118 protein-coding genes, 1 tRNA gene and 8 pseudogenes (1 of these 127 only partly in view) are annotated in these 110,706 nt (G+C 60.6%); 60 read left to right on the plus strand and 67 right to left on the minus strand.

Annotation, left to right across the window (positions count from 1 at the left end):
- The first annotated feature begins 44 nt into the window (after positions 1 to 44).
- From B3361_RS02495 to B3361_RS02545, 10 genes and pseudogenes are all read left to right on the plus strand, one after another.
- The gene (locus tag B3361_RS02495) at positions 45 to 1,400 is read left to right on the plus strand and encodes a DUF2169 family type VI secretion system accessory protein (RefSeq protein WP_154211431.1); all 1,356 of its coding nucleotides are present in this window, start codon (positions 45 to 47) and stop codon (positions 1,398 to 1,400) included.
- 1 nt (position 1,401) lies between these two features.
- Positions 1,402 to 1,758, plus strand: a complete 357-nt coding sequence (locus B3361_RS02500; RefSeq protein ID WP_082414554.1) for a DUF4150 domain-containing protein — start codon at positions 1,402 to 1,404, stop codon at positions 1,756 to 1,758.
- A gap of 4 nt (positions 1,759 to 1,762) precedes the next feature.
- Positions 1,763 to 2,848, plus strand: coding sequence for a GH-E family nuclease (locus tag B3361_RS02505; protein WP_082414558.1), 1,086 nt, complete (start codon positions 1,763 to 1,765; stop codon positions 2,846 to 2,848).
- An 8-nt stretch (positions 2,849 to 2,856) separates the two neighbouring features.
- Entirely contained in the window at positions 2,857 to 3,288 is a 432-nt protein-coding gene (locus B3361_RS02510; protein WP_202981498.1) for a hypothetical protein, read from the plus strand.
- A gap of 1 nt (position 3,289) precedes the next feature.
- A complete protein-coding gene (locus B3361_RS02515; RefSeq protein WP_054904195.1) occupies positions 3,290 to 3,721 on the plus strand; it encodes a tetratricopeptide repeat protein in 432 nt (143 codons plus the stop codon).
- Positions 3,722 to 4,352: 631 nt separating this feature from the next.
- On the plus strand, positions 4,353 to 4,826 hold the full coding sequence (locus tag B3361_RS02525; protein WP_154211433.1) for a DUF600 domain-containing protein: 474 nt from the start codon (positions 4,353 to 4,355) through the stop codon (positions 4,824 to 4,826).
- 555 nt (positions 4,827 to 5,381) lie between these two features.
- The gene (locus B3361_RS02530; protein ID WP_166524968.1) at positions 5,382 to 6,059 is read left to right on the plus strand and encodes a LysR family transcriptional regulator; all 678 of its coding nucleotides are present in this window, start codon (positions 5,382 to 5,384) and stop codon (positions 6,057 to 6,059) included.
- 381 nt (positions 6,060 to 6,440) lie between these two features.
- Positions 6,441 to 6,657 (plus strand): annotated as a pseudogene (locus B3361_RS02535) (AlpA family phage regulatory protein).
- A pseudogene (locus B3361_RS02540) lies at positions 6,654 to 6,967 on the plus strand (ParA family protein); the annotation flags it as partial. The pseudogenes B3361_RS02535 and B3361_RS02540, both read left to right, overlap by 4 nt.
- Positions 6,963 to 7,248: pseudogene (locus B3361_RS02545) on the plus strand (phage baseplate assembly protein V); the annotation flags it as partial. The pseudogenes B3361_RS02540 and B3361_RS02545, both read left to right, overlap by 5 nt.
- 7 nt (positions 7,249 to 7,255) lie before the next feature.
- On the opposite strand, the pseudogene B3361_RS02550 reads toward B3361_RS02545, so the two are convergent.
- Positions 7,256 to 7,424 (minus strand): annotated as a pseudogene (locus B3361_RS02550) (IS66 family transposase); the annotation flags it as partial.
- Between the two features lie 310 nt (positions 7,425 to 7,734).
- On the opposite strand from B3361_RS02550, the gene B3361_RS02555 reads away from it, so the two are divergent.
- Entirely contained in the window at positions 7,735 to 8,250 is a 516-nt protein-coding gene (locus B3361_RS02555; protein WP_054904193.1) for an autoinducer binding domain-containing protein, read from the plus strand.
- A gap of 102 nt (positions 8,251 to 8,352) precedes the next feature.
- On the opposite strand, the gene B3361_RS02560 is transcribed toward B3361_RS02555, so the two are convergent.
- The 10 genes from B3361_RS02560 to B3361_RS02605 all read right to left on the minus strand — a co-directional run bounded on the left by B3361_RS02560 (position 8,353) and on the right by B3361_RS02605 (position 17,213).
- A tRNA-Gly gene (locus B3361_RS02560) sits at positions 8,353 to 8,428 on the minus strand.
- A 64-nt stretch (positions 8,429 to 8,492) separates the two neighbouring features.
- Entirely contained in the window at positions 8,493 to 9,053 is a 561-nt protein-coding gene (gene pgsA, locus B3361_RS02565; protein WP_029885978.1) for a CDP-diacylglycerol--glycerol-3-phosphate 3-phosphatidyltransferase, read from the minus strand.
- 32 nt (positions 9,054 to 9,085) lie between these two features.
- Positions 9,086 to 10,909, minus strand: a complete 1,824-nt coding sequence (uvrC, locus tag B3361_RS02570) for an excinuclease ABC subunit UvrC (protein ID WP_054904192.1) — start codon at positions 10,907 to 10,909, stop codon at positions 9,086 to 9,088.
- Between the two features lie 5 nt (positions 10,910 to 10,914).
- Entirely contained in the window at positions 10,915 to 11,553 is a 639-nt protein-coding gene (gacA, locus tag B3361_RS02575) for a response regulator transcription factor GacA (RefSeq protein ID WP_003251380.1), read from the minus strand.
- 239 nt (positions 11,554 to 11,792) lie between these two features.
- Positions 11,793 to 12,224, minus strand: coding sequence for a GNAT family N-acetyltransferase (locus tag B3361_RS02580; protein WP_054904191.1), 432 nt, complete (start codon positions 12,222 to 12,224; stop codon positions 11,793 to 11,795).
- Between the two features lie 117 nt (positions 12,225 to 12,341).
- Positions 12,342 to 12,851 carry a ProQ/FinO family protein gene (locus B3361_RS02585; protein WP_009686322.1) on the minus strand — a complete coding sequence of 170 codons (510 nt, stop codon included), beginning with the start codon at positions 12,849 to 12,851 and terminating at the stop codon, positions 12,342 to 12,344.
- Between the two features lie 83 nt (positions 12,852 to 12,934).
- The gene (locus B3361_RS02590; RefSeq protein ID WP_009686321.1) at positions 12,935 to 13,489 is read right to left on the minus strand and encodes a helix-turn-helix domain-containing protein; all 555 of its coding nucleotides are present in this window, start codon (positions 13,487 to 13,489) and stop codon (positions 12,935 to 12,937) included.
- 143 nt (positions 13,490 to 13,632) lie between these two features.
- Positions 13,633 to 14,991 carry an aspartate aminotransferase family protein gene (locus tag B3361_RS02595; RefSeq protein ID WP_054904190.1) on the minus strand — a complete coding sequence of 453 codons (1,359 nt, stop codon included), beginning with the start codon at positions 14,989 to 14,991 and terminating at the stop codon, positions 13,633 to 13,635.
- A 13-nt stretch (positions 14,992 to 15,004) separates the two neighbouring features.
- Positions 15,005 to 15,799, minus strand: a complete 795-nt coding sequence (locus tag B3361_RS02600) for a gamma-glutamyl-gamma-aminobutyrate hydrolase family protein (protein WP_286920064.1) — start codon at positions 15,797 to 15,799, stop codon at positions 15,005 to 15,007.
- A 67-nt stretch (positions 15,800 to 15,866) separates the two neighbouring features.
- The gene (locus tag B3361_RS02605; RefSeq protein ID WP_154211435.1) at positions 15,867 to 17,213 is read right to left on the minus strand and encodes a glutamine synthetase family protein; all 1,347 of its coding nucleotides are present in this window, start codon (positions 17,211 to 17,213) and stop codon (positions 15,867 to 15,869) included.
- Positions 17,214 to 17,552: 339 nt separating this feature from the next.
- Here B3361_RS02605 and B3361_RS02610 point away from each other — a divergent pair, with 339 nt between their 5' ends.
- Positions 17,553 to 18,257: an SDR family oxidoreductase gene (locus B3361_RS02610; protein WP_054904204.1), complete on the plus strand. Its 705-nt coding sequence runs from the start codon at positions 17,553 to 17,555 to the stop codon at positions 18,255 to 18,257.
- 27 nt (positions 18,258 to 18,284) lie between these two features.
- Here B3361_RS02610 and B3361_RS02615 read toward each other — a convergent pair whose 3' ends face one another.
- Complete coding sequence (locus tag B3361_RS02615; protein WP_177331323.1) at positions 18,285 to 18,992, minus strand: murein L,D-transpeptidase catalytic domain family protein; 708 nt, start codon at positions 18,990 to 18,992, stop codon at positions 18,285 to 18,287.
- A gap of 335 nt (positions 18,993 to 19,327) precedes the next feature.
- On the opposite strand from B3361_RS02615, the gene B3361_RS02620 reads away from it, so the two are divergent.
- The 5 genes from B3361_RS02620 to B3361_RS02640 all read left to right on the plus strand — a co-directional run bounded on the left by B3361_RS02620 (position 19,328) and on the right by B3361_RS02640 (position 23,456).
- Positions 19,328 to 20,848: an NCS1 family nucleobase:cation symporter-1 gene (locus tag B3361_RS02620; protein ID WP_286920065.1), complete on the plus strand. Its 1,521-nt coding sequence runs from the start codon at positions 19,328 to 19,330 to the stop codon at positions 20,846 to 20,848.
- Positions 20,849 to 21,087: 239 nt separating this feature from the next.
- On the plus strand, positions 21,088 to 21,615 hold the full coding sequence (locus B3361_RS02625) for a DUF3455 domain-containing protein (RefSeq protein ID WP_009686314.1): 528 nt from the start codon (positions 21,088 to 21,090) through the stop codon (positions 21,613 to 21,615).
- Between the two features lie 103 nt (positions 21,616 to 21,718).
- Positions 21,719 to 22,267, plus strand: coding sequence for a sigma-70 family RNA polymerase sigma factor (locus tag B3361_RS02630; RefSeq protein ID WP_009686313.1), 549 nt, complete (start codon positions 21,719 to 21,721; stop codon positions 22,265 to 22,267).
- Positions 22,264 to 22,962 (plus strand): anti-sigma factor, encoded by a 699-nt coding sequence (locus B3361_RS02635; protein ID WP_054904186.1) that lies wholly within the window; start codon positions 22,264 to 22,266, stop codon positions 22,960 to 22,962. The genes B3361_RS02630 and B3361_RS02635 overlap by 4 nt, the downstream gene beginning before the upstream one ends.
- A 185-nt stretch (positions 22,963 to 23,147) precedes the next feature.
- Positions 23,148 to 23,456 carry a chorismate mutase gene (locus tag B3361_RS02640; protein ID WP_054904185.1) on the plus strand — a complete coding sequence of 103 codons (309 nt, stop codon included), beginning with the start codon at positions 23,148 to 23,150 and terminating at the stop codon, positions 23,454 to 23,456.
- A 23-nt stretch (positions 23,457 to 23,479) separates the two neighbouring features.
- Here the strand turns inward: B3361_RS02640 and B3361_RS02645 are convergent, their stop codons facing one another.
- A complete protein-coding gene (locus B3361_RS02645; RefSeq protein ID WP_009686310.1) occupies positions 23,480 to 23,668 on the minus strand; it encodes a DUF1737 domain-containing protein in 189 nt (62 codons plus the stop codon).
- Between the two features lie 808 nt (positions 23,669 to 24,476).
- Here B3361_RS02645 and B3361_RS02650 point away from each other — a divergent pair.
- The 3 genes from B3361_RS02650 to B3361_RS02660 all read left to right on the plus strand — a co-directional run bounded on the left by B3361_RS02650 (position 24,477) and on the right by B3361_RS02660 (position 27,579).
- Positions 24,477 to 25,748 (plus strand): AAA family ATPase, encoded by a 1,272-nt coding sequence (locus B3361_RS02650; RefSeq protein ID WP_054904202.1) that lies wholly within the window; start codon positions 24,477 to 24,479, stop codon positions 25,746 to 25,748.
- The gene (locus tag B3361_RS02655) at positions 25,745 to 26,170 is read left to right on the plus strand and encodes a hypothetical protein (protein WP_156357118.1); all 426 of its coding nucleotides are present in this window, start codon (positions 25,745 to 25,747) and stop codon (positions 26,168 to 26,170) included. The genes B3361_RS02650 and B3361_RS02655 overlap by 4 nt, the downstream gene beginning before the upstream one ends.
- Before the next feature lie 422 nt (positions 26,171 to 26,592).
- On the plus strand, positions 26,593 to 27,579 hold the full coding sequence (locus B3361_RS02660) for a S1 family peptidase (RefSeq protein ID WP_156357117.1): 987 nt from the start codon (positions 26,593 to 26,595) through the stop codon (positions 27,577 to 27,579).
- A 194-nt stretch (positions 27,580 to 27,773) separates the two neighbouring features.
- Here B3361_RS02660 and B3361_RS02665 read toward each other — a convergent pair whose 3' ends face one another.
- The 7 genes and pseudogenes from B3361_RS02665 to B3361_RS02695 form a co-directional block, all read right to left on the minus strand.
- Positions 27,774 to 28,346 (minus strand): hypothetical protein, encoded by a 573-nt coding sequence (locus B3361_RS02665; protein WP_054904182.1) that lies wholly within the window; start codon positions 28,344 to 28,346, stop codon positions 27,774 to 27,776.
- Positions 28,347 to 28,456: 110 nt separating this feature from the next.
- A pseudogene (locus B3361_RS02670) lies at positions 28,457 to 29,251 on the minus strand (DNA adenine methylase).
- A gap of 153 nt (positions 29,252 to 29,404) precedes the next feature.
- Positions 29,405 to 29,965, minus strand: coding sequence for a lysis system i-spanin subunit Rz (locus B3361_RS02675; protein ID WP_256217066.1), 561 nt, complete (start codon positions 29,963 to 29,965; stop codon positions 29,405 to 29,407).
- On the minus strand, positions 29,962 to 30,531 hold the full coding sequence (locus B3361_RS02680; RefSeq protein ID WP_054904181.1) for a glycoside hydrolase family 19 protein: 570 nt from the start codon (positions 30,529 to 30,531) through the stop codon (positions 29,962 to 29,964). Before B3361_RS02680 ends, B3361_RS02675 begins: the two co-directional genes overlap by 4 nt.
- 25 nt (positions 30,532 to 30,556) lie before the next feature.
- Entirely contained in the window at positions 30,557 to 31,609 is a 1,053-nt protein-coding gene (locus B3361_RS02685) for a phage late control D family protein (protein WP_286920066.1), read from the minus strand.
- 216 nt (positions 31,610 to 31,825) lie between these two features.
- A pseudogene (locus tag B3361_RS02690) lies at positions 31,826 to 32,020 on the minus strand (hypothetical protein); the annotation flags it as partial.
- A 130-nt stretch (positions 32,021 to 32,150) separates the two neighbouring features.
- On the minus strand, positions 32,151 to 32,447 hold the full coding sequence (locus B3361_RS02695) for a phage tail assembly protein (RefSeq protein WP_054904178.1): 297 nt from the start codon (positions 32,445 to 32,447) through the stop codon (positions 32,151 to 32,153).
- Between the two features lie 44 nt (positions 32,448 to 32,491).
- On the opposite strand from B3361_RS02695, the gene B3361_RS02700 reads away from it, so the two are divergent.
- From B3361_RS02700 to B3361_RS02725, 6 genes are all read left to right on the plus strand, one after another.
- Complete coding sequence (locus B3361_RS02700) at positions 32,492 to 33,025, plus strand: hypothetical protein (protein WP_312158400.1); 534 nt, start codon at positions 32,492 to 32,494, stop codon at positions 33,023 to 33,025.
- A complete protein-coding gene (locus B3361_RS02705; RefSeq protein WP_256217065.1) occupies positions 33,022 to 33,318 on the plus strand; it encodes a hypothetical protein in 297 nt (98 codons plus the stop codon). The genes B3361_RS02700 and B3361_RS02705 overlap by 4 nt, the downstream gene beginning before the upstream one ends.
- 374 nt (positions 33,319 to 33,692) lie before the next feature.
- Positions 33,693 to 33,968, plus strand: a complete 276-nt coding sequence (locus tag B3361_RS02710) for a pyocin activator PrtN family protein (RefSeq protein WP_054904177.1) — start codon at positions 33,693 to 33,695, stop codon at positions 33,966 to 33,968.
- Between the two features lie 391 nt (positions 33,969 to 34,359).
- A complete protein-coding gene (locus B3361_RS02715) occupies positions 34,360 to 35,250 on the plus strand; it encodes a hypothetical protein (RefSeq protein ID WP_286920067.1) in 891 nt (296 codons plus the stop codon).
- A gap of 107 nt (positions 35,251 to 35,357) precedes the next feature.
- On the plus strand, positions 35,358 to 35,711 hold the full coding sequence (locus B3361_RS02720; protein WP_156357116.1) for a hypothetical protein: 354 nt from the start codon (positions 35,358 to 35,360) through the stop codon (positions 35,709 to 35,711).
- Between the two features lie 13 nt (positions 35,712 to 35,724).
- The gene (locus tag B3361_RS02725; protein ID WP_156357115.1) at positions 35,725 to 36,237 is read left to right on the plus strand and encodes a hypothetical protein; all 513 of its coding nucleotides are present in this window, start codon (positions 35,725 to 35,727) and stop codon (positions 36,235 to 36,237) included.
- A gap of 611 nt (positions 36,238 to 36,848) precedes the next feature.
- On the opposite strand, the gene B3361_RS02730 is transcribed toward B3361_RS02725, so the two are convergent.
- The 33 genes from B3361_RS02730 to B3361_RS02890 form a co-directional block, all read right to left on the minus strand.
- Positions 36,849 to 37,970, minus strand: coding sequence for a site-specific integrase (locus B3361_RS02730; RefSeq protein ID WP_054904175.1), 1,122 nt, complete (start codon positions 37,968 to 37,970; stop codon positions 36,849 to 36,851).
- A gap of 403 nt (positions 37,971 to 38,373) precedes the next feature.
- Entirely contained in the window at positions 38,374 to 40,170 is a 1,797-nt protein-coding gene (locus B3361_RS02735) for a hypothetical protein (RefSeq protein ID WP_280073750.1), read from the minus strand.
- On the minus strand, positions 40,142 to 42,772 hold the full coding sequence (locus B3361_RS02740; RefSeq protein WP_286920068.1) for a hypothetical protein: 2,631 nt from the start codon (positions 42,770 to 42,772) through the stop codon (positions 40,142 to 40,144). Before B3361_RS02740 ends, B3361_RS02735 begins: the two co-directional genes overlap by 29 nt.
- A gap of 207 nt (positions 42,773 to 42,979) precedes the next feature.
- The gene (locus tag B3361_RS02745) at positions 42,980 to 43,120 is read right to left on the minus strand and encodes a hypothetical protein (protein ID WP_198748511.1); all 141 of its coding nucleotides are present in this window, start codon (positions 43,118 to 43,120) and stop codon (positions 42,980 to 42,982) included.
- A 105-nt stretch (positions 43,121 to 43,225) separates the two neighbouring features.
- Complete coding sequence (locus B3361_RS02750) at positions 43,226 to 45,793, minus strand: hypothetical protein (protein ID WP_198748510.1); 2,568 nt, start codon at positions 45,791 to 45,793, stop codon at positions 43,226 to 43,228.
- Positions 45,793 to 47,352, minus strand: coding sequence for a hypothetical protein (locus B3361_RS02755; RefSeq protein ID WP_286762292.1), 1,560 nt, complete (start codon positions 47,350 to 47,352; stop codon positions 45,793 to 45,795). Before B3361_RS02755 ends, B3361_RS02750 begins: the two co-directional genes overlap by 1 nt.
- A 191-nt stretch (positions 47,353 to 47,543) precedes the next feature.
- Positions 47,544 to 49,652: a hypothetical protein gene (locus tag B3361_RS02760; RefSeq protein ID WP_198748509.1), complete on the minus strand. Its 2,109-nt coding sequence runs from the start codon at positions 49,650 to 49,652 to the stop codon at positions 47,544 to 47,546.
- 2 nt (positions 49,653 to 49,654) lie between these two features.
- On the minus strand, positions 49,655 to 50,116 hold the full coding sequence (locus B3361_RS02765) for a hypothetical protein (RefSeq protein ID WP_198748508.1): 462 nt from the start codon (positions 50,114 to 50,116) through the stop codon (positions 49,655 to 49,657).
- Positions 50,116 to 50,559, minus strand: a complete 444-nt coding sequence (locus B3361_RS02770) for a hypothetical protein (RefSeq protein ID WP_232897050.1) — start codon at positions 50,557 to 50,559, stop codon at positions 50,116 to 50,118. Before B3361_RS02770 ends, B3361_RS02765 begins: the two co-directional genes overlap by 1 nt.
- Before the next feature lie 194 nt (positions 50,560 to 50,753).
- The gene (locus B3361_RS02775; protein WP_286920069.1) at positions 50,754 to 52,886 is read right to left on the minus strand and encodes a hypothetical protein; all 2,133 of its coding nucleotides are present in this window, start codon (positions 52,884 to 52,886) and stop codon (positions 50,754 to 50,756) included.
- Positions 52,883 to 53,518: a hypothetical protein gene (locus B3361_RS02780; protein WP_198748505.1), complete on the minus strand. Its 636-nt coding sequence runs from the start codon at positions 53,516 to 53,518 to the stop codon at positions 52,883 to 52,885. Before B3361_RS02780 ends, B3361_RS02775 begins: the two co-directional genes overlap by 4 nt.
- A gap of 56 nt (positions 53,519 to 53,574) precedes the next feature.
- Positions 53,575 to 53,868 carry a hypothetical protein gene (locus tag B3361_RS02785; protein ID WP_198748504.1) on the minus strand — a complete coding sequence of 98 codons (294 nt, stop codon included), beginning with the start codon at positions 53,866 to 53,868 and terminating at the stop codon, positions 53,575 to 53,577.
- Positions 53,861 to 54,253 carry a Bbp16 family capsid cement protein gene (locus B3361_RS02790; protein ID WP_070096240.1) on the minus strand — a complete coding sequence of 131 codons (393 nt, stop codon included), beginning with the start codon at positions 54,251 to 54,253 and terminating at the stop codon, positions 53,861 to 53,863. The genes B3361_RS02785 and B3361_RS02790 overlap by 8 nt, the downstream gene beginning before the upstream one ends.
- A gap of 10 nt (positions 54,254 to 54,263) precedes the next feature.
- Positions 54,264 to 55,259, minus strand: a complete 996-nt coding sequence (locus B3361_RS02795; RefSeq protein WP_198748503.1) for a major capsid protein — start codon at positions 55,257 to 55,259, stop codon at positions 54,264 to 54,266.
- A gap of 16 nt (positions 55,260 to 55,275) precedes the next feature.
- Complete coding sequence (locus tag B3361_RS02800; protein WP_232892020.1) at positions 55,276 to 55,938, minus strand: hypothetical protein; 663 nt, start codon at positions 55,936 to 55,938, stop codon at positions 55,276 to 55,278.
- The gene (locus B3361_RS02805) at positions 55,935 to 56,246 is read right to left on the minus strand and encodes a hypothetical protein (RefSeq protein WP_232892021.1); all 312 of its coding nucleotides are present in this window, start codon (positions 56,244 to 56,246) and stop codon (positions 55,935 to 55,937) included. The genes B3361_RS02800 and B3361_RS02805 overlap by 4 nt, the downstream gene beginning before the upstream one ends.
- Positions 56,247 to 57,935, minus strand: a complete 1,689-nt coding sequence (locus B3361_RS02810) for a portal protein (RefSeq protein WP_232892022.1) — start codon at positions 57,933 to 57,935, stop codon at positions 56,247 to 56,249. It lies immediately after the preceding gene.
- Between the two features lie 2 nt (positions 57,936 to 57,937).
- On the minus strand, positions 57,938 to 58,201 hold the full coding sequence (locus tag B3361_RS02815; protein WP_232892023.1) for a hypothetical protein: 264 nt from the start codon (positions 58,199 to 58,201) through the stop codon (positions 57,938 to 57,940).
- 12 nt (positions 58,202 to 58,213) lie between these two features.
- Positions 58,214 to 59,671: a terminase large subunit domain-containing protein gene (locus tag B3361_RS02820; RefSeq protein ID WP_286920070.1), complete on the minus strand. Its 1,458-nt coding sequence runs from the start codon at positions 59,669 to 59,671 to the stop codon at positions 58,214 to 58,216.
- Positions 59,631 to 60,176: a terminase small subunit gene (locus B3361_RS02825; RefSeq protein ID WP_286920071.1), complete on the minus strand. Its 546-nt coding sequence runs from the start codon at positions 60,174 to 60,176 to the stop codon at positions 59,631 to 59,633. Before B3361_RS02825 ends, B3361_RS02820 begins: the two co-directional genes overlap by 41 nt.
- A gap of 13 nt (positions 60,177 to 60,189) precedes the next feature.
- Positions 60,190 to 60,426, minus strand: a complete 237-nt coding sequence (locus B3361_RS02830) for a hypothetical protein (RefSeq protein WP_232892026.1) — start codon at positions 60,424 to 60,426, stop codon at positions 60,190 to 60,192.
- Positions 60,423 to 60,878 carry a lysis system i-spanin subunit Rz gene (locus B3361_RS02835; RefSeq protein WP_286920072.1) on the minus strand — a complete coding sequence of 152 codons (456 nt, stop codon included), beginning with the start codon at positions 60,876 to 60,878 and terminating at the stop codon, positions 60,423 to 60,425. Before B3361_RS02835 ends, B3361_RS02830 begins: the two co-directional genes overlap by 4 nt.
- 4 nt (positions 60,879 to 60,882) lie before the next feature.
- Positions 60,883 to 61,110 carry a hypothetical protein gene (locus tag B3361_RS02840; RefSeq protein WP_286920073.1) on the minus strand — a complete coding sequence of 76 codons (228 nt, stop codon included), beginning with the start codon at positions 61,108 to 61,110 and terminating at the stop codon, positions 60,883 to 60,885.
- Positions 61,107 to 61,616, minus strand: a complete 510-nt coding sequence (locus B3361_RS02845; RefSeq protein ID WP_286920074.1) for a glycoside hydrolase family protein — start codon at positions 61,614 to 61,616, stop codon at positions 61,107 to 61,109. Before B3361_RS02845 ends, B3361_RS02840 begins: the two co-directional genes overlap by 4 nt.
- Positions 61,603 to 61,890: a holin gene (locus B3361_RS02850; protein WP_286920075.1), complete on the minus strand. Its 288-nt coding sequence runs from the start codon at positions 61,888 to 61,890 to the stop codon at positions 61,603 to 61,605. The genes B3361_RS02845 and B3361_RS02850 overlap by 14 nt, the downstream gene beginning before the upstream one ends.
- Before the next feature lie 174 nt (positions 61,891 to 62,064).
- Positions 62,065 to 62,694, minus strand: a complete 630-nt coding sequence (locus B3361_RS02855) for a hypothetical protein (RefSeq protein ID WP_286920076.1) — start codon at positions 62,692 to 62,694, stop codon at positions 62,065 to 62,067.
- Positions 62,691 to 63,386 (minus strand): HNH endonuclease, encoded by a 696-nt coding sequence (locus B3361_RS02860; RefSeq protein ID WP_286920077.1) that lies wholly within the window; start codon positions 63,384 to 63,386, stop codon positions 62,691 to 62,693. The genes B3361_RS02855 and B3361_RS02860 overlap by 4 nt, the downstream gene beginning before the upstream one ends.
- Before the next feature lie 8 nt (positions 63,387 to 63,394).
- The gene (locus tag B3361_RS02865) at positions 63,395 to 63,838 is read right to left on the minus strand and encodes a RusA family crossover junction endodeoxyribonuclease (protein ID WP_286920078.1); all 444 of its coding nucleotides are present in this window, start codon (positions 63,836 to 63,838) and stop codon (positions 63,395 to 63,397) included.
- Positions 63,831 to 64,172 carry a hypothetical protein gene (locus tag B3361_RS02870; protein WP_286920079.1) on the minus strand — a complete coding sequence of 114 codons (342 nt, stop codon included), beginning with the start codon at positions 64,170 to 64,172 and terminating at the stop codon, positions 63,831 to 63,833. Before B3361_RS02870 ends, B3361_RS02865 begins: the two co-directional genes overlap by 8 nt.
- Positions 64,169 to 64,642 (minus strand): hypothetical protein, encoded by a 474-nt coding sequence (locus B3361_RS02875; RefSeq protein WP_286920080.1) that lies wholly within the window; start codon positions 64,640 to 64,642, stop codon positions 64,169 to 64,171. Before B3361_RS02875 ends, B3361_RS02870 begins: the two co-directional genes overlap by 4 nt.
- A gap of 34 nt (positions 64,643 to 64,676) precedes the next feature.
- Positions 64,677 to 65,582, minus strand: coding sequence for a DnaT-like ssDNA-binding domain-containing protein (locus tag B3361_RS02880; protein WP_286920081.1), 906 nt, complete (start codon positions 65,580 to 65,582; stop codon positions 64,677 to 64,679).
- A 2-nt stretch (positions 65,583 to 65,584) separates the two neighbouring features.
- Positions 65,585 to 65,893 (minus strand): transcriptional regulator, encoded by a 309-nt coding sequence (locus B3361_RS02885; RefSeq protein ID WP_286920082.1) that lies wholly within the window; start codon positions 65,891 to 65,893, stop codon positions 65,585 to 65,587.
- Positions 65,894 to 65,895: 2 nt separating this feature from the next.
- Positions 65,896 to 66,135: a helix-turn-helix domain-containing protein gene (locus B3361_RS02890; RefSeq protein WP_286920083.1), complete on the minus strand. Its 240-nt coding sequence runs from the start codon at positions 66,133 to 66,135 to the stop codon at positions 65,896 to 65,898.
- A 116-nt stretch (positions 66,136 to 66,251) separates the two neighbouring features.
- Between B3361_RS02890 and B3361_RS02895 the strand changes: the two genes are divergently transcribed.
- The 21 genes and pseudogenes from B3361_RS02895 to B3361_RS02995 all read left to right on the plus strand — a co-directional run bounded on the left by B3361_RS02895 (position 66,252) and on the right by B3361_RS02995 (position 79,981).
- Entirely contained in the window at positions 66,252 to 66,938 is a 687-nt protein-coding gene (locus B3361_RS02895; RefSeq protein WP_286920084.1) for a S24 family peptidase, read from the plus strand.
- 2 nt (positions 66,939 to 66,940) lie between these two features.
- Complete coding sequence (locus tag B3361_RS02900) at positions 66,941 to 67,252, plus strand: hypothetical protein (RefSeq protein WP_286920085.1); 312 nt, start codon at positions 66,941 to 66,943, stop codon at positions 67,250 to 67,252.
- 362 nt (positions 67,253 to 67,614) lie between these two features.
- A complete protein-coding gene (locus B3361_RS02905; protein ID WP_286920086.1) occupies positions 67,615 to 67,947 on the plus strand; it encodes a hypothetical protein in 333 nt (110 codons plus the stop codon).
- Positions 67,948 to 67,960: 13 nt separating this feature from the next.
- Entirely contained in the window at positions 67,961 to 68,203 is a 243-nt protein-coding gene (locus B3361_RS02910) for a hypothetical protein (protein ID WP_286920087.1), read from the plus strand.
- Positions 68,204 to 68,268: 65 nt separating this feature from the next.
- On the plus strand, positions 68,269 to 68,523 hold the full coding sequence (locus tag B3361_RS02915) for a hypothetical protein (RefSeq protein ID WP_286920088.1): 255 nt from the start codon (positions 68,269 to 68,271) through the stop codon (positions 68,521 to 68,523).
- Positions 68,520 to 68,672, plus strand: coding sequence for a hypothetical protein (locus B3361_RS02920; RefSeq protein ID WP_286920089.1), 153 nt, complete (start codon positions 68,520 to 68,522; stop codon positions 68,670 to 68,672). Before B3361_RS02915 ends, B3361_RS02920 begins: the two co-directional genes overlap by 4 nt.
- Complete coding sequence (locus tag B3361_RS02925) at positions 68,665 to 68,817, plus strand: hypothetical protein (protein ID WP_286920090.1); 153 nt, start codon at positions 68,665 to 68,667, stop codon at positions 68,815 to 68,817. Before B3361_RS02920 ends, B3361_RS02925 begins: the two co-directional genes overlap by 8 nt.
- Positions 68,814 to 69,026 carry a hypothetical protein gene (locus B3361_RS02930; protein ID WP_286920091.1) on the plus strand — a complete coding sequence of 71 codons (213 nt, stop codon included), beginning with the start codon at positions 68,814 to 68,816 and terminating at the stop codon, positions 69,024 to 69,026. The genes B3361_RS02925 and B3361_RS02930 overlap by 4 nt, the downstream gene beginning before the upstream one ends.
- Positions 69,027 to 69,144: 118 nt before the next feature.
- The gene (locus B3361_RS02935; RefSeq protein ID WP_286920092.1) at positions 69,145 to 69,948 is read left to right on the plus strand and encodes a PD-(D/E)XK nuclease family protein; all 804 of its coding nucleotides are present in this window, start codon (positions 69,145 to 69,147) and stop codon (positions 69,946 to 69,948) included.
- Positions 69,949 to 69,956: 8 nt separating this feature from the next.
- Entirely contained in the window at positions 69,957 to 70,976 is a 1,020-nt protein-coding gene (locus tag B3361_RS02940) for a hypothetical protein (protein ID WP_286920093.1), read from the plus strand.
- Between the two features lie 6 nt (positions 70,977 to 70,982).
- Complete coding sequence (locus B3361_RS02945; protein WP_060545679.1) at positions 70,983 to 71,183, plus strand: hypothetical protein; 201 nt, start codon at positions 70,983 to 70,985, stop codon at positions 71,181 to 71,183.
- Between the two features lie 528 nt (positions 71,184 to 71,711).
- A pseudogene (locus tag B3361_RS23925) lies at positions 71,712 to 71,903 on the plus strand (DNA translocase FtsK); the annotation flags it as partial.
- A gap of 315 nt (positions 71,904 to 72,218) precedes the next feature.
- On the plus strand, positions 72,219 to 73,961 hold the full coding sequence (locus tag B3361_RS02955; protein ID WP_286920095.1) for an AAA family ATPase: 1,743 nt from the start codon (positions 72,219 to 72,221) through the stop codon (positions 73,959 to 73,961).
- Between the two features lie 63 nt (positions 73,962 to 74,024).
- Positions 74,025 to 74,636: a 3'-5' exonuclease gene (locus B3361_RS02960; protein WP_286920096.1), complete on the plus strand. Its 612-nt coding sequence runs from the start codon at positions 74,025 to 74,027 to the stop codon at positions 74,634 to 74,636.
- A gap of 52 nt (positions 74,637 to 74,688) precedes the next feature.
- Positions 74,689 to 76,482: a DNA cytosine methyltransferase gene (locus B3361_RS02965; RefSeq protein ID WP_286920097.1), complete on the plus strand. Its 1,794-nt coding sequence runs from the start codon at positions 74,689 to 74,691 to the stop codon at positions 76,480 to 76,482.
- 39 nt (positions 76,483 to 76,521) lie between these two features.
- Positions 76,522 to 77,283, plus strand: coding sequence for a hypothetical protein (locus B3361_RS02970; RefSeq protein WP_286920098.1), 762 nt, complete (start codon positions 76,522 to 76,524; stop codon positions 77,281 to 77,283).
- Between the two features lie 8 nt (positions 77,284 to 77,291).
- On the plus strand, positions 77,292 to 77,615 hold the full coding sequence (locus B3361_RS02975; RefSeq protein ID WP_286920099.1) for a hypothetical protein: 324 nt from the start codon (positions 77,292 to 77,294) through the stop codon (positions 77,613 to 77,615).
- Positions 77,612 to 78,790 carry a hypothetical protein gene (locus tag B3361_RS02980; RefSeq protein ID WP_286920100.1) on the plus strand — a complete coding sequence of 393 codons (1,179 nt, stop codon included), beginning with the start codon at positions 77,612 to 77,614 and terminating at the stop codon, positions 78,788 to 78,790. The genes B3361_RS02975 and B3361_RS02980 overlap by 4 nt, the downstream gene beginning before the upstream one ends.
- A 10-nt stretch (positions 78,791 to 78,800) precedes the next feature.
- Positions 78,801 to 79,484 carry a hypothetical protein gene (locus tag B3361_RS02985; RefSeq protein WP_286920101.1) on the plus strand — a complete coding sequence of 228 codons (684 nt, stop codon included), beginning with the start codon at positions 78,801 to 78,803 and terminating at the stop codon, positions 79,482 to 79,484.
- The gene (locus B3361_RS02990) at positions 79,481 to 79,693 is read left to right on the plus strand and encodes a hypothetical protein (RefSeq protein WP_286920102.1); all 213 of its coding nucleotides are present in this window, start codon (positions 79,481 to 79,483) and stop codon (positions 79,691 to 79,693) included. Before B3361_RS02985 ends, B3361_RS02990 begins: the two co-directional genes overlap by 4 nt.
- A gap of 9 nt (positions 79,694 to 79,702) precedes the next feature.
- Entirely contained in the window at positions 79,703 to 79,981 is a 279-nt protein-coding gene (locus B3361_RS02995) for a pyocin activator PrtN family protein (protein WP_232892053.1), read from the plus strand.
- Here the strand turns inward: B3361_RS02995 and B3361_RS03000 are convergent.
- Positions 79,950 to 81,092, minus strand: coding sequence for a site-specific integrase (locus tag B3361_RS03000; protein ID WP_286920103.1), 1,143 nt, complete (start codon positions 81,090 to 81,092; stop codon positions 79,950 to 79,952). The genes B3361_RS02995 and B3361_RS03000 overlap by 32 nt on opposite strands.
- 141 nt (positions 81,093 to 81,233) lie before the next feature.
- Here B3361_RS03000 and dusA point away from each other — a divergent pair, with 141 nt between their 5' ends.
- The 3 genes from dusA to B3361_RS03015 all read left to right on the plus strand — a co-directional run bounded on the left by dusA (position 81,234) and on the right by B3361_RS03015 (position 85,238).
- Positions 81,234 to 82,202 carry a tRNA dihydrouridine(20/20a) synthase DusA gene (gene dusA, locus B3361_RS03005; protein ID WP_286920105.1) on the plus strand — a complete coding sequence of 323 codons (969 nt, stop codon included), beginning with the start codon at positions 81,234 to 81,236 and terminating at the stop codon, positions 82,200 to 82,202.
- 187 nt (positions 82,203 to 82,389) lie between these two features.
- Positions 82,390 to 83,316: a transaldolase gene (tal, locus tag B3361_RS03010; protein ID WP_054904173.1), complete on the plus strand. Its 927-nt coding sequence runs from the start codon at positions 82,390 to 82,392 to the stop codon at positions 83,314 to 83,316.
- A gap of 71 nt (positions 83,317 to 83,387) precedes the next feature.
- Positions 83,388 to 85,238: an alkaline phosphatase D family protein gene (locus B3361_RS03015; RefSeq protein ID WP_054904172.1), complete on the plus strand. Its 1,851-nt coding sequence runs from the start codon at positions 83,388 to 83,390 to the stop codon at positions 85,236 to 85,238.
- A gap of 82 nt (positions 85,239 to 85,320) precedes the next feature.
- Here the strand turns inward: B3361_RS03015 and rssC are convergent, their stop codons facing one another.
- Both rssC and rssB read right to left on the minus strand, forming a co-directional pair.
- A complete protein-coding gene (gene rssC, locus B3361_RS03020; protein ID WP_009686305.1) occupies positions 85,321 to 85,803 on the minus strand; it encodes an anti-sigma factor antagonist RssC in 483 nt (160 codons plus the stop codon).
- On the minus strand, positions 85,800 to 86,981 hold the full coding sequence (gene rssB / locus B3361_RS03025; RefSeq protein WP_029885859.1) for a two-component system response regulator RssB: 1,182 nt from the start codon (positions 86,979 to 86,981) through the stop codon (positions 85,800 to 85,802). The genes rssC and rssB overlap by 4 nt, the downstream gene beginning before the upstream one ends.
- A 280-nt stretch (positions 86,982 to 87,261) precedes the next feature.
- Between rssB and B3361_RS03030 the strand changes: the two genes are divergently transcribed.
- Positions 87,262 to 87,561: a PilZ domain-containing protein gene (locus B3361_RS03030; RefSeq protein WP_009686303.1), complete on the plus strand. Its 300-nt coding sequence runs from the start codon at positions 87,262 to 87,264 to the stop codon at positions 87,559 to 87,561.
- A gap of 60 nt (positions 87,562 to 87,621) precedes the next feature.
- On the opposite strand, the gene B3361_RS03035 is transcribed toward B3361_RS03030, so the two are convergent.
- Positions 87,622 to 88,329 (minus strand): MlaA family lipoprotein, encoded by a 708-nt coding sequence (locus B3361_RS03035; RefSeq protein WP_054904171.1) that lies wholly within the window; start codon positions 88,327 to 88,329, stop codon positions 87,622 to 87,624.
- Positions 88,330 to 88,529: 200 nt separating this feature from the next.
- Between B3361_RS03035 and B3361_RS03040 the strand changes: the two genes are divergently transcribed.
- Together B3361_RS03040 and B3361_RS03045 are read left to right on the plus strand one after the other, a co-directional pair.
- The gene (locus B3361_RS03040; RefSeq protein ID WP_054904170.1) at positions 88,530 to 89,093 is read left to right on the plus strand and encodes a hypothetical protein; all 564 of its coding nucleotides are present in this window, start codon (positions 88,530 to 88,532) and stop codon (positions 89,091 to 89,093) included.
- 122 nt (positions 89,094 to 89,215) lie between these two features.
- Complete coding sequence (locus B3361_RS03045; RefSeq protein WP_009686300.1) at positions 89,216 to 89,479, plus strand: DUF4404 family protein; 264 nt, start codon at positions 89,216 to 89,218, stop codon at positions 89,477 to 89,479.
- 43 nt (positions 89,480 to 89,522) lie between these two features.
- Here the strand turns inward: B3361_RS03045 and queF are convergent, their stop codons facing one another.
- The gene (gene queF, locus B3361_RS03050) at positions 89,523 to 90,353 is read right to left on the minus strand and encodes an NADPH-dependent 7-cyano-7-deazaguanine reductase QueF (protein WP_009686299.1); all 831 of its coding nucleotides are present in this window, start codon (positions 90,351 to 90,353) and stop codon (positions 89,523 to 89,525) included.
- Between the two features lie 68 nt (positions 90,354 to 90,421).
- A complete protein-coding gene (locus tag B3361_RS03055; RefSeq protein WP_009686298.1) occupies positions 90,422 to 90,967 on the minus strand; it encodes a cupredoxin domain-containing protein in 546 nt (181 codons plus the stop codon).
- 199 nt (positions 90,968 to 91,166) lie between these two features.
- On the opposite strand from B3361_RS03055, the gene cinR reads away from it, so the two are divergent.
- Both cinR and B3361_RS03065 read left to right on the plus strand, forming a co-directional pair.
- Positions 91,167 to 91,847: a two-component system response regulator CinR gene (gene cinR / locus B3361_RS03060; RefSeq protein ID WP_009686297.1), complete on the plus strand. Its 681-nt coding sequence runs from the start codon at positions 91,167 to 91,169 to the stop codon at positions 91,845 to 91,847.
- On the plus strand, positions 91,844 to 93,196 hold the full coding sequence (locus B3361_RS03065) for a heavy metal sensor histidine kinase (protein WP_054904169.1): 1,353 nt from the start codon (positions 91,844 to 91,846) through the stop codon (positions 93,194 to 93,196). Before cinR ends, B3361_RS03065 begins: the two co-directional genes overlap by 4 nt.
- Positions 93,197 to 93,240: 44 nt before the next feature.
- On the opposite strand, the gene B3361_RS03070 is transcribed toward B3361_RS03065, so the two are convergent.
- From B3361_RS03070 to B3361_RS03080, 3 genes are all read right to left on the minus strand, one after another.
- A complete protein-coding gene (locus tag B3361_RS03070; protein ID WP_054904199.1) occupies positions 93,241 to 94,482 on the minus strand; it encodes a lipoprotein-releasing ABC transporter permease subunit in 1,242 nt (413 codons plus the stop codon).
- A 61-nt stretch (positions 94,483 to 94,543) separates the two neighbouring features.
- Positions 94,544 to 95,227 (minus strand): lipoprotein-releasing ABC transporter ATP-binding protein LolD, encoded by a 684-nt coding sequence (gene lolD / locus B3361_RS03075; RefSeq protein ID WP_172828393.1) that lies wholly within the window; start codon positions 95,225 to 95,227, stop codon positions 94,544 to 94,546.
- A 7-nt stretch (positions 95,228 to 95,234) separates the two neighbouring features.
- Positions 95,235 to 96,485: a lipoprotein-releasing ABC transporter permease subunit gene (locus B3361_RS03080; RefSeq protein WP_054904168.1), complete on the minus strand. Its 1,251-nt coding sequence runs from the start codon at positions 96,483 to 96,485 to the stop codon at positions 95,235 to 95,237.
- Between the two features lie 93 nt (positions 96,486 to 96,578).
- On the opposite strand from B3361_RS03080, the gene B3361_RS03085 reads away from it, so the two are divergent.
- A complete protein-coding gene (locus tag B3361_RS03085) occupies positions 96,579 to 97,163 on the plus strand; it encodes a PilZ domain-containing protein (RefSeq protein ID WP_054904167.1) in 585 nt (194 codons plus the stop codon).
- Positions 97,164 to 97,193: 30 nt separating this feature from the next.
- Positions 97,194 to 97,916 carry a glycerophosphodiester phosphodiesterase gene (locus B3361_RS03090; protein ID WP_009686291.1) on the plus strand — a complete coding sequence of 241 codons (723 nt, stop codon included), beginning with the start codon at positions 97,194 to 97,196 and terminating at the stop codon, positions 97,914 to 97,916.
- Positions 97,917 to 97,958: 42 nt separating this feature from the next.
- Here B3361_RS03090 and sthA read toward each other — a convergent pair whose 3' ends face one another.
- The 3 genes and pseudogenes from sthA to B3361_RS03100 form a co-directional block, all read right to left on the minus strand.
- Positions 97,959 to 99,353 (minus strand): Si-specific NAD(P)(+) transhydrogenase, encoded by a 1,395-nt coding sequence (gene sthA, locus B3361_RS03095; RefSeq protein ID WP_009686290.1) that lies wholly within the window; start codon positions 99,351 to 99,353, stop codon positions 97,959 to 97,961.
- Positions 99,354 to 99,556: 203 nt separating this feature from the next.
- Positions 99,557 to 99,770 (minus strand): annotated as a pseudogene (locus B3361_RS23980) (FAD:protein FMN transferase); the annotation flags it as partial.
- 76 nt (positions 99,771 to 99,846) lie between these two features.
- Positions 99,847 to 101,310 carry a glyceraldehyde-3-phosphate dehydrogenase gene (locus B3361_RS03100; RefSeq protein WP_009686289.1) on the minus strand — a complete coding sequence of 488 codons (1,464 nt, stop codon included), beginning with the start codon at positions 101,308 to 101,310 and terminating at the stop codon, positions 99,847 to 99,849.
- A gap of 167 nt (positions 101,311 to 101,477) precedes the next feature.
- On the opposite strand from B3361_RS03100, the gene mfd reads away from it, so the two are divergent.
- Genes mfd through B3361_RS03115 form a run of 3 tightly spaced genes read left to right on the plus strand, consistent with a single transcriptional unit; the run spans position 101,478 to position 108,831 of the window.
- Positions 101,478 to 104,927, plus strand: coding sequence for a transcription-repair coupling factor (gene mfd, locus B3361_RS03105; RefSeq protein WP_009686288.1), 3,450 nt, complete (start codon positions 101,478 to 101,480; stop codon positions 104,925 to 104,927).
- A 9-nt stretch (positions 104,928 to 104,936) separates the two neighbouring features.
- Complete coding sequence (locus B3361_RS03110) at positions 104,937 to 105,509, plus strand: CsiV family protein (RefSeq protein ID WP_054904166.1); 573 nt, start codon at positions 104,937 to 104,939, stop codon at positions 105,507 to 105,509.
- Positions 105,510 to 105,513: 4 nt separating this feature from the next.
- Positions 105,514 to 108,831: a DEAD/DEAH box helicase gene (locus B3361_RS03115; RefSeq protein ID WP_154211439.1), complete on the plus strand. Its 3,318-nt coding sequence runs from the start codon at positions 105,514 to 105,516 to the stop codon at positions 108,829 to 108,831.
- A 100-nt stretch (positions 108,832 to 108,931) separates the two neighbouring features.
- Here B3361_RS03115 and nagZ read toward each other — a convergent pair whose 3' ends face one another.
- Both nagZ and B3361_RS03125 read right to left on the minus strand, forming a co-directional pair.
- On the minus strand, positions 108,932 to 109,930 hold the full coding sequence (gene nagZ, locus B3361_RS03120) for a beta-N-acetylhexosaminidase (protein WP_172828394.1): 999 nt from the start codon (positions 109,928 to 109,930) through the stop codon (positions 108,932 to 108,934).
- 83 nt (positions 109,931 to 110,013) lie between these two features.
- Positions 110,014 to 110,706: the 3' portion of a TetR/AcrR family transcriptional regulator gene (locus B3361_RS03125; RefSeq protein ID WP_009686283.1), read on the minus strand. It continues 15 nt past the right edge of the window; only the last 693 of its 708 coding nucleotides appear in the window; its start codon lies off the right edge, out of view — the gene reads right to left on this strand; its stop codon occupies positions 110,014 to 110,016.

A 110,706-nucleotide genomic window follows, 5' to 3' on the forward strand; every position in this document is an offset into this window, starting at 1 on the left:
ATCAACGGCAAGGATGTCGATCTTAACTGAAGGGGTAACCCAGGATGGAATTTCGCAACCTGACGCCGTTTGACGTCATGTGCTTCAGTGCGCTCGCACCTGACGGTCAGGAACATCCCGTTATTGCAATGAAAGTTGGATACCGCCTTGAACCGATCAAAGAGAGACCCGGACAATGCGATGCTGTCGTGATGGATAAAGATCCGGTCCCCTTATGCAGAGCTGATACCTATCATGACGAGCCTGGATTCAGTTCTGTCCTTGAGGAAAGCGATCTTGCGCCCTTCAAACCGCGTTGTGATGTAGTTGTTGTTGGCCACTCTCATGCTCCCGAGGGGCGTCCAGCTCAAACGTGGGAAGCTGGGTTACGCATTACCTCAACTCGACCTCGACTAGAAATCGTCGATCCGCTGCCTCCGAAGCGAGCTCCAGGCGTTTGCCTAACTGCTGATGAACTGCAGGAACACCAAGCCGCTATACTTGCAGTGCGACAGCGCAACAGAGAACAACTCACACCGCTTCTACTACTAGGTAAAACGCTTCGCTTCACCGGCCATCGTGAGTTTCACCGCACCTTCCTTGGCTGGCACCTCACCGAGCCAGATCCCGCCGAATGCGTTCCGTTGCGCTGGGAACAGGCTTTTGGTGGATCGAGCCAAATCGCTAACCCGCAGTTCGGGCACATTCCAAATGCGCCCGAGTTCTTGCTCAATGAAGTCTGCTTTAGTAACCCATTGGGTTGCGGCTGGCTGGAGCAACGCTACGAGCGAATACATCATGAGCAAACCGGTGAGCAACTGGCGCGCTTACCAGCCCCTCAAGTAGAACACCTGGACGCCCCTGTTGAGCGCTTACTGCGTTTGAAACATCCAAATGGGCCTCTGGATGCATCGGCAATGGCCAAGCTAGCCGCCACCTACGGCTGCACTCCCGCAGGGTTTGGTGTCGTAGGCCGAGCTTGGGCACCACGCTTAAAGCTTGCTGGTACCTATGACCAGGATTGGGAAGAAAGCCTATGGCCAGAGTTACCGCACGACTTCGATTTTTCTTATTGGAACGGCGCACCCGCCGACCAGCAAATACCCTTTCCCACGCCTGATGCTCACATTGCCCTGTTCAACCTTACTTCTCCAGCCCTGAGCAAAAACGGGCTCTGTAAGGTCCAGTTACCTGGCCATCGCCCCTTCGTACTCATACGCATGACCAGCGGAGTGATGATACCGCTGCCGATGCTCACCGACACACTGCGTATCGATACAGATGCTATGACGCTATCGATTACCCACCGCATCAGCCTACCTAGGTCGCTCGACATTCGGGTACTTGAAGCGCGCTTCGAGACTAACCCGGACGCCCCCATCATCCGGCGTAAACCTCGCCATATCCGGGAGAGTGCCTGATATGGCTAAGAACGTCGCGGCTCGTCAACAAACGAAGTGGACTGTCATCAGCATCGCTCCCGATGTTTGCAAAACGCCCATGGGTAGCAGCATCCCACCCGTTCCCTACCCGGTCACCGCCGAACTCGATACCAGCGCCGGTGTCGCCACTAGCGTACGCGCGAATGGCCATCCGTTAGTGGTCTACAAACGCAGTTTCACTCCCAAAACTATTGGAGACGAAGCTGGCAAAGCCAGAGGGGTCAAGAGTGGCACTGTCGAAGGCAAATGTCATCCGCTGGAGCACAGCAGTTCCGTGCGGGCAGAAAGGCACCAACTGGTTCGTCATGGCGACCTGTTCTGGATGAATGGGAGTTGATGCGATGAGCGATCCCATTCAACTCGACACTCTTGTTGTTCAAGTCCATGAGGTGCCGCTGCGTAAGATGTCGCATGGTCCCGACAGAATATTCGTGCAGACAGATGGCACCGGCAAGGTGCTGGTGGATTTCGCTGACGGCCCGAATGAGTGGGGAAAATCTCTGGAACTCACTGAAGCGCAATATGAAGATTTGCGCCAGGAAGCGTTTCATAAGGAACTGGCGGATCTAGACGACATACCCAAATACACTGATCTCTATCCCTCTCTAGACAAAGGATTAGGTGGCGCAAGTACTACACCCAACGGTAACACCTTGGGCCGAGTAAATGGCGAAACCGCCGCAAGTGGCGATGATGCTGAGCACTCAAATCCGGAGGTGGAGAGCGAAACGCCGGCAGAAGGCTTTACGGATGATGAGATCCTTGACGCTGTACAGATGGGGCTTGACGTTATTGGCCTGATTCCTATCGTGGGTGAGCTTGCCGATGTGGCGAACGCTGGAATCAGCCTCTCGCGCGGTGACTATGCGGGGGCAGCTTTGTCTCTGCTATCAGCTATCCCCTTCGCAGGATACTTGGGTACAGCAGGTAAGATCGAGCGCCACGGCGCCAAAGCTGTCGCTGAAGCTTCGGCAAAAGCCGCGAAAGAAGGAACTGAACGAGCAACGAGAGAGATTTCGAGCGATGCTGCGGGAGAAGTAGCTGAAAGAACCGGAGCGAAAGTAGCAGCCAGCCCTAAAAGGCTGAGAGATCAGTATCTTGGCCGCACACCCGGCAAGAGTTCTAGGACTGGCCGGGAGGTTCAAGAGCGAATGAGGGCGGAAGGAAAGCTGAAACCAGACCCGCTTACTGGAGAACCCATATTCCAAGCATCCAACGGCAATTGGTATGATTTGTCTAAAGCAGACATGGCCCACAATACAGACGCTGTCAGCTGGTGGAATAAAACAGGAAGGAAATTTGGGGCGAAAAGCCCTGAGGTTAGAAAGTGGATGCTAGACTCAAGAAATTATACTATGGATCACTATTCCCTCAATAGATCGGCAGGTGCTAGGCTGGGTGAAACATACAAGCCCCCACTAAAATAGAGATCATAATGAAGAAAAAACTAAGCAGTGAAATTGAAGAGAAAATACAAGCCCTTGGGAAATCCGGAAGAAAAGCGTGGATTGACGGGCACACCAATGAAGCGGAAAGATTTTTTCTAGGCTGCTGGGAAGCAATACCCGAGCCCAAGCTTGAATATGACTATGCTCAAATACTGTCGAGAGGGTTGGTCAAATTTTTTAGGGATACTCATCAAGTAGAGAAGGCCAGAAACTGGGTCAATGTCATGGAAAAAGCTTATGGAACTACAAAAGATGTAGACATTGAGTTCCTAACAGCGACAGTTCATTACGTGGCAAATGACTTAGAAAAAGCCTACGAAATTTTTCATTCTCAATATCACAAATATGGCAAGCGACCATTTGAAGGGGAAGACAAGCAGTATCTTGACTTCACACTAGAACGTATGAAAGGAAAATAATATGCAGCTCAGCGAGAAGACTTACGCTGCCATCGACAGCCTATCCCAGCAGGGTAATACCCTCATGGACGACGATAAATTTGACGCTGCCATTGAAAAGTGGAGCCAGGCCCTAGATCTACTCCCCAAGCCGTCCGTAGAATGGGAGGCATTTATGTGGCTATCTGCATCAATTGGGGATGCTCAGTTTCAAAAAAAGAACTATCTGCTCGCAGCCAGCAGCCTCCAGGACGCACTTAACGCCCCTGGCGGAATCGAAAATCCATTCATACATTATCGATTGGGACAGTGCCAACTAGCCCTTGGAAACTCGACTGCAGGGTTAGAATCCCTCCTGAAAGCCTACATGCTCGATGGAAAGGACATTTTCCTTGCAGATGCAGGCGGCGCTGAGCTGCTAAATATCCTGAAAGACCAGAAACTTATTGTTTAGTTTTTCAACGCCACAAGCTCATGATGCATCCTTACCGCTAGGAGGAGGATGCATCTTGGATGGGAGGTGTCCATTGTTCACACTGCACAACTCCGAGAATTCGAGCCGAACTTCACGCGTCAAAAGAGTCGAATCGAAAGCTTACCGTCCGCTACCAACTGGACGTGAAGACCAGAGCCAGGTGGCGATCAGGAACCGCTAGGTAGAATTTTCGGATGGGACTTACCAATATACAATGTCAAGTTGATTGTTTCTGAAAAGGCGATGGAACTGGAATCTCAGCAGTGGCGGTCATGCTCTTGAAGGACATTCAGGGCCATCTACTTGAATTATTCCCACAATTGGGCGTAGGTCTAGTGCATCGCAGACTTTACCATACGCCAAACTATCTGACCCACAGCCAAGTTCAATAAATTCGACGAAGCGGAGATGAGCTATTCCTGCGTCGATAGATCTGATTTACTTATCGAGAGCGGCAAGCGGCTCCTATTTATGGCGATTGGCGCCATGACGAGGCATACCAGAATAGCAACAAATAACCCAGGACCACCAGCCAAACTTGGCGATCTAATAAAAACATACCACAGACTAAGCCACTGAATTAGTAAGCATAAAACAAAAAAACCAGCCAATGAACAAACAACTTGAAGATCATCTTCCTAAACACCAGGCAGACATGATAAGCATAGCACTTGAATACGTAGACAATAAAGCTGACGAAGTTTTCGTCCATGCTGCATCCGAAGAAGGAACCTCCTCTTTCGATGTATTCTATAAAATCAATGGTAAAATAGTGAGAAAAGAAGAGATCAATTCTGCCGTCAACCCCGGCAAAACTAAATATGACGACTCAGAAGAACGGCAAGACGCGATGCTGGATATTGGACTAGATAACATCGAAGCCATTGAAGAAAAATGTCTCGAATTCGGAGTTAAAACACCCACAGAAATGCGATTGCATTACGATGTAAAAAGTGGGAGATTTCGCGCAAAATTACGATACGATAATGTCTTCACCGACACCCCAGATCTGTTACCAGGAAACGTATTCGATGCGTGGTATTCAAGCGAGCTAAGAGGTGAGTCAAGTCTGGGGCCTGCCTAAAATGAAATCTCGGCTATCAGCACATCAGCTTCATCAATAAATCACTGCACCCTTTCATTACATGGACCCACCAACAACAGAAGGGGCGAAACAGCATAACCTTGACGACTGTTTTCGCCCCGAGCCATACAGCAAAACTTATGTAATCGTACTATTACACTGCTGTCTTTGTAAGAACTTCCCAGGCAATTTAATTTTTACTTTCAACCAGAAAGAAATCCCCTACAGAATATGGAGACCTAACCACGTATATACGACAGAATTGAATAGCTCTCAGCACTCTGCCTGCTGGCACCCTCTCAAGCCAGACCGCAGTTGCCCCTTGCCAGGGGAAATCGACCTTGGTACGTAAGCAACGGTTTGGATATTGAGGGGTTCCAACCCACGATGTCATGCTCTGCACTGCAAGCAGCGGTCTGCCTGCATTGATCACAGTTGGAGCATCATGTTCGTAGTCAGCATGCCTTCCCAGCGATTGGGCAGCAAATGCCTCAATCCTAACGTTGCAACGAGAGTTGGTTTTCATCAATGGCAGTTGCATCCCCGAGGCGCACGATGAACCTGCTCCAATTGCAATGCTTCCTCGCCGTCGCCGAAGAACGTCACTTCACCCGCGCGGCTGATCGCCTGCATATCGAACAATCCCTACTCTCCCGCACGATTCGTGACCTGGAACATGATTTAGGAGTGACCTTGTTCGAGCGCGGCGCCGGTATCGGAACGAATCTGACAGCTGCTGGCCAAGCACTGGCAGAATCCGCCCCGCGGATCTTCAGCTTGGTTGATCAGGCCCGCAGTGCGACTTTGGCAGCCGCTGCAGGTTCACTCGCGACACTGCACGTTGCCCTCTCCGACGGCATCCTGCCCAAGCGCCTGGCCTGCAGCCGCGAGGAAGAGCCCGACATTAACCTGCAACTGTTCGAGGTGCCGCTGGCCGAGCAGCTCAAAGGCCTGCAACACAACCTGTTCGATGTCGGCTTTGCCTGTGCCCCCGGCGAACCCCACGGCCTGTCCAGCGAAACGCTGTGGCAGACCGAACTGGTAGTCGCCCTCCCACCTCGCCATCCGCTGTTGGTCCACAAACGAGTGCCCCTGCCCGAACTGGCAGCGTGCCCACTGGTTCTGTTCCATCCCAAGCTGCAAAGCGGGCTGCATCAGCAGGTTTCATCGCTACTGGCCGGGGAGGCACATCACTCACCGTGGCGGCCCAGGCTAGCAGCCAGGAGATGTTGATTTCTTTGGTGGCCGGTGGATATGCCGTGGGACTGAGCTGTACGGCCCAATTGAAGGCGCACGACATCGAAGACATCGTGCTGCGGCCTCTGGCCGGTGAGGCGGTTCACGTATCGACACATCTGCTCTAGGCCACGTACGAACCTGGCACGCCCTTGGCGCGCTTTATCCATCGAGCCTTGCGGATAGCGGCTACCCCGCACTGATGCCAGAAGACACCGGCTAAGTTGTAGGGGATCTCTGCTTAACGTCTTGTGAGCGCGGCGCGGTCATCTATCCGGTGAGAGCGTGTTCCGCATTGTTTGCTGCGCGATGGCTGCGGCAGGCGCTGAATGCGGGCACATCCTCATCGATGTCAACGGACGTCCAGGAGAGTCAAAGCTGACCCAGCCCATCCAAGCCTCGGTGCTCGACACCGAACACCGCATCCTCCGCCGCCCCGACGTGAAGCGTAAGGCCGGCTTCAAGCGTGCACATCTACGCACTGATCGCCCAGGGCAAGTTCCCCAAGCCCATCAAGCTTGGCATCCGTGCGGTCGGCTGGGATTCCCTAAAGGTCGAGCGCTGGCTGATCGACCGCGTTTCGCCACGCGGCTGAGGCAACTGATCTGCCGCATCGCCATCGAGGGCCTGGACCTGGTGGTGTCGAATGATATGCAAGGCCAGTTGAACACCCTACTTTTGCATGTACCGGATGGCCGCCTGCGGCTGCGTAACCTGCGGTCACTGTTCCGGCCACACTACCACCTGTTGTTATCGATACACAGGGCGCACGCAACGTACTGCTGGAGATGGCGATTCTGGCGTCCGACCTGGTGCTGTCGCCGGTCACGCCGGAGATCTTCGCGGCCCGCGGACTGAGCCGGGGCACCCTGCAGTGCTCAGGAACCTGGCGTCCATTAAGGCACGCGCTATGAGCAAACCGCCCAACTTGTTCCCGCCAAAACCGAGTGGTGCCCCCCTCCGCTCGAAAAGCCCCGTGTGGACGGCCCGCACATGGCGACCGTCGCCGGGCCGCCTGGTGAGGAGATCTATTGCGATGAATGGGGCCGGGTCATGGTCAGCTTCCCATGGGACCGGGAAAGCAACAAATAACAAACTCAGCTCTTGCTGGGTGCGGGTATCCCAGGGTTGGGCCGGTGGCAATTGGGGAGCGGTGGCCATCCCGCGTATCGGCCAGGACGTAATCCAGTTCCAGGCAGAAGGGCATAGTCAGCGAACAACGACGCATAAGGCAGGCGCTCAGGTACGTAGTGTAGCCGCATAGAGCTCCTGGCCGTTGACCTTGGCGGCCTTGGGCGCAGCGATGAACAGCCGTGCCCTGCGCCCGATGACAAATGGCTCGATCGCACGCTCCGCACCGTTGTACAGCCAGCGTTTCAATTGGCCCAGAATCATTGGCGCGTGAGCCGTGTCTTCCACAAAGGCAGCCAGTTCATCCGCTTGCAGGAGGAAGCCGCTGGCACCGATCAAAACACTCCGAGGCAAAAACCGCCTCTACGCGATCTCAGCGTTATGTGCCCTGTTCAACAGTCTGGCGCTTTGCTTGATCGCGGCGGTGGCGCTACAGTTGACCAATTGAGTAGGATTTAACGCTCATACTCGTTTTACGGTTAGTTTCGTCCTGGATACGACACCTCCAGATCACGTCGGGGCTGCCTTGAACGGAGGTGCGATGATTAACCGAACAGCGGCGGACTGGCAGCGCCTGCAAGACCTGCCAGCGCTGCTCGAGCAGCTGCCTACCCTCGCTGCAGAACTGGCGTTCCCCTTCTACAGCTTTACCTACAGCAGCCAGAACCATCAGCTCAGCGCAGGCAACCTTCCGCCACAGGGCACGCAATTGGTCCAGGCAGCACTGGACTTGCGGCCAGACACTCGCCACTACTCGAACATGCCCGTGATGTGGAGCGAAAACGCATTCCAGTCTGCCGCCGGCTCATGGGCGACGGCCTATGCTCTGGGCCTGCGTTACGGCTGGATCCAGCCGCTGCACGACGGTAGCGGCCGCAGCAGCCTGACGCTGCTGCGCCCTCATGTCAGGCTGTCGATCACCGAGCATTACGAAAAAGCCGCGTGGGTCATGTGGCTGGGTGAGCGCCTGCACCTGGCAGCCGCCCGGGAGGCAGGCCTGGCTGAACGCGAACATGGGCCGGCCTTTAACCCAGCTCAACGAAATCGCTGTAATTGAAAATGTACTTGGAATTTCGTGGCTGACAGAAACGAAAAAAGACGCCGAAGCGTCTATTTTCGATGATTTACAGACCTCAATTGAAACCTGTAAATCCATATTTGGAGCGGGAAACGAGACTCGAACTCGCGACCCCGACCTTGGCAAGGTCGTGCTCTACCAACTGAGCTATTCCCGCGTCGTGATGGGTGCCATTCTAGCGATTTCAAAAACCGCGTCAACCCCTTGATTCAAAAAAACTTTTACTTCTGCTCCGAACCTTCGCGCAGGTGCGGCCAGGCCGCCAGCAGATAGTGCGCCATCGACCACAGTGTGAGCCCCGCCGCCACCAACAGCAGTGCATAGCCGAGGATCACCCAGAAGGTCACCGCTGGCGGGTTGCCCAGCAGGATCACCAGCGCCAGCATCTGCGCTGCGGTTTTCCACTTGCCCAGGTTGGACACGGCCACGTGTGCCCGCGCGCCCAGCTCGGCCATCCACTCGCGCAGTGCCGAAACCACGATTTCACGGCCGATGATCACCGCCGCCGGCAGGGTGAGCCAGAAATTCGCGTGGGTCTGTACCAGCAGCACCAGGGCCACCGCCACCATCAGCTTGTCGGCCACCGGGTCGAGGAAGGCACCGAACGGCGTGCTTTGCTGCAGGCGCCGCGCCAGGTAGCCGTCCAGCCAGTCGGTGGCAGCGGCAACCGCGAACACGCTGCTGGCGGCCATGTAACTCCACTGGTACGGCATGTAGAACAGCAGAATGAAGCACGGGATGAGCAGGACGCGTAGAACGGTGAGCAAGTTAGGAATATTCATCGGTACGACTGGCCGCAAGTTGAGCCGGCATTCTACTCGCTATGCAGGCTGGCATAAATTGATTCGGCAAGCTTTTTGCTGATGCCGGGCGCTTTGGCAATTTCATCGATACTGGCGCGGTTGAGCTCCTGCAGCCCGCCGAAATGTTTCAGCAGGTCGCGGCGGCGCTTTGGCCCTACCCCAGCAACATCTTCCAGGCTGGACACCCGCCGCGCCTTGCCACGCCGGGCGCGATGGCCGGTGATGGCAAAGCGGTGTGCTTCGTCACGGATCTGCTGGATCAGGTGCAAGGCCGCAGAATCGCCCTTGAGGGTGAATTCATGGTGCACGTCGTTCAGGTACAGGGTTTCGAAACCGGCCTTGCGCGTGACGCCCTTGGCGACACCCAGCAGGGTCAGTTCGCTGAAACCCAGCTCCTGCATCACATCGCGGGCCATGTTCAGCTGGCCCTTGCCACCGTCCACCAGCAGCACGTCGGGCAGTTTGCCCTCGCCGTCCTTGATACGCCCATAGCGGCGGGTCAGGGCCTGGTGCATGGCGGCGTAATCGTCGCCAGCGGTGATGCCTTCGATATTGAAGCGGCGGTAGTCGGACTTGATCGGCCCCTCGGGGCCGAACACCACGCAGCTGGCTACGGTGGCTTCGCCACTGGAGTGACTGATGTCGTAGCACTCCAGGCGCTGCGGCACTTCGTCCAGGCCCAGGACCTCAGCCAGGGCCTCGAAGCGGGCCGCCATGTGCTGACGGTTGGCCAGCCGAGCGTTGAGCGCCTGCTCGGCGTTGGTCACGGCCAGTTGCTGCCAGCGGGCACGGGTGCCCCTTACCCGATGGCTGATGGTCAGCTCGCGCCCACGCAACGTGTGCAGGGCCTCGGTAATGGCGGCGAAGTCTTCGTGGACAACGTTGACGATCAACTCGCCTGGCAATTCGCGCTCTGCATTGCCCAGGTAGTACTGGGAAAGAAAAGCGGCCATGACCTCGGCCAGGTCTTCCTCGATGCCCACCTGCGGGAAAAAGTTCTTGCTGCCCAGTACCCGCCCACCGCGCACGCTGATCAGGTGCACGCAGGCGCCACCCGGGTTGACGAAGGCAGCGATGACATCGACATCACCTGTGCCACCTTCGATGTACTGCTGGTCCTGCACGCGGCGCAGCAGGCTGATCTGGTCGCGCAGTTCGGCGGCCTTTTCGAAATCGAGGGCCATGGCGGCTTTCTCCATTTCGGCATTCAATTCATTGCCCAACTGCTGGCTGCGCCCTTCCAGGAACATCACCGAATGGCGCACGTCCTCGGCATATTCCTGGGCGCTTACCAAGTCGGTGCACGGCCCTTTGCAGCGCTTGATCTGGTACTGCAGGCAGGGCCGGGTGCGGTTGGCGTAATAGCTGTCTTCGCACTGGCGCACGGAAAAGGCCTTCTGCAACAGGCCGAGGCTTTCACGTATGGCGCCGGCGCTGGGGTATGGGCCGAAGTAACGGCCCTTGGCCTTTTTCGCGCCCCGATGAATACCCAGGCGGGGAAACTCCCCGTCAGACAAGAACACGTAGGGGTAGGACTTATCGTCGCGCAGCAGGATGTTGTAGGGCGGCCGCCATTCCTTGATCAGGTTCTGCTCCAGCAGCAACGCCTCGGTTTCATTGGCGGTGATGGTGGTCTCGACCTGGGCAATGCGCGCAACCAGCGCGGCGGTCTTGGGGGCCAGGCCGGTCTTGCGGAAATAGCTGGCCAGGCGCTTTTTCAGGTTCTTGGCCTTGCCCACATACAGCAGGCGGGCGTCGACGTCGAACATCCGATAAACGCCGGGGCGACCGCTGCAGGTCGCCAGGAATGCGCTGGCATCAAAAACTTGGGACATGAGGTTTACAGGCTTGCGTCAACCATACCGTGGCGAACGGCCAGCAAGGTCAATTCGACGTCGCTGGTGACCGAGAGTTTTTCAAAGATCCGATAACGGTAAGTATTGACGGTCTTGGGCGAGAGGCACAACTTGTCGGAGATGATCTGCACTTTCTGGCAACCGACGATCATCAGGGCAATCTGGATTTCCCGCTCGGACAAGGCGTCGAACGGCGAGCCTTGTGGCTGGAACGGCTTGAGCGCCAGCTGCTGGGCGATCTGCGGGCTGATGTAGCGCTGGCCGGCAAATGCCAGGCGGATGGCCTGGACCATTTCATCGAGCCCTGCGCCCTTGGTCAGGTAACCGGCAGCGCCGGCCTGCAGCAAGCGCGTGGGGAACGGGTCTTCCTCGCACACGGTGACTGCAACCACTTTGATGTCCGGGTGGCTGCGCAACAGTTTGCGAGTGGCTTCCAGGCCGCCGATGCCGGGCATTTTCACGTCCATCAGCACCACATCTGGCTTCAGCTCACGGGCCAGCTTGAGCGCCGACTCGCCCGAGTCCCCCTCACCCACCACCTGCAGGCCGTCAATGTCGGCCAACATGCGCGTAATACCGGTTCGTACCAGATCGTGATCATCGACGACTAAGACCCTAATCAAGCACACACCTCATCAGCAGGGCGATTGGATCCCGCCACCTTAACAAAATTTTTCACAGTGGGCCTAACGCATTACTTCCGTCAGAAACGTCCGACGCTCAACTGTGAGAATCCATACTGTATACCGGGGTTTAACATGACCCGTCAAGCGCGCCAGCAGGTAGGCAACGTGCCGGCTGATCGTCGATATGGATCCTTGATGCCTGCGCCGTTCGCGCTGGACACGCCAGCGCCTGGCGATCACTCGATAGCGCGCTGCATACGCACGAAGCAATCGTCTTCACCCATCTCGATAAACCCATGGCGCTGATAAAGGCGGCGTGCCGGATTGCTGCGAAACACCATCAGCCTGAGCAGCGGCAACTGCCGCTGCCTGGCCCACAGTGCCAACTGCTCCAGCACCAAACTGCCAACACCGCGCCCGCGGTGCTCGGGGAGCAAATGCAACTCGCGGATGAACAGGGCCTGGCGGTCCTGGCTGAGGCTGCAGTAACCCAGCACCGCGGTGCCATCTGCCACCAACCACTGCTCGCGCCAGCCCCAGGCCTGGTCGAAGGCGTCTTCCACCCAAAGCAGACCGTATTGGCCGTAATAAGGCAGCATGGCGCGGCGAGTCAGGTCGCGGGCGAAGGTGCAGTGGCTGGTAGTGGCAGGGATCAGTTGCAGGCACATGTCAATCAACGCTCACGGTCGCGGTTGACGTTGTGCCCGGGGCTGGCCAGCAGGGCAGCCCCAGGCACCGATGCATGGAGGCGATCAGTAGGTTCGCCAGGTTGGCGAGGGGCCGGGTCAGGCCTCAGGCTGCTCGCCAGCAGGCTCGGCGGCAGGGGCGGCAGCTTGTGCCTTGGCCTTCGCCCGGTTACGGCGTTCCTGGCTGCGGTGCCGCGCAGCCTGCTGCTTGGCATGCAGTGCCTGTGCAGCAGTCACGGTACCCGCTGCTTGGCCACTGAGGTCCAGGCGCGGTGCATTTTCGACCATGCTGGCCCAGTACCGGGCGCCGCGGCACCAGGTGGAAATACCCAGCTTCAGCTGTTCACGGGTAAGCCCGAGCAGCTCCAGGTGTTGCTCGGCATCCTTGAAGATGCCTTCTTTGAGCGGCACCTTGGGGGCCGGGTTGACCGGGAAGGCCAGGGGAAAATGCTTCTGCAAAGGCCAGATCGCAGCGACCGCCGGATCCTGTTCGCGCGGCTTCGCCTGCGGGGACGGCTTGCGCTTTGGCTGTTTCGCGCTTTCGGCCTTTACCTGCTGTTTCTCCGCCCGCAGGCGGTCGCGTAGCTCTGCTAGTTGTTCAAAACCCATCGTTCAATTCACTGCTTGTGGTTGATTGCGGGGTGCAAGGATAACCCATGCAGCCACCCCAGTGTTTGCAGGTCATCTTTCCATCAGCTGAATACCCACAACACCCGCGTTGGTTTGCCGGTCAGGTTGGCATAACGAAAGCTGGCATGTGGCTGCAGCTGGAAACTGTCATTGGCGCGCAGGGTAACGGGCTCACCGCCGTCGAGCCACACGGTCAATTCGCCTTCGAGCACGAAACACCCCTGCTCTGAACTGTCGTCCAGGTACTCCTCGCCGCTGCTCGCCCCAGGTTCAAGGTGGCTATCGAGCATGGAGAAGGCGCCACTGATGCTGGGCGATGCCAGCACGTCGGTGATGCCACCGGCCAGGTGCAAGGTGCGGCGCTCGTGCGGGCGGGTGACCCAGCCGAGCTCGCGGGGCTTGGCCAGCTTGTAGAAGTAGGCAGTCGACACACCGAGCTCTTCGCTGATGGCCGTCAGGTCGGCGACGGTCGGGCGCGAAACACCGCGCTCGACCTGGGACAGGAACCCCACCGAGCGGCCGATACGCTGGGCCAGCTCGCCAAGGGTCAGGCCCTTGAACTTGCGCAGGTCGCGAATCAGTACTGCCAGGCCTTCAATTTCTTCGTGCACTTTCATAGTTGAATCGCGACGTTCGGACGGAAAAACAATGCCCTGAAAAGTACAGGATTCAACCTGCAAAGCAAAATGCTTCCAGGCCTTGCGCGTGCCAGCCAGGCAAACCGGGGCCGCTTTGCAGCCCCGCTGAGGCTACCTGCCGCTCAGCGAACAGCCTCATACGTGAGGTCGAGGCATTTGCGCGCCTTTGCCACCAGCTCGTCGATCTCGGCAAGGCTGATCACCAAAGGCGGCGCGATGATCATGGTGTCGCCCACCGCGCGCATGATCAGGCCGTTGTCGAAGCAGTGCTGGCGGCAGATCATGCCCACGCCTTTGCCTGGGTAGCGGGTGCGGCTGGCCTTGTCTTTTACCAACTCGATCGCGCCCAGCATGCCCAGGCCACGCACCTCACCGACCAACGGGTGGTCGGCCAGCTCACGCAGGCGCTGCTGCAGGTAAGGCGCAGTCTTATCCTGCACCTGCGTGATGATCTGCTCGTCGCGCAGGATGCGCAGGTTCTCCAGCGCCACCGCCGCGGCCACCGGGTGGCCGGAATAGGTAAAACCGTGGTTGAAATCGCCGCCTTCGCTGACGACCCGCGCCACCTCGTCACGCACGATCACGCCGCCCATCGGGATATAGCCCGAAGTCAGGCCCTTGGCGATGGTCATCAGGTCGGGCTCAAGGTCATAGTAGTCAGTACCGAACCACTGCCCGGTGCGGCCAAAGCCGCAGATCACTTCATCGGCCACGAACAGGATGTCGTACTTGGCAAGGATCTGCTTGACCTTCGGCCAATAAGTGTCCGGCGCAATGATCACGCCCCCGGCACCCTGGATCGGCTCGGCGATGAAGGCTGCGACGTTGTTTTCGCCCACCTCCAGAATCTTGCGCTCCAGTTGCTCGGCGGCCCACACGCCGAAGTCGGCCTCGGTCATGTCGCCGCCTTCGCCGAACCAGTACGGCTGCGGGATATGCACGATATCCGGGATCACCCCGCCCTGCTGGTGCATGCCGCTCATGCCCCCCAGGGCAGCGCCTGCCACGGTAGAGCCGTGGTAGCCATTGATGCGGCCGATGATCACCTTCTTGTCGGGCTGGCCTTTCAGCGCCCAGTAGTGGCGCACCATGCGCAGCACGGTGTCATTGCCTTCGGAACCGGAGCCGGTGAAGAACACATGGTTCATGCCTGGCGGGGCCAGATCGGCGATCGCCTTGGCCAGCTCCAGCGCCGGTGGGTGCGCGGTCTGGAAGAACAGGTTGTAGTACGGCAGCTGCTTCATTTGCTGGCTGGCGACCTCCGCCAGCTCATCGCGGCCATAGCCGACCGCCACGCACCACAGGCCAGCCATGGCATCGAGGATCATGTTGCCCTCGCTATCCCACAGGTATACGCCCTTGGCCTGGGTGATGATGCGCGGGCCTTTCTCGGCCAACTGTTTAGCATCGCTGAACGGCGCCAGGTGGTGGTCGCGGCTAAGCGCTTGCCAAGCCTGGGTCTGCGAATTCTGTGCACTCATCGTCTTCACTCCGTCAGGTCGCGCAGGCGCGCTGCGCGGTGGGTTGCTTGCGGTTCTGGCGCAGCAGCGAGCGCTTGCGGCAAGCCGCGCCGAACGCCTGGAACAGGGTCAGGTACTGCGGGTTGTCCATGACCTGGTACTCGGGGTGCCATTGCACGGCCAGGCTGAAGCCCTGGCCGTTGTCCAGCGAGATCGCCTCCACCAGGCCGTCGGGCGCCAATGCCTCCACCCTCAAACCCGGCGCCAGCACATCGATGCCCTGGCCGTGGATGGAGTTGACCTCGAACACTGCCGGCAAGCCCAGGCGTTCGAGCAAACCGCCTGGCTGCACATGCATGGTGTGGCGCGGGCCATATTGCTTGTCGATCGGCTCGCCCGCGCCTTCGCGGTGGTCCATGAATGCGCCAGCCTCATGCACGTTCTGGTGCAGGATGCCGCCCAGTGCCACGTTCATTTCCTGAAAACCACGGCAGATGCCCAGCACCGGCACGCCGGCGGCGATCGCCGCGCGCATCAGCGGTAACGTGGTGGCGTCCCGCAGCGGGTCATGCTGGGTGCCCTCGGCACTGGCCGCGCCGTGGTAGTGAAACGGCTCGATATTGGACGGCGAACCGGTAAAGATCAGTCCGTCTACCACCTCGAGGATGTCGGCGCTGTCGAGCAGCTCCCCCAGGCTGGGTATCACGATGGGCAGGCCGCACGCCGCCTTGGCTGCCGCACGTGCATACTTCTCGGCAATGGTCTGGGTGGCATGCTGCCCGCTCATGGTGGTGCAAGCGGTGATGCCGATCACGGGCACACGTGGCATAGCGTCCTCCGGCAATGGGTATTGCGCGTGGTTTAGGTTGGCAAGGGATGGGGGCGAACCGCAGGCGCTACAGGAACCAGCGATACTCGCGGGCATCGATGTGGCGCATGAAGTCCAGTTGCTCCTGGTACTTGTTTTCGCAATAGACCATCACGAACTCGCTGCCCAGGCCTTGTTCCAGCACCGGGTGATGACGCATGGCGGCCAAGCCGCTGAGCGGGTCCTTGGGGAAGTCGATGCCGCTCTGGCGGTCGTTGTTCAGCGGGGCGATGGGCTCGACGCCCCGCTCCAGGCCGTACTCCATGCCGGTGAGAATGGCCGCCAGCACCAGGTACGGGTTGGCATCTGCGCCTGCCAGGCGGTGCTCGATGCGCAGGTTGCGCGGGTCGGATTCGGGGATGCGAATGCACGCATCACGGTCTTCGAAGCCCCAGCTGGCCTTGCTCGCGGCGTTGACCATGGCACCGTAACGGCGGTAGGCATTGTGGTTGGGGGCAAAAATCGGCATACAGTGCGGCAGCAGTTCCAGGCACCCCGCCACCGCATGGCGCAGCTTGCGCTGTTCGGCAGCGGCGAGCAGGTTGTTGCCGTCGTTGTCGTACAGGCTGACGTGCACGTGCATGCCGCTGCCTGGCGCATCCAGGTAGGGCTTGCTCATGAAGCTGGCGCGGTAGCCGTGCTTCAGGGCAATGCCCCGGGTACTGCGGCAGAACAGTGCCGACCAGTCAGCCGCGGCAAGGGCATCGTCGCTGTGCAAGAAGTTGATTTCGAACTGGCCTGGGCCCAGCTCGGCAGTGATCACGTTCGCCGGCACGCCTTGCTCATTGGCGCCATCGACCATTTCATGCAACACCGAGGAAAAGCGCGAGAGGCGCTCGATGTGCATGTTCGGCTGGTCGTCTGCGTCGCCGCTGGCAGTGTCACGCGGGTAACACGGCAAGCCGTTGTCCAGCGCGCGGTCGAACAGGTAAAACTCCAGCTCGAACGCCACCACCGGGCGTATCCCACGCCTGGCAAGGCGCTGCAGCACGCGGGCCAGCACTTCCCGTGGCTCGAACTCGATCGGCCTGGCGGTGCCGTCGGAGGTGATCAGCATCTGGGCGATCGGTTCTTTTTCCCAGCGCACCGGCTTCAGCGTACCTGGCACCAGCCGCCGTACAGCATCCGGGTCGCCGTCGGCAAAGCAGTAGTCACCTATGGGGTAAAGGCCGCCCTGGGTACCCAGCAGCACGCAGTTCTGCGGCAGCTTCAGCGGTGCCCCAGCTGCAACCTTTTCCAGCATGTCGATGGGGTAGCGCTTGCCGTAGAAATGCCCGGGAATGTCCAGCGCAATCAGGTCGACATAACGTATGGCCGGGTGCTGCGCCCGAAACGCACGCACTTCAAGCAGCAAATCCGCAGAGGGGGCACTCATGTTCTTGTCCTTGTGGGGTGAACCAACTCAAGTGAAGACTCGCCCTTGAATGCCGCCCGCGCTTGCAAGGGCTTCAACCTCTGGCACGGCTTCAATAGCCTGGGCGCTCGTGAAATTTTCGCAGATATTTTTCATGAAAAAATACATTAAAAATTTCACACGTCAAGATCATCTGCGTGCCGCCGGTCTGCGTCTGCGCGACTTGGCCCCTGCCACGCGCAACAAGCCAATAGCTTAACTACTGGCTCTGAGAAGCTTGACTGTCTCACTTGCCACCCGAGGGCGCTGCTATGGTGGAAGCACCTACGCAATCAAATGAACGCCAAACTGGGAGGCAGCATGACAGTAGACAAAGTTGCAATTATCACGGCTGGTGGCAGCGGCATGGGTGCCGCCGCAGCCCGGCGCCTGGCCGCGGATGGCTTTAAAGTGGGCATCCTTTCTTCATCGGGCAAGGGCGAGGCCCTGGCCGCAGAGCTTGGCGGCATCGGCGTTACCGGTAGCAACCAGTCGGTTGAAGACCTGCAGCGCCTGGTAGACGCTGTGGTCGGCAAATGGGGCCGCATCGATGTGCTGGTCAACAGCGCGGGGCACGGCCCACGTGCGCCCATCCTGGAGATCAGCGACGAGGACTGGCACAAAGGCATGGACACTTACCTGCTCAATGTCATTCGCCCGACACGCCTGGTGACGCCCTACATGCAGCGGCAAAAGGGTGGCGTGATCATCAACATCTCTACCGCCTGGGCATTCGAGCCGAGCGACCTGTTCCCCACTTCCGCGGTGTTCCGCTCGGGGCTGGCGGCCTTCAGCAAGATCTTCGCCGACACCTACGCCGCCGATAACGTGCGCATCAACAACGTGCTGCCCGGCTGGATAGACAGCTTGCCGGCCACAGAGCAACGCCGCGACAGCGTACCGCTCAAGCGTTACGGCACCCCCGAAGAAATTGCCGCCACCATCGCGTTCCTTGCCAGCGAGGGTGCTGCCTACATGACCGGGCAGAACATCAAGGTCGACGGCGGCCTGACGCGTAGCGTGTGAGGCTGCTGACGAGGTAAGCGCGCCTCGTCACTTGCCGGCGATCGATGGGCTTGCCACGCAACGTTGGGCGTTCAAGTAACGCGAGTGCTTCAGCCACGCCTGCTGCGGGTAGTAGGCGAACACGTAGCTGCCGCGTTGCAGCGTGTGGATCAATTTCTCGGCAATCGCCGGGCGCACGGCAGGGCAACCCTGGCTGCGCCCGAGGCGGCCGAGGCTAGGCACCACGCTGGGGTCGGCGTACGCTGCGGCATGCATGACGATCGCCCGCGCCATGCTGTTGTCATTGAACCCTGGCTCCAGCCCCTGCAGGCGCAACGAGCGCCCATGCTTGCCATTGTAGGCCTGGCCGGTTTCATAAAGGCCGACGGAGGACTGGTAACTGTTCGGCGCGTTGGAAAACGCGTTCGGCAGATCGGCGCCGCTGTTCTTGCCATGGGTGACCCACTCTTCGAACAACAGCTGCCTGGCGCGCAGGTCGAACACCCACAAGCGCTTGTCACGCGAGGCCCTGGAATAATCGATAACGGTCAGCAATTTGTCCCCTCCCCCCTGGCTCGCACAGTGATAGGCGGTAAGCGCCAGGGCCAAGGTCGCCAGACTGGCGGCGGGTGCCAACCGCTGCAGCTCGGCAGCACTGGGCAGCGACTGCGCCTGAGCGCTGTGCCAGGCACCGAGAATGAACAGGCCGGCAATGGCCATCGCAAGCCGCACAGCGCGGCGCACTGAGGTGAACATCGATACGGATCCCTGTTGGAAAACGGGCCTGTGCAGCCGTTGCTTGCAGCCAAATGCGGCTACTGTGTTCGCTTTCAGGCCATTTGCCGATCATTTGCTGACCAATGGCCTGAGTGTATCTGCGTTGTTCACAGCAAGCGCCTCGGCTTGGCGCGCGGGGTAACAAATGCGCACCTGAAATGTGCACAAAATTCCCAACTCAAATACGCGCCCGCTAGGCAATGATCGGTTAGAGACCGGCAACCCGCTGTAATTACCTGCGCCTGACCGATTGGTACGAATCTTGTTTGTATACAAATCCAAAAACAAAAGTACACAACCATCATGGAGTCCCGATGGCGTCGATTTCGCGTTCCGATGTTAGCCAGCTTGATGCACGCCCCACCGCCACGGCGGATCCCGGCCAGGTGACATTGAGCCCGCGCCTGTACAGTGCCGACCTGGCCCCTACCCGTGCCGCCAAGCGCACCTGGGGTCGCTACAGCCTGTTCGCGCTGTGGACCAACGACGTGCACAACATGGCCAACTACTCGTTCGCCATCGGGCTGTTCGCCCTGGGCATGAGCGGGGCGCAGATCCTGGCCGCCTTCGCCCTCGGTGTCTTGGTGATCTACGGCTTGATGAACCTGTCCGGCTACATGGGTCAGAAAACCGGCCTGCCCTACCCGGTCATGTGCCGCATCAGCTTCGGCATCCATGGTGCCCAGATTCCGGCACTGATCCGCGCGGTGATCGCCATTGCCTGGTTCGGCATCCAGACCTACCTGGCTTCGGTGGTGCTGCGTGTACTGCTCACCGCCATCGCCCCAGAACTCAAGGCCTACGACCAGAACAGCATCCTCGGGCTGTCGAGCCTGGGCTGGGTCACCTTCCTCGGCATCTGGTGCGTGCAGGTGGCGATCTTCGCCTACGGCATGGAAATGGTGCGCCGCTTCGAGTCGTTGGCCGGGCCGATCATTCTGGTCGCCTTCGCCAGCCTGGCCGGCTGGATGTACTGGCGCAGCGGCTTGTCGATCGCCTGGTCCAGCGGCAATGCCCCGACCGGTTCTGCCATGTGGCTGAAAGTGCTCGGCGCTGCTGCGCTGTGGGTCTCGCTGTACGGCACCATGATTCTCAACTTCTGTGACTTCACGCGCAATTGCCCGGACCGGCGCACCATCAGTGTAGGCAACTTCTGGGGCCTGCCGGTGAACATGCTTGGTTTTGCCCTGATTGCAGTGGTACTGGCCGGTGCGCAGTTCAGCATCGATGGCAAGCTGGTGCAGAGCCCGACCGAAATCGTTGCGGCCATCCCCAACACCGCCGGCCTGGTATTGGCTTGCCTGGCTTTCCTGATCGTGACCGTGGCAGTGAACATCATGGCCAACTTCGTCGCCCCGGCCTACGTGCTGACCAACCTGGCACCCAACCTGCTGAATTTCCGCCGCGCAGGCTTGCTCAGTGCCGCCATTGCGGTCGTGATCCTGCCCTGGCACCTCTACAACAGCCCCTCAGTGATCGTGTACTTTCTCGGTGGCCTGGGCGCCCTGCTCGGCCCGCTGTACGGCATCATCGTCACCGATTACTACCTGGTACGCCGCAGCCGGGTGAACCTGCCGCAGCTGTACAGCGAAAGCAGGCAGGCGGCCTACCACTACAGCGGCGGGGTCAACCTGCGTGCCGTTGCGGCATTCGTGCCGGCGGCACTGATCGCCATCGTGCTGGCGCTGGTGCCAGCCTTCGACACCTTATCGCAGTTCTCCTGGTTCTTCGGCGCCGGCCTGGGTGGGCTGATCCACTACGCCCTCGCCAACCGCAACGCCAGCTACCTCGCGGTGAGCGGCGAGAGCATTGCGGTGGATAGCGCGCATCACTGACCGGGGCACGATCAGCCGACTGATGAGGGCCAAGTGATGCTGGCCCTTAGCCCGCAGGGCCACCCACGTAACCGCGCCAGACGACGCCACCCTACTCCCGGGCTTTGGTTGCCCGCTGCCGGCCGGCCATTTGCAGGCAACTATTTTTTTGTCCCCGTGCATCCAATAGACCCCGTGGTGGGTATTGCTGATGGGTGGACCATGACCGCCCAGCCAAATGACCTGTCAGGAGCATTACCATGAGCCATACATACTCCGCTTGCCTGCTCGCCTGCAGCCTTGCCCTGGCGCTGCAGACCGCCCACGCGCAAACCGCCGTGCCCACAGCAGTCCAGGTGCCCGAGGGGCATCGCGTTATGCTGGAGACCGTCGGGGTCGGCGAGATCACCTATGAGTGCCGCGACAAAGCCGATGCGGCCGGCCAGACCGAATGGACCTTCGTTGGACCCAAGGCCGTGCTCAATGACCGTAGCGGCAAACAAGTGGGCGACTACTTTGGTCCTCCCGCCACCTGGCAAGCGAAGGATGGCTCGAAAGTCACCGGCAACCAGTTGGCGCTGGCCCCGGCAGACAAAGGCGCCATTCCTTATCAACTGGTCAAGGCCAACCCGGCCGAAGGTAAAGGCGCCATGCAAGGGGTCAGCTACATCCAGCGCCTGGCCACCCGCGGCGGCGTGGCCCCTACCAGCGACTGCACGGCCCAGAACAAGGGGGCCAGGCAGGTCGTCCAGTACCAGGCCGACTATGTGTTCTGGACAGCCAGGTAACGCGCGCCGGCGCCAACATCCAGCAGCGGATGATCTAAGCTCGATGGCAAGCCCCCGGCTGGATGGCCGGGGTACCTCGCCAGACACAAGGAAGCCGTACACCTTGAATTCGCCTGTCACCCCATTCGACTTCCACCACTGCCTGGAGGCCTGCGCACAGGGTGACCGGCGAGCCCTGCAAGCGCTGTACGATCACGAAGGGCCACGCCTGCTGGGCGTAGCCCGGCGTATCGCGCGTGACAACGCCACGGCCGAAGACATCGTCCACGATGCGTTCATTCGCATCTGGACTGGCGCTGCCAGCTACGACCCCGCGCGCGGCTCGGCGCGCGGCTGGATCTACAGCATCACACGCCATCTGGCATTGAATTCGATACGCGATACCCGGCGCGAAACTGTGCTGGACGATGCCGACATGGCTGCCGTGCCCACCTTGCCGGGCAGGCTGGATGACCTGGCCCTGTGGTCAGGCTCGGCAAAGATTTACCGTTGCCTGGAACAATTGCAGCCCGGCCCGCAGCACTGCATCCTGCATGCTTACGTGGACGGCTGCAGCCACGCCGAAATCGCCACTCTGCTGGGCGCCCCCCTTGGCACCGTCAAGGCTTGGATCAAGCGCAGCCTGAAAGCACTGCGGGAGTGCCTGGAATGAAGCCGGAGACTGACGAAGCGCTGGACACCCTCGCCGGCGAGTTCGTATTGGGCACCTTGGCGCCGGAGCAACACACGGCAGTGGCTGAGCGCCTGCGTACCGACTCAGCCCTGCGCGCCGCAGTGGATGCCTGGGAGTCGCGCCTGCTGGAACTGGCCGCGCTGGCCGCGCCGCAGCCACCGAGCCTGCGCCTGTGGGGCCGTATTCAGCGCAGCCTGAACGAGCTGGAGCCCCCGGCAAGCGAGCGGCGAGCCAAGTGGTGGCAACGCCTGGGCCTGTGGCAAGCACTGACGGCCGCCGGGTTGGCGGCCAGTGTAGTGCTGGCGTTCACCTTGCTGACAACGCCCCCACCCGCGACGCAATTCGTGGTGGTGCTGGTGGCACCGAGCAGCCAGGCCCCGGGTTGGGTGGTGCAGACCAGCGACAGCCGCACCATCGAGCTTCTCCCGCTCGGCAAGGATGCGCTCCCTGAAGGCATGGCCTTGCAGTTCTGGACCAAGGGTCCGCAGTGGGGGGCGCCAGTATCACTGGGCCTGGTCAAACCCGGCGAACCCTACAGGGTCCCCTTGCAGAGCCTGCCACCGCTGGAAGCCGACCAGTTGTTCGAGCTGACACTGGAGAAAGCCGGCGGCTCGCCTACCGGTCTGCCAACGGGGCCGGTCAAGTTCATAGGCCGAGCGGTGAAAGTGATTTGACCCCTTTGCGTGCCGGCCGGCGAGAGACAGAAACGGTACGCCACAGAAAGCCTGGGAATCATGGGCCGTAGCGAGTTAAATGGTGGCCCTTGCTCGATTGCCGTAGCCGGCAGCGCTGGCCGGCCCGGGTAAGCGCAATTGATGCCCCCAATCAACCGCAGTCTCATGAAAAGGAAGTCGCGCCAATGGAAGTACGTTGCACCTCACTGGAAGAAGTCCGCCACGGGATTGATGCAATTGACCGCAGCCTGGTTTCGCTTCTCGCCCAACGTGGCCGACTCGTGGCGCAAGCGGCCGCCTTCAAGAAGACGACCGATGACGTGCGTGCGCCTGCGCGGGTCGAGCAGGTGATAATGAAGGTTCGCGAAATGGCGGAGCAAACCGGCGCGTCAGCCGAGGTGGTGGAGCAGGTTTACCGGGCGATGATCGCGGCCTTCATCAATGAAGAACTGACCACCCACGCGAAGCTGGCCACTGCACCTTCGGCGTCTTAAAAAGCATGCAAGGCGGCCGATGATCAGTCACCGGTTCGAGGCCAGAGCACGGCCTGCGCCACGATCACATCGCTGCCATTGAAGGTGACTGCAGGTGAGCCATGTAACTGGTACCCCATTTCCAAGGCCTCGCTGACCCGCCGGCAGAAGGCGGCGTTGTCGGGGCCGGTCAGCACTCGGTAGATGGGCAGATCATTGGGGGGTTGGCTCATCGCTTTCTTCCTTGGTTCACGCGGCGCGCGTTGTGGCTGATGATCGTGCTGGTGATTCTGTAACAGTTGCATCGATCATCGGTGCTCTACTGTATGCGGGCCAACAGGGCTTGGCTATCGGTGGATCGCGCCAGCGTTTCAGCCTTCCTGGTCGAGGCGCGTTACCGGGGCAGCCCCCCGATAACCCTCGCCTCGTTCAACTCGGCGTACCGTCGCTTCGCCCAGGCCCTCGCGACGTGTTTGCAGGCGAACACCCGGCTCTCTTGGTAGACTGTCGCCTTGTCGCGATCAGTGCGGAACTGGACGGGGTAGCGGGTGCTGCCATCGACCCTTTTCCACGATTGGTACATGTCGTATGTCGGTTGGTACTTTGTACCAAACGCCTGGGTAAAAACGCCTCGAACCCCGAAACCGGTACAGAACACGTTGAACGAAATGACTGCAACATCAGGCTCCCAGCCACAAACCACGCGCCCTGAGCCGTCACGCCGCTTCAGCGTTGCCCCCATGATGGATTGGGCAGGTACTACCCAAAGGCCTTGAATTTCTTGGACCTTAGAGTACCTAGCATTCGCTCGTACCATTTTTGTACCAGCCGCTATTTCGGACCAACATTCTGTACAAAACCATAAACCTGACATCAGCGTCTCCCTTCTTCAGCCGAGCCAAAGCCGTCCTAGGCGACAGAATGGGCTCCGGCGGACCTGTGCTTGGCCACGCCACAAAATCTACCGCCACTGCTATACATCATTTCGCCATCAAGGCATACTGACGACACGGTCAATTCACTAAACATATGGATGTTACAGTGAAAGAAAATATTAGCATCAGAAACTTTGTCGTAATTAAAAAAGCCGATATTGAACTCAAGAAAGTCAACATAATAATCGGTCCTCAGGCAAATGGTAAAAGCCTTATCGCCAAACTTACTTATTTTTTCAGAAACATACCCCATCTCTTTATCGCCAGCGTCAGAGGCTTTGACACTAAGCGAGAGCTTGACAAAACCATACTCGTTGACTTCGAGGAAAGATTCCCAAGATACTCCTGGGAAGGAACCAGCTTCACAATAAGCTATTCAAATGGTGAATTTAGCTTCATCATAGAAGGCAAGCGAAACAACAAAGGAAAGACTAGCCTATCTCTCAAATACTGCGATCTTTTAGTAAAAATCTTCGCGGGCAAAAAGTCTCTATTGCAACGGAAAATTGACGAGACGCGCACAGAGCAAGAAGATTCTCAGTATTTTTCGGAGTGGCAAATACTGCAACAAAACATTTCCAATCCACTGAGAAATGAATACGGATACTTTTTTGGCTCCCCAGTTTTCATACCTGCCAGTCGAAGCTTTTTCGCAAATCTGCAAAAAAGCATTTTCACCTTCCTAGCGTCCAACATTGAAATTGATCCATTCCTTAAAGAATTTGGACGCCTGTACGAACAGTCTAAAAATATTTACAGCGACAAATTTCTCTCTAGGAATGCTCAAGCCGTCCAAGACAACTTTAGAACATCACTTGAAGCGATCGTCAGTGGCAAATACGAGTACCAAGACGATCAGGATTGGATTGTATCCAAAAGCAGAAAAATAAACCTTGCACACGCTTCATCTGGACAGCAAGAGTCGCTACCAATGCTGCTTGTGCTGTCTGTATGGCCAGCCATCAGGTCCAGCGTAAAGTATTCGACGATGTATTTCATCGAAGAGCCAGAAGCACACCTCTTCCCTACATCACAGAGTCGAATTGTTACATTCCTCTCTCAAATCCTTAATATTAATCACTCCAGCATCTTCATCACTTCACACAGCCCCTACATACTTTCAGCGTTCAACAACCTGGTGTTGGCACATGACAAGATCGCGGAAAAAACTATAGACCTAAAAGAATTCCAAAAGATTAACGGTCCAAGCCTACCGATAGCCTTCGAGGATGTATCAGCCTATACCATCTCCGATGGAATTTCCGAGAGCATAGCTGACACGGAGTATCGCATGATCGGAGCGGACATGCTTGATGATATTTCCGAGCACTTCGAGCAAGTAATGAATACGTTACTGACTTGCGGAACCGAAGAATGAATTACACAGCATGCACCCTAAAAACCACAAATCCGATCATCGTTCTTCAGGAAAACAAGAGCCGACTAGAAATTAGAAACGCCCATCGAATAGAGCTAAGTCAAATCATGGTTGACGGCTGCCTTATCGATAAAAAGCTAGAAAAATGCGATTGGCTCATCACCTATGATACACCTAGAAAGACGGCCATATACATCGAGCTAAAAGGATGTGATTTAGACAAAGCCATTTCGCAACTAAAGTCCACCCTAACGCATACAACACCACACCTAAACCAGTACAAAAAAGAGTGTTATGCAGTCACAACCAGAGTGCCTAAACACGGCGCCACAATCCGCAAACGCTGCTTAGAGTTTCATAAAAGCACCGGTGCTACCCTCTCCGTCAAGAACACACCGCAGTCAATAGAGATTGGGCCCTGATAAACCATAAGCTCTGCTGAAATTACACGACTCGGGGCGCACAGGCATACAATCACAAACACCAATTGTGCTGGAGTAGGAATAGAAAAAGGCGCCCAAGCCCCAATAAATAGGGACTTGGGCGCTTTTTGGTATCTGAGCATCAGTGGCTAGATAGGCATGAATTGGCATTGAATGGCGCACGGTTTGCCCCATTTTTGCCCCACGGTTTCCGCCCCCCAATCTGGCTCAACCCTTCTAACCTATTTGCTTGGCCTTTACTGTCTAAGCACACAGCATTGGGCGACTCGGCAATAACCGCAAACATTCTTGATGGGCGACCGCTTCGCCTCAACATGGACATTGTTCGCAACGCAGCAGTACCGCTATCCTCGCAGCTCGTATGAAAAACCCACTAACAAAATTCAGGCGAAAATTGAAACATGAACAAACTCTCGGCAGCCACCACATATCTGCAAACATCCTTTGTCAATGCAGCAACCGATGAGCTTATCCCCAGGGGATATGGAACTGGTTTCTTCACAAGAAAAAATGGAGAGCTATTCCTCGTCACAAACTGGCACATAGTCAGTGGAATAGATCCATCGAAGCCTGAGATGATAGGCGAATTGCCACCTCCACACCTCTTAAAAATTACTGCCATAAGCAAAAAAAATACGCTATCAGAAATCACCTGCCCGCTATATGACTCAGAAATGAATCCAATATGGCTTGAGCACAAAATGGGAGGAAAAGTCGACATAGCCGTTTACCCTCTACCCGATTCTATACAAGATCATTTTCATATTTTTGAAATCGAAAAATTTGCAGAATCTGAAATCGACGAAGCGGTGGGTAAGGATGCCTTCATATTAGGCTATCCTTTCAGCCATGTAGAATTGACAGAGGCTTTCGGGCAATCCACTCCTTATTATCTCCCCGTTTGGAAGCGAGCCAGTATAGCGACTGAGCCGTCGCATCGTTTAGCGGACAGAGTCATATTGCTGGATTCGCTTTCAAGGCCTGGCATGTCAGGAGCGCCAGTCTTAATCTCAGAGGATAAAGCGGTTGTTAAGTTTCCAAATCGTGAAGCTTACGCAGCCGCCAAGCGCTTAGCAGATGGAGATCTAAGTGCCCTTGCCGGATTCGATACAAGCTCGATGAAGCATGGTACCGAGAGAGCATTCAAGCTTCTTGGAATATACTCCGGCGTGATCGGAGACACGAAGCTTGCCCAAACTGCGCTCGGGCGGTGCTGGCATGTCGACGCAATTGAAGAAACACTTACACATCAAAAAAATGGAGAAATGCCATTCCATGCTCCAGTATCTACGCCCGCATACCAGAAACTACTTAAGCAATGCTCGGGGCAGCTAATTATGAAAGATAAAAATGGAGACATCACCAAAAAAATAGAGCTTAATAAATAACTTCAAACCTTGTGTTTGCCTGGTCACAGGGCCGAGCCGTCTCACCTGCATCGTATCGATGCAGCGTGCGACAAATCAGGCTCAACAAGCTGAGTGAACTGCAGAAACGAGTCGTGGCTGGCCTATAGCACACGGATTGAGCGGAAGCCGCGTTGATCCGATACTTTAAAAGCACCGATTCAACGCGGCATATCTCACTTCTGGGATAGCAGCTCAGATGGGCAGGTCCATGCTTGCACTTTCTCTTCGCCCCCGAGAGAAACCACCTTCAAACAGCCGTCAGCGGGCGCGTGCTTATCGAGGGGCGTTTCGATGTAGGTAACTGCGGCCGGAGCATTATCAATTTGCTCCTGACAGCCCTGAGCCTCATTCACGTATGCCTTCAATGCTTCTTCTGGCGACTGAGTTCGGATGGTTCCTGCTACCGTCAACCAATACTCTTGAGCCTTGTAACCTGCACCACGGCACAGGGACAGCGGTGACAGGACACCGAACACATCACCCTCAGATTTGAGAGCCAGCATCTTTTTACTCTGGCCAACCAAATCCGCCCCCACTGGAAGAGCTGACAGACTTCGGATTTCTCCGACATAGACTGTCGTCTTCAAGAGGTAGGCAATCGCTTCCCCGCGTTGTTTCTCGTACTGGCTGATCTCTTTTTTATTGTCTCCTGTGACCTTGTAGCCCTGGTCATTGCAGCCGACCAATGACGTTGTTACCGAAAGGGCCACAGCGGCCAAAAACACAGGACGTTGATACGTCTTCACATTCCCTACCTTCTTCTGGTTGTCCTTAATCTCAGCGCGATGTCGTTGAGGCGGTTCATCCTACAAGACACGCCTTCTACAAACAAAACCCTTCCCAATTCGCAGAGCTGTCAGAAGAGCTGCCCGAGCTGATCCGGCACCCAGTTCAAGATCACCAACTCCCCGGTCACCTCCGCCTGACTCTTGCGTTGATTTGTGTTGCTGTAGCGGATATCCAGGCACTCGAAGTGGAAGCCGTCGAAAGCCCGACGAATGTCTGGGTGGTCATTGATGCTGACCATCACCTTGCCCTTGCAACTGTGCATGAAGTCCGCCATGCGTTCGTACTCCTCGAAGGGAAAATCCACACCATAGCCGGCGGTCTGCCAGTAAGGCGGGTCCATGTAGAAGAACGTGTGCGCTCGATCATAGCGTTCGGCGCAAGCGAGCCAGGACAGGTTCTCGACGTAGGTGCCGGCGAGGCGCTGCCATGCAGCTGACAGGTTCTCTTCGATGCGCAGCAGGTTGATGGCCGGCCCCGTGGTGGCCGTACCGAACGTCTGCCCGGTGACTTTGCCGCCGAAGGCGTGCTGCTGCAGATAGAAGAACCGGGCGGCGCGTTGGATATCGGTGAGCGTCTCGGGGCGCGTCATCTTCTGCCACTAGAAGATCTGGCGAGAGCTGAGCGCCCACTTGAACTGGCGCACGAACTCCTCCAGATGGTTCTGCACCACGCGGTACAAGGTGACCAGGTCACCGTTCAAATCGTTCAGCACCTCCACCGGGGCGGGCTGGGGACGCATGAAGAACAACGCGGCACCGCCAGCGAAGACTTCGACATAGCATTCATGAGGGGGAAAGAGGGGGATCAAGCGGTCGGCCAGGCGGCGTTTGCCACCCATCCAGGGAATGATTGGAGAGGTCATAGGTATGCAAGTCTTTACTGTATAGATAAACAGTTAATAGGCTCGCCGCGCTTTGTGCACAAGGCAGAGGCCACGGCTGGACTTGCAGGAAGGGCCTGCGGGTTCGGTGGGCCGGGCTGGATGTTGACGCATCCGTCCCGGCTCGCCTCTTTACTACTGGGTGACTGCGCGGACGTAGGCCTGGCAGGCCTTCAGCGCGATCAGTCCACGATCACCTTCGTCGGTGATGGTGACAATTCGTTGAGCATGCGCTCGGTCAAGTTGGACGCGTACGGTTCCATGTACCACGCCTCCGGCGCCGGGGGCTTCTCGCACCCCACCGTCACAACTCTGGGCGGCAACGGTTCCAGCGTCGACAAGGACTGACAGCCGCAGATCAGCGGTAGCAAGCCGGTCACGCAGACGAGCCTGAGCTTGTTGAGCATCGTTCATTTCCTTCCAGTGCGTTTTGGTCTGATCCTGCAGGCGAGCCTCCAGGGCGCGGCGCGCACCCTGCTGCTCTGCCAGTTGATTAAGCGCCGCTGCAGCGGCCTCCTCCCGCTCACGGGCGTACACGCGGTCCTTCTCCGCCAGCTGCTTGCCGTAGTCATCGGCCTGTTCGGCGAGCTGTCTCCCGTAGTTGTTGGCCTGCCACATCCAGGCTGCCCAGGCACCGACGGCTAACGCGATCACCAGGGCAGACATGGCAGTCAGGCGAGTGACCCAGGCACTCACTGCAGCACCTCAAGTGCTCGGGCGTAGATCTCTTTGCGGTCCTTCAAACCATTGAGGCCACCGTTGATTCGCTTGGTGAGCTTCTCGAACATGGCGTCATCAGGGTGAGCGATCTTGTCCGCCAGACCGTTCAGGCCTTGCTGCTGCCAGAACCAGCCGGCCGACAACGATGCATAGACAGGCTGCTCGAGCAGCTCAGGGGTATTGAGCAGGCGGCTGTCACCGAACAGGGCTTCGCTGCAGGCCTGGTAGTTACGGCGCCCCGTCACCTGGATGAGTCCACGGCCGCGATAGAGCTGGCCGTCGCCGTCCGCCTCCGGCGTGTTACCCAGACGCTGCGCCAGGCTGCCGGTGTCGTACTTGGACAGGTACCTGGCATTGCCGAGCTCTCGCACATACTGCAGCTGACCCGACTCGTGCCCCACCTGAGCGAGGAACGCCGCCATGCGAAGACGGGTGATGATGGCGTACTTGCCCATGGTGGCATTGAGGCCAGGAACAAAAACGCCGGCTTGGCGGCCGGCGTGGGGCAGGATCTGCTGAATCTGTTTCTCAGTGATTGGCATCGTTGTTTCTCCTGCAAATGGTCGATTACGCCGGCCCCACATCCACCGTGCGCATTGGTTTGTCCGCTTTCTTTTTCTTGCCCTTGGCCATCGCCTTGCCCTTCTTGCCGCCGTTGCACTCTACCGTCGTGGTCCACCCGCTCTGGGTGAAGACCTGCTCCACGCTGTCGACCAGGTACTCGCCGTCCAGCCCCACCTTGAAGCCCAGGGCATTGATGGATCGCTCAGCGAAGAGATCGGTACGCCCTGGCATTTCAAGCCGCACGCCGGCAGTGCTGCGATTGAACGCAGCCAATCGCGCTCTGGCTGCCTGCTTGGCTGCAGACTCGTCTGGATAGATATGGCGGTCGGTATGTACCGCCGGCAGCCCCTCTGGGGCCTCGCCGTTCTCCAGTTCCACCACCTTGAGCACACCGGACTTTTTGTCTTGGTGCTGGGTCTTCACAGCCTTCTGCGTGGTGCGGTCGCCAAGGCGGAACGAATAGCGGACAACGTCGGTACGGTTGAGCGTGACCACGCCCAAATCCCTGCCGCTCGCGCTCTGGCCGCCTTGGCGTGGCATAACCATCAGCTTTCCGTTAGCCACCTTGGCCGTGCAGTCGTACTGCTTGGCGAGCCGCGTGATGAAGTTGAAGTCCGACTCATTGCGCTGGTCGACACGCGGCACCTTGGTTTCAACCTGGCACCCTGGCTCCCAGCCGTTGCGACCCGCCACGTCGGCGACGATCTGGGCGAGCGATTTACCCTCCCAGCTACCGCTGCGCGTGGTCTTGCCACTGCCCCGCATGTCGCTCGCCTTGCCACGCAGGGTGATCGTGTCGGGCGGGCCAGTGACCTCCATCTCATCGACCGTGTAACTGCCGATACGCTTCAAGGCTTTGCCCGCATAACCCAGCAGAACCTCGATCTTGGCGCCACGACTGGGCAGCGTGACGACCTGGGCGCGATCATCGACACGCAGCTCAAACTCGTCCGACTCCATGCCGGGCTTGTCGGAAGTGCGCAACAGCATCAGCCGGTCATTGATCAACGCGGTAATGTCCTTGCCGTCCGCGACAATTTGAAACTCAGGTTTCATGGCCCCTCCAGAAACGATGAACCCCGCTCTGGGCGGGGTCCGTTATGCCTTTGCCGGGCGGTTGCCGGCGCCTGTTGATCAGTCCCAAAACGTTACTTCCTCGACTTCCTGTGGCGGTGCGGTCTTGACCAGTTCACGCACCACCGCGCCAGGCGCTTGCTGCGGGGCAGCATCAGACTTGGCTATTTCAGCCACTGCCGGAGCCTTGGCAACCACTGCAGCACCCGTGTCGTGCGCTTTCTTCCACTCGGCCTGCAGCTTCATGGTCTCGCCAATGGTGGCTTTGAGCACCTTGGCTTTGTTGCCCTTCTCCTCGAGCTTCTGGATGCGGCCTTCGACCGTCTTGAACGCGGCGCCGACCGAAGCTGCGACGGCGCCGCCAATGACCAGCGCTAACTGCATTCTTGCCATCAGTTACCTCCTCAAGGCTCAATCCGTGAGCCACCAGCACATATCCGCGAAGGGCATGTCCTGTATTTCAGCGGCCGAGAACCCCAGCTCAGCAGCCAGCCGCTTGGCCAGCTGCTTTTGCACCTTGGGGTCAAACGCCGTCTTCGCTGACCAGGCGAAAATACCCGGCCTGCAGCCGGCTGTAGTCCTTGAGGGCCAAGCCCTCCAGATCCTTGGTACCGACCTCGGCCAGCGAAGCGAACAGGTTCAGTTCGCGCTGCTCGTCATCGGCACCACCAGTGGCTTGGGCGTTGCGAATGTCGCGCACGGTTGGAGCCCGCAAGGTCATGCGGTCAACCTTGATACCGTTCAACTCGCTCGGCTTGCTCAGGGTCACTGTGACGCCGTCGTCAGTGATCACCAGGTAACTCGGCAGGGGCTTGCTCATCGTGTTTTGTCCTTCTCGAATGGTGGATTAAAGGCCCAGCCAAGGTGCCTCTGAGCACAATTCTCGGGCGCGGCACCAACCAGCGCCTGGCGAGTGCGTACCTGGTGAAGTACTACGGCACCGGCGGGCAGTGGCAAGACATGGGCGAACCGATGCACACCCTGCCGACCAAGGAACGCATGGCGCTGGTCACCGTTGTCCAGGTGCCCAATGAGCTTCTGCCGCCAGAGCTGCTGGCGAAGGCCCGCAAGTGCGCTCACTTCCTGCACAAGTACCTGCCGGAACACTTTCCCGATCTGGTCGACCTGGTGCTACTCGGCGATTACGCACTGGTCGACTTCACCCTGCGCATGCTCAAGGCTCCCGAATTGAAACTTGCCCAGGGTTTCAGCCCCGACTACATCCTTGATCGCGGCCTGTTCGAGAACAAAGAAACCGGCCTGCTGGAGTGGCGCCCGATCAAGAACACCGACCAGATCCGCCTGATCGGCAACAGCGTCTGCCCTGACGAAGCGGAAGACTTGATAGCCGCCAACGCGGAAGACCTGATCGACTTGTACCAGCAGGAGGCCGCATGAGCACGCACCGCCATGATTGGTACATGAGCGAGGCCGACGACGGCGGCCTGTATCACTGCAGGAAGTGCAGGCGCACCCACGAAGGCACTGTCCCTGAAGCCCACGGCTGCCCAATGTCCAACGCCGAACACAACGCCGTCGCTTGGCTTGGCCAGGCCGGGCTGTACCGCACTAGGTTTGACGCCGTGCGCAACTGCGAGCAGTCCGTCACGCCGGTACCCGCCGACGAACTGTTTGAGTTGGCCAGAAAGCAAGTGCTTTGCCACATCAATGGGGGCAGCCAACATGCCTAAACCAACACGCATCTGGCAGTTGATCAGCCTCTTGCTCGCCTTGGCACTAATCACCGCATTGGTCGAGTTGCATCGCAGCAGCATCGACCGAAGCTCAGTGACAGGCACGTTACCGACTGTAAACAGCGCCATGAACCTTGAGCATCTCGACCTCAGTCCGAATGCTCGCCGAGTGCATGAGAGGTATTCGCTGTGATCGACACATCGACATACACCCCAACCACCCGCACGCCCAAGGGCATGCAGCCAATGCTTCGGCCAGCCATGTCGTTCATTTGCGACATCTGCGGTAAGGCTCGCGTGAAGGGCAATCACGACCAATGTTCCAAAACCCGTCAAGCAGCTGGCTTCATCATCATGCGAGGGCGCAAGCCATGAACACTGCATTCATGCTAATGGCGCAATACAACGGACTCGCCATCATCCCAATCGACCAGGTGTGCACCGACTACTTCACCCACCTGACCCCTGAAATGTTTCAGCGGAAGGTTCTTGCCGGACAAATCAAGCTTCCTATCACCAGGCTCGAGGCAAGCCAGAAGAGCGCACGAGGCATTCATATTGCCGACCTGGCGCATTACTTGGATCAGCAGCGGGAGGCTGCCCGCAAGGAGTGTGCGCAATTGAACAAGACACTGCGAGCCGGCTAACCGGGAGATTGCACCTTGCCTGGCCGGGTGCCGGTGCGGGTGCCGGTGCCGGTCGACATCGTCGACGATCAACCCGGACCGGCATTTGGCGAGGGCAGCTAAAGACCCATTGTAGTCACCCACAGGTAACCTGAATCGGCCACTAGGCGTTCCGTTGAATGGGGGTATGCCTCTGTGGCTTGTGATAACGACGTATCGCGTCAAGGGCCTGCTGTAACAGCGTCTCTCCCGCCTTCAGCTTTTCATGCAGGAGCATTTCGTGCTCCAAACGTCCATAAAACTGTGTTACACGCGGTCGCCTCTGGTTTTATGGGCTAGCATCTGAAAGAGCCTCTTCTGAGACGCGACTAGATCTTCCGATAAATGGGATGACGGAATTTGAGGGTACGCCATGGCCGAATTTCTTTGGTTTTTTAGGTGGTTCGCTCTGCTTGTGCCGCTTGGTATTGGCGGGTGTTCTTCAATAAGCCTTGAGTCTGCGAAATCTCTAAGCGCTGCTGGTGAGAGCTTCGCTGTCCAGGCCAAGTCTGCAGTATTTGTTTCGGAGTCTGAATATCAGCTCGCGAGAGATAGCGAAGCGCTGATGCATGGATACTCTGATACAACCACGGATGACCAATACAAAGAAATACTTTCCCTCTCCGATAAGCTAAAAGAAGAACTGTCAAAGCGCGCTGCCGTCCTTGATAAGCTTAGTGAGGCATATAGTGCATTTGGCAGTCTTGCAGCTATTAACTCTACTGGAGACACAGAGTCCGCGATCGATACGTTGGGCGCTTCAATCAATGAGTATGCGATTGCAAGAGGGCAGCAGCCGCCTGTGAAGGCTAGCGTCGCAGGGGTGATTTCTAAGGTCGGAGGGGTAACTGCGGGTGAAATTCAAGAACGGAGGGTTAAAGAGGGAAGTGCAGAAATAAGATTTCGGCTGATTGCATTCAAGGGTCTGCTATCCGATACACTCGTTGCATCTCAGATGCTCAGTTATAAAAGCTATGTTAATTCAAGTTATGGGGCAGCTGTCAGGCAGCTCTGGGATAGTGGGCTTTATGATCCTACTCCGCTGCTAAATGATTTCGGATCCAACTCTTCTATGACAGCACAGAAGGATGCATTAAAAACAATAAATTCTAGCCCGCAGCTGCAGAGAGCTTTTAGAGAATTTCTCTTAAAGCGCCAGGAGCAGAAGTTATCGCTTATTGATGAGTCTTATTATGCCACAATCTCGACTCTGGCGAAGCTGATCGGTGAACATGAAAAGCTTGAAAAGGGGGGGGGAGCTTAATCTGGCTAGAATCAGGGAGCTGACGGCAAGACTAGAAGAAATTGTCTCAATTATTTCTAAGACCAAGGCTAAGGCTAAGGCTGACAACAATTAACGGGAGAAATTAAATGCTAATTGATTCTGATGGAACCCTGACAAAGGACGAGGCTCTTGATTCATTACGGGCTGCCGCAGAGTCCGCTACTAATTCGCTGCCAGATGCTTTCCAGAAGTGCAGTACTGATGATGAGCGAAAAGCGGTGATGAGGCATCGAGATGCCATAGTATTAGCCCATCTGCGAGCACTAGATAAATCTCTTCAGTACAACTCCAAGCCTTTTGAAGATCTTGCTAAAGCATTGTCTGATCACGCCGAAAAGCTAGGACTTCAGGTCAGTAAAACTAAAGATGGCACTGAGGCTATACTGCTGTTCTCTGAACTACTGCAATTAGCTGCCACATTAGCACTTGCATTTGCCTGAGACTGGAGGGCATATGAATAAGTTTCTTTTCTCCTGTTTATCATTATCCCTGTCTCTGGGGCCAGCGTCCGTAGCATACTCCCAGGTTGTGTATGTTGAGCCGATGCGATTGCTTAGTAGTAGTGGAAGAACCGAGCCTGATGGGAAAATAACCAAAATTCTTGTCTCGCTTCTGACAAAGAGGGGCGTCCAGGCCCAAGCACTGGATACATCCGGATCAGCAGGTGTTCAACCCCGCGGAGCATATCTGGTAACAGGTTTTGTTCAGAAAAAACCCTTGTTTGAGCTACCGCCATGTTCTCCAGGATTAGAGCTAATTGGAGAGCCGGAGTTTTCAGCTTCCTTACGTAGTCCGGACGGAACAGTAATCAAACTCAAAGATGTCTCTGGGGATGTCCGATTCGAGAAAAGCGAGGTTTCTTGTCCTGCAATCAAGGTCAACCAAGCTGCTTTAGAGCGGGAGGTATCAAAAGTGCTAGACAAGCTCGCCGGAGAAATTGAAGGTACTGTGAAGTCCGGCAAATAGTGGGTTTGATCGCACGGTTCTGCACTTATGTTTTTTGGAAGTAAACTGCACTCGGCAGTTAGGCTGTAGCGTAGACTGCTTGCTATGCTTATCTAATCGTCTGCGTATGGCCGTTAGCAGCCATTAGCGAGGGTCTGCTTTGGGTCGTAAGCAACCGGTCGAGACTAATTACTGTCGACCCATAGCGCGCACTCCGCAATAGATATGCGATGGTGATCTTTTCACTGTGGTTCCAATTCTGACCATAAGCCACTTCGGCCTATACGGGCCATTAACGTCCCATAGTCTTCAAATTGATGGGTGTTAACCTCAGCCCGGTTCGTCCATGTAGCTTCACATTCTTCGCAGATCCACAGCGGAATCTGTGTAGAGCGGACACGCATTGCTTGAACGTGGCCTTGATCGCACCTTTGGCATTCGATCAGCATGTAAATGATCTCTAAAGGACGTCGGAGTAGCCTGTATCCCATCGGCCGCAATCAAATGCAAGCAGACTCAGTTCGGTCGTCCGCAATGGGTCGAGAGCAGCCGTTCGCGACTGACCGCAATCGACCCACAGCCGATGCCTGCCACCAGTAAGCGCTTATAGAAGTAGCATCTTTACCCATCCGCTACTCAGCCCGGGCGCCGAGTTTAACGGGTGCCAGAATGATCCGATCCAGCCACGTCCAGCCTTTATACCCATCCCCTCGCCCACGCAAATGGGTATACCGCCGCAGCGAGTTCCAATCACGGTGACCAGATACGCTTGAGACCCTCGGTATGTCCCAGTCCATTTCAAACAACCGCCTCACCCCTTCGTGACGCAAGTCGTGGAAATGCAGATCTACTATCCCTTTCATCTTGCATGCCTTCGACCAGGCTGTGCCGATTGAATCCGTGTTGTACGGGAATATCTCACGACACGCTCTGGGCATGCTCTGCACGATGATCCACGCTTCATCCGGCAAGTAACACCAGACATCATTGCCGATCTTCTGACCGGGGTTTTTCATGTCCCGCACCTTCACTGCCTGCCGGTGCTCATCGATATCTTCCCACCGTATGCGTGTGATCTCATCCATTCGGCGGGTCGAAAAAATCGCGAACGCCACTACCTTGGGCATGTGGATGACGCTTGGACGCCGCTGCAACGCCTCGAAGAAGTGCTCCATCACCTTATCGATCTCATCCAGCGTAGGACGCCGATCCCGCTCTCGACTGCTCAGGTTGTAGCCGAACTTCTTCAGCACGAGGCGCGCATCTGGCATTGCTTGCGCGTCAATCTCATACCCCCACGCCGCCCTGGCCAGGGACAGCACCGACCCCAGGTGCGCCAGGTCATTGCCGGCCGTCTGCGGTTTAATGCCTCCACCTTCAGGACTCATGCGCCAGAGCGCGTAATCCACCAGCACCTGCTGGGTGAGGTCGGAATCAACCTTCTCGCCCAAGTAGCTGTTCTTGATCGCATTCAACGTTCGCCGCTTCGTCTCACCCAGCGGCCGGGCTTTCTCGGCTTCGACCAGGTAGCGCTCGATCATGTCCTTGACCGTGTGCCCGTTGCGGCTGGCCCGCTCGATAGCGCCAGGTACCGCCAATTCGGTCTCCCGTCGCTTCGCCCAGGCTTGAGCGGCCTGCTTGCGGGCGAATGTCTGGGCTTCTTGATAAACTAAGACACCTTTTTTCTTAAGGCGGATCTGGACGGTGTAGCTGACCGTCCCATCGGCCTTTTTCCTTGCTCTGATCGTTGCCATGATTTTCGGTGGTACAAGCGTGATTGGCGGTGGTACATCGTTCCACTGTCACACCAAAAACGCCCAAAAACGGCACAAAAATGCGTAGACCAGAATGCCTCTAGAATCAGCCTCAAAGCCACAAACCACGCGCCCTGAGTCGTCACGCCGCTTCAGCGTTGCCCCCATGATGGATCGTGTCGATTAATTGGGTCAGCCCTTATTCCATAAGGCCTGTAGGCATGCTTCGTTTTTGCTGTAGCAAAAATTAAGCAAGGAAGACGGGATAGCCACCTAAGTGGCTATTTTTTGGGCAGGGAAAAGGTGGCACTCCGGAATGGCACTGCCGGGGTTTCTCATTACTGTGCATTTGCAGGAATGGACAGGCGTGCCGAGTGGACACGCCAACCCATGGCAAATAGCTTCAGCTGGTGACTTTCACCTTCACGGTCGTGATGTAGATGTTCTTGGCGCCAGGGTATCCGTTGCCCACCCGGTAGTTGCCTGCCGAGTAACTGAGGCCGATCTGGCTTGCGCCGGCAGGGCCTGCAACGAAGTTGGCATCGCCCGCGATCTTGGTCACGTTGCCGCCGGTAGCGAAGAACACCCCGCCCGTGCCGTCCGTGTCATCTGCCAGCATGATCAGGCCGGCGCCAGCAGGCAAGATCAGCGTGCCGCCACCGGCAATCGGGTTGGCGCCCTTCGATGCCCCGTCAAAGTCCCAGTCTGTTGCAGGCTTCGCGTATGACTTCACGGCGCCCGAATCCGGGATGTTGTTGCCCGTCTGCCGGTATGGTCCTGTGGCGCCGTCGTACAGGCCGCCAAGCGGGTTCCCCGAAAGGTTGTTCGAGTTGACGATGAAATCCTGGCCGGCGCCGTTGTTGATAACGATCCCCCACTGCCCGTTGGCGCCGAACTCGCCGGACGGCCCGCTGATGATGCCGATGATCTTGAACTTGCTCACGTTGGCCGCGACCGCCACGCCGCTGCTGGCGTTGGCAGAGTAGGACCCGCCGATCACCGACACATTGTTGGCGCCCACGTTGATGAAGAGCCCATTGAGCAGGTTGTTCGACACGGTGCAGTTGACGATATCCGCCTGGGCGATGGTGCCCGTGGAGCCGCCAAGCAGGATCCCGCCCTGGTTGTGGGTGCAGCACCACACATCGGTGACCTTCATCAGGTCGATGCGGCCGGTACCGGTGGGCTGCGCGTAGATGCCGTAGCCCGTGGCCGAGTCAAGGAAGCAGTTCTCAATGTAGAGCGCCTGCACGCGTTGCCCGCTCGATGGCGTGATGATCACGTCAGTACCGCACCAGCCCGTATTCACTGCCCGCAACGTCACGTCGCCAGCCTGGCGGATGTTGGCGCCCGCGGTCGACTGGTTGTTGGACGCCTGGCCATGCAGGTAGCAGCTGTCAAATACCACGTCAGCCGAAACGTTCTGCACATCAATGTGGAAGTTCGAGTGGTTGGCGCTGACCATGTTACTGACGTGCGTTGTCTGCGACGGCGCGCCAGTGATCCCGATGCCGTTGTAGCCATTGGTCAGGATGATCTGATCGATGATGTTGTTGTACGAGCCCACCAGGTTGATCAGGTAGCCAGAGGTCTTGGTTACCGAGCTCAAGATCTCCACGCCATTTAGCGTCATGCCACCGTTGAACTGGCCGCTGGTGACGGATACGCGCAGCACGTCGCCAGCAGCAAAGGTACAGTCGATGGCAGACGCGCCAAGCGTGCCGGTGATCGAGATAGCGCTGGTGACGTTCAGCGTGCCGCTGGTCTTGTGCTTGCGGTCAAGGCGCATCTCTGCGCCGGTAGCCTGGCAGAAGTCAATGCAGCGCTGTAGCGCCAGCTTATCGTCAGCGTTCCCGCCCAGCGCCCCAAACATCATTGGCGTGGCGTACGAGCGGCCAACGCTGGCATCGCCCACGCTCACCCAGGCATTAGGGCCAAGACCGCCAGAGGTAGCCGGCGACATGTTAGCCGCCACCACCTTGGGGAATCCGCCGCGCCAGGCGTAGAAGTTGCCGTCGCCACCACGGTCAGCAGACCACAGCAGAACCTCGTCATTGGCCGCCAAGGTCGCGCCAAAGAAAAAGTCCGTGCGCTTCTTGTAGATCGGTTTCTCGAAGTCCGCTGTCTTGTGCGAGCCGCGAGTCAGTTTTGTCAATGCCATAAAACCATCCTCACTTTGTAACCTGTCGATTGAAAACAACTCGCGAACCAGACGCGGAAGCTGCTGTCAGGCTTGCTGTTAGCGTAAGGGAGGTTCCACTGATTGCGCTTACGGTCGTCCAGTGGGTATCCCGGTTATCCATGTTCACGCCCACACGATCACCAATGGCAACTCCAGTGCCCGCCGCTATTGTCAGGGCCGTTGCGCCTGACGCTGCCGCTGCGGTAAGGGTTGTTTCGAATGCAAACGTGCATATATAAAAACTCGCGCCGGTATTTAGTGTGACTTCGTGACCAACTGGAACATAGCCAGAAGTAGGGGCAGTAGTTACGACCGTCTTAAGAGTTCGCTGTTGATAGGCTGCTGACTGATACTGGGAGCCATGCGCATATGAAGCGAATATTTTTAAGCGCCTCGCCAGTGCGTTAGCTGTTTGTGAGCTTGAGACTCGAATCGCAACCCTCATGTACGCCGCCCCGCCGTCCAGTGCGGATTGCAGAACAGTTGCATAAGAAAATGGCTGGCCAGCACTAGTGCTTATCTGGTTTCCGGAAACGGTTGTAATGGCGTTACCAGTAATCCAGCTGGCAGACGCATTGATAGGAACGAGATTTTTGTCGTAAAACTCAAGAAGCGGCCGGTATAAAACAGTGTCTCCTGGGTCGGCTCCGCCATACAAGAAGTAGAAGAACAGGTTATTTTCGATGGGCAGCATATCCGAATAACACATAGGCTGATTGCCGCCAGACCCGCCGACGCGCTGTAGATGCGGCTGCCTTGAGCTAAGCTCCCCTGACCTGTTGCCCACCAGGGGATCGCTAATATCGGCAGATGCCACGCAAGCCGTATTCCTGCATTCCCCGAAGTCGTCATAGACCACGTTTGCAACGCCAAGATCAACGATACTTCCAGACACGATAGAGCTAGGGGTATCATCGTTGCCCGGATCCCAGCTGTTCATTAGCCTGTTGTTGGCCGTCTCGACCCCGAAGATGATCGTTGTGGGGCCAGCTTCAAAGCGGAGGTTATAGAACCTGTTTTTGTTACCGGCCTGCATGTTGAATGTGGCGGAATTCTCCAGCGTCAGTCCGTAGAACCTGTTGTGATTGTGTCGATAAGACCCGCCCATATAGAACTCAAAGCAGCGGCTCACATAGAACATGTTTTCGTTGATCCACTGGACGCTACTGCCAATGCCGCCGCTAGTATCTCCACCAGCGTTTGCTGGGTCGGTATCAAGTGACAGCTTATCCCACTGACCGCCCTTGAATTGGGAATAGGCAATACTCCCATCTGTTGACAGCGTTGTTGATGCGTACACCTGAAGGTGCGTAGTTCGTCCTATCTCAAAAAACCCTCCCTTTGTCCCTGCTACTCGAATGCAAGGTGTGTCGCGTGTGCCATCCTGACGTAAGCAAGTTCCTATTTCCTGGCGCGGAGCCCATCCAAGAGACGAACTTCCGCCAATGATAAAGCCTATTTGATCCGGTGTTCTCAAAGTGAATTGTGCGTTTCCGAGATCAAGGCCAACATTTCGTGCCGTGACTGTGGTCAGAAGGCTAAAGCTTCCAGATGTCGACACATGGATACCAAGTGATTTTGCCGCGTTCACTGCGGATTGAATCGCAGGCGCGCCGTCAGACGTAGAGCCGCTAACAAGGCCGTACCATTTGGGATCGACAAAGGAACCAAGGAGGCGCCGCCATACCCTGCCGCCAACATCTACAATTGTGACCCCTCCGTCATCGGTCAAAGATGACAGAGGATCTAGGTAAAAGAATCCTTCAATGCCAGCCTTTGTAATGTGAACTACCTGAGATGGACCGGTGTAAGCGCGCAAGGCCGCGTAGTCGTACAGGTCAAAAGCGTTCTCAGTTGGCGGGGTTGGAACCACGCTCTGCCCAAGGATTGCGTACACCTCGGTATCTGCCGGAATCGCTTCGGCCAGCACGATCTGGTTGGCCACGACCGCGAAGGCCTTGCCGTATGGCTGCGCGATGCCGTTCAGATACAGCGTGGCGCTGGCGAATGTGAAGCCAGGCGTAAGGGTCTGCGTGCTCTGCGTGGTGGTGGTGGACCATGGGAACGCGTAGTTCGTGCCTGGCAGGCCGGCGCTCAGGGCATCAATACGCACGTCCTGGGCGTTGTTCTGATCGTCCACGTATTTCTTGTTCGTGGCGTCGCCTGGAATGGTCGGCGCACCAAGGTTTTTGATCTGCCGCCCCTGGGCGTCGTAGTAGTTTTTCCCCCATGGCCGAAGCAACGCCCTCGACGCGAGCGCGATGCCCTGCTGAACCAACATTGTCAGCCGGTCAAAAACAAACTCATGAGTCTCGGCTAGAAAGCGCCCCTGGTTGCGCAGATCCGTTGGCTGTACCGGGATCATCACCCGGGAGATCGTCAGTGATCCCCCTGGCGTTGCCAGCACGCTGGCGGCGTAGGCCGAGGTCAGCGTGCCACCGTTCTGGGTGCCAGCGCCCGAAAGCGTGTACTGGGTGCCAAGCACCAGCGTTTCAGCGTTGCCGACCTGGTCGACCAACACTGCCTGAATGTCGGAGTCCTGCAGGAACCGATAGGGAATCGGGAAGGCTGGGCCGCCCGAAATGTATTCAACGACGCTTTCGGTAGTCGAGACGGTCAATTTTGAGTACTCCAGAAATGCGAAAGCCCCGCACTTGGCGGGGCTCTCTTGGGTCGATCTGCTGGGTTAGGTAAACTGCATCTACGTCTTCCTCATGGGGCTATACATGGGGTGGAAACAAAAACCCCCGGCACGTTGCGAGCGTCCGGGGGTTTTGCATTGGGCATGAAAAAACCCGCCGGAGCGGGTTTCTTGAATTAGAACGGATTAGCCACCAGGACGTGAATCGGCAGAGCGACCACCGCAGCGAGAACCATCTTTAGCAGTGTCATAACTGTGATCACAGTTCCCCGCCTGCGCCATTGAGGCAAACATACCCAGCAACATAACAGCAATAAGCTTTTTCATGATGATCATCCATGGGCGCCGAGAGTGGCGCACCGAAAATTTACCCTAAATTTTGATGTCAAGGTGATAGCCATTCATCCAATCGCCCATGCAGGAACGGAGATATCACCGTGCAATTCCAAGCGGATCCTGGTAGCTCTGAGATGGCCGGACAAGGAACTCTTGGCCGTTCTGCTGCCGGATGCGTTCTTCGGTTCGGCGCAAAGAGCCTGGGTTCATGGCCTCCTGTACCGAATAAAGGAACAGGTGATCGAGAGCGATTCGGGTGTAGAACAGGTTCATGAAAGGGGTGTTGTTTTGGGCTAGGCGCAGCGCAGATGCGGCCGTGTCATCCCCTTCTTTCGCCCTCGCCCACAGGTTGATCAGATCGGCAGCAGTGCCAAATGCTGGCCCCGCAGCTGACTCCAGCGCGGTATTACCGAACCGGTTGGCCTCGCCGAACAGGTAGTCGCCGAAGATGCCCAGGCCACCGCCCTGCACCATGGCCGCCAGCCAGGTCTTTGGGTCATCTGCTGGACGCGGCTCGCGTCCCTTGGTCACATCCTTGGAAGCCATGGACAGGTATCCGAAGGCCGTTGTCCACAAGATCAACTGGGCCAAGGCCAAGCGCTCTCCGTTGCCGTTGCGTAAAGCCTGAACCAGGTCACGGCCACCACGGAAGCTGTTGCCCAGGGCAGTCGGCGTGTAGCCCCTACCATATAGTTCGCGGCCCAGCGTCTTCTGCATGTAGGCCGCCGGGAAGCTCTTGAACTGGGTAACGAAGCGCAGCAGGTCGCCGGGAACGGTGCCGGGTTGAGTGCCCTGGTTCATGATCGATCGGGTTCGCGCGTCCGGCTCCAGCACGGCATAGGTAACCCGGTCATTGACGTAGGCGCGCAGGCTGCGCTCCAAGTCCTGCCGGGTTTCTCGGATTGCGCCGGCCGATACTGGGCGGTTGCGCTCTGCCAGGTACTGGCCGATGCGTTCATCGCTGATGCCTGGGATGCCATCAGGGGTCATATAATCCCGGCCATCAGCCATGCGAGTGTCCATTTCGCGCAGTAGATCCCACTTGCCTGCGTCTAGGTCGTACAGGCCCAGGGCGCGTTTGAAATCTCCATTCAGCGATCCCCAAGCCTTGCCTTTGTTCTGCGCCAAGTTGTGCGCCATCATCAGGCCGGCGCTGGCCTTGTTGGCGTCGGTCCACCACGAAAGGCCATTGAGCCGAAAGAACTGGCTCATGCCGCGGGACATCTTGCCGCCGACAGAGTCATCGGCAGAGAAGCGGCGCATGATCTCGCCACGCATGGAGTCGGCGTACACGCCATAGGCCGACAGGATCTGGCGCTGCTCAGCGCTTCCCCTGCCCTTCATCAAGCCCGCGCCCATCTCTGCCAGACTGCCAAGGAAGCTCTGGCCCTGGTACCGCATTTCGCTGGCTGCAACCGGCAGATCGGTGAAGCTGGAAAGAAGCGCGCCCCCGAGCTTCGACAGCGACTGCCAAGCCCGGACGTTTGCCGCTACGCGAGCCTGGGTGGCGTTGCCTGGGATGCGCGTCTGTCCGCTGATCTCCTTGAAGCGGTTGTCGATAACGCCACGTCGGGCGGTGTTGAAGTTGGCCAAGGCGGCTGGGTCGCCACCGGCGCGCACATCTTCCTTGATTACGTCCATGGCCATGTTCAGGTTGGCCTCAGGGTTGGTTCCTAGACGGCGCATCAGTGCGGTGTTCTGCCCTGACAGATCAAGGCCGCGCAGCACAGCCTCCCGCAGGTTTCCGGTGCCAAACAGCTGGTTGTACTCGTGCCAGGCCACGCCATCCTTGAAGTGCAGCACGCGCTCCTGGCTCAGCTTCTTGGCCAGGTTGGCCGGGCCACGGAAGCCGTTAGGCTGCTGGCCGGTTGGTGACTTTAGATGGTCGCCGGCCACGAGGCCATCGTAGACCCCCTTGAGGAATACCATGGGATCACCGCCTTCGCGGAACGTTGCCGGGTCCAGGCGTGGCAGGATCTCTTCTGCCCACCGCTCGAAACCCGCGGCGCCCATCTTCTCGCTGTCATGGCTCTGGCGTGCGATGTAGCCGGGAAGCTTGCCGATGCTGGCGCCGGCTCGGTTGGCGTCAATGCGGGCGCCTTCCTGGTACTTCTGGATGATCTGGGCGATCTCGACCACTTGTGGGTTCAGGTCTTTGGTGTCCTGATCCTTGCCGATGCGCCATAGAGCGTCGGCGATATCTTGGTCGGAGTCGCCCCGGACAAGCACGGCGGTCAGGTCGGCACGGTCCAAGTCGGCCAGCATTCCGCCGATATAGGCATCCCCTAGGGCCTTTTGCTCGGCAGCCACGGACAGCCGGGAACCCTGGCGCGCCAAGTTGGTACCGACCAGGAACGACTCGACGCCAAGGTCTGGACGGTCGGCGAACTGATCGCGGACGAAGGCCACCAGCCTTGCACGGGCTCGCACGTTGATCAGCGCGTTTCGCCGCTCAATGATGGCGGCATGTTCTGCCTGCCTTGCCAGCTCGTCAGCAGCACGGAGGTAGGCCTGCTCGCTGCCCAACGCGCCTTCGCGCGCCATGATCTCTTGAGCTCTCCCGCGCAGCAGCTGGAAGATTTCCTGAATCTCGTTCGATTCCATGTCGCCGGCGGCAGCGCGAACCGCGTCGGCGCACGGGCTGATTCCCGATGGAAGTGCCATCAACCTCTCCCCAGTTCACAGATGGCCGCGGCTCGGTAGGCCTTGGCGTATTGTTGGGCCTTCGCGGATTCGGCATCGGCTGCCGCCATTTCGTCTCGGCCCAGGGCCTCAACCTGGGCGCGCTGATCCTCGGGCAACTGCTCAAGCATCTCGCGGGCCATGGCTTCGTCTTCGGCCAGTGCCGCCCGGGCATCTTCCAGATCGTCGGCAGCTTGCCCCTGCCCGTCCAAGCGCCTGCTTTCGGCCTGGCCCTCGGGGTCGACGCGCCTGGTCTGAGGGCGCTTGAGGTACTCCAGCGCGCTGGCGGCCTTGGCCGGTTCATCAAGCTCGAACAGTTTGGCAACGTCGATATCACGACCGGTCATGGCCTGGGCCACAGCGGTGCGCAGGGCATTGTCACGGATAGTCCAGTCTGCGCCCTCGGCGGTTTCCCGAGCGGTGCGGATGGCCGCACCCAGCGGGCGCTGCTGGTAGCCCTGCATGATCTGCCTGGCTCTGGCCTGAATCTGGGGCTGCAGACGCTCCGGCACCTGTCCGCGCTCGATCAAGCCCAAATCCCGGCGATCCAGTTCGCCAGCCCGATTGCGCTCCAGCATCGTGTCGATCTCGCTGGTGCGGGTGCGAATCTGCTGTCGCTCTGTTGCGATGGCATCACGGGCAGCGCGCTCAGCCTGCTTTCTGCTCAAGCGCTGCGCCTGAAAAGCCTTGGCACGGTCGCGGTAGCTCGCGTCCAGCGCCATGTCCTGCGCGACCAAGCCAACGCGTTCGGCCTTGAGGTCAGCCACGTTGCCGACCCGCTCGCCGGTCAGAGACGGCCTGATCTCGTCCAGGGCCTGCTGCTCTGCTGATCGATACAGCGATGCCTGGTCGGCTTCCAACTGCCGGGAAAGTCCAGCGCGCAGGGCAAGGTCAGGGTCTTCATCGAACATCCGGCCCAGGTCGATAGCGCGGCCGGTCTCTGCAGGGCGCGCTGCTGAGCCAGCATTCAGCGATGTTTCAACGGTTACCCCCTCTGTGGCCAGCCGACGGCGCAGCGCATCACTTACCGCGCCACCAAACGAGTGCAGCCCTCCGCCCAGCACGCCGCCCAAGGCGATGTTGGCCAGCGAATCGGATAGTCCATATTCGGTCTGGTCCTGCTGGGCGGCCAGCAGCGGCAGCGGCTCAAGTATCGCTGCACCCACAGAGCCTTCCAGCGCACCAACGCCGCCACGCACGCCGGCACGACCAAGCGGCGAAGTAGCGCCGGCCAGTAGCCTGGCATAGCGCGCTTCGCCCACCACCGGCACAAAGGCCGAAGCGATGTTGAGCGGATCCAGCAACGAAGCCGCCAGGCTGCCGGCGATCTTGGTGGGCAGCGAGCCTCCATTCGCGCGGGCCATGATCTGCTGACGCGCCAGCTGCTCCTGGTGGCGCTGAATCAAGATGTCCAGTGCGCCTTGGCGAATCCCCTGATCAGGGATCTTGATATCGAGACCAGCGCCTGCAACTTGATCACGCGCCTGCTCGGCGCCGATCAACGGGGTTTCAGGCTCAAGCCGTCCAGCATTCGGGGCCAAATAGGATTCCGGGCCCATGACGACTGCGCGCCCCTGATCCTGCTGGTTAAGTTCTTCGAGGCGGAAAGCCGATGTGCTGGGGTTGGTTGAGAAAGCTTCATCGAATGCGGCACCGAAGACATCGCCACTATCAGCAGGGACGTCCAGCAGAGTGCGGCGGTCGAGCGCCGGTGCATCGCCAGCATAGATAGTCAATTGTTGATCCCCAGGCCGCGTACTCGACCGATGCGTGAGGCATCGCTTTCCTGGCGCTTCAGGCCCTCGGCTGTAAGTTCATCCCAGGTCCGTGTGATTGGCTTGCCATCCTTACCCAGCAGGCGATACCCGTTAAGGGTCAGGCTCAGGCCGCTCTCGTCGTTGTTTGGCACCCACTGGCCGCCATCAACGACCGCCTCGCGCAGCTGCTCAAGGTTCACATCGGCGGGCACCCCGCGCAGCCCAGGCAACATGGCTAAGTCATCAGCACTGATGTTTGCCAATGCCTGATCGGCGCCTCGCTTCACGGCTGCAGTGTCCAGACTCTTTGGCACGCGATAGGTGTCAAAGAAGTCGTACTTGTCGTTCACCATGCCGTTCACCACGCGCTCTGCCGCCTTTTCCGGCGTCATGCCCTGGCGCACGTAGGACAAAGCCGCCTTGTTGGCCGCCTCGTACATGGTGTTGAAGGTGTTGATTCCGCCGGCCTGGCCCTGCAAAGACTGGGCGAACGGATTCATAGCGCTCTGCACGGCGGTTGCCACATTCGTCGCGACACCTTTGTCCAGCCCCTTTTTCAGGTCTGCTTCGGTGACGTTGGCCACTGAGGCCATGCGCTCGGCTACATCCTTCGGGAGCCCGGTAGCGATCACCTGAGCCTCGGGTGGCAGCTTCTTGCCCAACTGCTGGGCAATGAGCGGGAAGTTGGCGCCCCACTGAGCCTGCTGTTGCTCGATCAGCGTGGCGGCATTTTCACCGCCGGCCACCTGGCTGTTGAAGCCGGCGGCGATCTGGTCGGCTGCAGCGGCTGGCAGCAACTTCGGGGACTGAACGCCAAGGCGGCGCTGCTCTGCAATGGTTGCATCGGCATAGGCCTGATAGGCCTCGGGCGTGCCTGCCTGCTGTGCAGCATTGAACGACTCCTGCACGGTAGGGCTGTATCTCGCGACATAAGCTGCCGGGTCATCCTGCTGCTGTTTCATCAGCCCGGTCGCGACGGTGGCCAGGCGTCGATACAGTTGGTCATCTTCGGCAAAGCCAGCACCCGCGCTTCCGCCTTGGGCGGGCTGGAACTTGGCCAGGATCTGCTGGCGTTCTTGCGGCGTTGCCGTGGCGAACTCGCGGATTGCCGGGGCCACGGCCTGAACCTTGGCAAATGAATCGTAGGCCTGGCCGCCCTTGTCGCCATAGGCCGCGTTGAAGTCCGCACGGGACGGTGGGTTTTCGAATTCAAAGCCCTGCAGGTACGCCGCCTGGGCATCCTGCACGCGGGATTGCAGCTCGACCCGGGCAATGGCCTGCAACTGCCGGGCCTCCACTTGCCGCTGACGGGCTTCGGCCTCAAGGCGCCGAAAACCCTGGTCGATACTATTGGTTGCCCGAATCTGATCCTCGGCAGTCATGCCATCCTTGAACTGCTCGTACAGGCCGCGGGCCTTCTGCGGAGAGTCGACCAGCGTCCGCTGGATCACCGCTTGCGACAGGCTGCTGTTCATTCGCTGGCGCTGAGCCTGCATTTCCTCTGGTGACCAGCCGTTGCGAGCCCCGCGCAGTTGCAGGACTGCATCCATCTTTGCCCGGTTCTGCGCCACTGCCTCGGGGTCGCTGTAGTTCAGCGCCGCGCTGTCCATGGCCAGCTGAATGGATGACTTGTCTACGTCATCCTTGTACCGCTGCTGCTCGCCAAACTCGTAGCTTCCAAGCTTCGCCTCAAGGTTCGAGCGGCGCTGCAGGGTCGACTGGCGGAACATTTGGCGCTGCTGCTCATTGGCCAATTTGTCGTAAATGGCCTGCTGCTGCTTGTCGAAGTCACCCAGAACGGTCTGGCTGATGTTGAGGGCTGCCGACCCTTTCCTGGTAAATGCGCCGTTCTCGGGGTTGAACAGAGCATTGTTTTGCCAAGCGCCCATCTGGTTGTCAGCGTTGAGCAAGGCGGTCTGGTTCGCCTCCTGCACCTCGCGCTGGTGAATGTCGGCCAGATCGCCAGCCAAGCTGGACAGGCCCCGTGCCAATCCAGAAGCATCGACAGATGCCTGGGCCACACGCGGAGCGCCTGTGACCTCGGGGCCCACCCGGCGCTGGTATTGCGGAATTCTTGCAGCCATGGTCAACCCCTGCTGTACATGTTGGCAGCCTGGCCGCCGCCGGTGAGAAGTGAGCCGAAGGCATTCAGGCGTCGAGTAAGGAAATCGGCCTTGGCTTGCCTTACCCCTTCGTTGCCCTGGTCAACCAAACCCATGGCCTGGTTGAAGGCATTGCGACGTAGCTGGTCAGCGTCCTGGCGGGCAAGGTCGATGGTGCCTTGCTCCACGCGGCCAGCTGAACCCTGCCCAACAACCACACCGTTGGCGGCAAAGGCCGTCCGCTGGCTTGCGGCCGTCTGCCTACCCTGCTCGTTCGCCATGTCGGCGGCGAAGTCGCCCTGGTTGATGACGTCACGCGCTTGGTCGTTCAGGTAACGCTGCTGGCGGTTGGCGGCCTTTACCGCATCCTTGCCCTGCTGGATCTGGGAATACGCGCTGAGCAGGCCACCGCCCGCTGCTGCGCCAGCACCTGCTGCTGCGCCCATTAGAGCCCCCTCAAAGTCATTGGGTGGAACAACTCGCCGTTGACCCCATAGGGCACGGCCTCATGCATCTGGAAACCGAGCCAGCGCAACCAGCGGAGGGCTTTGACGTAGCGGGCATCGGTGTAATTGATCAGCACCTGGTGGCGCTGGCGCATCGCGGCGACCTCTCGGTCACACTCGATCAGGAAGGCCCGGCGGTGCTTGGCGATCTCGGTGGTGCTGATCAACCATGGAACACCAATGCGCTCGTCGTGCTTGATGTCGCCGAACATGGCCACAACTCGGCCGTTCACGACATAGGCACGCGGGTTCGCACTCTTTCCCACCGAGTCGCGCAGCTCTTGCTCCACGGTCAGGCCGCGTAGGCATTCGAACTCCAGGCGATCCTGCATGCGAGCGTTTGCCACCGTCATTTCGATCAGCCGGTCATTCACCGGCAACATTTCAGCCACCGGCCTGGACATTCGGCATGACCCCAAGAATGGTGAGCGGGAGCGGGTCGGACTGGCGAATGAACAACCGTCCGTTGGAATCCCATTGGCACTGGATGTCCATTTCGGCCCGGCCGGTCAAAAGCTCGATCGGCTCGCCGTAGTTCTCGCCGGCGCGCTGCTTGAATTCGTCCAGATGGTCGGCATCAGGGCCGGCAAAGATTGCCGCGGCTTTCCTGGCACAGCACCACCACTTGGTTGATGCGCTTCTTGTTGCCCAGGAACGACTGGTTGTTCTGCAGGGTGATATCCAAGGTTTCAAAGTCGGCTGTGATCGGCAAGCCGATATGCGCAACCAAGGTTGGGCTGTCCAAAGTCACCGACCCGCCAGTGACAACCTGCTGGGGCACCACGTTGCCGTCACCAAGGATGCTGACGGTCTTGCCCTCCAAGTGGCTAAGACCGCTGATTGTGGTGGCAGCTAAGCCCCAGCGGGTTGCGGGAATACCTCGAAGCGATGCTGGCACCACGGTTTGTGGCTCTACCATGACCACGGTAGGCGAGGCATAACTCGTAATTTTCACGGTTAGAACGTCACCGATGCTGGTCTCGTCGCCACCGCCGTACATGATTACGCTACGTCCAACCATCCCAGAGTTGAATGTCGACGTAGAAACCGACAAGGTCAACTGCTCTGGATACTTCCAGTCGACGCCATTCAGAAGCACCGCGCTACCGCCACGCCGGCCATCGTAGGTCAGGCCGCAATCAACGAAGAAGGCCCGATCAAACCAGTAATCGCCGCTGCCAAACTTGGTCAGCTGGCGGGTGGCCATGCGCTCGATGTAACGCCTGGTGGCGCCATTGATGGTGCGCTTGACGATCAGGTACAGGGCATCCTCATCGCCCTCGGGAACGCTGGCCACCGATTCGACCTCGCCGTCGGTGTCATGCCAGCTCCAGCCAAAGACCTGCTGATCTGGCAGGAAGGTGAAGCCCAGCAGCATACCGTCGTTGCGGGCCATCCAGAGCACACCATTGGGCGCCAGGGCGAAGGCCTGATCCTGGATGGTGAACCCACGCAGCAGGTGCGACGACATCACACTCACGTCTTGTGGCTGGAAGCCATCTGAAACGTAGTTGTAGGCCAGAGTCGACAGCTTGCCGCCCCGGGCTTGGATGTACAGGGCTGTGTTGGCGTAAATAGCCGGGATCACATCGCTGCAACCGAAGTAACTTTGCTCGGCCGCCGAGACGTTGGCCGGGGTGATGCCGGAATCGCTCGAACCGGTGATGGCGATCTCGGCGCCCGATGTCATGGCCAGCAGTTCGCGCAGCGATACCAGGTGACGGATCTGGTTGACCTGCCGGCTGGCAATGACGAACTCAATCCCATCGTCGTCCTTGTTCGGATCGGAATAGCCGAAGTTATGGAAGTCGCCAGTACGGGACATCCATACGGTTTGCGGGCTGGCACGGCTGGCAGCAAACGCCATGCGCTGCTGGTAGTAGCCCACCACCGAAGGATTGTTGCCATCGGCAAACGGGTTGTAACCGATGGGTACCGTATTGTCGGTCTCGGGCGTGATGTTGATATCGGTGAAGTTGGTGCCGGCCGACTGCCCGATGAAACCGAAGACGCCAGAAGACTTGTTCTTGTACACGTTGTAGTGATCAGCCCCGGCGACGGCGGCCCACGATAGAGTGGCGCCGGGTTTGTCGTCAAAGCTGTTCACGGTTGCTGTATTACTGGCCCAGGACTCAACCGAGCCTTCCGAAATGCTGCTGACGGCTGTGATCTTGTACTGGTACTCGGTTGTGTCGCCGCTGCCACCTGTACGTGGGGATGCCGACAGCCCGGTTGGGGCAGCAATGCCAGGCTCGAAAGTGATCGCGGTCAACGTCCAGTTGGTTGGTCCCAGGCGCGAAAGCTCACGGGGCGGGTGGTCTGGATGAACGATGGTCAGCACGTCCGCTGACTGGGTGAACTTTAGGTCTTGCAGTTGGGCCGTGGTGTAGGGCGAGCTGATCTCGTACGGAACACCACCGCTGATCACCTGACCACCCATGCTGATGAAGCGGATGTACAGGTTGCCGAACTCCAGGATGTAGGTCTGTTCAGTCGAGAATTGGAAAGGGATCAAGCGCCCGCGCACTGCGTTGCTCTTCATCCCAGTGATGAACTTCAATCCAGAGCGGTTCTGTACACCACCTTCGGGCAACACCACGAAGTTCCTGCAAGTCTTGAGCGCGGTGTAGTACCGGCCAAGGTCGACACGGGCATAGGTTGCCGGCGCGACCTCGCCAGCGCTGAAGGACGGCTGAATGACTTCGCTCATGCCCCGCGCCCCGTGATGAAGATGGATTCGCGGTGGTACTGCGTTGTGCCCTCGTTGAGTGCTGCAGCCGCGGCTACCAGGACCTCTGCCTTGTATTCGCCAGCGCAAGCCGAGGCAATGCCGGCATCCTTCGCCAGCGGACCTGCCACCTGGCTTGCCAAGTACCAGGCCAATGCCGACACGAAGATTGGGTCGAACATCTCCGGCGACTCGACCTTCAGCGTGTATTCAAGGGTCGCGGGCGACACATTGGTGCTGATCAGGCGCTGGCTGCTGCCGTTGATGACGCGGAATGGGGTGCGGGGGATCTCCGGCATCTGGCACTCCATTCCGGCCGGCCATACGCCCTGCGGAAAGACCGGGTTCACGATGCGGCGAACCCGCATGCAGTCGTTCGGCACGGCGTACGCGTAGGGGTATTCGGGGTTTGGGTTGTCCGCCACCTCGGCCAGTTGTGCGAAGGCCGTGGCAAACCCCCAGTCGCAGTCGGCGCGCAGCACAAAGTCGCGGCTGCTCTCGTAGAACTGCTTGCAGATTCGGGCGGGCTGGCTGTTCTCTTCCAGGTCATCGATGCGCATGCCGTTGCCGATGCGGAAAAGCGCCATGTTGCAGATGTCGATCACTGAGGACATGAACTGACTCCATGAAAAAGGGCCCCGAAGGGCCCTGGATGCAGGATGGTGCTGGCTCAGGCGTCAGATTTGCTGGCAGCGATCAGACGATCCGCCTCGGCCTGAGCCTCTTCCTTGCTTGCGCCGATGAAGTCGCCAACCTTATCGCCGGCTGCATCAGCAACGATCCACCGGCCACCACCGTTGTGCTTGGCGGTGAATGCCGGTGTGGCGCTGCCCTGCCCATCAGGCGCATCCAGCAGCTCCAGGTTGGAGCCCGGCGAGTCGATCATCAGCGAAACGACCGCACCTGCCTCCAGCAGAGCGCCGTTGATGAACGAACGCTGAGTCACGCGATAGCGCTTAACCATTGGTCTGTACCCCCGCAACGATGCCGGCAGTGACCTTGCCAGTGGTTGGCGCAGTCCCGGTCACGGTGTAGTTCATGCGCAGATAACGCTCGGTCTTCTGCGGTAGCGTGATGATCGGCGTTTGGTAGCCGGCCTTCAGGTCGGCCAGGGGCACAACCACCGAGAACAGACTGCGCGGCGAGCTGAACGCCGAGTTGTCATCGGCCTGCATCTCGATGGTCAGGCTGGTCAGGGTGTTGAACGCCTCGACCACCTGGATGCACAGCGGGATATCGCCCGCACGGCCAACGTCTTTCTGGTCGCCGCGGTCGATAACGTCGGTCGAAGCTGCCGAGGCGGTGATCGCCTGGGCGTTCGACATGAGCAGCTTCTTGTCGAAAAGCATGATGATCTCCTTAAACCACGCGGGCTTCGGTGTTGAGCAGTTCGTCGCAGCGCTTGATCGGGATGCCAAGCAGTTCCGGGATCTTGCGGCCGGCGTACTCGCCCAGGGTCAGGTTGACGTTCTTGGCGTTCATCGCCTGCTTGTGCAGGAAGGTCTGAATGGTGCGGTTCGCATAGATAACGGTCCGACCCTCGCCCTGCATCGGGTTGTCGACCAGGTAGTAGGCCGTTATCAGGCGGTCGATCAGGTCGGCGCCAGCCGATGCATCCTTGGTCAGTTGGGTGACATCGATGTTTGCGACACGGACGTTGGCTCGCCAATCCCGTACCGACATGCCGATGTCCCACTTGAAGTAATCGCGGTACGCCTGGAACTCTCCGCCAACATCGTCCTTGACGGTTTCTTCGCCTTTGAACTGATGCTGGAAGCCGGCGACACTGCCTTTCGGGTACAACAGGTGTGTGGTGAGCTCGCCCCAGGTAACGATCCAGATCGAAGTGTTGGTGGACCCGGTACCGCCTGAGTCAACGATGTTGCGGCCAGATTCAGCTGCAAGGGAGTTGTAGCGCGGCGCCAGGCCCAGAAACGCCTGTGGCTCAGTCTGGGTGTTGCCATAGAACATGTAGCGAGCTGACTTGTTGTTGAACCCCTGAAGCTTGCCGAGGTTCTCGGAAGCTCGAAACGCATCGGCGTTGCCGCTGAGATCGGCCAATTCCTTATCGACCAGGCCGTAGTCGGTCATCATGCCAGTGGTGTCAATCACGGGAATGGTGGTCGATTTGCTTGGCTGAACGCCCTGGTTGTACATGCGGAAGGTCGGCTCAGGGATGCCGGAGCGCATGGTGGTCTTGTGCTTGGAGCCGTCGTTGCACTCCATGTACTCGGCGTCCTGCAGGATGTCGTTCTGTCGAGCCATGGTCTCGACGATCTTCATGATTTTTTGCGTGCTGTCCTGCCGGCTGAACTTGTCGATCAGCGTGGGCATGGTCGAGGTGAGGATTCCCACTTGTTACTCCTTTGCCTTACCGGAAGGCGTCAACGATGGTCATTTCGGTTTTAGGGACTTCGGTGGTGGTGCGGTGCAGCTTGCCCTCGCCCAGCTCCTTGCCGACCTTGTGGAAGAAGCGAACCACTTCCGGATGGGTGCCAAGGCCAGATTCGCTGAGCATTGCGCTCAGTTCAGGCGTCCCGTATGCAGCCAGGGCCTGTTGCGCTACCGCGACGTTGGCGTCGAAGTTGGCGCCCCCGAACGTGGCGTCATTGCGCAATGCGGTTTCCCACTCGCCCACCTGCTTGTTGCGGAACTCAACAGCCTGCTGCTGGCTTGCCTCTTGTGCCGCCAGGGATCGCTGGGCATCGAATGCAACGAGCTTGTCTGCCTGCTCTTGGGTCAGGCCCAGTTCCTTCAGCACTGGCGAGAACGCGGCCAGCTGCTCTTCACTGATGGAGTAACCATCTGGCAGGTTGGCGAACGCGTAGGCTTCTGGGACAACCGGCGCCAGCGGCTCTGCTGGTGCTTGGGCTGGGGGTTGCTGCGGTGCCTGTGCCGGATCAACAGCAGGCGGTTGCGACGGCGGCGCTGCCGGGTCGCTTGCGGGTGGTGTGGCGCCACCTGCAGGACCACCATCGGGATTCGATTCGTCCATCAGGAAGTGCCCAAGGGCACGGTGCACGAACATGTTCATTGGGCGTTTTCCTCTGTACTAGGGGTGTTTTCCCGGACCATCAGCAGGTACTGCTCAGGGCACAGGGTTCGGATCTCGTCGGCCATGGCGCGGCCAACCTCGTAGGCGCCGATCAGGTAGCTCTGCCGGCCGCCATGGGTGTCGAACAGGGTTTTTTGGCTCTCGAAGCGGGTATCAACCAGCAACCGCCACACGAAGCGGCGCCCGGTCTGGGTTGCCATCTGGGCGCGTACATCGGAGATGCGCTGCTGTTTCGCCAGGCGCGTCGATTCCTCCCGCTGCAGCGAGATATCGTCTTCGTAGAACATTTAGGCTCCGAGGATCTGGCCGAGCGCGTTGTCGCCCGTGATCTGTGTTTCGGACAGGAGCTTGGCGGCCTGGACGCCATTGGCCATGGCCTGCTGGGCCTCTGCCTGCTGTTGCTGCTGTGCACGCTGCTCGCGAATGGCGGCGACCGCTTCATCACCACGGATGACGGTAGGCACCACGCCAATGGCCTCGCCGTACTCGTCCACCCACTGATCGGCATCGAACTTGTCACGCACCTCAGGGAACGCGGCCGAAAGGTTGCCGATGGTCGAAGCGATGCGCTCCAGGCCGGTAACCGCCGAAGCTTTCTGCGCCTGGGCCAGGATCGAAATGTAATCGGCCTCTACCACGGTATCGCCGATCTCTTCCGGAGGCTCGGGCAGCAGCGGCTCACCATCGACCAGACCGGCCCAGATTGGCAGAGACTGGCGCAGCATGATGCCGAAGACGCGCTCAATGATCGGGTCGAGGCCTTCGAAGTCCACACGCTCGACCACGGGGCCCAGCATGGACATCTTCTCTTCGCGCCTGGCGTTGATCTCGGTAGCCGTCCGGACGTCGTCCATCTGGCTGATCATCAGGAACAGGTCGGTGTAGAACGACCGGCGAATGCGGCCTTCGTGCTTGCCGATCTTGGACTCGATGAACTGCAGCCACTTCGCATCGGGGGTGTAGATCGGCGCCATCTGGTTCTGGCCGCCAACCTGGTCGACGTAGGTGATCGAGCCAGGCAGGGTTGAGCTGGCCTGGTCACGCAGGTTGGTCGGCGCCTGCATGGCCGGGTTGGCGCCCGTCTCGACTAAGCGCGCTGAACTGCGCTCGTACAGCTGCAGGGCCTTGATATCGCCAAGGCAGCGCCGGCCCGGGCCAGTGCCATAGCAATCGCCCGGCAGAGCATCCCAGCGCATCACGGCCACAGGAAATTCGTGGAAGCCTTTGTGCTCGAGCACCTTGTCAGCCGGTGCCGACTTCTCCCATACCAGCGATACGAACGGAAGCAGCCGGCTTACCTTCGACCCAGGCGCGTGATCGGCGTTTGGCTCCACCATCTGCACGCAGTCAAACCACTGGTCTTGCTGCGACTGCTCCAGGGCGTTCTGCGCTTGCACGCTGAGGTTTTCCTTGCCGAACCTCTCAGCCATTTGCGCAGCTGTCAGCTTGAACTCGCGGTAGAAGCTGTTGCACTTGCCGTCGGCGCCGTTGGCAACGTAGTACTCGCCGGCGGTGAATACCTCGCAGCGGATACCGGTCTTTGGATCAGCGTCGATCCAGATGGCGCCGGTACCGAACACGCCCATTTCGAGGTAGGAAACGTGCTGGCAGTTGTAGTAGTTGGAGCGCAGCAGCACATCGCGCATGCGCTCCGATGCTTCGAACAGCCAGCTTTTGACTGGTCCAAACTCCATGGCCTGCTTGTTCTGCACCACCAGGTTGAACCAAGGGCGTGAACGAGAGGTAAGCCCAGACATCATGCCGGCGGCAAGTGCGCCGCTATCCTCGGTCGCCTCGTTGTTGATGATCTTGCCGTTGCGACGATCACCCTTGTTGGCCTGCTGATCGCCTAGCAGACGGGAGCGCATGGGCTGGATGAAGTCCGACAGCTCGCGCCAGTTCGTCTCCCAGGACGTGCGCTCAGTTTTGAGCATGCCGAGGCGTTTTTCGGCGCGCTGGCGCAGGGTGTCAGCCATGATCAGGATCCGAGCAAAGTCTTGGTGGCGGTCGGTGCAGCCTGGGCGCTTGCACCACCAAGGATGGTCGACGACAGTCCCGCTGCTCGCGCGCGACGGCGCTTGTCGTCTGCCAGGCCCTGCGCGGATGCATTGGACACATCGTTGGTGTCCACGTCCTGGGCCGTGGTGGTATCGGTCTTCGGCGTGTCGAAAGAGTCACCGAGCACCGCATTGCTCAGGCCCAGGGTGGCGACATTGGCCACGCTTTTGACTGCTCCGCCCATGGGGGGTTGTCCTCAGTTGAATGGATCGTAATGGGATTGATGGGTGCCGCGCGTAACAGGCTTGCACTGGAACCGCTGACGGGCGAAGCGCCGCATCATGTAGGCGTACCGCGCTGCAGCCAGAATATCGTCGCCAAGCTTGACGATCCGGCCCTTCTCGTCGCGGTGGTAGTTCATCTTCTCTTCGAAGAAGCCGCTTAGGTGGCTGAACACCTTCCAGCGGCCGGTAGTCATGCGCTCGTACATCTGGACCAGGCCGGCCTCCACGCCCACGCCACCCTCAGGCCACGTTGCGTGCTCGGGCAGCATGTTCCAGCCAGCATCGGCGTAGGCCTTCTTCTGCTCGTCGCCCGATGACTTCTCGGACTGCAAGCCATCGCTTGGCCAGGCCGTTGGCACATGCTGGGCCCAAGACTTGACCGAGCCCCAGGCTGTTACTGGGGTGACCCTCGACTGCTTCCAGGCATGGGCGACGTAGACCACATCCGCCTCCATGTCGATCCACAGCTGCACGTGCGCCTGCGGGTGATCCCACCCGAAGTCCAGGCCGTTGATGACCCAGAAGTGGTCGGGGCACGGGAACGGGGCGCACTTGATGTCGTCGTCGCCGAAGTCGAAGATCAGGCCGGTGCCGAGCAATGGAAGCCCCTTTGTACGCATATCGCGCTGCCAAGCCGGGTATGCACTGAGCAGCTCCGCCTTGATTTTGTCGGTGAGGTGCGGCGCGTCATCCCAGGTAGCGCGCTGCATGTACTGGCCTTCACCCGGATCGTCCATGAACTTGACGACCAGTTCGGTTCGCCCGTTTTCAGGGGTGAAGGTCAAAATGCCCCGCCCGCCTCGCCCACGGTCGCCTGTGGCTGTGCGGGTGATGACCTGCGGGTAGATCTCTTTGTCTTCGGGCTCTTCGTCGATGTGGTACCAGTCGACGCTATCACCCATGATTGCGTGCTGGCCCTGGCTGTAGGACCAGAACTGCACCGTGGCCACGTCGCCTGACGCGTGTCTCACCCTGATCTCGCGCATCGCACCGGGTGTGCCGCTGGCGGAAAGGTGGCCGACGATACGGTCAGCCGGTATCAGACCGCCCGACCACTTGCCATTCTCGTAGGTACCGAATAGCGGCTTCTGCAGCAGGTCGCGGGTCTTCTCCATGGAGTAGCCCAGCAGCCAGCACAGGGGCGCGTGGTTGAACCGATGCCCTTCCCAGTCGGCCGGGTAGTCGCCCAGCAGGTGCACAGCATCGATCGTGAGGCCGGTGCGAGTCTTACCGACCCGGTTGCCAGCCATGAGCATGCACGACGAGAAGTCAGCCGTGGCCCTGACGAACTTGAGCTGCCATTCGTACAGCGATTCGAACTGCAGCAGGTACAGGCGCTGGGCATTACGCCGCTTTCGCTCTTCCAGCAGCGCCAGTAGTTCCTGCTTCTCAGCCCTGCTGGCCGGAGAGCTTGGCAATACGGCGTTCAAGTTCTTCGTCCGTCATGTCCGTGAAGTTGATGTTGCCGGTATGGTTCACCTGCTCCCGGAATGCGTTGACGTGCATGTGTTTGCCCAGCAGCTCAAGATTGCGGACCTTGTCGGGCCACTTGATCTTCTTGAGGATGCCGACCATGTCCCGGTCCTTGCCCTGGCCTTCGAACATCTCGGCCAAGTCGAAGCCCACCAGGTACTGACGCCATGCCTTGGGCCAATGCTTGAGCGGCTTGAGCGACAGGTCGTCCTCCAGAATGTCCAGCAGGTCGAGCTGGTCAATCTCTACAAGCCGTTGCAGCACGTAGTCGGCATCGACCTTCAAGCGCTCGCTGCGGTCGCCCATGGCCTTTTCGATGGCCTGGGCCACCTCAGGCAGCTGCATGAGCTGATAGGCCTGGTCCTTGGCCCCCCTCTTCGCGTACCCGGCCCGTATTGCTGCCTGGGTGGCATTCAGGTCTTTCAGGTACTCGGCCACGAACCGATGGCGTTTCACGGTCATGGCCATTGGTTATTTACTCGCCGGATGCGGCCGGGGCTACAACCTCGCCGCTGGTGGTGGTTTCGCTGGTGCTGCTGGTGCCGGTATCAACAACCACATTGACCAAGCGCATCCAGTTGAACACCGGAAACATGGCCACGGCCTTGCCGCCCTCAACCAGCAGAGTGAGTCCATTGGAGTCACGAACATGCGTTACAGCTTCTACGCGGTGCAGAACACCGTCAGGGGTGCTTACTTCGTACTGACTCATGGCGCGGTTCCTTGGCATGCCATGCGGACGTAGTCCTGCAGGGCGTTCAATTGGCGGATGGCGTCGTCGCCGTCGTTGGCGATTCGGACAATTCGTTCAGCAGCCGCTGGGTCAAGTTCGGCTCGCGCTTCTGCATGACCCAGGCCGGCGGTGGTGGTAGATCCTGCGGCGGTGCAGCGGGTGGCGAGGACTGACAGCCGGCGCTGGCCAGCAGCGACATCAGCACGAAGGCTGGCATTGGTCTGGTTCGCACGTTCGCGCTCCTGGGTGTGTTGGGTGTCGAGGTCGGCCAGCAGCTTGATGGTGTTGCGGCGGGACTCGGCCGCGGCCTCAAGGGTTCGCACCTGCTTAGTGGCCTGGTCCAGGGCCAAGGACTGAGCCTCGATCTTCTGCCAGCCTGCGTACATGACGACGCCGCAAGCCAGCAGGCCGGCGATCAGGTAGTTGGTCATCGGGTTACCTCTTGTACCAGGTCATCTGGTAGCAGCGTGCGTCAGCGGGGATCTCGGCCGTGGGCCAGCGCAGACAGTCCATGTGCTTGCGCTCTGGCCGCTTGCGGTTCACCCGGAGCGTCTGCACCAGGTATGCAGAACCGGCGGCGGTGGTGATGAAGTCGCCGACCGCAATGCCATCAGCGCCGTCGACGTACAGCTTGCAGGGCGTGTATGGCTGCTTCCGGCTCATTGCGCGCCTATGCACTTAGCGTGGCGCTCCAGCTGGCGCTGCCATACGCCCCAGCAGCGCTTGTTGCCCGGTGTCGAGCAGTCGTAGCCAGCAGCGAACTTGTACTTGAGCAGGTCGTTGCAGGCCTGGACGTAGTTGCCGGCCAGCAGGTCGCGGCGAATCGAGGATGGCCGCCAATTGCCCATGCCGTACTGACCGACGAAGTCCATGTACAGATCGAACTCTTCCTGATGCAGCTTCACGCCCGGCAGGCTGGCGGCAAACTGCTTCTCGGCCTTGCTGTTCAGGGTGCGGGCCAGCACCTCGGCACGCTGGCGGGTGATGGTGTCTCCCATTTTCACGGGCGTGCCGTCTTCCCACCTGGTGGAACCATGGCCGATGGTTGGAACGTCGCCCTTGGTGGGGATGACGGCCACGTCGGTAAAACCCTCGCTGGCCTTCCAGGCGCCGAAGCCTGCAAGGCTCATAGTCAGCAGGCTGACCGCGATTCGATTACGGGCGCTCAATTTCGCAACGCTCGCGGTAGTAGGCGATGCGGGCGGCGCTCTCGGCAGCCTCGCGCAACTCCTGGGCCTGGCGGATGGCGATCTCTCTCTGTTCCTGACGCCAGCGGAACCAAGTGTTCACCAGAAAGCCAAGCGCCGCTATCAGCACGCCACAGACGCCAATCCAGTTCACTTGGGTCAGCCAGCCGGCCACACCAGTGGTAGCGCCCACCAGCATGCCCTTGTTCGCCACGGAGGCGCCTAAAGCTTCGACGATGCCTTCCGGTTTTGACATAGGGTTTCTCCAGCCTGGGGCTTTCATGGGGCCTCCAGAAACGCGAAACCCCGCTCAATGGCGGGGTCTGGGGATTGTTTGCAGGCAACAAAAAACCCGCTCAATGGCGGGTTTTAGTGTTTCGGGTGCTGCTTGTCACAGTGGGGAAATCATGCCGAAACCCGCACATTTCTGTCAAGCGGCCTCTCTTTCCTCGCTCAGCACGCGCCCCACCGGCCTCAGGCACATACCGTCGATGATCCCCGCCTGATCGAACATCAGCTGCACCAGCCAGCCCCATTGCCGGGACCAGTTGCGACTGTCCAGCTCGACGCCGTGGTTGTCCGCCAGCCACTCCCTGAACACCCACTGAGCGGCCATCGGGTCAGGGTTGGCGCCCATGCCGCCCTGAACCATATGCCGGTACCGGACCAGCACGCCCCGGGCAACCCACCACTCGCGGCTGTACGGCCTGCAGGTGCGCTTCTCCCCGCGCCGCTTCAGGTCCAAGTGCACGTGGCCGGCCAGCTTGGCCAGCGCCACTTCTTCCCAGTTGTTCGACACCTCGGTGGTGATGACGGGGGCGTAGAGGTGGTGCCCGAACTGCTGGTAGTCCAGCGGCAGACTGGCGATGGCGTGCTGCACGCGCCCTGCCAGCGCCATGTGGGCGCACTTGCCCGTGTTCTCCCAGCGCTCTGGCCGGGTTTCGCTTGCCACGTAACCACGCTTCGCGAGCTTTGCCCCCTCGAGGCCGTGATGCATGACGCTGTCCCAGGGCGTGTAGAACGCGTCGTGCCATGCCAAACGTGCGCTGAACAGCTTCATACAGCCCCCTTGCGTAGTTCCGCGTAGTTGCCATTGGGTGAAGCAAACTCGCCGTGATACTTCGCTGCAGCAACGTCGTACGCCTCTGCCGCCTGCTCCTGGGTATCGAAGTGCCCCAGGCGCACTTCGACTCGGTTGATTGTGATCCGTGCTCGCCAGCGGCCTTCACAAGTTCGGGAAACGCCTTTGAACCCGCTGGTGTTGTTGGTGGCAATCCTGGTGTTTCTGGAGTTCTGGGCCTGGGTTGCAAGGCGAAGATTCGCCCGACGGTTGTCGATACGGTTCCCATCGATATGGTCAACCCCGCCACCCTTGGCCAGGCCGAAGAAGATCCAGCGGTGCAAAGTGGTGGAGTTCTTCGCTCCAGGCGGGCGGCCGGCCACGTATCCACGCGGGTCAAGCGTCCAGGCAATGTCCTTCACATCGTCCAGATCACACAGATCAATCATCGCGTAGCCGTAGAACACGCCCCGCTGTCCGTGCAGAGGAATTAGCGCGTGATCCTCACGGACTTCCACCGGCCGGCGATCGAAGAATGCACCGAACAACTCGACCTCGGCGGCAAGTCGGGCTTCCTTGGCCTGTGCAAACTCTCGGTGCCAGCCCAGATAACGGCGCTTTCCCTCAAAACCGATGAAAGCGGTCCATCCGCCGTCCTTGTGGGCGCTCACACCCCTGAACTTGTCTTGCATGGTCACTCCTAAGCCGCCAGTTTTTCGAGCGGCACAACACGCACGGTGAGGCCCGGAACTGCGGAAAACTTCTTGGTGAGGAACAGCTTCACCACCTGCACGTCATCACGCCAAACGACGCCGTTCAGCGCGTCACACACGGCCTTGATGCAGTTGTCGGCATCGCACTTCACGGTGGGCAGGATCTCGCCGGCCAGTGCCTGGGCCTGTTTCTTCTTGCTCCAGGATGGGCGGATTGGGTGTTCCATCAGCATTTCGAGCATCACGGGGCGAGTGATGACCTCCCTGCCCTGCATGGCGTTCTGGGCCAACATGGCGATCAGGCCCTCGTAGGCCACGGTCTTCTGCGGTGTGAACATGCGCGAGTGCTGCCCAACCTTGCCAATACGCGGGCGCCCCTTGCCTTGCGGCTCGCCAGGAACGCGGAAATTCACCGCATCCAAGTTATCCATTGACCACCTCGCCTGCAGCGCGCTGAGCCTTGGCGATCAGCCGGCCCACGACGAACACCAGCGTGTGACGCACAGGCCCCGGCACTTCCTTCGGGTCGATATTGGTGTTGGCCAAGAACCATTTCACCGCGCGGAAGTACTGCGACTTCTGGCGGCGGGCGATCGATACGTCACGGGCCAGGGCTGTGGCTTTGCCAATCAGCTCGTCGCGCTCAGCAGTCAGGCTCTGGATGGTCGTCTGCAGCTGCTCCAACTGGATCAGCATCACGCCTTCTGCGTCGATCTGCTGGCGAACCTGGCATTTCGAGCAATCGCAAAGAGAATGGACTTTCATGCCGGCCTCCGAATGCCGAGCTTGGCCAGCAGCAGCGCGCGTGCTGCCTTGCCGTCAGTGGGGATGTTCTGTGCGGTGACCAGGTCGCGGGCTTCCTGGTGGGACTTGGCAAGCTGGGCCTTCATGCCGCTCTCGTGCTCGATGCCCTGGGCGATCTTGCCGTCGAGGGGCTGCGCGTTCTGAGCGCGGCGCTGGACGATGGCGTAGTTACGTTCGAAGCGCTGGTACAGGGCCTTGTCGGTGGCTTTTGCCTGGCGCAGGTCGAAGGTGCCGGTGGCTTCGGCTGCTACCTTCACCGCTTCGTGGCTGTACTTGCCCAGCAGGGCTTCGTGCCAGGCTCGATCGATTGGGGGCAGGCCTGGTACTTCGAGGCAGAGCTTGCGGAAAACATGCGCTGGCGGCGGCCAGTCGAACTCATCACCGCGGCTCACCAAGGCGTTCAGGCCTTGGGCCAGCTGATCCTTGTTCAAACCTCCGAGCACCGTGGCCCAGGAGTGATCAGGGTCAGCTGATACGCCGAAACTCGACGTCCAACGGTGGCCGTAGATCTCCGTCATCTTCACCCAGAGCTTGTCCATGCCCTTCTGCGGCAGCTTCTCGGGCTTCTCGCTCTGCAATTGCGGCCTTGACGCGGTCGACGGCTGACATTGGAGCCTGGCGACCAGGTCGGCCACCTGCTTGGTTGGCTGGTGCATGGCGTACTCCCCCGGCTTGTTGGTTGCGGAGATTGCGTTTCAGGTGGCTTGCCAAGGCGTGTTCCCACTTGGCCTGGGTGCGGTGATCGTCTGGCGTTGCGATCCAGAACGAACGGAATTCGAGGAAGTCGTCTTGGCTGACCTGGATCCCTGGGATGCCGAGCTGCATCAGGGCGGCTGGGAAGGTCTTGGTGTCTGGCTGCCAGTCCGAGGTCATGGCGAACCGAGTGCGCGAATCGAAAACGTCCTCGCGCGCTGGTGGTGGTGTTTCTTTATCTGTATCTGTATCTAATCTGTCGTGACTTGTCGTGACAGTGCGTGACTCGTCGTGACAACCCTGCTTTTCCTGCTCTGCTTTCTGGCGCTCTCGCTGCTCCCTTTTCCGCTGCGCAGCAGATTTGGCGCCGGTTTCAGCTGATCCAGCATCCTCGCGCTTCGGCTGGCGCTTGGCCCAGCCAGTCACGCAATCGCCGTCCAAAACCCGGCCCTGCATGGCAGAAAAAATTGACTCGATTTGTTCCTCTGTCACGTCCAAAGCGGACGCAATGTCCTCTTTCGTGACTGTCACGTGACCACGCGTGACATTTCGTGACGCATCGACAAGCAGGTGCAAGTACATAGCCTGCACCAGGGCAATAGGCTGGCTGGAAAGGCGCGCAATGGTCCGCCACTTCGGGTCGTTTGGCATGTCATGCCAGAGCCTGAGCCAGTCCACGGTCAACCCTCCTCGAGCTGGTCCAGGCCCTGGACGTGTTCCATCCAGCGCTTTGAACCGTGGATGAACATCTCGATGTCGCGCTCGTTGAAGCAGCGCATCTCGCTGGGCACGACCTTCAGGCCAAGCACCGACAGGATCTGGGCGAACTGCTCGAACTTCTCCGGACGCATGCGGCTGACCGTCGCTTCGTCGCAACCGATTGCAAGCGCGATCGGCGCATTACCGACTGACGTCACCCGCTGCAAGATGAAGTGCAGATTCTTGCGGGCTCTTGCGGCCTGCTCCGGGCTTAATTGAGTGGTCGACATGATCAGGCCGCCACGTCATCGGCCCCGGCGAACCGCTCGGGGTACAGGATGTGGATTTCGGTCAGCTCACCGTCAAAAACCTGAACCAGCTTTTCAGCCAGTGCGGTGGATGCCTTCTGTTCGCCGCGCTCAACCCGGGAGAGGTTTCCCGAATCGAGGCGGTCGCCCAGCGCAGCAACGCGTGCCGTGACATCGGCCAGCGTCCACTTGCGGGACAGTCGTGCTCGTTTCAGAGGGGACATGGGATGTGCCTTCGTGGGTGGGTTCAATTCAATTCTGCGCACAACGCAGATTTCACGCAACAAAAATCTGCGCCGGGCGCTTTGCGCCTTACGCAGCACAGGCAGAAAATCAGCAGATGGATATCGGACAAAGAATCAGATCAGCACGAAAGGCCAGGGGCCTTACCCTGGAAGAGCTTGCCAACCAGGTTGATACCGACTCTGGGAACCTGTCACGTCTTGAGCGCGGAAAACAGGGCGCAAGCCAAGAGCTACTCTCCAGAATCATGAAGGCACTCAACATGGAAGTTGTGTCACACATAGAACATGTGATGCCAAGGAACAAATATTCCGAAGCTTTCTATGACAACCTTGTAGTCGTTACACCAGAAGAAAACAGAGCCCTCTCCAACAAACCATTCACCATAAAGAGATACCCACTCCTAACATGGGAAGAAGCGAAGGAGTGGCATGAGTCTGAGAACTCATGTTTCGTCGTGGAGGGAACAGAGTTCCACCACACGACAAAAGACGCTACAGAAGATGGCTATTGGCTTCGCGTGTTTGGCGACTCAATGGTGTCGGCTACCTGCCCTACCTTCCCTGATGGAATGCTTATACTGGTTCACCCCGCCTCAAAAGCTGAGCAGGGTAAATACTACATTGTAAAATTGCCAAACGGACATCTTACATTCAAACAATATATGAATGATGCCGGCATGATTTACTTAAAGTCACTTAATGCGGAATACAAAGTTTTACATATAGAAGACGAAATTGAGATTGTTGGGCGTGTTATCGACACAAAAATGATGGGGCTTTAGTCATGCGTGGCGTAAAGGAAAACGACGATGATTTCTTTAAGCGATACAGAAGAGCTGAATCGCATGCTAACGACAAGCAGGGCGTAAGGCCTAAATCCCCAACGCTTTGGCTCGTGATGTCGTTTTTCGCCGGATCACTACCTGCGTATTTCTGCCTGCTGATCGCCGGGTACAATGGAGAGCGCTTGCAGATCCCATTGATATGCGCTGGCCTGGTGCTTGTCGGGATCACCTATTTGCTGGTGCGCGAGCGACAGAAGCTATGGCATAGAGAATTCACGCTCTACATGGAGCGCACCAAGCCAGAAGATTGACCCTCCCAACTGCCAAGATCCCGCCAATGCGCGGGATTTTTTTTGCACACAGGAAAATTTCTGCGCTTGACGCAGAATGATTTCTGCGCATAATGCAAATTATGTTCTGCGCACAACGCAGATTCATGGCAGCGAGCCGAAGCCTATTCGGTACAGGGGAAGCCTCACCCCGGGTGCGCAGCGTCGAGCACCGCATAAACGAGAGCCGACAGCACGCAGCGTGGTCGGCTGTTGGGCCCCCAGGGCCCCCGAACCAAGTCATCGCCCAGTCCGCAGGTGGCGTGTAACAGCGGCCCGCACCAGAAGATTTCGCGTCAGCGCCCGGCTCGGGCGCTTTCGGAAATCAACCGGAGCACTCCCCCATGAACACGAACTACACCGTCATCCGCCCGGATGGCACCGAACTGACCCTGAACATCAACCTGCCGGCGGCGCCGACGTTGCAGGCCCTGCGCAGCCTGATCGTTCCACACCTGGACGGCGGCGACCTGGAGCAGGTCGGCGTGCTGCACAACGGCAAGGGCACTGACATGTTCGTCGACGAGGAAGGCCTGCTGAAAAGCCTGCCCCGCAACGAAAAGGCCACGACCATCTACCGCGCCCATTACCTCAAGCAAAACCCAGGCGTTGAGCCCGAGCAGCTTGGCTTCATCGCCGGCACCGCAGTCATCTTCGACCGGCGCGTCTGGTTCTGAAAGGAGAGAAGGCATGGTCACCCCTGAAACCGCTGAACGCATGTGCAACAAGCTGGTTGAGGCCTACATAAACGCCTGCAAGCCAAGGGATTTGGACGACGTGCTGAATTTGACCATGAAGCTGATCAGCATGGCCGGCCTAGCGATCGCGGCCACGCATGGCAAGGAATCGGCGGTTGAACTCATTCACTCAGTTGCTGAGCACGTTGGCGAGAACGCCCACCGCAGCCACGCCGAAATCGTCAACAAGCATTGATTCGCCGCTTCCACTGGTTGGCCTTCCAACGAGGGCCAGACAGGGAATCAACCGAGGATCCCACCATGTTCAATCAAACCGCGCAGACGGTGTTCGACGAGAGCATCGAACGAGCGCTTGCGTCACCACCGGGCGAACTGGTGGCGGCCTCCGAAACTGAACTGAGCTACGTGGCCGGCATGACTGCGTACGCCCTGGCTCGCGGCGATATCACTGTCGAGCAGCGCGACCTGATCCACATGCGGATCGACATGGCGCGCTATCGGCTCCTGGCTCAAACGCTGCGCACTCAGCGCCTTGCCTTGGCTGCACGGGCATGAGCGCCTACGACCGCTGGCTTGACCCGCCCGACCTGGACGACGAGCCAGAACCCACCGAAGAAGACGCCGAGCCGGACGGCTACCCGTTCCAGGCCGGCGACTGGCGCTCGGACGAGCGCGACCTGCTACTGGAGCGCCGCTATGCCTAACAAATGCCGGGCGGTTATTGCCGCCACCCTTCCCGACCTTCTCAAGGCCCTGCGTTCGCAGGGTCTTTTGTTTCCGGCGTCCGAGCCAGGCCTGCTGCACCGCATCGAGGTGCGCAAGAACATGCTCGTTGTGAGGTTTCCATGAAAAGCGTCTATCTCGCCTCTCACACCAACAGCACTATTTTTACGCGCTGCTGTGACGTCGCAATTCTCGACGACCAGGTGCTTTGCCCAGGCTGCCGCGAAGAGGTTTACCCAGGCCTGGATGCAACGAACCACCAGCGCCGCACTGCTCGCTGGGAAATGGCCTACGGCCCTACGCGCCGCCAGCTTGCCGCCCGGAACCGGCAATGACCGCCGCCCAGCGCCGGCGCCGCCACCTGATCTGGCGCGGCGCTACCACTTCCCTCCTTGGCTGGACCGGTTGGCTTGTGCTGATTGGGCTGGCTGACGCCATTACCCGGTAAACACCATGTCCGTCACAACCATCCGGGCCTCTTCGTGGGGCTCGCTGTTCGACTGTGCCTACAAGTGGGAGTACATCCACATCCTCAAGCACCGGTCGCCCAGCAGCGGCCGCTCGCACCTTGGCACCGCCATTCACGCGAGCACCGCAGCTTTCGATGTGTCCCGCATGAACGGCAGCAACCTGTCGGCCTACGACACTGCCGAACTGCTGGTGCACACACTGCGCAATCCCGACCAGGACATCGACTGGAAGGCAGACAAGCTGACCCTGGCCGAGGCCGAGCGCATCGCCCTGCCCTTGCACACCCGCTACTGCAACGAGATCAGCCCGCGCTATGAGTTCGTGGCCGTCGAGCGGACTACCGAGCCGCTGGAGATCGACTGCGGTGGCGGCACCATCATCCGCCTGACCGGCCAGCTCGACCGGTCACGCATCTGTAAAGCCGGTGACGGCAAGGGCATTGCCGACGTGAAGACCGGCGGCACTGCTGTCGTGGACGGGGTTGCCAAGACCAAGGGCCACTGGGCCCAGATCGGCACCTACGAAATCCTCGAAGAGCACACCACCGGCGAGCCCTGCACGGCACCGGCCCACATCATCGGGCTCAAGACCAAGGGCAAGCCCGAAACCGGCATCGGCGAGATCGTTGGCGCCAAGCAAATGATGGTTGGCACCGATGATTTCCCCGGGCTGATCCAGATCGGCGCCGACATGTTGCGCTCCGGCCTGTTCCCGCCAAACCCGCAGAGCTTCCTTTGCAGCGCGAAGTATTGCCCGCGCTGGTCCACCTGCCCTTACCACCAATGAGGTCCACCATGTCGCAACCCACCACCCTGGCGCAGATGCAGACCAGCGCCGTCGCCAAACCCAACGATGCCCCCATGTCGCTGCTGACCGGCCAAGGCTTCGACCAGATCCAGCGCGTTGCCAAGGCCCTGTCGGCATCCACCCTGGTGCCGGTCCAGTACCGCGCCTTCGCCGAGGTCAAGGAATACGGCAAGGTCGTCGGCCACAACCCTAACCCAGCGGGCCTGCCGAACTGCATCGTGGCGCTCAACATGGCCCAGCGCATGGGCGCCGACCCGCTCATGGTGATGCAGAACCTGTATGTGATCGAGGGGCGTCCGTCCTGGTCGAGCCAGTTCATCATCGCCTCGATCAACAGCTGCGGACGATTCAGCCCGCTCCGCTTCGACCTCAGTGAGCCAGGCAAAGAGCAGGAGATCAGCTACAGCCTGACCGTCTGGAAGAAGGGCAACAAGGTCGAGGAAGCCCGCAAAGCGAAGATCCGACACCAAACCTGCCGCGCCTGGGTCATCGAGAAGGAAACCGGCGACCGCCTGGATGGTCCGCTGGTGTCGATCCAGATGGCGATTGACGAAGGCTGGCTCACCAAGAACGGCAGCAAGTGGTTGACCATGCCCGAGATCATGCTGCGTTACCGAGCCGCCAGCCTGCTGGGCCGCTTGTATGCGCCAGAGCTGCTGATGGGGCTGCAGACTCGCGAAGAGGTCGAGGACTACATCGATGCTCAGCAGGACGCCAGCGGCTCCTACACCGTGGACGTAAACGACCTCCGGAACAAAGAGCCAGAGCCACCGGCGATCATCGAAGGCGAAGACGATGCAGGTGTGGTGGTTGACGACGAACCCGCAACAGAACAGGCAGAAGTGGTAACAGAAAGCCCCCGAAAAGGTAAGAAAACTGCCGATTCTGTAAAGGAAACCACCGAAAACGTCAAAGAAGAGCCGGAACCTGAACAGGTTGCCGAGCCTGAGCCGGATGCCGAAGACGATGCCCAGCCGGGCGATACCAGCAACCTGCAGTTCGAGTAAGTCGCCATGGCCGCCCAGACCGTGGAAGAACTGTACGACCGGGTCGAGGAATTTACCTCGCTGCTCGCCGCCGCCGACCTCCACGCGTCGGGCGCCTGGGAACAAGAGTTCGTCGAAAACATGCGGGCCAGCTTCAAGCGCTATGGCCCGCGCACCCTGCTGACATTCACCCAGCAGAAAAAGCTGGAAGAAATCGCCAAGTACTGAGGATCCCCAATGAAAGCTGAACACAAAGAGTTCATCGACCGCGCTTACCTGCACGGCGTTTCGCCGATGGTCTTGGCGCACGAGTTGATGGTGCACGACCTGGTCGAAGCGGCGCTGTTCGAACTGCGCAACATCAAGACACCGTTCTTGCGGTTGGGCGAGGACGACCAGCAGGAAGTGATCGACCGCATCACCGAAAAGGCCAGTGATGTGGTGCGCTCCGCGGTGAGCATCATCGCCTCGCGCGGCGCCACTACCATCGAACTGACCATGAAAGAGGTCAAGTTTGATGCCAAGAAGCTGACCGCTACCGGGATCATCGACGCCAAGGCGCCGAACCGGAAAGAGCTGATCGACAGCGCAGGCCACCTCTGCCTACTGGTGATGGCGCCGGATGACTACCACGAGGGCACCGACTTCGTGAAGCCGGAGCGAGATCAGCATGAGCTACCGCTGAGCGTGTCAGAAATCGTTTCGGGCATGGGCCTGGAGCGCCAGCGCGAGGAAGAAGACCTGCCGGATGGGCCTGACTCGCTCTACGGCGAAGCGGTGTCCTTCGTACGCAGCACGCGCCGCGCCTCAATCTCCGCGATCCAGCGACATTTGAAGGTCGGTTACAACCGCGCTGCTCGAATGCTCGAGCAGATGGAGACCGAGGGCGTGGTAACGGCCATCAGCTCCAATGGGTCCCGCGAAGTTATCGCCCAGGCCGAGCAGCAGCCGGTGGCCCAAGACGAAAGCGACGTTGTCGACGCCGAGCTGCCCGAGGACAGCATGCCGGTCAACAAAGAGTTCGGCGACTTCGACTACAGCGAGGCTGCGCAGATCGTCTCCCTGCACGGCCAGATCATCGACGCTGCCTGGCTGCAGCGCCGCCTGAGCATCGACAGCGACCGTGCCACATCATTGCTGCTGCGCCTGCTGGAAAGCAGCGTCATCCAGCTGGAAGCCGAGGGCGATTCCTCGCTCGAGCACACCTACCGCGTCGTTGGCACCCTGGAACAGGCTGTCGACCTCAACCTGGAGTAATCCCCCATGCACCTCGAACACATCTTCGTCGAGAACTTCCAGGGCCTGCGCAGCGCCAGCCTGGACCTGGCCACGCCGATCACCCTGGTGGCGGGCTTCAACGGTGCCGGTAAGTCGTCCCTGCGTGAGGCCATTGGCTTTGCCCTGGGCGGCTCCGGCCGCGTCCAGCACAAGAAGGACTACGGCAAGCTGGTCACTGAGGGCGAGAAGAAGGCCCAGATCATCGTGAGCCACGATGGCGCGGCCAGCAGCTTCTCCCTTCCCAAGGGCACCGCCGAGCGCCACAGCGTGCCAGGCGATGACTACCTGCCATTCGTGCTGACTCCCGGCGCATTCGCTGCGCTGGACGAGAAGGCCCGCCGTGCCCTGCTGTTCAAGCTGACCAAGTCCAGCGCCAAGCCTGACGTTGTTGTGGGCATGCTGGCCAAGCGCAAGGCCAACAAGGACAAGGTCGAGAAGATCAAACCGCTGCTGTTGAGCGGCTTTGGCGCTGCCCAGGAACAGGCCAAGGCCTACGCCGCAGAGTCGCGCGGAGCCTGGAAGGCCATCACCGGTGAGCAGTACGGCAGCGAGAAGGCGGAAGGATGGGCCTTCGTGGCGCCTGACAACATTGCCAACGCCACCGAGCGTGAAGAGGTCTTCAAGAAGCACGCGAAGGTGCAGCAGGACATCGAAAACGGCAACCGCTTCATAGGTGAGCAGGACGCAAAGCGTCAGGCAGCAGAAGGCCTTGGCCAGCGTAAAGCAGAACTGGCAGAAGCCGCCGGCCTGTACGACCGCGCCGTAGCCAAGCGCACCACCACTGAGCAGGACCTGGCAAAGCTGGAGCAGCAACTGCCAGAGCTGCAGGCCCAGCTGAAAGACCAACAGGCAGGCTCTGGCGGGTGTGAATGCCCAGCCTGCGGTGTCGGCCTCAAGATCGTCGGCAGCAAGCTGGAGCTGTACCAAGGGCTGAAGCAGGACACTGCGGCAACCAGCACGCTGGCGCTAGACATCACCAACATGCAGCGCAGCGTCGAAATGCTGCGCCGCACCCTGCAGAACGACATGGCGGTGGTGGCCAAGGCCGAGGCAGCCCGCAACGAACTGGCACAGTTGGAAGGCCAGCAGGCCGAAGCCTTCGACCAAGACCGATACAACCGGTCAATCGAATCGCTCAATGCTCTGCGCAAGCAGGAAGGCGAACTGCGGGCCCAGTACAACGCGCTGTGCGAAGCGGCTGACGAAGCCAAGAACGCAGAAGCCAACACACAAAAGGCCGCCGGCTACCACCTCGACGTTCTGGAATGGGTACTTATCGAAAAGGCCCTGGCCCCCGACGGTATCCCCGGCGAGATCCTGGCCGGGGCGCTGCAGCCGTTCAATGCCAGCCTGACCCGCACATCGAAGCTCACCGGCTGGCCAGTCGTGCAGGTGTCCACCGAAATGGAGATCACCGCCGGCGGCCGCTTGTACCAGCTGCTGAGCGAGTCTGAACAGTGGCGCTGCGACACGCTGCTGGCCCTGGCCATCGCTGTGCACTCGGGCTTGAAGCTGGTGATGCTCGATCGCTTCGACGTTCTGGACCTTCCGGCGCGCGGGCAGCTGCTCGGCATGCTGGTCAGTCTGGCCAAGGCCAACGAGATCGAAAGCGCAATCGTGCTTGGCACCCTCAAGGCCAAGCCGGCCAAGCTTCCGCCGGAGATCAGTGCGGTATGGATCGAAGGCGGTATCGCCCAGCAAGAACAGCCGATGCAGCAAGCCGGCTGACCCAATCCCAGCAAGACCACAGGCGCCTCCGGGCGCCTTCTTTTCGCCTACAGGAAACCCGCCATGTCCCAGTTGATCTGCGTCTTCGACACCGAAACCACCGGCCTGCCGAACTTCCGCGACCCAAGCGACCACCCGGACCAGCCTCACTTGGTCGATATCTGCGCCCTGCTCTACAGCCCCGAGGGCGAGCTGGTCGACAGCTTTGAAGCCATGATCCGCCCCGACGGCTGGAGCATCCCCGAAGAGGTGGCCGCCATTCACGGCATCACCAACGAAATCGCGCTCGAGCATGGCATCCCCGAAGCGGTGGCCGTCGAAGGCTTTCTGGCCATCGCCAACCGCGCAGGCCTGCGCGTGGCGCACAACGTGTCGTTCGACGATCGAATCATGCGTATCGCCCTCAAGCGCTTCCAAGATCCATGGGTGGCCGAAACCTTCCGCGAGGCGCCGAAGTTCTGCACCTGCCAATCCACCACCAACATCGTGAAGTGCCCGCCCACGGCCAAGATGATCGCCGCCGGCCGTGGCCGTCAGTTCAAGCAGCCCAGCGTTGCCGAGGCCTTGAAGTTCTTCACCGGCGAGGAACTGGTCGGCGCCCACCGTGCCCGCCCGGACGCCGAGGCCTGCGCCCGCGTGTACTTCGCCCTGCAGGCTTACCAGTCGGTCGCCTAACCATCTCCTTATGCGCCGGCCCAGCTGGCGCCCCCTCTTCAAGGACGGCAGCATGCTGATCAAGAGAAAACTGACTCACTTCCACTTCTGCTGCGGCCTGGGCGGCGGCGCCAAAGGCTTCAACCGAGCCAAGCCCATCGTTGGCAATATGCAGGCCGAGTGGGAATGCATCGGCGGTGTGGACGTTGACCCGGCTGGCCTGGCCGACTTCGAGCGGTTGAGCGGCGTCAAAGGCACGTTGATCGATCTGTTCACCCGCGACCAGTACATCCGCTTCCACGGCAAAGAGCCGCCACCAGGCTGGCGTGAAGCAACGCCTGAGGATATCCGGCGCGCCGCCGGCGGCCGCCGTCCGGACGCAGTGTTCATCAGTTCGCCATGCAAGGGCGCCAGCGGGCTGCTGTCCGAAAGCATGAGCCTGACCCCGAAGTACCAGGCACTGAACGAGCTGACGCTGCGCTGCATCTGGCTGTTCGGTGAGGCCTGGCGCGATGACCCGGTACCGCTGCTGGTGTTCGAGAACGTCCCACGCCTGGCCAGCCGCGGCCGGCACCTGCTGGACCAGATCGGCGCCCTGCTCAGCCACTTCGGGTACGCGGTCGCCGAAACCACCCACGACTGCGGCGTCATCGGCGGCCTGGCCCAGAGCCGTAAGCGCTTCCTCCTGGTTGCCCGCCATGTCGAGAAGGTACCCCCGTTCTTGTATGAGCCGGAGAAGAAGAGCCTGCGCGCCGTGGGCGACATCCTCGGTCGCATGCCGCTGGCCGGCGATATCGAACAGGCCGGCCCAATGCACCGAGTGCCAGCCCTGCAGTGGAAGACCTGGGTTCGCTTGGCCCTGGTCGAGGCCGGCAAGGACTGGCGCAGCCTGAACGATCTGGCGATCGAGGACGGCTACCTGCGCGATCTGATCATTGTCCCGCAGTTCCGCGACGGCTTCCTTGGTGTGCATGACTGGCAAGAGGCAGCCGGCACCGTGGCGGCACGCAGCGGACCAACCAACGGCAAGTTCTCGGTGGCTGATCCCCGCGCCAAAGCCGGCGCCCTGCAGTACCAGCAATACGGTGTGCGCCGTTGGGAGGACACAAGCGGCGCTGTAATCGGCGTCAAGAGCCCAGGGCAAGGCACGTTCAGCGTGGCCGACCCACGCCCAAGCGGTGTTCGGCATAACAACGTGTACCGCATCGTGAAGATGGACACACACGCCGGCACGGTAACCGGCGGCCAGTCACCAAGTGCTGGCGGCCAGTGCATTGCAGATCCTCGGCGCGCCGGTCAAGGATTCGGCAAGTACCTGGTCACGCCCTACACCAGCTCGGCTGGAACCGTGATCGCCGGCAGCACCACTGGCCAGGGCGCATTTGCTGTTCAGGACCCCCGCCCGGGCATGCGCCGTACTAAGGGTGATGCCTACCTTACCGGCGGTCACTACGGTGTCGTGCCCTGGAACGGCCAGGCCGGCGCCGTTTCCGCCAGTGCCATGCACGACAACGGGCGCTGGAGCGTTGCCGACCCGCGCCTACCCGAGGCCAATGACCGGCTCACCTGCGTTATTGAGTCGCTCGACGGCACCTGGCACCGCCCTTTCACCACCCTGGAGCTGGCCGCGCTGCAAAGCCTTGTCGAACCCGAAGAGCAGCTCGAGCTGGACGGCCTGAGCGACCAGGCTTGGCGCGAACGAATCGGCAACGCAGTACCGCCGGCCGCGGCGGAAGCAATCGCCCACGTGATGGGCACCACCCTGCTCCTGGCCGCCCAGGGCGAAACCTTCATGCTCAGCAGCATGCCGATCTGGGTTCGCCCGGTTGCGGTGGGCCTGAGCGTTTCCCAAGTCAGCAATGCCTGACCATCCCGCGCCGGGCGACCGGCGCTTGCTGGAGGCCATATGTCCAGAATCATCTGCCAGTTCAGCTGCGGCGCCGCCTCGGCGGTGGCCACCAAGCTGGCGCTGGCCGAATACAGTGGCACCCACGACGTTCAAATCGTGAATGCCTTCCTCGCCAACGAACACGAAGACAACCGCCGGTTCGCCCAGGACTGTGAAGCCTGGTTCGGCCAGCCGATCACCGTGCTGCGTGACGAGAAGTACGGCGCCGATGCGCTGGAAGTGTTTCGCCGCGAGCGCTACATCAAGAACCAGTACGGTGCTCCATGCACCAAGCTGCTCAAACGGCGCTTGCTCGACACTTGGAAGCAACCTGGCGACGTGATGGTGCTTGGCTTCACCGCCGAAGAAGTAGGGAGGTTTGAAGACTTCCTTGAGCGCAACCCTGATAGGCCGGCCATGGCGCCGCTGATTGAAAAGGGGCTCGGTAAGGAGGACTGCAAGGCCATGATCCAGCGCGCCGGTATTGAGCTGCCGCTGATGTACCGGATGGGCTACCACAACGCCAACTGCATTGCTTGTGCCAAAGGGGGTGAGGGTTACTTCCGGGCTATACGCGAGGACTTCCCTGAGCAGTTCGAGGCTCTGTGCGTTATTCAAGACGAACTGGGCCCAGGCTCCTACCTGTTCCGCAACCGCGACACCAACGTGCGCTTTTCCCTGCGCGATCTCGGCGACGGCCCAGTGCGCCGCAACGAGAAAATCCCCTCCTGCTCGTTCTTCTGCGAAATGGCAGAGGCCGACATCATCGCCAAAGCCTGAGGTCATTTATGAACCCCGTCGCCCAGGCGGCCCTTGACCGGGCCCGCCGCCCCACCCCTGCGCCTGCGCCAGCCCCGGCGTACTCCACCGAAACAGCCATCCGCCCAAAGCCAATACCGGTGCTGGTGGTGCACGGCCCCATCAACGAATACATGCGCCAGCAGGCACGCAAGGAAGCCACCGACACGGTGCTGGCTCTGCATCGCACGCTGGCCGCCACCAACGGCGTTGCCCTGGTGGTTGAGCAGCTGAAACGCACCGCCGAAGGCCGGCCCGCCAGCCACATCGCCGGTTACCTGGACGTCATTCAACTACTGGAGCAAGGGCAATGAGCAACGACAACAGACTGCCGCCATGTGACGCTGATGTGTTCGAACGCGGTGAAAGCGTTGGGCTATACGACAGCTTCGAGAAGGAAGACGTTGAACGCCTGTGCAAGGAATTGTCGGCTGTTACCGGCTGGCGAATTGACTGGAGCTACTTCGCTGGTCGCCCGCATATTCGCGCACTTGCTCCAGCCGATCAGGACCCTGGATTGGCAACCGCGTGGTTTGACCCGGGCTATCAAGAGTTCATCACCGCCCAGGGGCGAGAGGCGACCCTGAGGATTGGTGACGGTGACAGGCTTGCACGCTACAGCGTGCCGCTGTTCACCGGCGCTCAGGTGGGCGAGGTCGTGGCCCTTCGCAGCTCCCTGCTTCGCGCTGGCGAGCGCGAGCACGAACTACGAACTGAGCTGGTCGAACTGCGCGCGGCGCTCAAGTTCTACGCTGATCGCGATCACTACTCGACCGATGACGGCTTGAACTGGGACAGCTGCAGCGGCGAGCCGGCGAACATCCTGTGGCATGAGTCTGAACCGTGGTTCATCGAAGACGGTTCGATCGCACGCGCAGCGCTTGAATCCAGAGGACCGAAGTGCAAGGCATGCGGCGACACCGGCACAATTGATGACGCGTCGAAGGACGAGTTACCCGGTGGTCTTTGTGTCGAGCGTGGTCTTGTGGCGTGCGCGGCGTGTGAAGGTCCGGACGAACCAACCGACCTGGCAACCTGGAAGCGCCGCGCCATTGAGGCCGAGTCCAAGCTGCGCACCTATGACCCGCAGGTGGTCGAACTGGGTGAGCGGGCCATGCAGGCTCTGCTGGCCGCCCCCAAGCCAAGTGAACTGGTGCTGACCAAGTGCAAGCTGTGCGACCAGCTGCAGGCCGATCTGACGGCGCGGGACGAACAGATCGACCAGGTGCGCCAGCTGCTACAGCACATGGTCAGCGACTATCGCTCAGTGGTTCAGGCCGGTTATGACCGAATCACCGCGCTGGGCAGCGATTGCGACAGCGTGGCCAAGATGCTGGCCGACAACCCGAACTACCAGAAGGCGCTGGCTGTGCTCCTGCCCGACCTTGAGAGTCGTCCGGAAGAGCGCGGCTCACCCGAAACCGAACCCTGCTCAGGCTGCGGGACACCGGGTTGGACCGGGACCTGCAACAAGTGTGTCCCCTACTGAGGCCAGCGCCATGAAAGAACGTCCGATCTTGTTCAGCGGGCCAATGGTCCGCGCCATTCTGGAAGGCCAGAAGACTGTTACCAGGCGCGCAGTCAAGCCACAGTTCATGAGTGCGCCGATTGATGTTGTAGACGGCGTGCCGAGCTGGGACCGACCAGCGAATTATGCCGGCGAAGTAACGATGAACACGCAGCGTGGAAAACCATGCCCATACGGAAAGCCAGGCGACCGCCTATGGGTGCGCGAGACTTGGCTGGAAGACCCCGAAGACGATGGGACTTGGGCCTACACCCAGTACATGGGCTGCAAAGGCTCGCCCCTTTCGGATATCCCCAAGCGCTTCCAGAAGCCAGACCACTGCATTTTCCGCGCGGATTGGAACGGTCCAGAAATGCTTTGGCGCCCAAGCATCCACATGCCCCGCTGGGCCAGCCGCATCCTGCTAGAAGTTACCGACGTTCGCGTCGAGCAACTGCAGGACATTACCGAGGGCCAGGTACTGGATGAAGGCATCAGCGATCACCGCTTTGATTGTGATCGGCCTGTACAGCCTGACGGTTACCCGGCCTGCAGTTGCGGCAGCATTGGCTACATCGATGCGTTCGCCGACCTGTGGGACACCATTAACGGCCGGGGCGCATGGGACGCCAACCCATGGGTCTGGGTCGTCGAGTTCAAGAGGATCCAGCCATGAGGCCCGTCGCTGTCTTCTGGGCCTGCCTCGGGTCAGCGGCCTTCGCATTCCTGATCGGCGTAGTCCTAACCATCTACGCCACCAATCCCCGCGTTGCCCAGGCCGATGACCAGCACCCGCCACCGCCAGCGGGCGACCAGTTCGACGATGGGCCGGTGCTGGTCCGGCTGCCGACCGCACACCTTGCCCCTGTCCGTTTCATTTTCTGAGAGGTCAACATGAATACCGCCTTCCTGCTGATGGCCCAGTACAACGGCCAGGCCATCATTCCCATCGAAGTGGTCTGCAAGGACTACTTCGATATCACCCCAACCAAGCTCAAGGGCAAGGTGGCCCGGGGCGAAATCAACCTGCCGCTGGTGTGGATGGAGTCCAGCCAGAAAGGCGCACGCGGTGTGCACCTGGCGGATCTGGCCGCTTACATCGACAGCCAGCGCGAAAAGGCCAAGGCCGAGCAGGACAAGCTCATGGGGCGAGGCCAGCGGCGAGCCTCTTGACCTTCCTTGGGGCCTCGATAACGGGGCCCGTTACCACCTCTTCCAGCATCTCCCACCCCTCGTAGGGGTCTCCCTTCCCCCGCAGGTGCGTATAGCGCCGCATCGAGTTCCAATCCCGGTGGCCCGACACGCTGGCCACGCGCGGAATATCCCACCCCTTTTCGAACAAGCGGCTTACGCCATCGTGGCGTAGGTCGTGGAAGTGCAGGTCTTCAATCTGAAGGAAATGGCACGCCCTGGTAAACGAGGCCGATATCGACCTTGAGTTGTACGGGAACACCTCGTCGGCAACCCGTGGCATTGACTGCAGGATGCGCCAGGCCTCGTCGGGCATGTGGCACCAAACATCGTTGCCGTACTTCTGGCCTGGGTTCTTCATGTCGGTGATCAGCGCCGACTGCTCCTGGTCGTTGAGAGCATCCCAGCGGATTCGCGTGATCTCTTCCTGGCGTCGGGTCGAGAACAGCGCGAACACCACCACGCGCACCATATCGATCTCTTGGCGCCTGGCATCACGCACCTTCTGGAAGTACTTGATGATGCGTTCCAGCTCGTTGCGGGTCGGCCGGCGGTTACGCTCCACACTCTTGGTCACCGCCCCCATCTTCTTTAATACGCGCCGGGCGTCGGGCATGGCCTGCGGATCGACCTCATAACCCCATGCCGGCCTGGCCACGGACAGGACCGCCCCCAGGTGCGCCAGGTCGTTTCCGACCGTCTGCGGCTGGATGCCGTCCTTCTCGATCCGGTCCATGGCGTAGTCAACCAGCTTCTGGCTGGTCAGTTGCTGGTCTACTACCTCCCCAAGCCAGCTTTCACCAATAGCCTTGAGGGTTGCCCGCTTGGTCTTGCCCAGCGGCCGCAGCTTCTCGTACTCGACTAGGTACTGGTCGATCATCTGCTTGACCGTCACGCCCTTGCGGTTCGCCTTCTCGATAGCACCGGGCTCGTACAGTTCGGCCTCACGCTTCCTGATCCAGGCCTGCGCCGTCGCCTTCCGGTCGAACGTCTGGCTTTCCTGATAAACTGCCTTCCCTTCCTTCATGATGCGGATCTGGGCGGTGAAGCCCGATGACCCGTCCTTGCGCTTGCGCTGCGTGATGGTTCCCATGATTTGCTACACGGCTGGTTGGAGTTGCTACATTGTAGCAACCGCAGTAGCAAAACCAGCAAGAACCGGAATAAAGCAGCAACAACCAGAGATAGAGAAATGCCCCAGAAACAAGCAGAAAACCTAGGAACCTCAGGCGATATGGTAGTTAGGAGGTTTTCTGTTGCGCCGATGATGGACTGGACAGACCGCCATTGCCGCTTCTTCCTGCGCCTGCTGTCCAAGCAAACCTTGCTCTACACCGAAATGGTCACCACCGGCGCCCTGCTGCACAACGACGCCGACCGTTTCCTGCGCCACGACGTCTCCGAGCATCCGCTGGCCCTGCAACTGGGCGGCAGCGTGCCTGCCGACCTGGCGGCCTGTGCCCGCCTTGCCGAGCAAGCCGGCTACGACGAGGTCAACCTCAATGTCGGCTGCCCGAGCGACCGGGTGCAGAACAACATGATCGGTGCCTGCCTGATGGCCCACCCGGCGCTGGTGGCCGATTGCGTGAAGGCCATGCGCGATGCGGTAGCCACCCCGGTGACGGTCAAGCACCGCATCGGCATCAATGGGCGCGACAGCTACGCCGAGCTGTGCGACTTCGTCGGCCAAGTGCGCGAAGCGGGCTGCCGCAGCTTTACCGTGCATGCGCGCATCGCGATTCTGGAAGGGCTTTCGCCGAAGGAAAACCGCGAGATCCCTCCGCTGCGCTACGACGTGGCAGCGCAATTGAAGGCCGACTTCCCGGACCTGGAGATTGTGCTCAACGGCGGAATCAAAACCCTCGGCGAGTGCCAGGCGCACCTGCAAACCTTCGACGGGGTGATGCTGGGGCGTGAGGCCTATCACAACCCGTACCTGCTGGCGGAGGTGGATCAGCAACTGTTCGGCAGCGAAGCTGCCGTGATCAGCCGCAGCGAGGCGTTGGCGCAGCTACGGCCGTACATCGTGGCGCACATGGAAAGTGGTGACGCGATGCACCATGTTACCCGGCACATTCTGGGGCTGGCCCAGGGGTTCAAGGGCGCCCGGCGCTTCCGTCAGCTGCTGTCGGCGGATATTCACAAGGCGGCGCAGCCGCTGGCCGTGTTCGACCAGGCAGTGGAGCTGCTTCAGGGGCGCTGATGCGCTGTGTAGCGACAGCGGGTGCAGATGACGCCAGCACGCGCGGTGGTGTGCGGAACCTCGGGGTGGCGCCGGACTCGAATATCATCTTCACACCACCCTTCGTGGCAGACCCGCGCCTACCGGCCCTTGAGCGGCCGTCGGGGCTCGGGTAATGTCGAGTCATTGCACAGGACAGAGCACGCCCATGACCTCCAAGCTGGAACAACTCAAGCAGTTCACCACCGTGGTCGCCGATACCGGAGACCTGGACGCCATCACCCGCCTGAAACCGGTCGATGCCACCACCAACCCGTCGCTGCTGCTCAAAGCCGCTGCCATCACCGGTTACGCGGACCTGCTCAAGCAGGTCAAGGCAGATGCCAAGGGCAATGTCGACCTGGCCTGCGACAAGTTTGCCGTGGCCGTGGGCTCGGGCATCCTCAAGGTCATTCCCGGGCGTATCTCCACCGAGGTGGATGCCCGCCTGTCATTCGACGAACCGGCCCTGCTGGCCAAGGCCCGGGCGCTGATCGACCTGTATGAAAAAGCCGGCGTCGGCCGTGACCGCGTGCTGATCAAGCTGGCCTCGACCTGGGAAGGCATCCGCGCTGCCGAGAAGCTGGAAAAGGAAGGTATCCAGACCAACCTTACCCTGCTGTTCTCGTTCGCCCAGGCCCAGGCCTGTGCGGATGCCGGGGTGTTCCTGATTTCGCCGTTCGTGGGCCGGATCTACGACTGGTACAAGAAAAGCACCGGCCAGGACTACGTGGGCGCCGAAGACCCGGGTGTGCAATCGGTCACGCGCATCTACAACTACTACAAGGCCAATGGCTACGACACCGTCGTCATGGGTGCCAGCTTCCGCAACATCGGCCAGATCGAACAACTGGCGGGCTGCGATCGCCTGACCATCAGCCCTGACCTGCTCGACCAATTGAGCAGCGACCAGGGTGAGTTGCCGCGCATGCTCAAGCCAGGCAATGCTGGCGAAGCCAAGCAGGTGCTGAACGAAAGCCAGTTCCGTTGGGCAATGAACGAAGATGCCATGGCCACCGAGAAACTGGCCGAGGGCATCCGCCAGTTTGCCCGGGACCAGGAAAAGCTGGAAAAACTGATGGCTGAAAACGCCTGAGTAGTTTCGGCCTTGCCAGACGGGCGTAAAGTGCCAAGCACCTTGCGCCCCATACCCTTCCCGAGCTGTTGATGACCGCCCCTACACTGTTGCCCCTCGTACTCGCCGGCCCGGTCCTGCGGCGCCTGGAACCCCAGCGCCTGGCTATCTGGCTGGTCGCCACCGAACCGCTGCACGCGCAATTCGTCTGCCCCGCCAGCGACGCCCAGGTAGACTGCCAGGTGATAGCCGTAGGCAAGCACGCCTTCATTCACCTGCTGGATATCCATTTCAGCGATGCGCTGCCCTGCAACCAGTTGCTGGACTATGACCTGCTGATCAATGGCAAGGGCATCGCCGATTGGGCACCTCACCTGGTCTACCCCGGCAACCAGCGCCCCAACCTGGTGTTGCGCGAGCGCCTCGACCACCTGCTGCATGGCTCCTGCCGCAAACCGCACCACCCTGCGGCCGACGGCCTGCTGTGCGCAGACCGCCTGCTGCAGGCTTGCACAACCCCGCAAGACCGCCCCGCCGTGCTGCTGATGACCGGCGACCAGGTGTATGCCGACGACGTGGCCGGGCCGATGCTGCGTGCCATCCACAGCCTGATCGCGCGCCTGGGCCTGTTCGACGAGCAACTTGAAGGTGCGGTGGTCACCGACAGCCAGGCGCTGTACCAGCACCCGGCCAGTTACTATCACCGCGCAGACCTGCTGCCGGCACAGAAGCTCAACGAAACCCTGCGCGAGCGGTTTTTCGGTGGCAAGCGCAAACCGATCTTCTCTTCCAGCAACGCTGACAACCACCTGGTGACCTTCGCCGAAGTCATGGCCATGTACCTGCTGGTGTGGTCCCCCGTGCCATGGCAGCTGGTCGACCTGGCCATGCCAGCAGGGCTCAGCGACCAACACCAGGCCCGTTACCAGCACGAGTTGCCGTTGGTACGCGGGTTTGCCGAAAACCTCGGCCAAGTGGCCCGGGCCATGGCCCACCTGCCCTGCCTGATGATCTTCGACGACCACGACATCACCGACGACTGGAACCTGTCGGCACAATGGGAGCAGACCGCCTACGGCCACCCGTTTTCACGGCGGATCATCGGCAATGCCCTGCTCGGCTACCTGTTGTGCCAGGCCTGGGGCAATGCCCCGGACACCTGCAAGCCGCTGCTCGGCCAGTGCCAGGCACTGACCGGCGACAACCAGGACGCAGTGATCGGTGAGCTGCTGCGCTTTCAGGGCTGGCAGTTCAGCCTGCCTACCGAGCCGCCCTTGCTGGTGCTGGACACCCGTACCCGCCGCTGGCGTAGCGAAAGCAACCTGGCCAGGCCATCCGGCCTGCTGGACTGGGAAGCGTTGAGTGAACTGCAGCAGGCGCTGCTCGATCACCCATCGGCAGTCATCGTTTCACCGGCGCCAATTTTCGGCGTGAAACTGATCGAGACGGTGCAGAAGGTCTTCAGCTGGCTGGGCTACCCCTTGCTGGTCGACGCCGAAAACTGGATGGCCCACCGCGGGGCGGCGCAGGTCATCCTCAACATATTCCGCCACTCGCGCACACCCGGGCACTACGTGGTGCTGTCGGGCGATGTGCACTATTCGTTCGTCTACGAAGTGCTGATTCGCCACCGCCAACGCAGCCCACACTTGTGGCAAGTGACCAGCAGCGGCATCAAGAACGAGTTCCCCAGGCGACTGCTGGACGTGCTGGACCGCCTCAACCGCTGGCTGTACTCGCCGCGCTCGCCGCTTAACTGGTTTACCAAACGCCGGGAAATGGAGGTCGTGCCACGCACGCCCAGCCACAGCAAGGCCGGGGAACGGCTGTGGAACGGCGCGGGGCTGGGGCAGGTGTTTTTTGATCGGCAGGGGCGGCCGGTACGCGTGTATCAGCTGGATGCGGGTGGCGCGCAGGCAACCGAGTTTATCGGGGGCCCGTAGCCAGGCAGCGTGGCCAGCGCGTGGGCCAGGCTCTAGCGAAGTGGCGCGGCGACGACCGCGCACGCCCCTCAAGGCACAGTGCCTAGCTGCGCTCCAGCGCATTCACCAGGTCATGGAACGCTTCGCGGTTGGAGTCATTCAGGCCCATGAGGATCTTGTGCGCCTCCAGCACCTTGGAACGCACCACGTCTTCGTTCTGGTCCTGCGACGGCAGGTCGGTCAGGCACTCGGGGCAGGGAATTGGCCGATCGACGATATTGAACACCTGATCGAAGCCCATTGATTGCAGCAACCGGGAGATGTCCGGATTGGTGGTCACCACCGTCGGCAGCAGGCCTACCTTCTGGCGCGACAGGATCGACAGCTTGGCCAGCAGGCCCAAGGTGGTGCTGTCGATGCTCTCGGTTTCGGTCAGGTCGATGACAATGGCCGAGAAGTTCAGCGCCGTGAAAATCTTCTCGATCGTTGCATCCAGCGCCGAACACAAGGTCAGGCGCACTTCACCGACAAATTTCAGTACAAAGGTACCGCTCTGCTCGGCGAACTGGATTCTACCGGTACTCATTGAAGGTTCCTGCTTAACACCAATAGGGCGATATCATCCGGCATCTCCCCAAGCGTAGCCAATCCAAAACGTTGACGCAGCCCATCCAGGCTACCACCTGCTGCCTTGACGATCTCCGGCAAGGCGGCTTCTTTATCTTTGAGCGTATCACCCGGCAAAAGGTCCAGAATGCCATCGGACATGAGGCTGATGCTGAATTGTGGCGGCAGCTCCACGACCAAGTCCTGGTAAGTGGCCTCGTCAAACAGCCCCACCGGCAGGCCACGGCCTTCCAGGTAGCGAGCGTTGCCTGGGGTGTACAGCACCGGCAGCGGCAAGTGGCCGCCAACGGCGTAGGTCAGCAGTCCCGAATCCTCGTCTATCACGCCACCTACCATGGTCACGTGCTTGCCCAGCTTGCTGTTGATCAGGCCGCGGTTGATGTGGCTGAGCACTTCCGAGGGCTTGAACTCACGCATCTTGTTGCGTTTGAGTTCGAACATGAGGCGTGTGGTCATGAATTTCAACAGCACGGTGACAAAGGCCGACGACGCGCCATGCCCGGAAACATCGGCAAGGTAGAAGGCGATACGCCGGTCATCGACGCGGAAGTAGTCGACGAAATCACCCGACAGGTACAGCGACGGGATGATCTGGTGCTCGAAGGCGAACTCGCCGGCAGCCCACGGGCTTTCCGGCAGCATGTTCATCTGTACCTGGCGGCCGGCGGTCTGGTCTTCCTGCAGCAGGTGCAGGCTGGCCTCCAGCTCGCGGTTGGCGGCTTCGAGCTTGTCGCGGTAGCGCTGGTTTTCCAGCACCAGGCGCGAGCGGTCGAGGGCGCGGCGCACCGAGTGTTCCAGTACGGCCAGGTCTTCCAGCGGCTTGATCAGATAGTCGGCAGCCCCCAGGCGCAGTGCTTCCACCGCATCACTCATGACGCCGGCACCGGACACCACGATCACCGGCACCTGCGGCGCACGCTCGCTGACCTGGCGGATCAGTTCGAGCCCGCCCATCTGCGGCATGCGCAGGTCGCAGATCACGAGGTCGGGCTGGTGCTCTTCGAAGACCTGAAGCCCCTGCTGGCCATTACCGGCCTGGAGCACGCTGAAACCACTGTCTTCAAGATACGCGGCGAGGCTCGCACGGACCACGTCGTCGTCATCGATGATCAGCAGCGTTGCACTGGTATTCTGCATGTGGGCGAACGGCGCCGATTTAGGTTGGTGCAGCGGTGTCGGCAAGGCAGACGGCCAGCTACGGGAATTCTTTGTGGTCATACTCTACTTGAGTTGTAGGACAAGAACACCTGCCCGGCAACTGTCGGCAACTGTGAGAGCAACCTTGTAAGGCGCAGACGGTACTCCCATCCGCCAGGGGTTTCAAGCATGCGTGGGTCGACCTCATCGCTCTTTACAGGGCAAATCGCCGGGAGTTATAAGAAAGTCGACCAGCGCAACCCGATGGGAAGGATGCAGCATGCCCCACACGCCCTCCAGCCACAGCGAGAAACGCGATTTCATCCGCATGCGCATCGACGCCGAAGTCAGCTTGTTGCACGAAGGCCAGGTCATCGCCGCGCGCTGCCTGGACCTGTCCAGCGGCGGCATGCAGGTGCAGGCGCCAGAGCATTTTCAGGTAGGTCAGCAGCTCGAAGTGCGGATCGACTCCGACCACCCGGCCTTGAAGGGGCTGCACGCCAGCACCGAGGTGGTGTGGATCGCCGACCAGCCAGGCGGGCAGCAGAAGTTCGGCTTGAGGATACTGGCAATGCATTGAAGCGGCGCCCGAAGCCGGCAGGGGCGGCGTAGCCCGGGCGCCCCTGCACAGCATGAACGGTCAGAAGTCGTCTTCGACTTCGCCATCCTTGACCTTGAACTCGCGGTTCTGCAAGTAGGCATTACGAATGAAGATGTACTTGTCGCCTTGGATCAGCTTCTCGGCCGACAACAGGCTGGCGCGGGTGTCGATCACGTCCAGGGCGAAGATCGAGTTACGGGTCGGCACGTGGTCTATGTAACGGTAAGGCTTGGTATAGGTGTCCGGGTACCTGGCCACGCCATCACGCACGGTGCTCGGGCCCAGCAGCGGGATGACCACGTACGGGCCACTCGGCACGCCCCAGTAGCCCAGGGTTTGGCCGAAGTCTTCGTCGCTGCGCTGCAGGCCCATCTTGGTGCCCACATCGAAGAACCCACCCAGGCCAAAGGTGGTGTTGACGATCAGCCGCGCAGTGTCCACGCCGGCTGCGTGGGGCTTGAGCTGGAGGATATTGTTGGCCAGGTTGGTCACATCGCCCAGGTTACGGAAGATGTTGTGGATACCGTCTTCGAGAAACTGCGGGGTAACGGCCTCATAGCCCTTGGCCAATGGCTTGAGGGCATAGGTGTCGACCGTATCGTTGAAACGGAAGATCGGGCGGTTGACCGCCTCCCAGGGATCTTCCTCGGTGGCCGCCTGGGTGGCGGCCACGGGCGCCAGCAGCATGCCGGCACAGACACAGGCCTGGGTGACTCGATCGATCACACTGGCACCGATCCTACGCATAGATGTCTCTCCATCGGGTTTCTCGACCGCCAGCGCACGGGTCGCGTGGCGTTAAGGCGGCAGTATAGAGGCTTACGGGCTGTTAGACAGCTTTACACATTTTTGCTCAATATTTTGTGAACAACTGTTGCACCATCCCCCCGCTGTCACAGGGCGGTAACAATCAGCCAATAGCCTGCGGCGTATTTGGGGACCCCGCCATGCACGCTACACCCGCCCTCACCGCTGTGCTATTCGGCCTGCGCGGTTGCCTGGTACAGAGTGCCAACGGCGCACCCGCACCGGCCCCCGGCGCGCTGGCCATCCTCGCCAACCTGCATCAGCGCCACGTCCCCTGTATCTGGCTGGATGAGCGTGCCGACCCGCCAAGCCAGCGCATGGCCCAGGTGCTGCCTGACTGGCTACCGGGGCTTACGGTGATCGACCCGGGCTTGCCAGCACCCAATGCCTGCTGGCAAGCACTGATGCAGCTGGGCAGCCAGCGCCTGGCAGGCTGTGTACTGGTCAGCGGCGACCCGCGGTTGCTGCAGGCGGGGCTCAACGCCGGGCTGTGGACGATCGGCCTGGCTGCCTGCAGCCCACTGTGCGAACCCGGTTCCGCCCAATGGCAAGCGCTGCCCCCTGCGGAGCAGGACCTGGCGCGCGGCAAGGCGACCCTGGCGTTGTTCAGCCTGGGCGTGCATTCGGTGATCGACCACCTGGAAGCGCTGGATACCTGCCTGCAGGACATCGCCCGGCGCCGTGCCAAAGGTGAAAAACCCTGATACAGCCATGTTGACGCGGATCATGCAAAGCGCCGGCAGGTGGATTACGCTGAAAGCAGGCCAGAACCTTTGCCGCTTCGCTGAGGTCCATGGCTAGCCAAGCCATTGATGGAGAAAAGCCAATGCCTGCCCGCGAATTGCAAGAGCGCCTGAACACCTTGCGCGAGCAACTGGACCGTAACGTACCGCTTTCGGAAGAAGAGCTGGCCGCACTGCACGAAGAAGCGCGCCAGATCGAGGCACAGCTGAAACTGGAGGAAGCCACCCCGGACAACAACCTGGTGGACGGCGTGAACCTGGCGATCGAGCGCTTCGAGGCCGAACACCCCGACCTTACCGCCACCCTGCGCAGCATTGCCAACTCGTTGCACAGCATGGGGATCTGACACCACGAAGGGGTGCATTGCACCCCTTCTGCGTTCCCAGCCCTTACTGGCGAACCAGCCGCTGGTTATCCGGGCTGATAGCACCGGTGCTGCGGTACGGGTTGATATCCAGCCCCCCGCGGCGCACATACCGTGCATACACGGTCAGGTGCTCCGGCTGCAGCAAGTGCTTCAAGTCCAGGTAGATGCGCTCCACACACTGCTCGTGGAAGTCGGCATGCTGGCGGAAGCTGATCAGGTAGGTCAGCAAGCTGGCGTGGTCCAGCGCCCTGCCCTTGTACTCGACGACCACGCTGCCCCAGTCCGGCTGCCCGGTAACCGGGCAGTTGGACTTGAGCAGGTGGCTGTGTACGGTTTCTTCGACCACCCGCTCAGGGCTGCAGCGCAACAGCTCTGGCTGCGGCTGTGCGTAGTTGCTGATGGCAACGTCCAACGCATCGATGCACAGGCCGGGCAACGCCACCACCCCCTGGGCCTCGACCTCTGCCAACGTGCGCACCTTCACCCCAACCGGCTTGCCCGCTGCTGCCGACAGGTCCTTCGCCAAGCATGCCTGCAGCTCGTCGAGGGTGGCGAAGACTGTCTGGTTCAGCGAGTTGAGGTACAGCTTGAACGACTTGGACTCGATGATGTTGGGCGAATCGGCCGGAATGGCGAACTCACCAATCGCCACCACGGGCTTGCCAGAAGGCAGCAGCCAGCTCAGCTCAAAGCAGTTCCAGTAATCCACACCGTGCCACGGCAAGGTCTGAGCGGTAACACCCAGCTCGGCCCACTTGGCCGTACGCGGGATCGGGAACAGTTGCTCCGGGGAGTAGGTAGCGACGTATTCGCTGGCTTTGCCCAGCGGGGAGTGTTCGGCAGCGGGATGCATGTAAACTGACCTGGAGGTTCGGAATTGCCCCTAGTCTACCGGTTTTGCACCCCGCCTTGCAGGCCCCGTCACTCGATGGTCAGTGCCCCGACCATACCGGCCTGGTAGTGCCCCGGCACATTACAGGCGAACTCGATAGGCGCCGACTTGCGGAAGGTCCAGGTCAGTTCGGCGCGCTGGCCAGGCATCACCAGCACCGTGTTGCCGCCGCCGTGCGCGTGCCCACCGCCGTGATCGTTCATCTGTTCATGGCCCATCATTTGCCCAGGGTCCATCGCCTGACCATGGTCCATGCCCTGGTGGTTCATGCCCTCATTGAACAGCTTGCCTTGCATGGCAAGCATTTCCTTCTGGTGTTCGGCGTGCATGGCCTTGTCGCCCAGGTTGAATTCGTGTGGCAGCTTGCCTTCATTCACGAGCACGAAACGTACGGTTTCGCCAGCTTTTACCTGCAGGCGCTTGGGCTCGAAGGCGATGTCCTTGAGTACCACCTCTACAGTGCGGGTGGCCTTGGCCGCCGGGGCTGGCTCGCCGAAGGCAAAGGTGCCGGCCTGGCCGGCTAGGGCCGGCAGGCTGGCCATGGCAAGGGTGGCGGCGAGGAACAGGCGTTTCATGATGACTCCGGGAATACACGACAGGGTGCAGCCACATTAGTCACCGGTGACTGGCAACTGGCTGACAGCAAGATTACAACTTTGTCAGGTTGGGCATGCAGACACACCGTCACGTATCATTTCAGCCGCCCCAGCGGCTTACGCACGGGGCGCGCCGTCTCCACCACCACCGCAAGCCAGCTGAAACCTTGGTGCCTCTATGAAACTGCTGATCGTCGAAGACCAGGCCCGTACCGGCCAGTACTTGCGCCAGGGCCTGAACGAGGCCGGCTTCGCCACCGAACTGGCCAGCGATGGGGAGACCGGCCAGTTCCTGGCCCTGAGCGGCGACCACGACCTGCTGATCCTGGATGTGATGCTACCCGGTCGCGACGGTTGGCAGATCCTGCAGGCCGTGCGCCAGGCCGGTCGGGATACGCCTGTGCTGTTCCTGACCGCGCGCGATGCCGTCGAGGACCGGGTACATGGCCTGGAGCTGGGCGCAGACGATTACCTGGTCAAACCGTTCGCCTTTTCCGAACTGCTGGCGCGGGTGCGCAGCCTGCTGCGCCGTGGCGCCAGCCCGAGCCAGGACACCACCCTGAGCCTGGCCGACCTGCGCCTGGACCTGATCCGCCGCCGCGCCGAACGCGCAGGCAGCCGTATCGACCTGACCGCCAAGGAATTTTCCCTGCTGGAACTGTTGCTGCGCCGGCAGGGCGAGGTGCTGCCGAAGTCGCTGATTGCCTCACAGGTGTGGGACATGAACTTCGACAGCGACACCAATGTGATCGAAGTGGCAATCCGCCGCCTGCGCCTGAAAATCGACGACCCGCACCCCAACAAGTTGATCCACACCGTGCGCGGCATGGGCTATGTACTCGAAGAGCGGCCAGCGTGATGCGCCGGGTATCCCTCGGTAGCCGCCTGGCGCTGCTGTTCGCCGCGTGCACCGCCGCTGTTTCGCTGGGCGCCGGCCTGTTGTTCAACCGGGCCAGTGAGCAGCACTTCATCGAACTGGATCAACAACTACTCGCCTCACGGCTGTCGCTGCTGCGCACGCAACTGGACGGCATCACTACCGCCGAAGCGCTGAAGGCGCGCCTGCCCGCCCTGCGCGAAGCGCTGAGCCATCAAGCCGACCTGGCCTTGCGCATCAGCGGCGCCGACGGCACGCCCTGGTTCGCCAGCAGCAGCGGCCTGCCGCCGGCAGTGCTGCCGACCGGGCTGGGCACCCAGCATGCCCAAGGGGCGGACTACCGCAGCCTGACCGCGCCCTTGGCGCCGGGCAGCAACGCATCGCCACAACTGGCGTTGTACCTTGATATCACGCACCACCAGCATTTCCTGCAAGGCATGCAGCGCCTGATCTGGCTGACCGTCGGCCTGTCGGCGCTGGCCACCGCGCTGCTGGGCGCCTGGGCGGCCCGCAGCGGTCTGCGGCCTTTGCGGCAAATGGGCCAGGTGGCCGCTGGGGTGTCGGCTCGCTCGCTCACCACCCGCCTGCCAGTGGCCCAGATGCCCGTAGAACTGGCCGAGCTGGCCAGCACCATGAACGCCATGCTGCAGCGCCTGGACGATGCGTTTCAGCGCCTGTCGGCGTTCTCCGCCGACATCGCCCACGAGCTTCGCACACCGCTGTCCAACCTGCTGACCCACACCCAGGTCACCCTCACCCGCCCGCGCAGCCTGGAAGAATACCGCGAGGCCCTGCATGGCAACCTGGAGGAGCTGCAATGGATGGCGCAGATGATCAATGACATGCTGTTCCTCGCCAAGGCCGACCATGGGCTGCTGGTGCCTGGGCAAGCGCCACTGGCACTGCATGAGGAAGTGGATGCGCTGCTGGAATACTACGCACCGCTGGCCGAAGACGGCGACGTGCAGATGCTGCGCGAAGGTGAGGCCATGCTGCACGGCGACCGGCACATGCTGCGCCGGGCCCTGTCCAACCTGCTGGATAACGCCCTGCGCTTTACCCCGGCAGGCGGGCAGATACGGGTGGCCCTGGCAGCGGGGCCCAGCATCAGCGTGGCCAATACCGGCGCGGCCATCGAGCCCGCGGCCCTGCCACGGCTGTTCGACCGCTTCTACCGGGTAGACCCGGCACGCCGTGAAGGCAGTAGCGAGCATGCCGGCCTGGGGCTGGCGATTACCCGGTCGATCGTGCAGGCCCATGGCGGCTGCATTCGCGCGGAGTGCGCGCAGGGGTGGACGCGCTTCGTGATCGAATTCACTGAAGGCCGGTGAAACAGGCTGCCTTGCAGCCCGCTGCGCAAGCCTTCAGCTGTGGCTCAAACCGCCAGGCCAATGGCCGGCTGCACCTGCGAAGCCCGGTAAGCCGGGTAGATGGTTGCCAGGAAGCTCATCACCAGGCCGGCGGTGCAGATCATCAGCACATCGCTCCCCTCCAGCTGCGACGGCAAACTGCTGACGAAGTACACATCCGAGGTGAAGATATGCTGCCCGCTCACCCGCTCCAGCCAGCCGACGATCTGGCTGACGTTCAGCGCGGCAATCACGCCCAGCACCCCGCCAATCAGGGTGCCGACAATACCGATCAGGCTGCCCTGGACCATGAACGTACCCATGATCTGCGCTGGCGTGGCGCCCAGGGTGCGCAAAATGGCGATGTCCGGGCCTTTGTCGTTCACCACCATCACCAGGGTGGCGATGATGTTGAACGCCGCCACTGCAATGATCATCATCAGCAACAGGCCGATCATGGTCTTTTCCATCTTCATCGCACTGAACAGGCTGCCCTGGGTGTGCGACCAGTCATCGGCACGGTAGGCATCGCCCAGCCCGGCGGCGATGGCCTTGGACACCTGCGGCGCGGCGTACAGGTCGTGCAGCTTCAGGCGCACGCCTTGCACCTGGCCCGGCGCCCAGCGCTGCATCTGGCCAGCATCGGCCATATGGATATAGGCCTGCGAGCCATCCAGTTCGGCGCCGACCTTGAAAATGCCGACCACGGTCAGGCGCTGCATGCGCGGGGTGATACCACCCGGCTCCTTGCTGATTTCCGGCACGATCAAGGTCAGCTTGTCGCCGGTATTCAGGCGGAAACGGCGGGCCGTGAGCTCACCGATGACCACGCCGAACTCACCGGGCTGCAGGTCCTGCAAGCGGCCCTGGACGATGTGCTGGCCGACGATGGAGACCTTGCTCTCCTCGGCCGGGTCGATACCGCTCACCTGGATCGGCTGCATCGCGCCCTTGTACGAGAGCATGCCTTCCATTTCGGTAATGGGTGCGGCGGCCATCACTTCCGGGTTCTGCAGCGCCGCATCGGCAACCTTGTGCCAGTCGTCCAGTGGCTGCACCCCGAGGATGGCGGCATGCGGCACCAGGCCCAGGATGCGCGAGCTCATTTCGCGCTGGAAGCCGTTCATCACCGACAGCACCACGATCATCGCCAGCACGCCCAACGACAGGCCGATCATCGAGGTCATGGAGATGAACGAGATGAAGTGGTTGCGGCGCTTGGCTCGGGTGTAGCGCGCGCCGATGAAAATGGGCAAGGGTCTGAACATGTACGAAATCACCCAATGAAAACAGGAAAACGGGGCAACGCCTGTTACCCCGTACAGTCGCTCAGATCGCCACCAGGTGGCCGTCGTCGAGCTTCAATACACGGTCCATCTGGCGCGCCAGGCTGAGGTCGTGCGTTACCACCAGGAACGCTGTGCGCGAAGCACTGGACAGCTCCTGCATCAACTCCTGAATACCCTGGGCTGTATGGTGGTCGAGGTTGCCGGTAGGCTCGTCGAGCATGACCAGGCCAGGGCGGTTGACCAGGGCCCGGGCAATGGCCACACGCTGGCGCTCGCCACCCGACAGCTCGGCCGGCTTGTGGTTGAGGCGGTGGCCCAGGCCCACGCGCTTGAGCAGTGCTTCGGCCCGCTCGCGGGCCTCGGGGATGGGCGTGCGGCCGATCAGCAATGGCATGCAAACGTTTTCGATGGCGGTGAATTCCGGCAGCAAGTGGTGAAACTGGTAGACGAAGCCCAATTCACGGTTGCGCAGCAGGCCGCGGGCACGCTCACCCAGCGCCGACAGCTCTTCGCCCGCTAGCCAGACGCTGCCCTGGGTGGGCCGGTCAAGGCCGCCCAACAGGTTCAGCAAGGTGCTCTTGCCAGAGCCCGAGCTGCCGACAATGGCAATGCGCTCACCGGCGTGCAGCTCCAGGTTGAGGCCGGACAGCACCTGCACCGACTCCGGGCCCTCGTCGTAGGACTTGCCCAGGTTGCGGCAACTCAGAACGGCTTTATCACTCATGCGCGACTCACTCATAACGTAGCGCCTCGGCAGGCTGGGTGCGGGCCGCACGCCAGGCCGGGTACAAGGTGGCGAAGAAACTCAGGACCAGCGCCGCGCCACAGACCATGTACACGTCCTGGGCCTGGATCTGCGACGGCAGGTAATCGATGAAATACACGTCGGCATTGAGGAACTTGTGCCCGATCAGTTTCTCGATGCCGGCGATGGCGGCACTGACATTCAGTGCGGCAAGAATGCCGACCACGGCGCCGATCAGGGTACCGATCACCCCGATCACCGTGCCCTGGACCATGAAGATGAGCATGATTTGCCCGGGCGTCGCGCCGAGGGTGCGCAGGATGGCGATGTCGCCACGCTTGTCGTTGACCACCATCACCAGCGTGGAAATGATGTTGAACGCGGCCACCGCCACGATCAGCAGCAACAGCAGGCCGATCATGGCTTTTTCCATGCGGATCGCCTGGTACAGGTTGCCGTGGGTACGGGTCCAGTCGCGGCTGTAGAACGCCTGGTCACCCAACTGCTGGGCGATGCTCCAGGCCACCCGCGGCGCCTGGAACAGGTCGTCGAATTTCAGGCGCAGGCCCTGTACCTGGTCGGGCTTCCAGCGGTGCAGGCGCGACAGGTCGCTGATGTTGGTCAAGCCCAGGTAGCCGTCGATCTCGCCCGCGCCAACGTGGAAGGTGCCGACCACAGTGAAGCGCTTCATGCGCGGGAACATGCCGGCCGGGGTCACGCTGACCTCGGGGGCGACGAAGGTGAGCTTGTCGCCGATGGCCACACCCAGCTTGGCCGCCGCCTTGTCACCGATCATGATCCCCCACTCACCCGGCGCCAACTGGTCCAGGCGCCCCTGCAAGACAAAGTTGTCGATGATCGACACCTCGCGCTCGCGGGCCGAGTCGATGCCATTGAGCAGCACTTTCTGCACCTTGCCATCATGGGTCAGCAGGCCTTGCATCTGGGTGAACGGCGCAACCGCCACCACCTGCGGATTCTGCTTTACTTGTTGGGCAAGGGCCTGCCAATCGGCAATGGGTTGGCCGCTCTCCAGCGTGGCATGCGGGATCATGCCCAGCACGCGGGTACGCATCTCGTGGTCGAAACCGTTCATCACCGACAGCACCACGATCATCACCACCACGCCCAGGGCGAGGCCGATCATCGAGGTCAGGGAAATGAACGAGACGAAGTGATTGCGACGTTTGGCACGGGTATAACGCGTACCGATAAATGCGAAAAGAGGTCTGAACATGTCGGGGCTTGTTCGGATGAAAGGGAACGTCCTTGTGGCGAGGCGCCTACGGCGGCTTTACACTCGGACCACCGCCGCTACCTTGGGTTCGCCATGACGACATTAGACGAAGAAGATCGCCGCGAATACTACCGCATCGACGATCGGATCGCACTTCAAATAAGCCCCCTCAGCGCGGCCGAAGCCCTTGACCCAGATGTATTGCAAGATGATTCCCCACTGTTCAACCTGCTCAGCGAGCTGCACCTGTCGGACTTCGAGGCGCAGCACCTGCTGCGCCAGCTGAGCGACAAGGACCGCACCCTGGCCGCCTTCCTGCGTGCGCAGAACAAACGCCTCGACCTGCTCAGCGCAGTGGTTGCCCAGACCCTGCTCGGCGAAGTCGGGCAACCCCAGCCAGTGATCATTTCCGAAGGCGGTATCGAATTCACCCAGCGCAACCCGCTTGCCCCCGGCACCCGGGTCAAGGTGAAAATGGTGCTGATGCCACGTGCCCACGGCCTGCTGCTGCGCGGTAAAGTCACCCACTGCGACCAGCGCACGGGGGGCGGTTACGACGTCGGCACCGAGTTCATCGACATGACCGACGCCCAACGGCAACTGCTGGCCCGTTACATCCTGCAGCGCCAGCAGCAGCAACGGCGCCAGCAACTGGAACAGAACAGCCCTGCATCCTGAACCTGTTTTCTCTGATCTGAAGGAACGAACGTGACCCTGATCTACGGCCATCGCGGCGCCAAGGGCGAAGCACCCGAAAATACCCTGACCAGCTTCCAGCAGTGCCTGGCACACGGCGTGACCCGCTGCGAACTGGACCTGCACCTGTCAGCCGACAACCAGCTGATGGTGATCCACGACGCCACCCTCAAGCGCACCACCGGCCGGCGCGGCAAGGTGGTCGAACACCCGGCCGCCGACCTGGTCAAGGTCGATGCCCGCAAGGGCGGGCCAGGCCACGTGCAGCCCTGCCCGATTCCCACGCTGGAAGAGCTGTTCCAGAAATGCCCGTTCGAGCACTGGCAACTGGAGGTGAAAAGCGCCTCGCGCACGCGCGCTGCCACCACCGTTCTGGCCATCCGCGAGCTGGCCCAGCAGTACAACTTGCTGGACAAGGTCACCATCACCTCCAGCTCGCGCGAAGTACTGGGTGCAGCCCAGGAGCTGGTGCCAGATGTGAAACGTGGGCTGGTGGCGGAGTACGCCTGGCTCGACCCGTTGAAGGTCGCCCAGAACTACGGCTGCGACTTGCTGGCCCTGAACTGGACGCTATGCACCCCCGAACGCCTGCTCAAAGCACAGGCCCAGGGTTTGCACGTGTCGGTGTGGACGGTCAACGAGCCGGCACTGATGCGCCGGCTGGCTGACTTTGGCGTGGACAGCCTGATTACAGACTTTCCCGGTTTGGCCAAGACCACCCTCGGGCAGGGTTGAAATCGGTCTCTCCGACCGGCTCAGGCCACCGGTCGGAGCCGCTCAAAAAAGCCGGTTCAGGCCGTCGTAGGCAGCTACCCGGTAGGCTTCGGCCATGGTCGGGTAGTTGAACGTGGTGTTGACGAAGTACTTCAGGTTGTTCTGCTCACCAGGCTGGTTCATGATCGCCTGGCCGATGTGGACGATCTCCGAGGCCTGGTAGCCGAAGCAGTGAACACCCAGGATTTCCAGGGTTTCGCGGTGGAACAGGATCTTCAGCATGCCTTGCGGCTCGCCGGCAATCTGCGCCCGCGCCATGCTCTTGAAGAACGCCTTGCCCACTTCGTACGGCACCTTGGCCTGGGTCAGCTCCTGCTCGTTCTTGCCGATCGAGCTGATTTCCGGAATGGTATAGATGCCGGTCGGCACGTCATTGACGAAACGCCAGCTGCCGTTGTCCACGATGCTGCCAGCGGCCGAGCGGCCCTGGTCATGGGCGGCACTGGCCAGGCTTGGCCAGCCGATCACGTCACCGGCGCCGTAGATGTTCGGCACGCTGGTACGGTACGCCTCGTCGACCTCGATCTGGCCCCGGCTGTTGACCTTGATGCCAATGTTCTCCAGGCCCAGCTTGTCGGTGTTGCCGGTACGGCCGTTGCACCACAGCAAGGCGTCGGCCTTGATCTTCTTGCCCGACTTCAGGTGCAGGATCACACCGTTGTCCAGGCCTTCGACGCGCTCATAATCTTCGTTGTGGCGCACGGTGATGTTGTTGTTGCTGAAGTGGTAGCTCAGCGCCTGGGAAATTTCCGAGTCGAGGAAGCTCAGCAACTGGCCGCGGTTGTCCACCAGCTCTACCAGCACACCCAGGCCACTGAAGATCGAAGCGTATTCACAACCGATAACGCCGGCGCCGTAAACGATCAGCTTGCGCGGGGTGTGGCTGAGGCTGAGGATGGTATCGCTGTCGTAGACGCGCGGGTGATGGAAGTCGATGTCGGCCGGGCGGTAGGGGCGTGAACCGGTCGCGATGATGATGTGCTTGGCATTGAGCTTTTCCACCACGCCGTTCGAGCACACCACTTCCACGGTCTGCTCGTCGGCAAAACTGCCGGTACCGACGAACACGTCAACCCGGTTGCGGGCGTAGTAGCCCGTGCGCGAAGCCACCTGCTTGGCGATGACCTTCTCGGCGCTTTTCAGCACGTCCGGGAACGAAAACCAACGCGGCTCGCCAATGGCACGGAACATGGGGTTGGTGTTGAACTGCATGATCTGCCGCACCGAGTGACGCAGTGCCTTGGACGGGATGGTGCCCAGGTGGGTGCAGTTACCACCGACCTGGCGACGGTCATCGACCATCGCAACCTTGCGCCCTGCTTTGGCGGCATTCATTGCCGCGCCTTCACCGGCCGGGCCGGAACCCAGCACCACTACGTCGTAGTTGTAGACAGCCATGCGTACTCCTTCAGAACTGGCCCGCAAGCCACGGTCGCTCGCGGGACGCGATCATGCCGCCGGGGCGCCATGAGAAAATTCGGGTGCAGTCTAATCAAGCGTGAACGCCGCGCACATTAACCCTTGGTCGCGTCGTAGGCCAATTTCGCCCGCACTACATATGCTTTACCGATCCCTGGCGGCAATCATCCCTGCTTGCGCTTTCATTCGCCTTTCACCGCCTGCGCAAACGCGGGCGTAGCTAGGAAGACGCAGCCACCCCCGGGCCGAGTCACCCGAACGGCGGCACGGTCATGCGCACCGGGCGCCGGGCACGGGCATCGAAAGGGGGTGCCAATAGCGCCGGCCATTGTCCTCGAAATAGTGCCGCTCGTCATCCGAGCCCAAGTGATTTACCGGGCGTACGCACCTGCAAAGGCCGCAGCAACATGAAAAGCAGGCAAAAAAAACGGGAACCCGAAGGTTCCCGTTTCTTCATTGCCTTACCCGCGAATCAGCGTGGGAATGCAGGCGGGTTCACACCGGCCATGTCTTCCATCACGCGAACCACCTGGCAGCTGTAACCGAATTCGTTGTCGTACCACACGTACAGAACAACACGGTTGTCATTGGCGATGGTCGCTTCAGCGTCCACCACACCGGCATGGCGCGAGCCAACGAAGTCGGTCGAAACCACTTCCTGCGAGGCAACGTAGTCGATCTGCTTGTGCAGCTCCGAGTGCATTGCGGTCTGGCGCAGGTACTCGTTGATTTCGTCGCGAGTAGTGGCCTTTTCCAGGTTCAGGTTGAGGATGGCCATCGAAACGTTCGGCGTAGGTACGCGGATGGCGTTGCCGGTCAGCTTGCCCTTGAGCACTGGCAGTGCCTTGGCAGCAGCGGTGGCGGCACCGGTTTCGGTGATGACCATGTTCAGCGGCGCGGCGCGGCCACGGCGGCTGCCCTTGTGGAAGTTGTCGATCAGGTTCTGGTCGTTGGTGAACGAGTGAACGGTTTCGACGTGGCCGTTGACGATGCCGTACTGGTCGTTGATGGCCTTGAGCACCGGCACGATGGCGTTGGTGGTGCAGGAAGCTGCCGAGATGATCTTGTCATCGGCCGTGATATCGCCGTGGTTGATGCCATGCACGATGTTCTTCAGCGCGCCCTTGCCAGGTGCGGTGAGGATCACGCGGGCAGCGCCCGGGCAGGCCAGGTGCTGGCCCAGGCCGTCGGCATCACGCCATACACCGGTGTTGTCGACGATCAGCGCGTTTTCGATACCGTACTGGGTATAGTCGACTTCGCTTGGGTTCTTGGCGTAGATAACCTGGATCAGGTTGCCGTTGGCAGTGATGGTGTTGTTGGCTTCATCGATGGTGATGGTGCCATCGAACGGGCCATGCACCGAGTCACGGCGCAGCAGGCTGGCACGCTTGACCAGGTCGTTTTCGGCGCCCTTGCGCACAACGATGGCGCGCAGGCGCAGGCCGTCGCCGCCACCGGTCTTCTCGATCAGGATGCGCGCCAGCAGGCGGCCGATGCGGCCGAAGCCGTACAGCACCACGTCAGTGCCTTTGCGTGCCGAAGCGTTCTGCTGGCCAACCACGTCGGCCAGCTCTTCACGGACGAACTGCTCGGCAGTGCGGCCATTGCCTTCCTGCTTGAACTTGTTGGCCAGCTTGCCCAGGTCGACCGAAGCGGCGCCCAGTTTCAGCTCGCTCATGGCTTTGAGCAGGGGGAATGTCTCGTGGACGGACAGTTCGGTTTCGTCGGTTTGGCGATGACGCGCAAAGCGGTGCGCCTTGAGGATCGAGATAACCGAACGGTTGATCAGGCTGCGGCCATAAATCGAGCTCACCACATTGTTGTTGCGGTAGAGCTGACCGATAAGCGGGATCATCGCTTCAGCCAGCGCTTCACGATCGATCCACTCACCAAGACACTGGTCGGGCTTCTGAGTCACGGGAACCTTCCACATGTAGGGACAGAAAAAAGGGGCTACATTATGACGCCCCAACACAGAACCGGCAATGAGCGCCTGTCGCAGTGAGCCAAGCCAGCATTCATGCCCTTTGGAGCCTGACAGCCGGCACCGTCACCGGTACAATCGGTCTCTTTGCCGCAACGCTTGGAGTGCAATCTCCCGTGTCAGTTCTGCGCCTACCGCAAATGTCGGCCACGGCCGGCAAACAAACCTGGGGCAACCTGCCCGGTGCCGCCCTCAGCCTTGCCATCGCCGAGGCCGCCAGCAGCGCTGGCCGCTTCACCCTGTTATTGACGGCCGACAGCCAGGCCGCCGACCGCCTGGAACAGGAGCTGCGTTTCTTCGCACCCGACCTGCCGGTGCTGCCGTTTCCCGATTGGGAAACCCTGCCCTACGACCTGTTCTCGCCGCACCAGGACATCATCTCCCAGCGCATCGCCAGCCTTTACCGCTTGCCTGAGCTGAGCCACGGCATCCTCGTGGTGCCGGTGACCACCGCCCTGCACCGCCTGGCACCCACGCGTTTTCTGCTGGGCAGCAGCCTGGTGCTGGACGTGGGCCAGACCCTCGACGTGGAGCAGATGCGCACGCGGCTGGAAGCCACCGGCTACCGCTGCGTCGACACGGTCTATGAGCATGGCGAGTTCGCCGTGCGCGGTGCACTGATCGACCTGTTCCCCATGGGCAGCAAGCTGCCCTACCGCATCGACCTGTTCGATGACGAGATCGAGACCCTGCGCACCTTCGACCCCGAGACCCAGCGCTCGATAGACAAGGTGGATTCCGTGCGCCTGCTGCCTGCGCGCGAATTCCCCATGCAAAAGGACGAAGTGACCCGCTTCAAGGCACGCTTTCGCGAACGCTTCGACGTCGACTTCCGCCGCAGCGCGATCTTCCAGGACCTGGCCAGCGGTATCATCCCCGCCGGTATCGAGTACTACCTGCCCTTGTTCTTCGAAGAAACCTCCACCCTGTTCGACTACCTGCCGGCGGACACCCAGGTGTTTTCGCTGCCGGGGGTGGAACAGGCCGCCGAACACTTCTGGAACGACGTGCGCGGGCGTTATGAAGACCGCCGTGGCGATCTCAGCCGGCCACTGCTGCCACCGGCCGAGCTGTTCCTGCCGGTCGAAGACTGCTTCGCCCGGCTCAAGCAGTGGCCGCGGGTGGTTGTCAGCAGCGACGACCTGGAAGCCGGCGCAGGGCGCGAGCGCTTCCCGGCGCGCGCCCTGCCCAACCTGGCGATCGAGGCCAAGGCCAACCAGCCACTGGCCGAGCTGGCCAGCTTCCTCGACCAGTTCCCCGGCCGCGTGCTGTTCACCGCTGAATCGGCGGGCCGACGCGAGGTATTGCTGGAGCTGCTCGAACGGCTGAAGCTGCGCCCGCACACCGTTGATGGCTGGCACGATTTCATCACCGGTGCCGAGCGCCTGGCCATCACCATCGCCCCACTGGACGAAGGCCTGCTGCTGGACGACCCGGCCATTGCCCTGGTCGCCGAAAGCCCGTTGTTCGGCCAGCGCGTCATGCAGCGCCGGCGCCGTGACAAACGTGGCGAAACTGCCAATGACGCGGTAATCAAGAACCTTACCGAACTGCGCGAAGGCGCACCGGTGGTGCACATTGACCACGGCGTAGGCCGCTACCTGGGCCTGGCCACGCTGGAAATCGACGGCCAGGCTGCAGAATTCCTGACCCTGGAATATGCCGAAAACGCCAAGCTTTATGTGCCGGTCGCCAACCTGCACCTGATCGCCCGCTACACCGGCAGCGACGACGCCCTGGCACCACTGCACCGGTTGGGTTCGGAAGCCTGGCAAAAGGCCAAGCGCAAGGCTGCCGAACAAGTCCGCGACGTGGCCGCCGAACTGCTCGACATCTACGCCCGGCGTGCCGCGCGCAAAGGCTACGCCTTCGCCGACCCGTCCGCCGACTACGCCACGTTCAGCGCCGGCTTCCCGTTCGAGGAAACCCCCGACCAGCAGGCCGCCATCGAAGCCGTGCGCGCCGACATGCTTGCGCCCAAGCCGATGGACCGCCTGGTCTGTGGCGATGTGGGCTTCGGCAAGACCGAAGTGGCTATGCGCGCGGCGTTCATTGCCGTGCACAGCGGCCGCCAGGTGGCGGTATTGGTGCCGACCACCCTGCTCGCCCAACAGCACTACAACAGCTTCCGCGACCGCTTCGCCGACTGGCCGGTGACCGTGGAAGTGATGAGCCGTTTCAAGTCCGCCAAGGAAGTCGCCGCCGCCGCCGCAGACCTGGCCGAGGGCAAGATCGACATCCTGATCGGCACCCACAAGCTGCTGCAGGACGACGTACGCTTCAAGGACCTGGGCCTGGCAATCATCGACGAAGAGCACCGTTTTGGCGTACGCCAGAAGGAGCAGCTCAAGGCCCTGCGCAGCGAAGTCGACATCCTCACCCTCACCGCCACCCCCATCCCGCGCACGCTCAACATGGCGGTGGCGGGCATGCGCGACCTGTCCATCATCGCCACGCCGCCGGCGCGCCGCCTGTCAGTGCGCACCTTCGTCATGGAGCAGAACAAGAGCACCGTCAAAGAGGCGCTGCTGCGCGAACTGCTGCGCGGCGGCCAGGTGTACTACCTGCACAACGATGTGAAAACCATCGAGAAATGCGCAGCCGACCTCGCCGAACTGGTACCCGAGGCACGCATCGGCATCGGCCATGGGCAAATGCGCGAGCGTGAACTGGAACAGGTGATGAGCGATTTCTACCACAAGCGCTTCAATGTGCTGGTGGCTTCGACCATCATCGAAACCGGTATCGACGTGCCCAGCGCCAACACCATCGTCATCGAACGCGCCGACAAGTTCGGCCTGGCCCAGCTGCACCAGCTGCGCGGCCGGGTTGGCCGCAGCCACCACCAGGCTTACGCCTACCTGCTCACGCCCACCCGGCAGAAGGTCAGCGCCGACGCCGAAAAGCGCCTGGAAGCGATCGCCAACACCCAGGACCTTGGCGCCGGGTTCGTGCTGGCGACCAACGACCTGGAAATCCGCGGTGCCGGCGAGCTGCTGGGCGAAGGCCAGAGTGGGCAGATCCAGGCCGTTGGCTTCACCCTGTACATGGAAATGCTCGAGCGCGCAGTCAAGGCCATTCGCAAGGGCACCCAGCCCAACCTGGAACAGCCACTGGGCGGCGGCCCGGAGATCAACCTGCGCCTGCCGGCGCTGATCCCCGAAGACTACCTGCCCGATGTGCATGCCAGGCTGATCCTGTACAAGCGCATTGCCTCGGCGGCCGACGAAGAGGGCCTCAAGGACCTGCAGGTCGAAATGATCGACCGCTTCGGCCTGCTACCGGAACCCACCAAGAACCTCATGCGCCTGACGTCGCTCAAGCTGCAGGCGGAAAAGCTCGGCATCAAGAAAGTCGATGCCGGCCCCAATGGCGGCAAGCTCGAGTTCGAGGCCGAAACCCCGGTAGACCCACTGACCTTGATCAAATTGATTCAGGGCCAGCCCAAACGCTACAAGTTCGAAGGCGCGACCCAGTTCCGCTTCCTGGTGCCAATGGAGCGCCCGGACGAACGCTTCAACACCTTGGAGGCGCTGTTCGAGCGCCTGACCCCACAGCCTGCCTAAGGAAGATTCATGCGTGCCATCCGTTGCCTGACCCTGCTGCTGGCGCTGTTCGCGCCAGCCGCCTTCGCCGAAGGCCTGTATCAGGTAGAAATGATTCTGGTGCGGCAGAACAGCGTGCCCGCCTTTACCAGCCCGTTCGCACCGGAAGACTGGAGCGGCGGTGCTGCGCGCCTGCACAAAGACGCCGAGCAACGCCCGGCGCTGGAAGACGAAGCCACCCGCCTGGAGGCGACCGCCGACTACACCGTGCTGATGCACAAGGCCTGGCAGCAGCAGGTGGGTGACCAACCCAGCCGTATCGCCCTGGGCGAAGGCGCCGAGCAATTCGGCCATTTCCCTATCGAAGGTAACCTGAGCATTGCCCAAGGGCGCTTTATCGCGGTGGATGCCAACTTCTGGGTCAACCAGCTGGATGGCAACGGCAGCGTGCTGCAAAGCGAGCAGTTCAAGCAAAGCAACAGTAACGTCAAAGGTGGGCAGCTGACCTTCCTCGACGGTGGGCACCTGGCGGTGCTGCTGAAGATCACGCCACCGGGCACGCCGAAAATGCCGGCCATGGACCCGGAGATGATGGAGCAGTAAGCGCATGAAGCCAGATGCCGCCGAGTTGGTGAACCAATACCCGAACTGGACCCAGTCGTTCAGCAAGGCCACCCTGCAGCGCGCAGAACGCTATGCCGACGAAGGCCGGGTGGAACTGGACGGTATCTACCGCCAGATCATCACCGCCCGGTGCGAAGGCAGCGGTGACAATGTCTACCAGCAAACCATCGAACTGCACATTGCAGGCGGCCGCTGCCACGTCGAGGGTGAGTGCGACTGCCCGGTACGGCAAAACTGCAAGCATTGCGCTGCGGTACTGTTCACCCTCAGCGGCCCCACCATCAGTACCGAGCCTGTGCAAAGCCCGCCGGGTACGCTGTCGGCCGAACTGCAGCACTGGCTCAGTGGCCTGGAGCAGCCGCCGGCCCAGACCGGCGCAGCCGATGACAAACGCGGGCGCATGGTCTGCTACCAGCTGCAACTGACCGATACTGCCGGCTGCTCGCTGCTGGTGCGCAAAGGCACACGCAGCGAGGACGGCATCCGCTTCAGCCGGGTGCAGTCGCTTTACGATTTTCTCTACGAGCCGCCGCGCTTCGTCACCGACCAGGACACGCGCATCCTGCGCCTGCTTGCGGCATTGAACCAGGGGGCCGGCCAGGACCGCGGCTACCAACTCAAAGGCCAGGAAGGCGGCGAACTGTTCCAGCGCGCACTGGAAACCGGGCGCATGCTGTTCGACGTCAACATGCCCCTGCTGCACGAAGGCCCGACGCGCCCAGCCGAGTTCCGCTGGGTACGCCAGGACAATGGCAACTACCGCGGGCTGTGGTACAGCGGTGAGGAACCGCTGCGCTGCGTCATCCCGCTGCTGCCGCTGTACTACTTCGATGTGCAGGCGCAAGAGGTGGGCAAGGTCGAACACACCCTTGACCCGCATGTGGCCGTGCAACTGACCATCGCCCCCGATGTGCCGGAACACCTTGTCGTCCCCCTGAGCCACAAGCTCAATGCCCTGAGCCACAAGGTGCCGACCCCAGCCCCCGTGCGAGAGCAAGTGATCGAGGACATACAACCACAGGCCCTGCTGGCCCTCGGCAGCCTCGAGTACACCGCCTACATGCCGAAAACCGGGCGCATGCAACGGCAGATGCAACATCGCGCCGCATTGGCATTCGACTATGACGGCCTGCAAGCCAGCGGTAGCGACGACAAGCCGCTGACCCGCCTTGCAGGCAACACCAGCCAGCGCATCCGCCGCCAGCCCCAGGCTGAACAAGCCCTGCGCAAGGTGCTGCGGGACTTCGGCTTCAGGCCTGCAACCCGGCAGAGCAAGGCATTGCCCGACAGTGCCGGGGAAATGTATCAACTGCCCGACGACGAAGCCTGGCTGCACTTTGCCCGCGAAGGCCTGCCACGCCTGCGCGAAGCCGGCTGGGCCATCGATACCCACCGCGATTTCGCCTTCGACCTGCAAGAGGTGGAAGACTGGTACGCGACCATCGACGAAGCGCCGGGCCATGAATGGTTCGACCTGGAACTGGGCATCGTGGTCGATGGCCAGCGCCACAGCCTGTTGCCGATCGTGCTGCAATTGCTGCGCAGCAGCCCAGAGCTGTTACGCCCCAGCGAACTGGCCCGGCGCAGTGACGACGAGCACCTGCTGATCGACCTGAACCGCGGCCGCCTGGATGCCTCGCCCTTGCGCGTCGCCCTGCCTTATGGCCGCATCAAGGCAGTGATGGGCACCCTGGGCGAGCTGTACCTGCACGAAGGCAGCGTAGGCCCGGCCCTGCGCCTGGACCGCGCCGACGCCGCGCGCCTGAACCAGATCGAAGGCATGCCGCTGCATTGGCAAGGTGGCGAGCATGTGCGCGACCTGGGGCGCCGCCTGCGTGACGCGCGTGACCTGCAGGTCGCACCGCCAGTCGCGCTGCGGGCCAGCTTGCGCGCCTACCAGCAGCAAGGCTTGAACTGGCTGCAGGCCCTGCGCGAAATGGGTACCGGCGGCATTCTGGGCGACGACATGGGCTTGGGCAAGACCCTGCAAGCCTTGGCTCACCTGCTGCTGGAAAAGGAAAGCGGGCGCCTCGTCAGCCCAGCCCTGGTCGTGATGCCGACCAGCCTGATACCCAACTGGCTGGACGAAGCCGCACGCTTCGCCCCCGACCTGCGTGTACTGCCCCTGCACGGGCCAGGGCGCAGCAAGCATTTTGCCAAGCTGGGCGACTACGACCTGGTCCTCACCACCTATGCGCTGCTGCCGCGCGACCTGCAGCACCTGCGTGCGCACGCGTGGCACGTGCTGGTGCTGGACGAGGCACAGAACATCAAAAGCAGTACCAGCAAGGCGGCCCTGGCCGCCTGCGAACTGCAGGCCACCCAGCGTCTGTGCCTGACCGGCACGCCGATGGAAAACAACCTGGGCGAACTGTGGTCGATCTTCCACTTCCTGATGCCCGGCTGGCTGGGTGAACTGAAGCGCTTCAACCAGGACTACCGCACGCCGATCGAGCGCCACGGTGACAGCGAGCGCATGGCCCACCTGGCCAACCGCGTCCGGCCGTTCCTGTTGCGCCGCACCAAGGAGCAGGTGGCCACCGAGCTGCCGGCCAAAACCGAGATGGTGCACTGGGTCGAGCTCAGCGACGCCCAGCGCGACACCTACGAAGCGGTACGCGTGGCCATGGACAAGAAAGTCCGCGATGAAATTGCCCGCAACGGTGCCGCGCGCAGCCAGATCGTGATCCTCGACGCGCTGCTCAAGCTGCGCCAGGTGTGCTGCGACCTGCGCCTGGTAAAAGGCGTGGAGAGCAAGGGTAACCAGGCCGACAAGGGCAAGCTGGGGGCACTGCTGCAAATGCTCGATGAGCTGCTCAGCGAAGGCCGCCGGGTACTGCTGTTTTCGCAGTTCACGTCGATGCTTGCACTGATCGAGCAGGAACTGCAAAAGCGCCAGATCCGCTACAGCCTGCTCACCGGCGATACCCGCGACCGGCGTACGCCGGTGCAGCAGTTCCAGCAGGGTGACAGCGAGGTGTTCCTGATCAGCCTGAAGGCCGGCGGCGTGGGCCTGAACCTGACGGCGGCAGACACGGTGATCCACTTCGACCCCTGGTGGAACCCGGCCAGCGAAAACCAGGCCACCGACCGCGCCTACCGTATAGGCCAGGACAAACCGGTGTTCGTGTTCAAGCTGATTACCCGCGGCACGGTGGAAGAGAAAATACAGGCACTGCAGCAGGAGAAGGCCGCGCTGGCGGCGAGCCTGCTCGATGGCGGCCAGGCTGGGCAGTGGCGGCTGGGGGATGAAGAGATCGATGCCCTGTTTGCACCGTTGCCAGGCAAGCGTGGGCGCTGATGCCCTCGGGTCGGCCGTGAGGGTTGGCTGGCAGTGAGGCCGAGCGCCGCGCGGGCGGCGATCTCACTGGCAACCAGCAACCCGCTCCAGCGGCGACAGGTCAGTCGACCAGCTGCGCCTCTTTCAACGCGCCCAACGCCGCCAGCCAGCGTGGCTGCTGGCGATAGTCGGTACGTGCAAAGCCCTGCCCGCGCATCCGGGCGATACGCGGCGAGGGCCTGACCTGCATGCGCTGCGCTGCGCTCAGTGCCAGCTCTGCAGCCGCGCGGTCATTGCAAACCAGGCCCATGTCGCAGCCGGCAGACAATGCCGCCTCGATACGGCTGGCCGCATCGCCCACCACATGGGCACCGGCCATCGACAGGTCATCACTGAAGATCACCCCGTCAAAGCCCAGTTCGCCACGCAGAATGTCCTGCAGCCAGCGGCGCGAGAAGCCGGCCGGCTGGTCGTCCACCTGCGGGTAGATGACATGCGCCGGCATCACCGCCGCCAATTGCCCGCTCAGGCGGCTGAACGGTACAAGGTCGGCCTGGCGCAGTTGCGCAAGGCTGCGCTCATCGGTGGGAATGGCCACGTGCGAATCGGCCTCGGCCCAGCCATGCCCCGGGAAGTGCTTGCCGCAGGCCGCCATGCCGGCGGCATTCATGCCGCGGATGAACGCCCCGGCCAACTGCGTCGCACGCAGCGGGTCGCCCTCGAAGGCGCGGCTGCCCACCACGGCACTGCGCTGGTGATCAAGGTCAAGCACCGGAGCGAAGCTCAGGTCCAGGCCCACTGCCAGCACTTCGGTCGCCATCAGCCAGCCACACTGCTCGGCCAGGTATTCAGCGTTGTCGTTGTCGGCCAGCGCGCGCATGGCGGGCAGGCGCACAAAGCCCTGGCGCAGGCGTTGCACACGGCCGCCCTCCTGGTCCACCGCCAGAATCAGATCGGGGCGTATGGCGCGGATGGATGCGCATAGCTCACGCACCTGGCGCGGGCTGTCGATATTGCGGGCGAAGATGATCAGGCCGGCCACTTCGGGCTGGCGCAGCAGGTGACGGTCTTCGGCGGTCAGCCATTTACCGGCGATGTCCACCATCAGGGAGCCTTGCAGACTGACGGTCATGGGTATTCCTTAATTGAAGACTGAACAGAAGCGGCGCTAGCTTAGCCCAAGCGCCCCGCCGCGCCCAGCCTTCAGGCCTTGGCCGTGGCGGCGCTGCTCTTGGTGCGTGGGCGCAGTTGTGCAGTGGCCATGGCCGGGTCGGTGACGCCACTGTCGGCCCGCATGCCGGCCGCCAGGAACGGCACCATCAGGCGCATGACCTGTTCGATGGACGTGTTGATGCCGAAGTCGGTTTCGGCGATGGCCCGCAGGGCCTTGATGCCGGACATGCTGAACGCGGCCGCACCCAGCATGAAGTGCACGCGCCAGAACAGCTCCAGCGGCGGAATACGGGGAGCCGCCTCGTTGACCAACAGCATGTAGCGGCGGAACACCTTGCCGTACATGTCTTCCAGGTAGCGCCGCAAGTGCCCTTGGCTCTGGCTGAAGGCAAGGCCCAGCAGCCGCATGAAGATCGACAGGTCGTTGTTGCTGCGCGGCTGCACGGCCAATGCCTGCTCCACCAGCATTTCCAGCAGCTCTTCCAGGCTTGGCTTGTGCTCGGGCTTGGCCTGGCGGCGTTCCAGTTCACGCTCGAGGCTGGCGCAGAACGGGCCCAGGAAGCGCGAGAACACAGCCTGGATAAGCGCTTTTTTGGAACCGAAGTGATAGTTGACCGCCGCCAGGTTGACCCCGGCCTTGCTGGTAATCAGCCGCAGCGAGGTTTCAGCGAACCCCCTTTCCGCGAACAGCTGCTCGGCAGCATCGAGAATGCGTTCAACGGT

The sequence above is a fragment of the Pseudomonas sp. UBA6699 genome, from assembly GCF_002454615.1.
GTDB classification, from domain to species: domain Bacteria; phylum Pseudomonadota; class Gammaproteobacteria; order Pseudomonadales; family Pseudomonadaceae; genus Aquipseudomonas; species Aquipseudomonas juntendi.

Excerpts from the sequence above, each read along its gene's own strand:
- B3361_RS02830 (WP_232892026.1), bottom strand. The coding sequence starts at position 60,426 with ATGAGTCAGTACGAAGTAAGCACCCCTGACGGTGTTCTGCACCGCGTA.
- B3361_RS02605 (WP_154211435.1), bottom strand. The coding sequence starts at position 17,213 with ATGAGTGCCCCCTCTGCGGATTTGCTGCTTGAAGTGCGTGCGTTTCGG.
- B3361_RS02975 (WP_286920099.1), top strand. The coding sequence starts at position 77,292 with ATGAACCCCGTCGCCCAGGCGGCCCTTGACCGGGCCCGCCGCCCCACC.
- B3361_RS02775 (WP_286920069.1), bottom strand. The coding sequence starts at position 52,886 with ATGAGCGAAGTCATTCAGCCGTCCTTCAGCGCTGGCGAGGTCGCGCCG.
- B3361_RS02805 (WP_232892021.1), bottom strand. The coding sequence starts at position 56,246 with ATGTTCTACGAAGACGATATCTCGCTGCAGCGGGAGGAATCGACGCGC.
- B3361_RS02610 (WP_054904204.1), top strand. The coding sequence starts at position 17,553 with ATGACAGTAGACAAAGTTGCAATTATCACGGCTGGTGGCAGCGGCATG.
- B3361_RS02685 (WP_286920066.1), bottom strand. The coding sequence starts at position 31,609 with ATGAAACCTGAGTTTCAAATTGTCGCGGACGGCAAGGACATTACCGCG.
- B3361_RS02525 (WP_154211433.1), top strand. The coding sequence starts at position 4,353 with ATGAACAAACAACTTGAAGATCATCTTCCTAAACACCAGGCAGACATG.
- B3361_RS02625 (WP_009686314.1), top strand. The coding sequence starts at position 21,088 with ATGAGCCATACATACTCCGCTTGCCTGCTCGCCTGCAGCCTTGCCCTG.
- B3361_RS03080 (WP_054904168.1), bottom strand. The coding sequence starts at position 96,485 with ATGTTCAGACCTCTTTTCGCATTTATCGGTACGCGTTATACCCGTGCC.
- B3361_RS02785 (WP_198748504.1), bottom strand. The coding sequence starts at position 53,868 with ATGGTTAAGCGCTATCGCGTGACTCAGCGTTCGTTCATCAACGGCGCT.
- B3361_RS03110 (WP_054904166.1), top strand. The coding sequence starts at position 104,937 with ATGCGTGCCATCCGTTGCCTGACCCTGCTGCTGGCGCTGTTCGCGCCA.
- B3361_RS02750 (WP_198748510.1), bottom strand. The coding sequence starts at position 45,793 with ATGGCACTTCCATCGGGAATCAGCCCGTGCGCCGACGCGGTTCGCGCT.
- B3361_RS02810 (WP_232892022.1), bottom strand. The coding sequence starts at position 57,935 with ATGGCTGACACCCTGCGCCAGCGCGCCGAAAAACGCCTCGGCATGCTC.
- B3361_RS02640 (WP_054904185.1), top strand. The coding sequence starts at position 23,148 with ATGGAAGTACGTTGCACCTCACTGGAAGAAGTCCGCCACGGGATTGAT.
- B3361_RS02900 (WP_286920085.1), top strand. The coding sequence starts at position 66,941 with ATGCGTGGCGTAAAGGAAAACGACGATGATTTCTTTAAGCGATACAGA.
- B3361_RS02730 (WP_054904175.1), bottom strand. The coding sequence starts at position 37,970 with ATGGCAACGATCAGAGCAAGGAAAAAGGCCGATGGGACGGTCAGCTAC.
- B3361_RS02585 (WP_009686322.1), bottom strand. The coding sequence starts at position 12,851 with ATGGGTTTTGAACAACTAGCAGAGCTACGCGACCGCCTGCGGGCGGAG.
- B3361_RS02895 (WP_286920084.1), top strand. The coding sequence starts at position 66,252 with ATGGATATCGGACAAAGAATCAGATCAGCACGAAAGGCCAGGGGCCTT.
- B3361_RS03115 (WP_154211439.1), top strand. The coding sequence starts at position 105,514 with ATGAAGCCAGATGCCGCCGAGTTGGTGAACCAATACCCGAACTGGACC.
- B3361_RS03045 (WP_009686300.1), top strand. The coding sequence starts at position 89,216 with ATGCCTGCCCGCGAATTGCAAGAGCGCCTGAACACCTTGCGCGAGCAA.
- B3361_RS02645 (WP_009686310.1), bottom strand. The coding sequence starts at position 23,668 with ATGAGCCAACCCCCCAATGATCTGCCCATCTACCGAGTGCTGACCGGC.
- rssB (WP_029885859.1), bottom strand. The coding sequence starts at position 86,981 with ATGCAGAATACCAGTGCAACGCTGCTGATCATCGATGACGACGACGTG.
- B3361_RS02705 (WP_256217065.1), top strand. The coding sequence starts at position 33,022 with ATGAGCACGCACCGCCATGATTGGTACATGAGCGAGGCCGACGACGGC.
- B3361_RS02855 (WP_286920076.1), bottom strand. The coding sequence starts at position 62,694 with ATGAAGCTGTTCAGCGCACGTTTGGCATGGCACGACGCGTTCTACACG.
- B3361_RS02965 (WP_286920097.1), top strand. The coding sequence starts at position 74,689 with ATGCTGATCAAGAGAAAACTGACTCACTTCCACTTCTGCTGCGGCCTG.
- B3361_RS02515 (WP_054904195.1), top strand. The coding sequence starts at position 3,290 with ATGCAGCTCAGCGAGAAGACTTACGCTGCCATCGACAGCCTATCCCAG.
- B3361_RS03035 (WP_054904171.1), bottom strand. The coding sequence starts at position 88,329 with ATGCGTAGGATCGGTGCCAGTGTGATCGATCGAGTCACCCAGGCCTGT.
- B3361_RS02910 (WP_286920087.1), top strand. The coding sequence starts at position 67,961 with ATGGTCACCCCTGAAACCGCTGAACGCATGTGCAACAAGCTGGTTGAG.
- B3361_RS02710 (WP_054904177.1), top strand. The coding sequence starts at position 33,693 with ATGAACACTGCATTCATGCTAATGGCGCAATACAACGGACTCGCCATC.
- B3361_RS02655 (WP_156357118.1), top strand. The coding sequence starts at position 25,745 with ATGAATTACACAGCATGCACCCTAAAAACCACAAATCCGATCATCGTT.
- B3361_RS02935 (WP_286920092.1), top strand. The coding sequence starts at position 69,145 with ATGTCCGTCACAACCATCCGGGCCTCTTCGTGGGGCTCGCTGTTCGAC.
- B3361_RS02780 (WP_198748505.1), bottom strand. The coding sequence starts at position 53,518 with ATGTCCTCAGTGATCGACATCTGCAACATGGCGCTTTTCCGCATCGGC.
- B3361_RS02770 (WP_232897050.1), bottom strand. The coding sequence starts at position 50,559 with ATGTTGCCGGTGAATGACCGGCTGATCGAAATGACGGTGGCAAACGCT.
- B3361_RS02890 (WP_286920083.1), bottom strand. The coding sequence starts at position 66,135 with ATGTCCCCTCTGAAACGAGCACGACTGTCCCGCAAGTGGACGCTGGCC.
- rssC (WP_009686305.1), bottom strand. The coding sequence starts at position 85,803 with ATGAGTACCGGTAGAATCCAGTTCGCCGAGCAGAGCGGTACCTTTGTA.
- B3361_RS02505 (WP_082414558.1), top strand. The coding sequence starts at position 1,763 with ATGAGCGATCCCATTCAACTCGACACTCTTGTTGTTCAAGTCCATGAG.
- B3361_RS02580 (WP_054904191.1), bottom strand. The coding sequence starts at position 12,224 with ATGTGCCTGCAACTGATCCCTGCCACTACCAGCCACTGCACCTTCGCC.
- B3361_RS02940 (WP_286920093.1), top strand. The coding sequence starts at position 69,957 with ATGTCGCAACCCACCACCCTGGCGCAGATGCAGACCAGCGCCGTCGCC.
- B3361_RS02745 (WP_198748511.1), bottom strand. The coding sequence starts at position 43,120 with ATGAAAAAGCTTATTGCTGTTATGTTGCTGGGTATGTTTGCCTCAATG.
- B3361_RS02720 (WP_156357116.1), top strand. The coding sequence starts at position 35,358 with ATGCTAATTGATTCTGATGGAACCCTGACAAAGGACGAGGCTCTTGAT.
- B3361_RS02835 (WP_286920072.1), bottom strand. The coding sequence starts at position 60,878 with ATGACCAACTACCTGATCGCCGGCCTGCTGGCTTGCGGCGTCGTCATG.
- B3361_RS03030 (WP_009686303.1), top strand. The coding sequence starts at position 87,262 with ATGCCCCACACGCCCTCCAGCCACAGCGAGAAACGCGATTTCATCCGC.
- B3361_RS02590 (WP_009686321.1), bottom strand. The coding sequence starts at position 13,489 with ATGAAAGTGCACGAAGAAATTGAAGGCCTGGCAGTACTGATTCGCGAC.
- B3361_RS02980 (WP_286920100.1), top strand. The coding sequence starts at position 77,612 with ATGAGCAACGACAACAGACTGCCGCCATGTGACGCTGATGTGTTCGAA.
- dusA (WP_286920105.1), top strand. The coding sequence starts at position 81,234 with ATGGTAGTTAGGAGGTTTTCTGTTGCGCCGATGATGGACTGGACAGAC.
- B3361_RS02945 (WP_060545679.1), top strand. The coding sequence starts at position 70,983 with ATGGCCGCCCAGACCGTGGAAGAACTGTACGACCGGGTCGAGGAATTT.
- B3361_RS02815 (WP_232892023.1), bottom strand. The coding sequence starts at position 58,201 with ATGGGCGGAGCAGTCAAAAGCGTGGCCAATGTCGCCACCCTGGGCCTG.
- B3361_RS02925 (WP_286920090.1), top strand. The coding sequence starts at position 68,665 with ATGCCTAACAAATGCCGGGCGGTTATTGCCGCCACCCTTCCCGACCTT.
- B3361_RS03085 (WP_054904167.1), top strand. The coding sequence starts at position 96,579 with ATGACGACATTAGACGAAGAAGATCGCCGCGAATACTACCGCATCGAC.
- B3361_RS02860 (WP_286920077.1), bottom strand. The coding sequence starts at position 63,386 with ATGCAAGACAAGTTCAGGGGTGTGAGCGCCCACAAGGACGGCGGATGG.
- B3361_RS02495 (WP_154211431.1), top strand. The coding sequence starts at position 45 with ATGGAATTTCGCAACCTGACGCCGTTTGACGTCATGTGCTTCAGTGCG.
- B3361_RS03100 (WP_009686289.1), bottom strand. The coding sequence starts at position 101,310 with ATGTGGAAGGTTCCCGTGACTCAGAAGCCCGACCAGTGTCTTGGTGAG.
- B3361_RS02920 (WP_286920089.1), top strand. The coding sequence starts at position 68,520 with ATGAGCGCCTACGACCGCTGGCTTGACCCGCCCGACCTGGACGACGAG.
- B3361_RS03015 (WP_054904172.1), top strand. The coding sequence starts at position 83,388 with ATGACCGCCCCTACACTGTTGCCCCTCGTACTCGCCGGCCCGGTCCTG.
- B3361_RS02635 (WP_054904186.1), top strand. The coding sequence starts at position 22,264 with ATGAAGCCGGAGACTGACGAAGCGCTGGACACCCTCGCCGGCGAGTTC.
- B3361_RS02500 (WP_082414554.1), top strand. The coding sequence starts at position 1,402 with ATGGCTAAGAACGTCGCGGCTCGTCAACAAACGAAGTGGACTGTCATC.
- B3361_RS03000 (WP_286920103.1), bottom strand. The coding sequence starts at position 81,092 with ATGGGAACCATCACGCAGCGCAAGCGCAAGGACGGGTCATCGGGCTTC.
- B3361_RS02960 (WP_286920096.1), top strand. The coding sequence starts at position 74,025 with ATGTCCCAGTTGATCTGCGTCTTCGACACCGAAACCACCGGCCTGCCG.
- B3361_RS02985 (WP_286920101.1), top strand. The coding sequence starts at position 78,801 with ATGAAAGAACGTCCGATCTTGTTCAGCGGGCCAATGGTCCGCGCCATT.
- B3361_RS02680 (WP_054904181.1), bottom strand. The coding sequence starts at position 30,531 with ATGCCAATCACTGAGAAACAGATTCAGCAGATCCTGCCCCACGCCGGC.
- B3361_RS02850 (WP_286920075.1), bottom strand. The coding sequence starts at position 61,890 with ATGTCAAAACCGGAAGGCATCGTCGAAGCTTTAGGCGCCTCCGTGGCG.
- B3361_RS02995 (WP_232892053.1), top strand. The coding sequence starts at position 79,703 with ATGAATACCGCCTTCCTGCTGATGGCCCAGTACAACGGCCAGGCCATC.
- B3361_RS02990 (WP_286920102.1), top strand. The coding sequence starts at position 79,481 with ATGAGGCCCGTCGCTGTCTTCTGGGCCTGCCTCGGGTCAGCGGCCTTC.
- B3361_RS02660 (WP_156357117.1), top strand. The coding sequence starts at position 26,593 with ATGAACAAACTCTCGGCAGCCACCACATATCTGCAAACATCCTTTGTC.
- B3361_RS02970 (WP_286920098.1), top strand. The coding sequence starts at position 76,522 with ATGTCCAGAATCATCTGCCAGTTCAGCTGCGGCGCCGCCTCGGCGGTG.
- B3361_RS02510 (WP_202981498.1), top strand. The coding sequence starts at position 2,857 with ATGAAGAAAAAACTAAGCAGTGAAATTGAAGAGAAAATACAAGCCCTT.
- B3361_RS03055 (WP_009686298.1), bottom strand. The coding sequence starts at position 90,967 with ATGAAACGCCTGTTCCTCGCCGCCACCCTTGCCATGGCCAGCCTGCCG.
- B3361_RS02695 (WP_054904178.1), bottom strand. The coding sequence starts at position 32,447 with ATGAGCAAGCCCCTGCCGAGTTACCTGGTGATCACTGACGACGGCGTC.
- sthA (WP_009686290.1), bottom strand. The coding sequence starts at position 99,353 with ATGGCTGTCTACAACTACGACGTAGTGGTGCTGGGTTCCGGCCCGGCC.
- B3361_RS02765 (WP_198748508.1), bottom strand. The coding sequence starts at position 50,116 with ATGGGCGCAGCAGCAGGTGCTGGCGCAGCAGCGGGCGGTGGCCTGCTC.
- B3361_RS02620 (WP_286920065.1), top strand. The coding sequence starts at position 19,328 with ATGGCGTCGATTTCGCGTTCCGATGTTAGCCAGCTTGATGCACGCCCC.
- B3361_RS02905 (WP_286920086.1), top strand. The coding sequence starts at position 67,615 with ATGAACACGAACTACACCGTCATCCGCCCGGATGGCACCGAACTGACC.
- B3361_RS02885 (WP_286920082.1), bottom strand. The coding sequence starts at position 65,893 with ATGTCGACCACTCAATTAAGCCCGGAGCAGGCCGCAAGAGCCCGCAAG.
- B3361_RS02800 (WP_232892020.1), bottom strand. The coding sequence starts at position 55,938 with ATGAACATGTTCGTGCACCGTGCCCTTGGGCACTTCCTGATGGACGAA.
- queF (WP_009686299.1), bottom strand. The coding sequence starts at position 90,353 with ATGCATCCCGCTGCCGAACACTCCCCGCTGGGCAAAGCCAGCGAATAC.
- B3361_RS02595 (WP_054904190.1), bottom strand. The coding sequence starts at position 14,991 with ATGAGTGCACAGAATTCGCAGACCCAGGCTTGGCAAGCGCTTAGCCGC.
- B3361_RS02600 (WP_286920064.1), bottom strand. The coding sequence starts at position 15,799 with ATGCCACGTGTGCCCGTGATCGGCATCACCGCTTGCACCACCATGAGC.
- B3361_RS02760 (WP_198748509.1), bottom strand. The coding sequence starts at position 49,652 with ATGGCTGCAAGAATTCCGCAATACCAGCGCCGGGTGGGCCCCGAGGTC.
- B3361_RS03040 (WP_054904170.1), top strand. The coding sequence starts at position 88,530 with ATGCACGCTACACCCGCCCTCACCGCTGTGCTATTCGGCCTGCGCGGT.
- B3361_RS02530 (WP_166524968.1), top strand. The coding sequence starts at position 5,382 with ATGAACCTGCTCCAATTGCAATGCTTCCTCGCCGTCGCCGAAGAACGT.
- pgsA (WP_029885978.1), bottom strand. The coding sequence starts at position 9,053 with ATGAATATTCCTAACTTGCTCACCGTTCTACGCGTCCTGCTCATCCCG.
- uvrC (WP_054904192.1), bottom strand. The coding sequence starts at position 10,909 with ATGTCCCAAGTTTTTGATGCCAGCGCATTCCTGGCGACCTGCAGCGGT.
- B3361_RS02955 (WP_286920095.1), top strand. The coding sequence starts at position 72,219 with ATGCACCTCGAACACATCTTCGTCGAGAACTTCCAGGGCCTGCGCAGC.
- B3361_RS02930 (WP_286920091.1), top strand. The coding sequence starts at position 68,814 with ATGAAAAGCGTCTATCTCGCCTCTCACACCAACAGCACTATTTTTACG.
- tal (WP_054904173.1), top strand. The coding sequence starts at position 82,390 with ATGACCTCCAAGCTGGAACAACTCAAGCAGTTCACCACCGTGGTCGCC.
- B3361_RS02555 (WP_054904193.1), top strand. The coding sequence starts at position 7,735 with ATGATTAACCGAACAGCGGCGGACTGGCAGCGCCTGCAAGACCTGCCA.
- B3361_RS02870 (WP_286920079.1), bottom strand. The coding sequence starts at position 64,172 with ATGAAAGTCCATTCTCTTTGCGATTGCTCGAAATGCCAGGTTCGCCAG.
- B3361_RS02840 (WP_286920073.1), bottom strand. The coding sequence starts at position 61,110 with ATGAGCCGGAAGCAGCCATACACGCCCTGCAAGCTGTACGTCGACGGC.
- B3361_RS02725 (WP_156357115.1), top strand. The coding sequence starts at position 35,725 with ATGAATAAGTTTCTTTTCTCCTGTTTATCATTATCCCTGTCTCTGGGG.
- lolD (WP_172828393.1), bottom strand. The coding sequence starts at position 95,227 with ATGAGTGATAAAGCCGTTCTGAGTTGCCGCAACCTGGGCAAGTCCTAC.
- cinR (WP_009686297.1), top strand. The coding sequence starts at position 91,167 with ATGAAACTGCTGATCGTCGAAGACCAGGCCCGTACCGGCCAGTACTTG.
- B3361_RS02615 (WP_177331323.1), bottom strand. The coding sequence starts at position 18,992 with ATGTTCACCTCAGTGCGCCGCGCTGTGCGGCTTGCGATGGCCATTGCC.
- B3361_RS02715 (WP_286920067.1), top strand. The coding sequence starts at position 34,360 with ATGGCCGAATTTCTTTGGTTTTTTAGGTGGTTCGCTCTGCTTGTGCCG.
- B3361_RS02825 (WP_286920071.1), bottom strand. The coding sequence starts at position 60,176 with ATGACCGTGAAACGCCATCGGTTCGTGGCCGAGTACCTGAAAGACCTG.
- B3361_RS02790 (WP_070096240.1), bottom strand. The coding sequence starts at position 54,253 with ATGCTTTTCGACAAGAAGCTGCTCATGTCGAACGCCCAGGCGATCACC.
- B3361_RS02865 (WP_286920078.1), bottom strand. The coding sequence starts at position 63,838 with ATGGATAACTTGGATGCGGTGAATTTCCGCGTTCCTGGCGAGCCGCAA.
- B3361_RS02915 (WP_286920088.1), top strand. The coding sequence starts at position 68,269 with ATGTTCAATCAAACCGCGCAGACGGTGTTCGACGAGAGCATCGAACGA.
- B3361_RS03070 (WP_054904199.1), bottom strand. The coding sequence starts at position 94,482 with ATGTTCAGACCCTTGCCCATTTTCATCGGCGCGCGCTACACCCGAGCC.